At 60.8% G+C, this 113,046-nt stretch carries 105 protein-coding genes, 2 tRNA genes and 3 pseudogenes (2 of these 110 running past the window's edge); 54 read left to right on the top strand and 56 right to left on the bottom strand.

The features are described 5' to 3' along the window. A protein-coding gene (gene argF / locus ATY80_RS04695; RefSeq protein ID WP_088691260.1) for an ornithine carbamoyltransferase crosses the window boundary here: on the bottom strand, window positions 1-750 show its 5' portion. Its footprint begins 168 nt before the window's first position; the window shows 750 of its 918 coding nt (coding positions 1-750); it begins with the start codon at window positions 748-750; the stop codon falls past the left edge of the window. Between the two features lie 42 nt (window positions 751-792). Next, window positions 793-1,989 carry an aspartate aminotransferase family protein gene (locus ATY80_RS04690; protein WP_088691259.1) on the bottom strand — a complete coding sequence of 399 codons (1,197 nt, stop codon included), beginning with the start codon at window positions 1,987-1,989 and terminating at the stop codon, window positions 793-795. Between the two features lie 428 nt (window positions 1,990-2,417). Here ATY80_RS04690 and ATY80_RS04685 point away from each other — a divergent pair, with 428 nt between their 5' ends. Next, on the top strand, window positions 2,418-2,951 hold the full coding sequence (locus ATY80_RS04685) for a GcrA family cell cycle regulator (RefSeq protein WP_088691258.1): 534 nt from the start codon (window positions 2,418-2,420) through the stop codon (window positions 2,949-2,951). 98 nt (window positions 2,952-3,049) lie between these two features. Here the strand turns inward: ATY80_RS04685 and phoB are convergent, their stop codons facing one another. From phoB to phoR, 7 genes are all read right to left on the bottom strand, one after another. Beyond that, on the bottom strand, window positions 3,050-3,733 hold the full coding sequence (gene phoB, locus ATY80_RS04680) for a phosphate regulon transcriptional regulator PhoB (protein ID WP_016552616.1): 684 nt from the start codon (window positions 3,731-3,733) through the stop codon (window positions 3,050-3,052). A gap of 36 nt (window positions 3,734-3,769) precedes the next feature. Continuing rightward, window positions 3,770-4,483, bottom strand: coding sequence for a phosphate signaling complex protein PhoU (gene phoU / locus ATY80_RS04675; RefSeq protein ID WP_007796220.1), 714 nt, complete (start codon window positions 4,481-4,483; stop codon window positions 3,770-3,772). 43 nt (window positions 4,484-4,526) lie between these two features. After that, window positions 4,527-5,342: a phosphate ABC transporter ATP-binding protein PstB gene (gene pstB, locus ATY80_RS04670; protein WP_088691257.1), complete on the bottom strand. Its 816-nt coding sequence runs from the start codon at window positions 5,340-5,342 to the stop codon at window positions 4,527-4,529. 14 nt (window positions 5,343-5,356) lie between these two features. Then, a complete protein-coding gene (pstA, locus tag ATY80_RS04665) occupies window positions 5,357-6,679 on the bottom strand; it encodes a phosphate ABC transporter permease PstA (RefSeq protein WP_088691256.1) in 1,323 nt (440 codons plus the stop codon). Next, a complete protein-coding gene (pstC, locus tag ATY80_RS04660; RefSeq protein WP_088691255.1) occupies window positions 6,676-8,157 on the bottom strand; it encodes a phosphate ABC transporter permease subunit PstC in 1,482 nt (493 codons plus the stop codon). The genes pstA and pstC overlap by 4 nt, the downstream gene beginning before the upstream one ends. A 149-nt stretch (window positions 8,158-8,306) precedes the next feature. Next, window positions 8,307-9,341 (bottom strand): substrate-binding domain-containing protein, encoded by a 1,035-nt coding sequence (locus tag ATY80_RS04655; protein WP_088691254.1) that lies wholly within the window; start codon window positions 9,339-9,341, stop codon window positions 8,307-8,309. 195 nt (window positions 9,342-9,536) lie between these two features. Next, entirely contained in the window at window positions 9,537-10,856 is a 1,320-nt protein-coding gene (gene phoR, locus ATY80_RS04650; protein WP_088691253.1) for a phosphate regulon sensor histidine kinase PhoR, read from the bottom strand. A 142-nt stretch (window positions 10,857-10,998) separates the two neighbouring features. On the opposite strand from phoR, the gene ppk2 reads away from it, so the two are divergent. Next, the gene (ppk2, locus tag ATY80_RS04645) at window positions 10,999-11,880 is read left to right on the top strand and encodes a polyphosphate kinase 2 (RefSeq protein ID WP_088691252.1); all 882 of its coding nucleotides are present in this window, start codon (window positions 10,999-11,001) and stop codon (window positions 11,878-11,880) included. 1 nt (window position 11,881) lies between these two features. Here the strand turns inward: ppk2 and ATY80_RS04640 are convergent, their stop codons facing one another. Continuing rightward, entirely contained in the window at window positions 11,882-13,072 is a 1,191-nt protein-coding gene (locus tag ATY80_RS04640) for a hypothetical protein (RefSeq protein WP_088691251.1), read from the bottom strand. A gap of 254 nt (window positions 13,073-13,326) precedes the next feature. On the opposite strand from ATY80_RS04640, the gene ATY80_RS04635 reads away from it, so the two are divergent. Together ATY80_RS04635 and ATY80_RS04630 are read left to right on the top strand one after the other, a co-directional pair. Further along, window positions 13,327-14,286 (top strand): nitronate monooxygenase family protein, encoded by a 960-nt coding sequence (locus tag ATY80_RS04635; RefSeq protein WP_088691250.1) that lies wholly within the window; start codon window positions 13,327-13,329, stop codon window positions 14,284-14,286. A gap of 128 nt (window positions 14,287-14,414) precedes the next feature. Further along, window positions 14,415-14,490, top strand: a tRNA-Thr gene (locus ATY80_RS04630). A gap of 6 nt (window positions 14,491-14,496) precedes the next feature. On the opposite strand, the gene ATY80_RS04625 is transcribed toward ATY80_RS04630, so the two are convergent. From ATY80_RS04625 to ATY80_RS04610, 4 genes and pseudogenes are all read right to left on the bottom strand, one after another. Beyond that, the gene (locus tag ATY80_RS04625; RefSeq protein WP_189637082.1) at window positions 14,497-15,324 is read right to left on the bottom strand and encodes a DUF6118 family protein; all 828 of its coding nucleotides are present in this window, start codon (window positions 15,322-15,324) and stop codon (window positions 14,497-14,499) included. 10 nt (window positions 15,325-15,334) lie between these two features. Next, entirely contained in the window at window positions 15,335-18,889 is a 3,555-nt protein-coding gene (gene traA / locus ATY80_RS04620; protein WP_280950664.1) for a Ti-type conjugative transfer relaxase TraA, read from the bottom strand. Then, a pseudogene (locus tag ATY80_RS28525) lies at window positions 18,886-19,145 on the bottom strand (LysR family transcriptional regulator); the annotation flags it as partial. The pseudogene ATY80_RS28525 and the gene traA, both read right to left, overlap by 4 nt. A 383-nt stretch (window positions 19,146-19,528) precedes the next feature. Beyond that, window positions 19,529-20,440 carry a GntR family transcriptional regulator gene (locus ATY80_RS04610; RefSeq protein ID WP_088691249.1) on the bottom strand — a complete coding sequence of 304 codons (912 nt, stop codon included), beginning with the start codon at window positions 20,438-20,440 and terminating at the stop codon, window positions 19,529-19,531. Between the two features lie 239 nt (window positions 20,441-20,679). On the opposite strand from ATY80_RS04610, the gene ATY80_RS04605 reads away from it, so the two are divergent. The 7 genes from ATY80_RS04605 to ATY80_RS04575 all read left to right on the top strand — a co-directional run bounded on the left by ATY80_RS04605 (window position 20,680) and on the right by ATY80_RS04575 (window position 28,640). Next, the gene (locus tag ATY80_RS04605; RefSeq protein ID WP_088691496.1) at window positions 20,680-22,182 is read left to right on the top strand and encodes an altronate dehydratase family protein; all 1,503 of its coding nucleotides are present in this window, start codon (window positions 20,680-20,682) and stop codon (window positions 22,180-22,182) included. Between the two features lie 34 nt (window positions 22,183-22,216). Beyond that, window positions 22,217-23,236 (top strand): aldo/keto reductase, encoded by a 1,020-nt coding sequence (locus ATY80_RS04600; RefSeq protein ID WP_088691248.1) that lies wholly within the window; start codon window positions 22,217-22,219, stop codon window positions 23,234-23,236. A gap of 9 nt (window positions 23,237-23,245) precedes the next feature. Continuing rightward, on the top strand, window positions 23,246-23,692 hold the full coding sequence (locus ATY80_RS04595; RefSeq protein ID WP_088691247.1) for an RbsD/FucU domain-containing protein: 447 nt from the start codon (window positions 23,246-23,248) through the stop codon (window positions 23,690-23,692). A 205-nt stretch (window positions 23,693-23,897) separates the two neighbouring features. Next, a complete protein-coding gene (locus ATY80_RS04590; RefSeq protein WP_088691246.1) occupies window positions 23,898-24,884 on the top strand; it encodes an ABC transporter substrate-binding protein in 987 nt (328 codons plus the stop codon). Between the two features lie 120 nt (window positions 24,885-25,004). Continuing rightward, entirely contained in the window at window positions 25,005-26,555 is a 1,551-nt protein-coding gene (locus ATY80_RS04585; protein ID WP_088691245.1) for a sugar ABC transporter ATP-binding protein, read from the top strand. A gap of 24 nt (window positions 26,556-26,579) precedes the next feature. Then, window positions 26,580-27,554 carry an ABC transporter permease gene (locus tag ATY80_RS04580; RefSeq protein ID WP_088691244.1) on the top strand — a complete coding sequence of 325 codons (975 nt, stop codon included), beginning with the start codon at window positions 26,580-26,582 and terminating at the stop codon, window positions 27,552-27,554. Window positions 27,555-27,620: 66 nt separating this feature from the next. Next, window positions 27,621-28,640, top strand: coding sequence for a zinc-binding alcohol dehydrogenase family protein (locus ATY80_RS04575; RefSeq protein ID WP_088691243.1), 1,020 nt, complete (start codon window positions 27,621-27,623; stop codon window positions 28,638-28,640). On the opposite strand, the gene ATY80_RS04570 is transcribed toward ATY80_RS04575, so the two are convergent. Both ATY80_RS04570 and ATY80_RS04565 read right to left on the bottom strand, forming a co-directional pair. Further along, the gene (locus ATY80_RS04570; RefSeq protein ID WP_088691242.1) at window positions 28,637-29,359 is read right to left on the bottom strand and encodes a copper homeostasis protein CutC; all 723 of its coding nucleotides are present in this window, start codon (window positions 29,357-29,359) and stop codon (window positions 28,637-28,639) included. The two genes, ATY80_RS04575 and ATY80_RS04570, sit on opposite strands and share 4 nt — an antisense overlap. Window positions 29,360-29,389: 30 nt before the next feature. Next, window positions 29,390-30,583 carry a LysR family transcriptional regulator gene (locus ATY80_RS04565; RefSeq protein WP_088691241.1) on the bottom strand — a complete coding sequence of 398 codons (1,194 nt, stop codon included), beginning with the start codon at window positions 30,581-30,583 and terminating at the stop codon, window positions 29,390-29,392. Between the two features lie 422 nt (window positions 30,584-31,005). On the opposite strand from ATY80_RS04565, the gene ATY80_RS04555 reads away from it, so the two are divergent. From ATY80_RS04555 to ATY80_RS04530, 6 genes are all read left to right on the top strand, one after another. Beyond that, window positions 31,006-31,914, top strand: coding sequence for an ABC transporter substrate-binding protein (locus tag ATY80_RS04555; protein WP_088691239.1), 909 nt, complete (start codon window positions 31,006-31,008; stop codon window positions 31,912-31,914). A gap of 65 nt (window positions 31,915-31,979) precedes the next feature. After that, window positions 31,980-33,146, top strand: a complete 1,167-nt coding sequence (locus ATY80_RS04550; protein WP_088691238.1) for an ABC transporter permease — start codon at window positions 31,980-31,982, stop codon at window positions 33,144-33,146. Continuing rightward, window positions 33,143-34,087 (top strand): ABC transporter ATP-binding protein, encoded by a 945-nt coding sequence (locus ATY80_RS04545; protein WP_088691237.1) that lies wholly within the window; start codon window positions 33,143-33,145, stop codon window positions 34,085-34,087. The genes ATY80_RS04550 and ATY80_RS04545 overlap by 4 nt, the downstream gene beginning before the upstream one ends. Beyond that, on the top strand, window positions 34,084-34,833 hold the full coding sequence (locus tag ATY80_RS04540) for an ABC transporter permease (RefSeq protein ID WP_088691236.1): 750 nt from the start codon (window positions 34,084-34,086) through the stop codon (window positions 34,831-34,833). Before ATY80_RS04545 ends, ATY80_RS04540 begins: the two co-directional genes overlap by 4 nt. Window positions 34,834-34,880: 47 nt before the next feature. Continuing rightward, window positions 34,881-35,276, top strand: coding sequence for a VOC family protein (locus ATY80_RS04535; protein WP_088691235.1), 396 nt, complete (start codon window positions 34,881-34,883; stop codon window positions 35,274-35,276). A gap of 9 nt (window positions 35,277-35,285) precedes the next feature. Further along, a complete protein-coding gene (locus tag ATY80_RS04530; protein WP_088691234.1) occupies window positions 35,286-37,736 on the top strand; it encodes a glycoside hydrolase family 2 protein in 2,451 nt (816 codons plus the stop codon). A 121-nt stretch (window positions 37,737-37,857) separates the two neighbouring features. On the opposite strand, the gene ATY80_RS04525 is transcribed toward ATY80_RS04530, so the two are convergent. Further along, window positions 37,858-38,250: a PRC-barrel domain-containing protein gene (locus tag ATY80_RS04525; protein WP_088691233.1), complete on the bottom strand. Its 393-nt coding sequence runs from the start codon at window positions 38,248-38,250 to the stop codon at window positions 37,858-37,860. 247 nt (window positions 38,251-38,497) lie between these two features. Between ATY80_RS04525 and ATY80_RS04520 the strand changes: the two genes are divergently transcribed. The 4 genes from ATY80_RS04520 (at window position 38,498) to ATY80_RS04505 (ending at window position 43,798) form a co-directional block, all read left to right on the top strand. Beyond that, entirely contained in the window at window positions 38,498-40,198 is a 1,701-nt protein-coding gene (locus ATY80_RS04520; RefSeq protein ID WP_088691495.1) for a long-chain fatty acid--CoA ligase, read from the top strand. 139 nt (window positions 40,199-40,337) lie between these two features. Beyond that, window positions 40,338-41,963: a glucose-6-phosphate isomerase gene (pgi, locus tag ATY80_RS04515; RefSeq protein WP_088691232.1), complete on the top strand. Its 1,626-nt coding sequence runs from the start codon at window positions 40,338-40,340 to the stop codon at window positions 41,961-41,963. A 15-nt stretch (window positions 41,964-41,978) separates the two neighbouring features. After that, complete coding sequence (locus tag ATY80_RS04510; protein ID WP_088691231.1) at window positions 41,979-42,785, top strand: SAM-dependent methyltransferase; 807 nt, start codon at window positions 41,979-41,981, stop codon at window positions 42,783-42,785. 212 nt (window positions 42,786-42,997) lie between these two features. Beyond that, window positions 42,998-43,798: an alpha/beta hydrolase gene (locus ATY80_RS04505; RefSeq protein ID WP_088691230.1), complete on the top strand. Its 801-nt coding sequence runs from the start codon at window positions 42,998-43,000 to the stop codon at window positions 43,796-43,798. Window positions 43,799-43,806: 8 nt separating this feature from the next. Here ATY80_RS04505 and ATY80_RS04500 read toward each other — a convergent pair whose 3' ends face one another. Beyond that, a complete protein-coding gene (locus tag ATY80_RS04500) occupies window positions 43,807-44,733 on the bottom strand; it encodes a carbohydrate kinase (protein ID WP_088691229.1) in 927 nt (308 codons plus the stop codon). 90 nt (window positions 44,734-44,823) lie between these two features. Next, on the bottom strand, window positions 44,824-45,513 hold the full coding sequence (locus ATY80_RS04495; RefSeq protein WP_088691228.1) for an orotate phosphoribosyltransferase: 690 nt from the start codon (window positions 45,511-45,513) through the stop codon (window positions 44,824-44,826). Window positions 45,514-45,721: 208 nt separating this feature from the next. On the opposite strand from ATY80_RS04495, the gene ATY80_RS04490 reads away from it, so the two are divergent. Continuing rightward, entirely contained in the window at window positions 45,722-46,993 is a 1,272-nt protein-coding gene (locus tag ATY80_RS04490) for an MgtC/SapB family protein (protein ID WP_088691494.1), read from the top strand. 49 nt (window positions 46,994-47,042) lie between these two features. Here ATY80_RS04490 and ATY80_RS04485 read toward each other — a convergent pair whose 3' ends face one another. After that, window positions 47,043-47,693 (bottom strand): TetR/AcrR family transcriptional regulator, encoded by a 651-nt coding sequence (locus ATY80_RS04485; RefSeq protein ID WP_088691227.1) that lies wholly within the window; start codon window positions 47,691-47,693, stop codon window positions 47,043-47,045. A gap of 97 nt (window positions 47,694-47,790) precedes the next feature. Here ATY80_RS04485 and ATY80_RS04480 point away from each other — a divergent pair. Next, window positions 47,791-48,613 (top strand): annotated as a pseudogene (locus tag ATY80_RS04480) (NmrA family transcriptional regulator). Between the two features lie 2 nt (window positions 48,614-48,615). Next, on the top strand, window positions 48,616-49,098 hold the full coding sequence (locus ATY80_RS04475; RefSeq protein WP_088691226.1) for an anthrone oxygenase family protein: 483 nt from the start codon (window positions 48,616-48,618) through the stop codon (window positions 49,096-49,098). A 64-nt stretch (window positions 49,099-49,162) separates the two neighbouring features. On the opposite strand, the gene ATY80_RS04470 is transcribed toward ATY80_RS04475, so the two are convergent. The 7 genes from ATY80_RS04470 to ATY80_RS04440 all read right to left on the bottom strand — a co-directional run bounded on the left by ATY80_RS04470 (window position 49,163) and on the right by ATY80_RS04440 (window position 55,767). Further along, on the bottom strand, window positions 49,163-50,341 hold the full coding sequence (locus ATY80_RS04470; RefSeq protein ID WP_088691225.1) for a GGDEF domain-containing protein: 1,179 nt from the start codon (window positions 50,339-50,341) through the stop codon (window positions 49,163-49,165). 185 nt (window positions 50,342-50,526) lie between these two features. Further along, on the bottom strand, window positions 50,527-51,567 hold the full coding sequence (gene pyrC, locus ATY80_RS04465) for a dihydroorotase (protein ID WP_088691224.1): 1,041 nt from the start codon (window positions 51,565-51,567) through the stop codon (window positions 50,527-50,529). Between the two features lie 90 nt (window positions 51,568-51,657). Continuing rightward, the gene (locus ATY80_RS04460; protein ID WP_088691223.1) at window positions 51,658-52,005 is read right to left on the bottom strand and encodes a DUF805 domain-containing protein; all 348 of its coding nucleotides are present in this window, start codon (window positions 52,003-52,005) and stop codon (window positions 51,658-51,660) included. Between the two features lie 109 nt (window positions 52,006-52,114). After that, a complete protein-coding gene (locus ATY80_RS04455) occupies window positions 52,115-52,741 on the bottom strand; it encodes a nucleoside triphosphate hydrolase (RefSeq protein WP_088691222.1) in 627 nt (208 codons plus the stop codon). Continuing rightward, a complete protein-coding gene (locus ATY80_RS04450) occupies window positions 52,738-53,520 on the bottom strand; it encodes an ATP-binding cassette domain-containing protein (RefSeq protein ID WP_088691221.1) in 783 nt (260 codons plus the stop codon). Before ATY80_RS04450 ends, ATY80_RS04455 begins: the two co-directional genes overlap by 4 nt. Window position 53,521: 1 nt before the next feature. Further along, window positions 53,522-54,586, bottom strand: coding sequence for an ABC transporter permease (locus ATY80_RS04445; protein WP_088691220.1), 1,065 nt, complete (start codon window positions 54,584-54,586; stop codon window positions 53,522-53,524). Window positions 54,587-54,741: 155 nt separating this feature from the next. Beyond that, window positions 54,742-55,767, bottom strand: a complete 1,026-nt coding sequence (locus tag ATY80_RS04440; RefSeq protein ID WP_088691219.1) for a sugar ABC transporter substrate-binding protein — start codon at window positions 55,765-55,767, stop codon at window positions 54,742-54,744. 234 nt (window positions 55,768-56,001) lie between these two features. Here ATY80_RS04440 and ATY80_RS04435 point away from each other — a divergent pair, with 234 nt between their 5' ends. Both ATY80_RS04435 and ATY80_RS04430 read left to right on the top strand, forming a co-directional pair. Continuing rightward, window positions 56,002-57,249: an ROK family transcriptional regulator gene (locus ATY80_RS04435; RefSeq protein ID WP_088691218.1), complete on the top strand. Its 1,248-nt coding sequence runs from the start codon at window positions 56,002-56,004 to the stop codon at window positions 57,247-57,249. Next, window positions 57,233-57,715 (top strand): RbsD/FucU domain-containing protein, encoded by a 483-nt coding sequence (locus ATY80_RS04430; RefSeq protein WP_088691217.1) that lies wholly within the window; start codon window positions 57,233-57,235, stop codon window positions 57,713-57,715. The genes ATY80_RS04435 and ATY80_RS04430 overlap by 17 nt, the downstream gene beginning before the upstream one ends. 3 nt (window positions 57,716-57,718) lie before the next feature. On the opposite strand, the gene ATY80_RS04425 is transcribed toward ATY80_RS04430, so the two are convergent. The 4 genes from ATY80_RS04425 to ATY80_RS04405 all read right to left on the bottom strand — a co-directional run bounded on the left by ATY80_RS04425 (window position 57,719) and on the right by ATY80_RS04405 (window position 60,805). Next, complete coding sequence (locus tag ATY80_RS04425; protein WP_088691216.1) at window positions 57,719-58,756, bottom strand: 4-hydroxyproline epimerase; 1,038 nt, start codon at window positions 58,754-58,756, stop codon at window positions 57,719-57,721. Between the two features lie 691 nt (window positions 58,757-59,447). Continuing rightward, entirely contained in the window at window positions 59,448-59,810 is a 363-nt protein-coding gene (locus ATY80_RS04415; protein WP_088691215.1) for a surface protein, read from the bottom strand. Between the two features lie 201 nt (window positions 59,811-60,011). Further along, entirely contained in the window at window positions 60,012-60,332 is a 321-nt protein-coding gene (locus ATY80_RS04410) for a hypothetical protein (RefSeq protein WP_088691214.1), read from the bottom strand. 104 nt (window positions 60,333-60,436) lie between these two features. After that, window positions 60,437-60,805, bottom strand: coding sequence for an antibiotic biosynthesis monooxygenase family protein (locus tag ATY80_RS04405; RefSeq protein ID WP_088691213.1), 369 nt, complete (start codon window positions 60,803-60,805; stop codon window positions 60,437-60,439). Window positions 60,806-60,901: 96 nt separating this feature from the next. Here ATY80_RS04405 and ATY80_RS04400 point away from each other — a divergent pair, with 96 nt between their 5' ends. After that, window positions 60,902-61,378 carry a MarR family winged helix-turn-helix transcriptional regulator gene (locus ATY80_RS04400; protein ID WP_088691212.1) on the top strand — a complete coding sequence of 159 codons (477 nt, stop codon included), beginning with the start codon at window positions 60,902-60,904 and terminating at the stop codon, window positions 61,376-61,378. Between the two features lie 89 nt (window positions 61,379-61,467). Here the strand turns inward: ATY80_RS04400 and ATY80_RS04395 are convergent, their stop codons facing one another. Continuing rightward, window positions 61,468-62,454, bottom strand: coding sequence for a GlxA family transcriptional regulator (locus ATY80_RS04395; protein ID WP_088691211.1), 987 nt, complete (start codon window positions 62,452-62,454; stop codon window positions 61,468-61,470). Between the two features lie 118 nt (window positions 62,455-62,572). On the opposite strand from ATY80_RS04395, the gene ATY80_RS04390 reads away from it, so the two are divergent. The 4 genes from ATY80_RS04390 (at window position 62,573) to ATY80_RS04375 (ending at window position 66,475) form a co-directional block, all read left to right on the top strand. Further along, complete coding sequence (locus ATY80_RS04390) at window positions 62,573-63,145, top strand: cysteine hydrolase family protein (protein ID WP_088691493.1); 573 nt, start codon at window positions 62,573-62,575, stop codon at window positions 63,143-63,145. Between the two features lie 160 nt (window positions 63,146-63,305). Then, the gene (locus tag ATY80_RS04385; protein ID WP_088691492.1) at window positions 63,306-63,776 is read left to right on the top strand and encodes an aminoacyl-tRNA deacylase; all 471 of its coding nucleotides are present in this window, start codon (window positions 63,306-63,308) and stop codon (window positions 63,774-63,776) included. Between the two features lie 320 nt (window positions 63,777-64,096). Further along, entirely contained in the window at window positions 64,097-65,290 is a 1,194-nt protein-coding gene (locus tag ATY80_RS04380; RefSeq protein WP_088691210.1) for a succinylglutamate desuccinylase/aspartoacylase family protein, read from the top strand. 177 nt (window positions 65,291-65,467) lie between these two features. Beyond that, window positions 65,468-66,475, top strand: coding sequence for a D-cysteine desulfhydrase family protein (locus ATY80_RS04375; RefSeq protein WP_088691209.1), 1,008 nt, complete (start codon window positions 65,468-65,470; stop codon window positions 66,473-66,475). A 148-nt stretch (window positions 66,476-66,623) separates the two neighbouring features. Here ATY80_RS04375 and ATY80_RS04370 read toward each other — a convergent pair. The 3 genes from ATY80_RS04370 to ATY80_RS04360 all read right to left on the bottom strand — a co-directional run bounded on the left by ATY80_RS04370 (window position 66,624) and on the right by ATY80_RS04360 (window position 70,501). Then, window positions 66,624-66,700, bottom strand: a tRNA-Arg gene (locus ATY80_RS04370). Window positions 66,701-66,823: 123 nt separating this feature from the next. Next, window positions 66,824-68,347, bottom strand: coding sequence for a HAMP domain-containing sensor histidine kinase (locus ATY80_RS04365; RefSeq protein WP_088691208.1), 1,524 nt, complete (start codon window positions 68,345-68,347; stop codon window positions 66,824-66,826). A gap of 153 nt (window positions 68,348-68,500) precedes the next feature. Further along, the gene (locus tag ATY80_RS04360; protein ID WP_189637081.1) at window positions 68,501-70,501 is read right to left on the bottom strand and encodes a methyl-accepting chemotaxis protein; all 2,001 of its coding nucleotides are present in this window, start codon (window positions 70,499-70,501) and stop codon (window positions 68,501-68,503) included. A 444-nt stretch (window positions 70,502-70,945) separates the two neighbouring features. Here ATY80_RS04360 and rpmH point away from each other — a divergent pair, with 444 nt between their 5' ends. From rpmH to yihA, 4 genes are all read left to right on the top strand, one after another. Further along, window positions 70,946-71,080, top strand: a complete 135-nt coding sequence (gene rpmH / locus ATY80_RS04355; RefSeq protein WP_016552555.1) for a 50S ribosomal protein L34 — start codon at window positions 70,946-70,948, stop codon at window positions 71,078-71,080. 22 nt (window positions 71,081-71,102) lie between these two features. Then, entirely contained in the window at window positions 71,103-71,504 is a 402-nt protein-coding gene (gene rnpA / locus ATY80_RS04350) for a ribonuclease P protein component (RefSeq protein ID WP_088691206.1), read from the top strand. Then, the gene (yidC, locus tag ATY80_RS04345) at window positions 71,504-73,300 is read left to right on the top strand and encodes a membrane protein insertase YidC (protein ID WP_088691205.1); all 1,797 of its coding nucleotides are present in this window, start codon (window positions 71,504-71,506) and stop codon (window positions 73,298-73,300) included. Before rnpA ends, yidC begins: the two co-directional genes overlap by 1 nt. Window positions 73,301-73,439: 139 nt before the next feature. Beyond that, window positions 73,440-74,099, top strand: coding sequence for a ribosome biogenesis GTP-binding protein YihA/YsxC (yihA, locus tag ATY80_RS04340; RefSeq protein ID WP_088691204.1), 660 nt, complete (start codon window positions 73,440-73,442; stop codon window positions 74,097-74,099). Between the two features lie 46 nt (window positions 74,100-74,145). On the opposite strand, the gene ATY80_RS04335 is transcribed toward yihA, so the two are convergent. The 3 genes from ATY80_RS04335 to ATY80_RS04325 form a co-directional block, all read right to left on the bottom strand. Further along, complete coding sequence (locus ATY80_RS04335; RefSeq protein WP_088691203.1) at window positions 74,146-74,703, bottom strand: fasciclin domain-containing protein; 558 nt, start codon at window positions 74,701-74,703, stop codon at window positions 74,146-74,148. A 125-nt stretch (window positions 74,704-74,828) separates the two neighbouring features. Beyond that, window positions 74,829-75,548 (bottom strand): anti-sigma factor, encoded by a 720-nt coding sequence (locus ATY80_RS04330; RefSeq protein WP_088691202.1) that lies wholly within the window; start codon window positions 75,546-75,548, stop codon window positions 74,829-74,831. Then, window positions 75,545-76,084 carry a sigma-70 family RNA polymerase sigma factor gene (locus tag ATY80_RS04325; RefSeq protein ID WP_088691201.1) on the bottom strand — a complete coding sequence of 180 codons (540 nt, stop codon included), beginning with the start codon at window positions 76,082-76,084 and terminating at the stop codon, window positions 75,545-75,547. The genes ATY80_RS04330 and ATY80_RS04325 overlap by 4 nt, the downstream gene beginning before the upstream one ends. 134 nt (window positions 76,085-76,218) lie before the next feature. Here ATY80_RS04325 and argB point away from each other — a divergent pair, with 134 nt between their 5' ends. Then, a complete protein-coding gene (gene argB / locus ATY80_RS04320) occupies window positions 76,219-77,106 on the top strand; it encodes an acetylglutamate kinase (protein ID WP_007529633.1) in 888 nt (295 codons plus the stop codon). Between the two features lie 45 nt (window positions 77,107-77,151). Here argB and ATY80_RS04315 read toward each other — a convergent pair whose 3' ends face one another. Both ATY80_RS04315 and ATY80_RS04310 read right to left on the bottom strand, forming a co-directional pair. Further along, the gene (locus ATY80_RS04315; protein WP_088691200.1) at window positions 77,152-77,925 is read right to left on the bottom strand and encodes an isocitrate lyase/phosphoenolpyruvate mutase family protein; all 774 of its coding nucleotides are present in this window, start codon (window positions 77,923-77,925) and stop codon (window positions 77,152-77,154) included. Then, window positions 77,922-79,001, bottom strand: coding sequence for a trifunctional transcriptional activator/DNA repair protein Ada/methylated-DNA--[protein]-cysteine S-methyltransferase (locus tag ATY80_RS04310; RefSeq protein ID WP_088691491.1), 1,080 nt, complete (start codon window positions 78,999-79,001; stop codon window positions 77,922-77,924). The genes ATY80_RS04315 and ATY80_RS04310 overlap by 4 nt, the downstream gene beginning before the upstream one ends. Before the next feature lie 101 nt (window positions 79,002-79,102). Here ATY80_RS04310 and ATY80_RS04305 point away from each other — a divergent pair, with 101 nt between their 5' ends. Together ATY80_RS04305 and ATY80_RS04300 are read left to right on the top strand one after the other, a co-directional pair. Further along, window positions 79,103-79,810 carry a pyrimidine 5'-nucleotidase gene (locus tag ATY80_RS04305; protein ID WP_088691199.1) on the top strand — a complete coding sequence of 236 codons (708 nt, stop codon included), beginning with the start codon at window positions 79,103-79,105 and terminating at the stop codon, window positions 79,808-79,810. Window positions 79,811-79,919: 109 nt separating this feature from the next. Continuing rightward, window positions 79,920-80,558: an EF-hand domain-containing protein gene (locus tag ATY80_RS04300; RefSeq protein WP_088691198.1), complete on the top strand. Its 639-nt coding sequence runs from the start codon at window positions 79,920-79,922 to the stop codon at window positions 80,556-80,558. A 45-nt stretch (window positions 80,559-80,603) separates the two neighbouring features. On the opposite strand, the gene ATY80_RS04295 is transcribed toward ATY80_RS04300, so the two are convergent. Next, window positions 80,604-81,470 carry an LOG family protein gene (locus ATY80_RS04295; protein WP_088691490.1) on the bottom strand — a complete coding sequence of 289 codons (867 nt, stop codon included), beginning with the start codon at window positions 81,468-81,470 and terminating at the stop codon, window positions 80,604-80,606. A 179-nt stretch (window positions 81,471-81,649) separates the two neighbouring features. On the opposite strand from ATY80_RS04295, the gene dapD reads away from it, so the two are divergent. From dapD to ATY80_RS04280, 3 genes are all read left to right on the top strand, one after another. Continuing rightward, a complete protein-coding gene (gene dapD / locus ATY80_RS04290) occupies window positions 81,650-82,510 on the top strand; it encodes a 2,3,4,5-tetrahydropyridine-2,6-dicarboxylate N-succinyltransferase (RefSeq protein WP_016552542.1) in 861 nt (286 codons plus the stop codon). A gap of 159 nt (window positions 82,511-82,669) precedes the next feature. Continuing rightward, window positions 82,670-83,863, top strand: coding sequence for a succinyl-diaminopimelate desuccinylase (gene dapE, locus ATY80_RS04285; RefSeq protein WP_088691197.1), 1,194 nt, complete (start codon window positions 82,670-82,672; stop codon window positions 83,861-83,863). Beyond that, the gene (locus ATY80_RS04280) at window positions 83,850-84,446 is read left to right on the top strand and encodes a hypothetical protein (RefSeq protein WP_088691196.1); all 597 of its coding nucleotides are present in this window, start codon (window positions 83,850-83,852) and stop codon (window positions 84,444-84,446) included. The genes dapE and ATY80_RS04280 overlap by 14 nt, the downstream gene beginning before the upstream one ends. 16 nt (window positions 84,447-84,462) lie before the next feature. Here ATY80_RS04280 and ATY80_RS04275 read toward each other — a convergent pair whose 3' ends face one another. After that, window positions 84,463-85,362 (bottom strand): LysR family transcriptional regulator, encoded by a 900-nt coding sequence (locus tag ATY80_RS04275; protein ID WP_189637080.1) that lies wholly within the window; start codon window positions 85,360-85,362, stop codon window positions 84,463-84,465. Between the two features lie 199 nt (window positions 85,363-85,561). Between ATY80_RS04275 and ATY80_RS04270 the strand changes: the two genes are divergently transcribed. Further along, complete coding sequence (locus tag ATY80_RS04270; RefSeq protein WP_088691194.1) at window positions 85,562-86,725, top strand: serine hydrolase domain-containing protein; 1,164 nt, start codon at window positions 85,562-85,564, stop codon at window positions 86,723-86,725. A gap of 2 nt (window positions 86,726-86,727) precedes the next feature. Here the strand turns inward: ATY80_RS04270 and ATY80_RS29400 are convergent. From ATY80_RS29400 to ATY80_RS04250, 5 genes and pseudogenes are all read right to left on the bottom strand, one after another. Next, window positions 86,728-86,846 (bottom strand): annotated as a pseudogene (locus ATY80_RS29400) (arsenate reductase (glutaredoxin)); the annotation flags it as partial. Beyond that, complete coding sequence (gene truA / locus ATY80_RS04265) at window positions 86,830-87,630, bottom strand: tRNA pseudouridine(38-40) synthase TruA (RefSeq protein ID WP_088691193.1); 801 nt, start codon at window positions 87,628-87,630, stop codon at window positions 86,830-86,832. The gene truA and the pseudogene ATY80_RS29400, both read right to left, overlap by 17 nt. After that, window positions 87,630-88,565 carry a methionyl-tRNA formyltransferase gene (gene fmt / locus ATY80_RS04260; RefSeq protein WP_088691489.1) on the bottom strand — a complete coding sequence of 312 codons (936 nt, stop codon included), beginning with the start codon at window positions 88,563-88,565 and terminating at the stop codon, window positions 87,630-87,632. Before fmt ends, truA begins: the two co-directional genes overlap by 1 nt. Window positions 88,566-88,731: 166 nt before the next feature. After that, window positions 88,732-89,250 carry a peptide deformylase gene (def, locus tag ATY80_RS04255; RefSeq protein WP_028749410.1) on the bottom strand — a complete coding sequence of 173 codons (519 nt, stop codon included), beginning with the start codon at window positions 89,248-89,250 and terminating at the stop codon, window positions 88,732-88,734. A 97-nt stretch (window positions 89,251-89,347) separates the two neighbouring features. Further along, on the bottom strand, window positions 89,348-90,844 hold the full coding sequence (locus tag ATY80_RS04250) for a globin-coupled sensor protein (RefSeq protein ID WP_088691192.1): 1,497 nt from the start codon (window positions 90,842-90,844) through the stop codon (window positions 89,348-89,350). 194 nt (window positions 90,845-91,038) lie between these two features. On the opposite strand from ATY80_RS04250, the gene ATY80_RS04245 reads away from it, so the two are divergent. The 3 genes from ATY80_RS04245 (at window position 91,039) to ATY80_RS04235 (ending at window position 95,768) form a co-directional block, all read left to right on the top strand. Next, a complete protein-coding gene (locus tag ATY80_RS04245; RefSeq protein WP_088691191.1) occupies window positions 91,039-92,262 on the top strand; it encodes a DNA recombination protein RmuC in 1,224 nt (407 codons plus the stop codon). Between the two features lie 48 nt (window positions 92,263-92,310). Further along, complete coding sequence (locus ATY80_RS04240; RefSeq protein ID WP_088691190.1) at window positions 92,311-93,210, top strand: ribokinase; 900 nt, start codon at window positions 92,311-92,313, stop codon at window positions 93,208-93,210. A gap of 218 nt (window positions 93,211-93,428) precedes the next feature. Then, the gene (locus ATY80_RS04235; protein ID WP_088691488.1) at window positions 93,429-95,768 is read left to right on the top strand and encodes a methyl-accepting chemotaxis protein; all 2,340 of its coding nucleotides are present in this window, start codon (window positions 93,429-93,431) and stop codon (window positions 95,766-95,768) included. 73 nt (window positions 95,769-95,841) lie between these two features. Here ATY80_RS04235 and ptsN read toward each other — a convergent pair whose 3' ends face one another. The 6 genes from ptsN to lptC all read right to left on the bottom strand — a co-directional run bounded on the left by ptsN (window position 95,842) and on the right by lptC (window position 101,027). After that, window positions 95,842-96,306 (bottom strand): PTS IIA-like nitrogen regulatory protein PtsN, encoded by a 465-nt coding sequence (ptsN, locus tag ATY80_RS04230; RefSeq protein WP_007529605.1) that lies wholly within the window; start codon window positions 96,304-96,306, stop codon window positions 95,842-95,844. A gap of 63 nt (window positions 96,307-96,369) precedes the next feature. Next, complete coding sequence (raiA, locus tag ATY80_RS04225) at window positions 96,370-96,945, bottom strand: ribosome-associated translation inhibitor RaiA (protein ID WP_007787745.1); 576 nt, start codon at window positions 96,943-96,945, stop codon at window positions 96,370-96,372. A gap of 253 nt (window positions 96,946-97,198) precedes the next feature. Continuing rightward, entirely contained in the window at window positions 97,199-98,758 is a 1,560-nt protein-coding gene (gene rpoN, locus ATY80_RS04220) for an RNA polymerase factor sigma-54 (RefSeq protein ID WP_088691189.1), read from the bottom strand. 156 nt (window positions 98,759-98,914) lie between these two features. After that, complete coding sequence (gene lptB, locus ATY80_RS04215; protein ID WP_088691188.1) at window positions 98,915-99,700, bottom strand: LPS export ABC transporter ATP-binding protein; 786 nt, start codon at window positions 99,698-99,700, stop codon at window positions 98,915-98,917. 39 nt (window positions 99,701-99,739) lie between these two features. Next, the gene (locus ATY80_RS04210; protein WP_189637079.1) at window positions 99,740-100,348 is read right to left on the bottom strand and encodes an LptA/OstA family protein; all 609 of its coding nucleotides are present in this window, start codon (window positions 100,346-100,348) and stop codon (window positions 99,740-99,742) included. 13 nt (window positions 100,349-100,361) lie between these two features. Beyond that, window positions 100,362-101,027, bottom strand: coding sequence for an LPS export ABC transporter periplasmic protein LptC (lptC, locus tag ATY80_RS04205; protein ID WP_088691186.1), 666 nt, complete (start codon window positions 101,025-101,027; stop codon window positions 100,362-100,364). Window positions 101,028-101,238: 211 nt separating this feature from the next. Here lptC and sppA point away from each other — a divergent pair, with 211 nt between their 5' ends. From sppA to ATY80_RS04185, 4 genes are all read left to right on the top strand, one after another. After that, window positions 101,239-102,189 (top strand): signal peptide peptidase SppA, encoded by a 951-nt coding sequence (sppA, locus tag ATY80_RS04200; RefSeq protein ID WP_088691185.1) that lies wholly within the window; start codon window positions 101,239-101,241, stop codon window positions 102,187-102,189. 29 nt (window positions 102,190-102,218) lie between these two features. Beyond that, entirely contained in the window at window positions 102,219-102,518 is a 300-nt protein-coding gene (locus ATY80_RS04195) for an integration host factor subunit beta (RefSeq protein WP_003544934.1), read from the top strand. Window positions 102,519-102,640: 122 nt separating this feature from the next. Further along, window positions 102,641-102,973 carry a LapA family protein gene (locus ATY80_RS04190; RefSeq protein ID WP_088691184.1) on the top strand — a complete coding sequence of 111 codons (333 nt, stop codon included), beginning with the start codon at window positions 102,641-102,643 and terminating at the stop codon, window positions 102,971-102,973. 165 nt (window positions 102,974-103,138) lie between these two features. Then, entirely contained in the window at window positions 103,139-104,044 is a 906-nt protein-coding gene (locus ATY80_RS04185; protein WP_088691183.1) for a S1C family serine protease, read from the top strand. Between the two features lie 15 nt (window positions 104,045-104,059). Here ATY80_RS04185 and ATY80_RS04180 read toward each other — a convergent pair whose 3' ends face one another. Further along, a complete protein-coding gene (locus ATY80_RS04180) occupies window positions 104,060-104,536 on the bottom strand; it encodes a GNAT family N-acetyltransferase (RefSeq protein ID WP_088691182.1) in 477 nt (158 codons plus the stop codon). Between the two features lie 9 nt (window positions 104,537-104,545). Then, window positions 104,546-104,998 carry a carbon monoxide dehydrogenase subunit G gene (locus tag ATY80_RS04175; RefSeq protein WP_088691181.1) on the bottom strand — a complete coding sequence of 151 codons (453 nt, stop codon included), beginning with the start codon at window positions 104,996-104,998 and terminating at the stop codon, window positions 104,546-104,548. A gap of 118 nt (window positions 104,999-105,116) precedes the next feature. Here ATY80_RS04175 and ATY80_RS04170 point away from each other — a divergent pair, with 118 nt between their 5' ends. From ATY80_RS04170 to ATY80_RS04150, 5 genes are all read left to right on the top strand, one after another. Next, window positions 105,117-106,217 (top strand): class I SAM-dependent methyltransferase, encoded by a 1,101-nt coding sequence (locus tag ATY80_RS04170; RefSeq protein WP_088691180.1) that lies wholly within the window; start codon window positions 105,117-105,119, stop codon window positions 106,215-106,217. Then, window positions 106,214-107,074, top strand: coding sequence for an RNA methyltransferase (locus ATY80_RS04165; RefSeq protein ID WP_088691179.1), 861 nt, complete (start codon window positions 106,214-106,216; stop codon window positions 107,072-107,074). The genes ATY80_RS04170 and ATY80_RS04165 overlap by 4 nt, the downstream gene beginning before the upstream one ends. Next, window positions 107,071-107,574 (top strand): signal peptidase II, encoded by a 504-nt coding sequence (gene lspA / locus ATY80_RS04160; protein ID WP_088691178.1) that lies wholly within the window; start codon window positions 107,071-107,073, stop codon window positions 107,572-107,574. Before ATY80_RS04165 ends, lspA begins: the two co-directional genes overlap by 4 nt. A 55-nt stretch (window positions 107,575-107,629) precedes the next feature. Continuing rightward, on the top strand, window positions 107,630-109,897 hold the full coding sequence (locus ATY80_RS04155) for an ATP-binding protein (protein WP_088691177.1): 2,268 nt from the start codon (window positions 107,630-107,632) through the stop codon (window positions 109,895-109,897). A 110-nt stretch (window positions 109,898-110,007) separates the two neighbouring features. Further along, a complete protein-coding gene (locus ATY80_RS04150; RefSeq protein ID WP_088691176.1) occupies window positions 110,008-110,883 on the top strand; it encodes a GNAT family N-acetyltransferase in 876 nt (291 codons plus the stop codon). 55 nt (window positions 110,884-110,938) lie between these two features. Here ATY80_RS04150 and ATY80_RS04145 read toward each other — a convergent pair whose 3' ends face one another. After that, window positions 110,939-113,046, bottom strand: partial view of an NADP-dependent malic enzyme gene (locus tag ATY80_RS04145; RefSeq protein WP_088691175.1) — the 3' portion only. The gene runs 175 nt beyond the window's last position; the window shows 2,108 of its 2,283 coding nt (coding positions 176-2,283); its start codon lies beyond the right edge, outside the window; the stop codon is at window positions 110,939-110,941.

The raw sequence follows: 113,046 nt of genomic DNA, 5'->3' as shown, positions 1-113,046 counted from the left end.
CATCAAAGCCGCGTTGACCTGATAAGGCTGGAAGACGTTGTGACCCCGGGCCCGATGTTCCTGATTCATGGAGACCCAGGTATCGGTCACCACGCAATCGACGCCGGCGACCGCACGGTCTGCATCATGGCAAAGCATGATTTCGGCGCCCTCATCGCGGGCCCAGTTCAAATAGTGATCCTTCGGCTCAGAACCAAGGGGGACCGCCATATTCATGCGATAGCCGAAACGCGCAGCTCCTTCGACAAGCGAATGCAGCACGTTGTTGCCGTCGCCGGTCCAGGCGATCGTCTTGCCCTTGATCGGACCGCGATGCTCCTCGAAGGTCATGATGTCAGCCATGATCTGGCAGGGATGGGTATCATCAGTCAGCGCATTGATAACGGGAACCGTTGCATGCTCGGCAAGCTCCAGCATGCGGGCATGATCGGTCGTGCGGATCATGATCGCATCGACATAGCGCGACAGCACCTTTGCCGTATCGCCGATCGTCTCGGCACGGCCGAGCTGCATCTCGGTGCCCGACAGGAACAGCGTCTCGCCGCCGAGCTGGCGCATGCCGACGTCGAAGGAGACGCGGGTACGGGTCGAGGGCTTTTCGAAGATCATCGCCAGCATCTTGCCGGCGAGCGGCTTATCGCCCTGCCCGGCCTTGAAGGCCTGCTTGCGTGACATTGCGTCATTCATGATGAGCCGCAGGTCGGATGCCGTGACGGCGGAGAGATCGAGGAAGTGTTTTGGGGAAGCCATTGTCTTTACCTATCACGCCCGCCTTGCGACAGGCACTGTCCATTAAGCCGTCTTTTTGAGCTTTGAAGCACGCACGCTTTCGGCGGCGCGTTCGAGGCGGGCAAGGCCCTCGCGGGCTTCGTCGGCTGTGACGACCAGGGGCGGCAGAAGACGAATGACGTTGTCACCGGCAGGCACACCGAGCAGGTGAGCGTCACGGATCGCCTGCAGCAACTCGGAGGACGGCACGGCAGCCTTGACGCCAAGCAGCAGCCCCTCGCCTCTGATGTCCTCGATGATATCAGGATAGCGATCCTTGAGCGAGGCCAGCCCCTGGCGGAAGACCAGCGAGACGTCGCGCACCTGCTGCAGGAAGCCTTCCGCGAGGATCACGTCGAGCACGGCGCCGCCCACAGCCATGGCAAGCGGATTGCCGCCATAGGTGGAGCCATGCGTGCCAGCCTTCATGCCGGAAGCGGCCTCTGCCGTCGCAAGGCAGGCGCCGAGCGGGAAGCCACCGCCGATACCCTTGGCCACTGCCATGATGTCGGGAGTGGCGCCGGACCACTCGTGCGCAAAGAGCTTGCCCGTACGGCCCACACCCGTTTGCACTTCGTCGAAGATCAGCAGCAGGCCGTTTTCGTCGCAGATTGCGCGGAGCGCCTTCAGAAACTCGTTGGTCGCCGGGCGAACGCCGCCTTCTCCCTGAATAGGCTCGATGAGGATAGCGGCCGTCTCGCTTGTGATAGCGGCGCGCACGGCATCGAGATCGCCGAACGGAACCTGATCGAAGCCAGGAGCCTTGGGACCGAAGCCTTCGAGATATTTCTCCTGGCCGCCGGCAGCGATCGTCGCCAGCGTGCGGCCATGGAAGGCACCTTCGAAGGTGATGATGTGGAACCGCTCGGGATGCCCCTTTGAAAACTGGTAGCGGCGCGCGGTCTTGATCGCGCATTCCAGAGCTTCCGCGCCGGAGTTCGTGAAGAACACCTTATCGGCGAACGTCGCCTCGGTGAGCCGCTTCGCGAGCGTTTCCTGGCCAGGAATCTCGTAGATATTGGACAGGTGCCAGACCTTGTCGGCCTGCTCCTTCAGCGCGCCCACCACATGCGGATGGCCGTGGCCGACGGAAGTCACGGCAACGCCTGCGCCGAAATCAAGATATCGCTCGCCCGCTTCGGTGATCAGCCACACGCCTTCTCCTCGCTCGAACCGCAGCGGGGCACGAGAGTAGGTGTCGTAAAGCGCGGCTTCAGCCATGGCGCGATCTCCTGTCAATAACCATCAGCGGGCGGACTCCGGCTAAGGAACGCAGTGTCCGGAAATTAAAAATGCCGCCTTTCGGCGGCAAGCAGCACTATTTACTTTTCGCACTGCAATGTCAACAAAACTGAGGTTTTCCAGCACGCGTCAAGCTGCCATCCGAAGGCGGCAGACCTATCAACAACTAATGTTGCAAAAATGACTCTCACACCCAGCAAGTTGGGGAAAACTTGAAATTCGATTCGCCGAGATTCAACCGACTCTTGTCACGGAGTCAGCCTCACACTAGGTTAAAACTCAATTACTAGACTGCATGCGGCGGAACTAGTCACCAAAATCGAGCAGGCGTTTCTTGCCTTGGATACGTCCAGGGCAACGGTGAAGGATTCTGCCTACACCAACGCTAATAAGGCGGAGACAGGGGCATGAACTGGACAGACGAGCGCGTTGAAAAACTGAAGAAGCTGTGGTCCGAAGGGCTTAGCGCCAGCCAGATCGCGGCACAACTTGGCGGTGTAAGCCGTAACGCTGTCATTGGCAAAGTCCACCGTTTGAGTTTGCCTGGCCGCGCCAAGGCCGGGGGCACGACAACGACTGTCAGAACGCCCAAGCGCACGACATCCGCGCCCCGCGCTCCGAACTATGCGTCTCGCGTCGCCACACGCACCGTCACCCGCCAGCAGGGTGCGACCATGCTCAAGGAAGAAATCGAGATCGATGCGATCGAGGAAGTCCGGTATCGTCCGGCCGCAAACGTCGTCGTTCCGATTTCGCGCCGCCTCGGCCTGACTGAACTGACCGAACGCACCTGCAAGTGGCCGGTCGGCGACCCGCTGAAAGATGATTTCCACTTCTGCGGCTGCGAGTCTCCGGACAACTCCCCCTATTGCACGTATCATCAACGCATGGCCTATCAGCCGGTGAACGAGCGCCGCAAGGCTGCCAACCGGGTCGCTTGACCCGGAAGCCGGATAAGGACCAAAGAAAACGGGCCCTCGCGGGCCCGTTTTTCGTTTGTGAAATTTTATGAAAGTCGCGCTGGCTTTCCGGGGAAAGCTTAGGCTTCCATGGAATAGCCGGCGCCGCGAACGGTGCGGATGACGTCCTGCATGTTAGAGAAGTTCAGTGCCTTGCGCAAACGACCGACATGGACGTCTACAGTACGCTCATCGACGTAGATGTCGTGACCCCAGACGCCGTCAAGCAATTGCGAGCGCGAGAAGACGCGGCCAGGGGACGCCATGAGGAATTCGAGGAGCCGGAACTCGGTCGGACCGAGGCGGACTTCGCGGCTCTTGCGATGAACGCGATGCGTCTCGCGGTCGAGCTCGATATCGCCGCACTTTAGTAGCGTGGAGAGCACTTCCGGCTTGGCACGGCGAAGCATCGCCTTGACGCGAGCAACCAGCTCCGGTGTCGAAAACGGCTTGACGACGTAATCGTCGGCACCGGTGGAGAGGCCGCGAACACGTTCGCTTTCCTCGCCGCGGGCCGTCAACATGATGATCGGCAGGCGCTCGGTCTCCGGCCGCATACGCAGGCGACGGCAGAGCTCGATGCCAGATACGCCAGGCAGCATCCAATCGAGGATCAGGATGTCTGGCGTCCGTTCCTGCAACCGAATCTCGGCTTCGTCGCCGCGCAGGATGGTATCGACCTCGAAACCTTCAGCCTCAAGGTTATAGCGAAGAAGCACGCTCAGTGCTTCTTCGTCTTCAACGACAGCTACTTTTGGGATCATTCGTTTCGGTCTCCTGGGGGCGCGGTCGCGGAGCGATTATTCAGTGACTGCGCCGACGGTGTTGGCGGTATCGTCCTTCGGACGTTCGCCTTCCGGCTGGGCACCGGTGGCCATGTAGTAGATGGTTTCGGCAATATTGGTGGCGTGGTCGCCGATGCGCTCGATGTTCTTGGCGCAGAACAGGAGATGCGTGCAGCTGGTGATGTTGCGCGGATCTTCCATCATATAGGTGAGCATCTCGCGAAACAGCGAGGTGTACATCGCGTCGATTTCCTCGTCGCGCTCACGGATCGACTTTGCCTTGTCAGCAGCGCGGCTCGTGTAGACGTCGAGCACTTCCTTGAGCTGGACCAGCGCGAGCTCCGAGAGGTGCTCGAGGCCGCGTGCGAGCTTGCGCGGCACGCCGGCGCTCTGGACAGCAATAACGCGCTTGGCAGTGTTCTTGCCAAGATCGCCGACGCGCTCCAGGTCCGCCGCGATGCGGATGGAGCCCATGATCTCACGAAGGTCGGCTGCCATCGGCTGGCGGCGCGCAATCGTGACGATCGCCTTGTCACCGATCTCGCGTTCGGCGTGGTCAAGGATCACGTCGTCGGAGATGACCTTCTGGGCGAGAGCCGTGTCGCCGTTGACGAGGGCGCGAACGGCATCCGAGACCATCTGCTCGGCCAAACCGCCCATTTCCGAAATGCGGCGGGACAGGAACTTCAAATCATCGTCGTACGCGGAAAAGATATGTGTCGATGCCATAGGGCTCATCCTTGAATATCGTGAGTGCTACCAAAGCGACCGATCAACCGAAGCGGCCCATGATGTAGTCCTGGGTGCGCGGGTCGTCCGGGTTGGTGAACATCTTGTCGGTATCATTCTCCTCGACGAGGTTGCCGAGGTGGAACATGGCGGTGCGTTGCGAAACGCGGGCGGCCTGCTGCATCGAGTGCGTCACGATGACGATCGTGTAGTTCTCGCGGAGTTCGTGGATCAGTTCCTCGACCTTTGCCGTGGCGATCGGATCGAGTGCCGAGCACGGCTCGTCCATCAGGATCACTTCCGGGCTGACGGCAACAGCGCGGGCGATGCAGAGGCGCTGCTGCTGACCACCGGAAAGTCCAGTGCCGGCTTCATGAACGCGATCTTTCACCTCGTTCCACAGACCGGCGCGCTGTAGGCTGAGCTCGACGATTTGGTCCATGTCGGCCTTCGACCTGGCGAGACCGTGGATACGCGGACCGTAGGCCACATTTTCGTAGATCGTCTTCGGGAACGGATTTGGCTTCTGGAACACCATGCCGACCCGGGCACGGAGTTCCACCACGTCAATATCCGGATCGTAGATATCTTCGCCGTCGAGCGTGATCTTGCCGGTCACGCGGCAATTGTCGATCGTGTCATTCATACGGTTCAGGCTGCGCAGGAACGTGGACTTGCCACAGCCCGATGGTCCGATGAGGGCCGTCACAGTGTTTTCGCGGATGTTCAGCTTCACATCGAAAAGCGCGCGCTTCTCGCCGTAATAAACCGAGACGTCCTGGCCGATCATCTTGTAGGGAATGGTATTCATCTTCTGATCAACCGCTTTCTCAACTGCTGCTTCCGTCAACATGTTCATAATGTCTACTCCGTTTACCAGCGGCGCTCAAAGCGACGACGCAAGAGAATGGCTCCGAAGTTCATGACAATCAGGAACAGGAGCAGGACGATGATGGCACCCGACGTGCGCTCGACGAAGGCGCGCTCGGCTTCGTTGGCCCACATATAGACCTGCACAGGCAGGGCCGTCGAAGGCTCCATCGGCGTTGCCGGAGCGTTTGCAACGAAGGCGACCATGCCGATCAGGAGGAGCGGCGCGGTCTCGCCGAGCGCGTGCGCCAGGCCGATAATGGTGCCGGTCAGGATGCCGGGCATCGCCAGCGGCAGCACGTGGTGGAAAACCATCTGCATCTTGGAGGCGCCGAGGCCTAGGGCAGCCGCCCGGATCGACGGCGGCACGGCGCGAAGCGCTGCGCGAGTGGCGATGATGATCGTCGGCAAGGTCATCAGCGTCAGCACGAGACCGCCGACCAGAGACGCCGAGCGCGGCAGGCCTGCGAAGTTGATGAAGACGGCTAGACCCAGCAGGCCGTAGACGATCGAGGGAACGGCTGCAAGATTGTTGATGTTCACCTCGATCAGGTCCGTAAGCTTGTTCTTCGGGGCGAACTCTTCAAGGTAAATCGACGCGGCAACGCCGATCGGCAGCGCGAGAACGAGCACGATCAGCATCAGGTAGAGCGAGCCAATCAGCGCGACGCCGAGGCCCGCGGCCTCAGGACGGCTGGAGTTGCCGTTGACGAAAAGGCCGGTGTTGAACTTCTTGTGCAGGGCGCCGCTCTCGGCCAGCTGGTTCATCCAGCCAACCTGCTTATCGTTCACCTTGCGGTTCTTTTCGTCGACCTTGAGGTCGATCTGACCCTTGTTGGCAGAGTCGATGTTGGCGTCGGCAAGCAGCGTTACATTGACGGTCTTGCCGATCAACGACGGATCAGCAACGACCATGTCACGCAACTGGATCGGCGCACCCTTGGAAACCATCGCGGTCGCGTCACGGACATCCGGACGGCTCGACGCATTGAGGTTCAGTGCCTTGATCATCGCGTCGCGGATGAGAACCGGGTAGTTCGCAGCGACCAGAACGGACGGGTCAGCCGCTCGCTTGTTGTTCGGATCAAGTACCTTCTCGCTGAATTCGATCGGCAACGTGATCGCCGTCTGCTGAAAGGCCGTATAGCCCTTGCTGATGATGCTCGTCAGCAGGATCGCCAGGAAGATCAGGCCAAAGGAAATCGCGGCTATGCCATAGGCACGGAACCGGCGTTCAGCGGCATAGCGGCGCTTCAGGCCGATATCACGACGTTCAGGCGCCTTCGAAACGACAACGCCCTGAACCGGAGAAACAATATCCGTCATTCGTACTGCTCCCGGTATTTGCGCACGATGTAGAGCGCGTAGATGTTGAGGCAAAGCGTGATGCAAAACAGCGTGATGCCAAGGGCGAAGGCGACCAGCGTCTGCGGCGAGGTGAACTCGAGGTCGCCGGTCAGCTGGTTGACGATCTTGACCGTCACTGTCGTCATCGGCTCGAACGGATTGAGCTGGATGCGCGCCGCAACGCCCGCCGCCAATACGACGATCATGGTTTCGCCGATGGCTCGCGATGCGGTCATCAAAAGCGCACCGACGATGCCGGGCAGCGCTGCGGGAAGCACGACCTTCTTGATCGTTTCCGAGCGCGTCGCGCCGAGACCGAGCGAACCATCGCGGAGTGCACGCGGCACGGCGGTGATGATGTCGTCCGACAGCGACGAAACGTATGGGATCAGCATGATGCCCATGACGATACCCGCCGTCAGGACGCTCTGCGCCTGAATGAAGTTCGTATAGTTGCCGGAGAGCAGGCCGCTCACCTGCGAAGACAGGTCGCGCAGGAACGGGCCGACGGTGACAAGAGCGAAGAAGCCGTAAACGATCGTTGGAATGCCAGCGAGGACTTCGAGCAGCGGCTTGGCGATCGACCGGACCCTGGGAGCAGCGTACTCGGCCATGTAGATTGCCGCGAAGAGGCCGACGGGCACCGCGACCAGCATTGCGACAAAGCCGATATAGAGCGTGCCGAGCAACAGCGGGATCAGGCCGAACTGCCCGAAGGACGAGCTGCCAGCGCCGGCAAAGCGCGGATCCCACACCGTTCCGAAGAAGAAGTCTGCGGCAGGAACGGCCGCGAAGAAGTGGGCTGCCTCCGTCAGCATCGACAGAACGATACCGATCGTCGTCAGGATGGCGATCGACGATGCCAACAGGAGACCCCAGAGCATGACGCGCTCGACGCGGTTTCGTGCCCGGAACCGCGGCGCGACTTCCCGGAGCGCGTAGAATGCGCCGGCTACCGCAAGAACGAGAACGATCGCCGTCATCACGAGGCGGCTGGAGCCGGATTCGGCATTCAGCTTCTGTGCTGCCACGATCATGTAGGGCTGCGGTTGACCGGCGAGCGGAACGCCCTTCGAAGCAAGCTTTGCCTGGAGGCCTGCCGGATCGCTGGCAGCGCCGATGATCTCATCGGCAGTGAGCATCGGCAGGCCACGCGCGATCGCGCTGACCATACCGTAGTTCAAATTCTGCTGCGCAGTAGGCTGCGCTTTGATTTCATCCGGGAAAGCGCCGCGTACCGAGGATTCAATGATGGAAGGGCTGATCGCCAGCCAGGCGCAAAGCACGATCAGGGCCGGCAAGATCGCCCAGATGGCGGCATAGGCACCATAGTAGCCCGGTCGTGAATGCAGCGCAGAGGACTTGCCTCCAACAAGTGCCGTAGCGCGGCTGCGGGCTGCCAGAAAGGCAACGGCGCCCAACACCACGAGGCACAGGAGTATGACGGATGTACTCATTCGTAAGGTCCCCAGGCCCTCTGACCTCAAAAGCGGAAACGGCAGGCGGACCGATCCGGCTCCCAATCATGGAGAATTTCAAATGCCCTCCGCGATGGCGCAGACAAGGCAATGCGGCGCGATCATCAAGATCGCGCCGGCAAAGGTCATTACATGGTCTTGCCGTCTTCAACGCTCTTGCGGATCGCGTCGCGCTCTGCATCCGGAGCAGCGACGAGGCCGTATTCAGCGAGCGGGCCGTCGGGGCCGATCATCTGGTCGGAAACGAAGAAGTTGACGTATTCCTTCAGGCCCGGGATGACGCCGAGGTGTGCCTTCTTGACGTAGAAGAACAGCGGACGGGAAACGGGGTACGTGCCGTTCGAGATGGTCTCGGTCGACGGAACGATACCGTTGACGGTCGCAACCTTTAGCTTGTCGGCGTTGTTTTCATAGAAGGACAGGCCGAAGACGCCAACGCCAGTCTTGTTGGCAGCGATGCGTGCCAGCGTTTCCGGATAGTCGCCGTCGATGTCGACAGCAGCGCCGTCCTTGCGAACTGCGACGCAAGCCTTGGTCTGAGCAGCAGCGTCAGAGATCGAAGCCTTGATGACGTCGAGAGCGCCGGAAGCCTTGCAGCCTGCTGCGAGAACGTTCTGTTCGAAGACTTCGCGCGTGCCGTGCTTTTCGCCCGGGATGTAGGCAGCAATGTCAACAGCCGGGAGCTTCGGGTTGACTTCCGACCACTTCTTGTACGGGTTGGCGACGAGCTTGCCGTCGACGACGACCTGAGCGGCCAGAGCCTTGTAGATGTCTGCCGGGACGTAGGCGACGTCCGGGTTGGAAGCGTCGGTAGCGAAGACGATACCGTCGTAGCCGATCTTGACTTCCTGGATGTCGGTTACGCCGGCTGCCTTGCAGGCTTCCAGTTCCTTGGCGTTGATCGGACGCGAAGCGTTAGCAACGTCGATGCTCTCCGGGCCGACGCCCTTGCAGAATTCCTTGAGGCCAGCGCCCGTGCCGCCGGATTCAACGACTGGCGTCTTGAAGTCCTTGAAGGTTTCGCCGAAGGTTTCGGCAACGATCTTGGCGTAAGGCAGGACGGTGGACGAGCCTGCAACCTGAACCTGGTCGCGAGCAACGGCCGCGCCAGCGAAAGCGGCGGAAGCGGCAAGTGCTGCGACCGTGAGTTTAAAAGCGTTCATAACAATCTCCCGGGCATATTGCGGTCTGAGTGCGGCCTGTGGCCGTCGGCGGTGCCGTCTTATCAGCGGCACGCTCTCTTTAGCCTCTGATGACTAGAGCTTTTATGTCAATTCGATGAAACATTTGTGACGGTCTATGTGTTTGAATTTATTCAACAAAACTATAACGCATCGGCAGACGTTTGCAGTTTTATGTCAAAACCGCACGGTGAAGCTCGTTCCCTTACCGACTTCCGACTTGACGATCAGGCGTGCGCGGTGACGCGTTAGGATGTGTTTGACGATAGCAAGGCCCAACCCGGTGCCCTTCTTCGAGCGGCTATCCTCAATACTCACGCGGTAAAATCGCTCCGTCAGGCGAGGCACATGTTCGGCTGGAATGCCCGGTCCCTTGTCGACCACGGTAACTTCCACCGGCTCTCCCTGACCGTTCTTCAGGAACACATCGACGGTCTTGCCCTCCTGTCCATACTTGCACGCATTTTCTATGAGGTTTTCAAAGACCTGAACTAGCTCATCGCGATCACCGAGCACCTCTGCCGTGCCTTGCGGAAGATGCAGCGCGATCTCGACCCCGACGTCATTTGCAAGCGGCACCAGCGAATCCCTAACATGCCCGAGCAAAGGAACGAGATCGACTTTTTCGTCCGGGGCGATATGCGACTTCAGTTCCAGCCTCGAAAGGGACAGCAGGTCATCGACGAGGCGGCTCATGCGGGTGGCCTGATCCAGCATGATGCCGAGAAACCGCTCCTGCGCCTTCGCGTCGCTCTTTGCCGGCCCCTGGATGGTCTCGATGAACCCGCGCAGCGACGCAAGCGGCGTGCGCAACTCGTGGCTGGCATTGGCGACAAAATCGGAGCGCATGCGGTCGATCCGGCGGACTTCGGAAATATCCCGGAAGGACAAGACGAAGAAGCGTTCGCCCGTTGCCTGTTGGTCGCTGAGCTCAACTGGCGCGCTTCGAACGACATAAACGCGTTCGGACGGCAGCCGTTCGGAGTGCTCGATCTGGTTCGGCGTGTTCGTGGCGATCGTTTCGCCGATCATGTCGAGAATGCCTGGAGAACGGAGGCGTGCCGAAATGTGCGCGCCGATGGACACCTCGCCAAACGCCTTTTCCGCCGCTCGGTTCTGATAGAGAACGGAGGCGTCACCGGAAAGGACCATGACCGGGATGTCCAACGCGGCCAACGTCGCGGAAACCTCCGGCAGGCGGCTGCGAAGGACTTCGACGTCTTCAGGAACCGGCTGCGGCGGCTCCTGACGAACAACCGGAACCGCGTGCCACAAGGCGGTGAGGATCACGATCAGCAGAAGACCGAGCACAGCCCACTTGTTCACGCCGGAAGCAAGAGCGATCAAGGCGATCAGTAAAGCCACGAGCAGGACGGGGCGTTCCTGGCGAATGCGCAAAAGCAGGCTTCGTGTCCATGGCGTTTTGTCTTCCAACTGCCCCTCGCGATCTCGGCTCGTATTTTTGTCTTCAAACTCTGCCTGATAGCGATGAATCATGACAGAAGTTTTCGACTGCAACCAGCGGAGGGAGACGGCGCAACAGGAACGCACAGGAATTTTCGCCATCTGCAAGATATTTGATTTTTAACGGGAAATATGGTCGCCTGTGCTCAACGAAACGCGGAGCGGGGAGAACGCCATGGCCGACGATGTCGAAAGCAGGGCCATTGAACTGGACATTGGCGGAAAGAAGCGCGTCTTCGATGTCGATAACCCCGTGCTGCCGGACTGGGTCGACGAAGCGGCTTTGCAATCAGGCGACTTTCCCTACAACAAGAAGCTCAAGGAAGAGGAATACCTTGAGGAACTGGAAAAGCTGCAGATCGAGCTAGTGAAGGTGCAGTTCTGGCTGCAAGCCACCGGCAAGCGCGTCATGGCGCTTTTCGAGGGACGAGATGCGGCGGGCAAGGGTGGTGCGATCGCCGCCTCATCGGCCCACATGAATCCTCGCCTTATCCGCGTGGTCGCCCTGACCAAGCCTACCGAGCGCGAAGCCGGACAATGGTATTTCCAGCGCTACATCGCACAATTTCCAACAGCAGGCGAGTTCGTGCTCTTCGACAGGTCCTGGTACAATCGTGCGGGTGTCGAGCCCGTAATGGGCTTCTGCACGCCCAAGCAATATGAGGATTTCCTGAACCAGGCGCCTCTGCTCGAGAGGGTCATCGCTCACGAGGGCATTTTCTTCTTCAAATTCTATCTCGACATCGGCAGGGAAATGCAGCTGAAGCGCTTCCACGATCGCCGCCACGATCCACTCAAGATCTGGAAGCTGTCGTCGATGGATATCGCGGCGCTGACAAAATGGGACGACTACAGCGAAAAGCGCGATCGGATGCTCGAGGAAACGCATACGAAATACGCGCCGTGGACAGTCATCCATGCCAATGACAAGCGCCGGGCCCGGCTGAACCTCATTCGTCATATGCTTAAGACGATGGATTACGACGGCAAGGACAGGGACGCGGTCGGCAAGCTCGACGAGAAGATCATCGGCTCAGGTCCCGATTTCCTGAAATAGCTTACTGTCCCGGCAGGATCCGCACGGCGTAGAGGTTGATGCCGCGCGCCTTGCCATCGACGTCGCTGTTGATCATCAGACTGCCGGCAGAGTTCGGCGCCAGCGATCGATCGAAGCGCACCTGGAGCAGCACATCAGACTTCTGCCGGGTAACAGTGAAGCGATGGCGAGCGCAGTCGCCGAGCGACTGGAAATCGCATTCCACCGTGATCTGGGTCGCCTCATCGGAGGTCGATTGCAGCGTGATCGCAATTGTCGAAGACTTGCCGGCCAGTTGCTGCAGCACATCGGCTGGAACGCTGATGGTGATGTTGCCATCACTGGCGTTGCTCTGCGAGATCAGGCGCACGGCTGGGCCATCGTTTTCGGCGACTTTCTGGATTTGAGATTTCGCGCCTGTCTTGATCTTATCCGCGTCAGACGGCTTGAAAACCTCGATCCAGTCAGCAGAAAACGAGTTCTGCGGATCGATCGTAACCGGTGCCGCATTGTCGCCTGCGGCAGCGCTCTCGTTGCCGTTGCCTTCGACGCCGTCGAAGTCTTCCGGCTGGGTGCTCGCCGGCGGATTGGCGACACTTGTATCCCGCTCAGCCGCGCTCTTCAGCAGGCCCGAAGAGTACACCCACCAGGCGCCCATGCCGATGAAGGCGAGAAGCACGCAGGCGACAAGCAGCCGGGAGAAGAACTTGCGCGGCTTACGACGAACCGCCGCACGCTCCGGCCGAAAGTCCATCTGGGCCGGCTTTCGCTCCGCTGCCGGCGCCTCAGCAGCCTGCGCGACGCCCAGATGATCACCGCTGCCAGCATGTACGCCGGCGAGGCTGGATCCGTCGTCAAAGCGCGAGTCCGTGACCGAATGCCCGCGGGTTTCACCGCCGATGGAAACGCTCGCCACGTCGTCCTCTGCCAAATGGCCAACAGGCTCCTGTATTTCCACCACCGGTGGAACGGGAACTTCCGGCGGCCCCTGCCGCGGATGAAGGCGCTCGCGCTCCTCCGCTTCGATCCTGTGGATCGTCGTCTCGAGCCGGTGACGGTGATAGGCAACCGCTTCCGTGTCGGTGATGTCCTGTTTGCGAAGACCAGCTTCGAGAGCCTGACGCGCGGACTGGTAAATCTTTGCACGGACTTCGGGATTGTCCCGATCGGCATTGCTGAGCGCCGTTCTGATAGCCGTTTCTAATCCACTCACGTCCGGTCCTTTATTCTGAGACTGGGCCAGTACTTAACAATTCGTAAATGCGGTAACCGCTGCTACGGCAAATCGCAAGCCTCGCTCGGCCTGCAGGTCGCATCGGCAGGGGATAACGCGGGGTTGCCGCAGGCCGTCCTATGTCCTTGCAAGAATAGCCTATATTTGTGGAATCGATAGAGCGAGCTTTTCCTCCGCCAAACTCTCTGCTATCACATTGACGTTTTCGTAAACGTCAATTCTCATGGTGTCCAATGGCCCTGCCCCCGATCCTGACCCGAAATCTCAGATTGCCGGTCGTCGCCTCGCCGCTCTTCATAATTTCGCACCCGGCGCTGACCCTGGCGCAGTGCAAGGCCGGGATCGTCGGCGCCTTTCCGGCGTTGAACGCGCGGCCGGAAAGCCAGCTCGACGAGTGGCTTGCCATGATCACCGAGGAACTAGCCGACTACAACTCCGCAAACCCTGGACGCCCGGCTGCCCCATTTGCCGTCAACCAGATCGTCCATATGTCGAACAAGCGGCTGGAGCATGACCTCAGGCTCTGCGTCAAATACAAGGTGCCTATTGTCATCTCGTCGCTCGGCGCCGTGCCGGAGGTGAACGCCGCCGTGCATTCCTACGGCGGGATCGTGCTTCACGACGTCATCAACAACCGTCATGCCAGCTCGGCCATCCGCAAGGGTGCCGACGGACTGATCGCCGTTGCGGCTGGCGCGGGGGGCCATGCCGGCACGCTTTCGCCCTTTGCCCTCGTCCAGGAAATCCGCGAGTGGTTCGACGGGCCGCTGCTGCTTGCCGGCGCGATTGCCAATGGCAGCGCCATCCTCGCGGCGCAGGCCATGGGAGCCGACATGGCCTATGTAGGCACTCCCTTCATCGCAACCGAGGAAGCCCGGGCCTCTGACGCCTACAAGCAGGCGATTGTCGACGGCATGGCGAACGACATCGTCTATTCCAACTATTTCACCGGCGTACACGGCAACTATCTCAAGCCGTCGGTCCGAGCCGTCGGCCTCGACCCCGACAACCTGCCGGTCGCCGATCCCTCGAAGATGGATTTCGAACAGGCCGTCAGCGGCGCCAAGGCCTGGAAGGACATCTGGGGCAGCGGACAAGGCATTGGCGCCATCAAGGCGATCGAACCGGTCGGGAGGCTCGTCGATCGGCTCGAGGCCGAATATACGGCCGCCCGGACGCGCCTGTCACTTTAGGGACTGGCCACGGATTTCCACAGCGCTTTTCTTTTTTGCCGAAGAGATGACAGGGCGCTTGAAATCTTCAAACAATGCCTGTATCAGCGCCATGCAAATCGCGGGCCGCATCGTTCGGCCGCAGGATTGCCGCTTTAGCTCAGTCGGTAGAGCACATCATTCGTAATGATGGGGTCACGTGTTCGAGTCACGTAAGCGGCACCATTCTTCTTAGGCACTTAAGGTGCCGAACGGCTTGCTTGGCGTACAGTAGTGAGAGGGGAATGCGTTAGACTGAGCCGATCGTAATACACGCCTGTCACTTCCTCTCCCCCCCGAAACACTGATCGTGCAGCGCTGATCGTTCTTCGCCCTGGCGGCAGCTTCGGCACAGGCGGCAAGCGCCTCTTGGTTGGCCCGCACGAGATTGCTGGCATCGACGAGATTCTGCCAATCGCGGGGATCTTTCGACCGCATGAGAGCGATCCCGGCATTCCAGCGATCGGCGTTCATGACGGTCGAGGCGACGCTGATATCGACGGAGCCGGGAAGCAGGCGCGGCGCAAACAGCGTCAACAGCACGCCAAGCATCAGGCCGGCCACAGCCGTGCCCAACATCCCCCAATCCTGCGTGCGGCGATCACGCGCGCTCTTGATATAGCCTTCGAGCACAGCCGAGACATGCTGGAGTTCGCGTCCTCTGGTCTCGATCATCCGCCCGACATTGTCCGAAACCCGGCTCCCGGCTGCCTCGATCGCACGAGCATAGTGATCCGCACCGTTGCGCAAGGCCGGTGATTTCTCGACCGCCTCGAGATGCTCGGCGACGGTCTGAAGCTGCTTTACGATCCGCCCGAGGTCAGGACCATAGTCGCTCGGCTGCTGGAATGTCTCGAATGTCTCGAAGGCCGCTTCGACACCCTTGCGGATGACGGTCATTTCGCCGCCAACCTCGCGGACCAGTTTTTCGACCGTCAGCCGCAGTGCATCGAAGGCCTGCGCCGGATCGCCGGCGTCACGCTCGTCCTCGGTTTCGTATCCGTCGCCCTGACCACTCATTCGGCAGCTCCTATCGTTCCGGCCCGAGATCGCGGCGTTCTGACAAACTCCGGTCAATGTCCCGGGCGAGGCTTTCATTCTGCCGCTCACGGCGGATGCCAAGATCCTGCGTCCGGTTTTGCAGGATGGATTCGACCTGCGGATCGCGCTCCAGGCTCTTCGCCATCCCGCGCATCTCATTCTCGATCTTCTGGCGAGCCTCGTCATGCTGCCGGCCGGAAAGCGCCTGGTGCTCACCCCGCAACTCCTGCCAACGTGCGACGAAACGATCAGCCCTGATATCGGGATCCGCCAGCGCGGCCCCTTCCCGCTTCATACCGGCGATGAGTTCACCGACACGCGTACGGCCCGACCGTTGCGTCATGGCGTTTTGAACCTCAGGATCATGCTGCAAGGCCGATCGCATCAGCTGATGTGATCCCGCCCGCGCCTGGTCGAGCCCAAGCCCGGCCTGCCGCAACTCTTGTCTATGGGCTTCCAGCATCGGCAGGCCCGCCTGCTGGTTTCGGTGGGCCGCCTCGAAGGCCCTGGCATAGCGGTTCACCGCCCGCTCGAACCCGGAAGGCTGCAAGCTCCCCGCTCTCTCACTGCGCTCAGGAACCTCCGGAGAGGCTTCCTGCGCCGGTTTCAGCTGCAGGCCATCGAACATGCCGCGACGCTGCGTCGCGGCATGCTCCGTCCGCTCCTGCAATGAATGAGCAGGATCCTCACGGGGAGGACCGGCCTTTGCGGCGGGAGCAAGGTCGATCTCACTCTCAGCGCCGAACCGCGCCGCAATGCCGCGCCGTTCGGCAAAGTTCCTGGTGTAATCGAGCGTCGTTTCCTTGACGCCGGAGCGGCTCAGCCGGTCTTCCAATTGCCGATAGGCGAGCGCCTCGGCACCATGCACCTTCCAGGCATTGCGCTTGGCCGTGCTGCCATCGGGAAGCCGCACCGTCTCCGAGCCGACATGCTCGAGGCCGACCGTGTCGCCGATCGCGGGCCGCAGCTTGGCCATCGCCCGTTCGAGATCCACGCCCCAGACCGTATGCTTCCTGCCAGCCTCGGTTTCCAGCGTCACGTAATAGCTGTCACGATTGCCAGGATTATTCTGATAAGGAGCCTTGCCGTGCGCGAGCAGGCGACCGGCGTTGCGGTCGACGAACTCTTGCCTGTCTGCATAAAGATGGACCCCGTCACGATGCCGGGTCATGGCCACGTAGGTCAGATGCCGGTCCATCGTCCGGGACGCCAGCACATAGGCACGATCCACGGTCGCGCCCTGGTTCTTGTGGATCGTCGTGGCATAGCCGTGATCGATCGCCCTGTAGTCGGCGGTCGGCACAACGATGTGGTCGCCCCGGCCGTCAAGTCTCGCGACGATCTGGCCGGTCTCGACGCTCTTGACCGTGCCGAGCATGCCGTTCCTGACGCCAAGCTCACGGTTGTTTTCCAGGAACGCGATCCGATCGCCCGGCGCAAAACTCCGCTTGCCGTCGTTGGTCGAATAGCTGATCTCGCGCCCGAGCTCCTGGCTCTCGACCGCGCCTCGTGCCAGCTCGCCGCGCTCCTGCAGGGTTGATCGGATCCTGGCGTTGATCGCCCGCACGTCGGCCCGACGATGCGCCATCGCAACCCGGGTTCCCTCCGGCCACCGGTTGCGATCAGCGAGATAGTCGCCCACCACTTCGGCAAGAGCATCGTCTTTCGTGTCGCTGAACCGGATGTCGCCGTGCTCACAGTAAGCAGCCAATCCTTCCGCCGTGCGGTGTGTTGCGAAGGCGACGGACGCCTCGCGCTGCCAGTCCTCGCGTTGGCGTCGGATTTCCGAAAGTTCGACGTGACCAATCTGCTCGGCAATCGCCCGGAACGGAGCGCCGGCTCCGATCGCCTGCAACTGCTCATGATCACCGACAAGGACGATCTTCGCACCGCGTGCCTCGACCTCCCCGATGAACCGCGCGAGCTGCCGGCTGCCAATCATCCCGGCCTCGTCAATCACCAACACGTCGCCACGGTTAAGCTGATTGCGTTCGGCCTGCCATCCATAGTCCCAGGACGCCAATGTCCGGCTGGCAATGCCGGACGATTCCTCCAGCCCCTCGGCCGCCTTCCCCGACAAAGCCGCGCCATGCACCCGATACCCCTGCGCTTCCCACGCCTCGCGCGCCGCCGCAAGCATGGTGGATTTGCCGGCACCGGCAAAGCCGACGACCACAGCGATCCGCTCCGCTCCGGTGATGTGCTCGATGGCACGACGCTGTTGTTCGGAAAGCCCAGCCTCCATCCGCTTCGCCTCGCCATCTTTGCCGTCTCGCTCCATTCCTGGGGAAACGGACGCCATCAGACTTGAGCGGATCGCCGCGTTCTGCCTGGCTATTGCCCGATCGACATGACGACGATCAACGCCATGGCCGCGGGTTTCTCCCAAAACTCTCGCCCGCCTGGCCATGGCGCTTTCGAGCGCGACCATCTCCCGCGTCGAATAGCGCGCCAGCTCGATCTCACCGGTTCCGTCGTCGATCCGCTCCGGCTGCAGCTCGACCAGCGCCGGCGACGCCATGACCGAGGCAAAGGCATTCTGGAATGCCTGAATATCGTCATTGATGTAGCGATGCAGCGTGCGCGCAACGTCATGCCGGTCGAAGACGCTCTTCTCGTTGGTGATCAGCGTCAGGACCTGTTCCGGCTTCTCCCGGATCAGATCGGCATTGCGCCGCGCCGCCGCCGCATCCAGCCGCGCCCGCGACACCGCCATCCCTTGCCGCTCCAGCTGCGTCGCATGCACGCCCATATGCTCGGTCGGTTCAATCTCGAGCCCATGTTCCTGATGCGAACGATGATCGATGCGGATATCCAGACCCGCCATCGCCAGATGCCGGTTGGCGTGCTGCTCGAAGGCCAGCCTGATATCGCCAAGCTGCATGTGCGATGTCGGCAGGTCGTTCGATAACAGCCACTTGTTCTCGCGCTCGATATAGGTCTTGGCGCCAAGACCCTCCTCGTTCACCTGCCGTGTCGTCATCAACAGATGCGCATGATGATTGCGCACGTCGCTCTGTTCGTGCGGCCTGTGAATGGCAAAATCCACCGCCGCGCCATAGCGGTCTGCGAGATCCTGCGCGAAGGCCCGTGTCAGCGCCAGCCGCTGGTCAACTGTTAGTTCATGCGGGAGCGCGATCTCGAATTCGCGGGCGACACGCGCATCCTTGCGTGGCTCGATCCGCTCGGCCGCGTTCCACAGCGCCGCTCGATCCCGCGCCCACATCGCATCGACACCGTCGGGCAGCACGATCTCGGCATGTGCCACACCCTGCTTGTTGGTAAAATCATGCGTGATCCCATCGGTCCAAAAGCCGGGCCTTGAGCGCCGGCCGGCACCCGCAAGGGCCGCAACGACAGTGGAGGACGGCAAAGCCGTTGCGGGCCGGCGCGGGCCCGGCAGGACCTCAAAGCCGGGCAGGACGCGAGGCGCGGGATCAGGGCGGATATTCGACGCGGTCAGGCAGGTGAGCAATCGGCGGCTCACGGCAGCACCGCGAAAGACCGAGCCGAACCCGCCGCCCGTACCGCCCGTCTCTGTCACCGCCCGAGCGCAAGCGACCTTGCGATGTCGATGATATTGTCCCGCGAGGCGGCCGGATCTTCTCGGTTCCAGGCAACAACCAGCCCGATCCGCAGTCGATGCCCTTCACCCGCTTCAGTGCAAAGGCGCGGTTGGGAAGATCACGCATCCATTCCGGCGCAAAGCCGATGCCAAGCCCAGCCGAGACCAGCGATCAGGTGTCGTCGCAGGAAAAGGCGATGATCTTTTAGTCGCGCAGATCGTCGATGCCGATCTCGTCGCACTGAGGACACAAAGCGCCTATTGCGCTGTTACATGCGAAGCGCGAGACGACGAACCTCACGCAGGCGGATTTTGCCTTGAACGTAGTAGATATCAGTCGTTTGCAGCCCGGTTAGAAAGTGGGCTACGCAGAGTCGACGTCGTGGAATTTTTGGAGCTATCGCAAATTCCTGGTTTCGACGCGATGAAGAACTTCGTTTAATTGTGGGCGGTCAATAGACGATGTGTCTCATGGCCGCGGAGGGCGGGTTTCATCACTGGCGGGAGCCTCTCTCCACCCCCCAAGCAGCCGCGAACTTCCCCCCTCTTCCTCTTTGCGACAGGCGACCACCCTCGCGGATAAGACTGAACCCGGCCTCGATCGGGCTTCTTTCGCGGTCACTCCTGCGCCCGGACCTCATCGGAGGGCGTCAGCGGAATCGATTGCAGCAGCGTCTGCCGAGCCGAGCGCAGATGCAGGCGGCAGGCGACATCGATCGCTGCCTGATCACGTGATTCCAGTGCGGCGATATAGTCCAGATGTTCGTGGATCGCGCGTTCGTTGCGCTCGCGGGCGAAAGCCTTGTTCCACTGGTAATGATAGTGAAAGATGATCGCGATCGCGTCGTAGAAGTCGGCAATGAAGCGGTTCTTCGAAGCTGCGTGGATGAGCAGGTGGAAGCGTTCGTCGAGGGTGGAGAACTCCTTGTAGCGCGTATCGAGGTCGCGCAGCATGGCCTGATGATCCGCCTTGATGTCCGACAGCGCGCGCCACGCGTCGCTCTCAGGCGGAAGCTTGCCGAATTCCGCCGCCGAATGCAGCTCGAACATCTCGCGCACGTCTGCGAGTTCAAGTGCAAAATCGCGTGTGAAGCCCTTGAGAATCCAGTGGCTGTTCGGGCGCTTCTCGATCAGGCCGAACCGCGAAAAGCGGATCAGGAACTCGCGAACACTGGTCGTGCCGGTGCCGATTTCGCGGGCGAGTTCCAGTTCGTTGATCTGCATGCCTGGTGCGGCATCATCCGAAAGAATACGCTGCATAAAGCTGCGCTCGATGATGTCGTGCAGCGAATCCGTCTCTTCCGTGGGGAAAAAATCGGCTTCCGTCGGCTGCCGAAGGACGACCTTTTGGCGCTTGTTCCAGCGAATGATGCCGGCATCGCTGAGCCTTGTCAGGATGGCGCGCGCAGTGCTGCGGCTGATGCCGAGCTGAGCTGCGATCTCCGGCTCCGACGGCAATGCTGCATCCGCCCGTAAAGCGGCGGCATAGCGGTTGTAGGCTTCCTTGAAGACTGTGTTCTGCCTTGCCATACGCACCCCGCCCTCTTGCTCTGGCAACACGGATCGGCTGGCCGCACAGGCGCGGCGCCAAGCGTGGCAGAAGCTTATCTCTCAGCAATCCTTATCTTATTTTGGATCGCATGCGGCTGTTTGCCTCCCTCGTCCACAGGATCAATAATCCCGTTGACTTGAAAATGTTTATTGTAGATAAAAAACAAAATCAATGAGCATTCGCCGACGCAGCGAGTGTTTCCCTAGGGAGAAGAATGTTGACCAAAGACCCTTGGATCATCTTGTCTGCCGGCGACAACGTTGCGGTCGCAACGGCGGCGATCCCCTCCGGCGCGACGGTCGCCGGCATCCAGACACGCGAGAAGATCGACCCCGGCCACAAGATCGCCCTCACCGACATTCCGCTTGGCCAGCCCGTCGTCAAATACGGGCAGGCAATCGGACGCACGACAGCGGACGTAAAGGCCGGCGACCATATTCACAGCCACAACCTGCACTTCGAGAACGATCGTCTTGCGGCAACCGCCAACTCGGCGCCGGAAGAAGCAACTACCGCGGACAGAGCGCGCACGTTCATGGGCTATCGCCGCGCCGACGGCCGCTCGGCGACGCGTAACTACATCGGCATCATTGCCAGCGTGAACTGTTCCACCACGGTCTGTCGGGCGATCGCCGACGAGGCCAACCGGACGATCCTGCCGCATTTCGACGGCATCGACGGTTTCGTGCCAATCGTCCACGACCAGGGCTGTGGCATGAGTTCCACCGGCGACGGCATGGCGGTCCTCCACCGGACGCTTGCGGGCTATACGCGGCATGTGAATTTTGGCGGCGTGCTGATGATCGGGCTCGGCTGCGAAGTCAACCAGCTCACCCTCTACGGCCAGAGCGGCGCCGGCAACTCCAAGCGCCATTTCAACATCCAGGATGCCGGCGGCTCGCGTCGCGCCGTTGAGCGCGCCATGGGTATGCTGCGCGAGATTGCCCAGGATGTCGGCAAGGAAAAGCGGGTGGCGCTGCCGATCGGGGACATCATCATCGGCCTGCAGTGCGGCGGCTCGGACGGCTTTTCCGGCATCACCGCCAATCCGGCTCTTGGCGTTGCCGCCGATCTTCTGGCGGCTGCCGGCGGCACGGCAATCCTCTCCGAAACCTCGGAGATCTACGGTGCTGAGCACCTGCTGCGCAGCCGCGCCGTCAACGACGAGGTTGCCAGGAAGCTCGACGACAAGATCGCCTGGTGGGAGAAGTACGTGGCGATGCACGGCGCATCGCTCGATAACAACCCGTCGCCGGGCAACAAGCGCGGCGGCTTGACGACCATTCTCGAAAAATCATTGGGCGCCGTCGCCAAGGGTGGTCGTTCGCCCTTGACCGCTGTCTACGGCTACGCCGAGCGGGTCACTGAGCCCGGTCTCGTCTTCATGGATACTCCCGGCTATGACCCAGTCTCCGCAACCGGTCAGGTGGCCGGCGGCGCGAACATGATCGCCTTCACCACCGGCCGCGGCAGCTGCTTCGGCTGCCGTCCGGCGCCTTCGATCAAGCTTTCCAGCAATTCTGCTCTCTATGCCTCGATGGAAGAGGACATGGATATCGACTGCGGTACGATCGCCACGGGCGACGCCACGATCAGCGCCAAGGGCCGCGAGATCTTCAACCTGATCATCGACACGGCATCGGGCAAGAAGACGAAGAGCGAAGAATTCGGCTACGGCGACAATGAGTTCGTGCCGTGGCATCTGGGCGCGACGCTCTAAATCACATGCATATCAAGTCTTCCGAGGAGGAATGATGAAGACGAGGAGGATCGGCCAGACGGAGCTTGAGGTCACCGAAGTTAGCTTCGGTGGCGCGGCACTCGGCGGCCTGTATCGGACCTGCCCGCGCGAGCAGGCCATGGAGACGCTGGAGGCTGCATGGGACAGCGGCATTCGCTACTTCGATGTCGCACCATGGTATGGCCTTGGCCTTGCCGAGCGTCGCTTTGGCGATTTCCTGCGTGACAAGCCGGAAAAGGAGTGGGTGCTTTCGACCAAGGTTGGCCGGCTGCTACGCCCAGTGCCAACGGGAACGGTTCCCGACTACAGCTACGTCGATCCGCTCTCTTTCGATGCGGACTACGACTATTCCTACGATGGGATCATGCGCTCGGTGGAGTTCAGCTATGCCCGTCTCGGACTGAACCGGATCGATATTCTCTATGTCCACGATCTCGGCGGCTACACTCATGGCGCGGCGAAAAACGCCGTCCTTCAGAAGCAGTTCCTGGATAACGGCATCAAGGCGCTCGAACAACTGAAGTCCTCCGGCGCGATCAAGGCCTTCGGGCTCGGCGTCAACGAGGTTCCGGTCTGCCTCGATGTGATGCGCAATGCCGACATCGATTGCATCCTGATGGCCGGGCGTTACACCTTGCTCGACCGGTCGGCGGAAGCAGAGCTTCTGCCGCTCTGCCGGAAGAAGGGAACATCACTCGTCGTCGGCGGCGTCTTCAATTCCGGCATCCTGGCAACAGGACCTGTGGCCGGCTCGCACTTCGACTACATGCCGGCAACAGAGGAGGTACTCGCCAAGGTCGCGAGCATGGAGAGGATCGCCGTCAAGCATGGCGTGCCGTTGGCCGCCCCGGCGCTGCAGTTTCCGCTTCGCGATCCGCTTGTCTCGTCCGTACTGATCGGCACGGCAAAGGCTTCCAGCCTCAAGCGCAATATGGAACTCTTCGAGCCCGCCTTGCCGGGCTCGATCTTCCCCGAATTCGACGCTCTGACGCTCGTCGCGCCGCCGCTCGGCGAAGATGCCGTGCGTGTTTAAGGATCGACCATGCTGAGAGGTATTCACCCCATCCTCAATCCCGACCTGCTGCGCGCGATCGCTCGCATGGGACACGGCGACGACATCGTGATTGCCGACGCCAACTTCCCTTCGAGCACGATGGGGCCGGACGTCATCCGCGCCGACGGCGTCAGCGCGACCGATATGGCCGAGGCAATCCTGACGCATTTTCCACTCGATACCTTCGTGCAGGAAACGGCCTGGCGCATGGAGGTGGTCGGCGATCCGACCGCCGTGCCCGACGTCTGCGCCGAATTTCAGGAAATCGTCTCGAGGCGCGCTGGCGACTTCAAGATCGCCTCTCTGGAGCGGTTCACCTTTTATGAGCGTGCCCGCACGGCCGCCTACATCGTGGCGACGACAGAATTCCGGCTATACGGTAACTTGATTTTGAAGAAAGGTGTCGTTCACCCGCATGAAATCTATCGCGGCTGACGGAACTTTAGGTCAGGGTTGAACATCTGTAAAAACAACTACTTGCGATAGACAAAGAAACGACAATGGAGCCTGCGAAGCTACTTGCAATTTGACTTTGGCTCGGCTAGCTTCTGATGAAACTGTTTTTTATCGATAAAAATCGTCCGCACGCGTTCAGCGGTACGGTTTGCTTGGAGGAGAACGCACTTTGGAGGAGAACCGCATGCGCATGAAATCCATTCTCTCCCGCCGAGCCTTCACGGCTCTTGCGGGCGCCGCTGTCATCGCCACCGCAATGCCGGTGACGTCGTTCGCGGCTGATGTGACGATCCCGATCATCGTCAAGGACACGACGTCCTTCTACTGGCAGATCGTTTTGGCCGGTGCCCGCAAGGCTGGCAAGGATCTCGGCGTCAACGTGCCGGAACTCGGTGCACAGGCCGAATCCGACGTTAACGGCCAGATCAGCATTCTTGAGAACGCCGTCGCCGGCAAGCCGGCTGCAATCGTCATCTCGCCGACTGAATTCAAGGCCCTTGGCAAGCCGATTGATGAAGCCGCCAAGTCCGTTCCGATCATCGGCATCGACTCGGCTGCCGATTCCAAGGCATTCAAGTCGTTCCTGACGACCGACAACGTTCAGGGCGGCCGCATTGCAGCCGACGGCCTTGCCGCAGCCATCAAGGAAATGACCGGCAAGGAAGAAGGCGAAGTCGTCATCCTCACCAACCTGCCTGGCGTCGGCTCGCTCGAGCAGCGCCGCGAAGGTTTCCTCGACCAGGTGAAGACGAAGCATCCCGGCCTCAAGGTCATCGCCGACAAGTACGGTGACGGCCAGGCAACGACCGGTCTCAACATGATGACCGACCTGATCACCGCCAATCCGAACCTTGTAGGCGTCTTCGCCTCGAACCTCATCCTCGGACAGGGCGTCGGCCAGGCGATCGCGGAAAACAAGCTCGGCGACAAGATCAAGGTCATCGCCTTCGACAGCGACGACAAGACGGTCGGCTTCCTCAAGGACGGCTCTCTTGCTGGTCTCGTTGTTCAGGATCCCTACCGCATGGGCTATGACGGCGTGAAGACGGCGCTTGCCGTCTCCAAGGGCGAGAAGGTCGAAGAGAAGGTCGATACCGGCGCCAACCTGGTCACCAAGGCCAACATGAGCGATCCGAAGATCGACGCTCTGCTGAACCCCAAGGTCAAGTAATCATCTGACGATGGCCGCGCGGGAGAATCTCCGCGCGGCCTTTCTGTCACCTGTGTTATCGTTCGCAGAGCGCCGACGGCGGGTGGGAGATGGCAGGCAATTCGCGAGGAGGAGACGCCCATGAGCCTGGAAGAGGTCAGTCATCGACACGATGATAGCGCCACGCTGACGGAGGCAAACCGCATTCCGGCGGGCACACCGATCCTCGAACTCAAGGGATTGCAGAAGAATTACGGCTACGTCCAGGCGCTAAAGCCGGCGACGATGACGTTCCTGGCGGGTGAGATCCACGCGATTGTCGGTGAGAACGGCGCCGGCAAGTCGACGCTGATCAAGCTGCTGACGGGCGTTATCACCAGAACGGCCGGCGAGATACTCTGGTGCGGCCACCCAGTCGCGCTAGCAACGCCCAATGAGGCAATCGCCCGCGGCATCAACGCCGTCCATCAGGAAGTTGTCCTTTGTCCACATCTGACGGTGGCGGCCAACCTCTTTCTCGGCGACGAGGTCAATCAATACGGTCTGATGCGCAAGCGCGAGATGGAGAAGATGGCGCAGGCCGTCCTCGACGATCTCGGCTTCGGACTGCCCGCCGGCGTACCGCTCGCCGACCTGACAATCGGTCAGCAGCAGCTTGTTGCGACGGCACGCGCCGCAATGCGCGGCACCCAGTTTCTGATTTTCGATGAACCGACCGCTTACCTGACCCGCCAGGAATCCGCGCAGCTTTTCAAGCTGATCCGCCGTCTGCAGGGCGAAGGCGTGACGATCGTCTACATCAGCCACCGCATGGAAGAGGTGTTCGAGCTCGCGGATCGCGTTTCGGTGCTGCGTGACGGTACGCATGTCGGCACGCGCACGATCGGCGAGACGAACGAGGCCGAGTTGATCGCCCTGATGATCAACCGCTCAATCGAGCAGATTTATCACAAGGAAGAAATCCCGATCGGAGACACCATCCTCGACGTGCGCGGGCTTTCCGGACCGGGCTTCGAGGATATCTCGCTCTCGGTCAAGGCTGGGCAGATCGTCGGCCTCTATGGCTTGATCGGCGCCGGACGCAGCGAATTCGCGCTTGGCCTCTTCGGCCGGGAAAAGACGACGTCCGGTGAAATCCACTGGATGGGCAAGAAGGTTGATATCAAGGACGAACGTGCCGCGATGGAACTCGGCATCGCGCTTGCGCCGGAGAGCCGTCGCGACCAGGGTCTTTGCCTCAATCTGCCGATCGGGCTCAACATCAATCTTCCGGTCTTCAAGCGGCTGAGCAAGGGTCCCGTCATCAGCCACTCCGAGGAAACGCAGAATGCCGACCAGCAGATCCGTGACCTCGCGATCAAGACGCCCAGCCGGCGCGTTCTGGTTTCGGCCATGTCCGGCGGCAATCAACAGAAAGTCGTCATCGGCAAGTGGCTGAGCTATGGCGCGCGGCTCTTCATCTTCGACGAGCCGACCGTGGGCGTCGATGTTGGCACCAAGGCGGAAATCTACCGGCTGTTCGCCAAGCTTCTGAAACAGGGGGCCGGAATCATCCTGATCTCCTCCTATCTGCCTGAAGTTTATGAACTTGCCGACAGGCTGCACGTATTCCGCCGCGGCCAGCTTGTGGCGAGCCACGACTTCCACGCAGCAACGCATGAAGAAGTGCTGAGCGAAGCGATCGGCGTCTAAAAGAACAAGAGGGAGAGAAAACCAATGACCGCAACCCCCACCGAGATCGCCGCACCGCCCCCGCGCCGGAAAGTGAACATCCTCTTCGGCCTGACCCTTATCGGTCTGCTGGCTTTCCTTTGGATCGTTCTCGGATTCGTCACCGCCAGCTTCTGGACGCCGCTGAATATCTCCAACCTCTTGCGCCAAGGCGCGATGACGGCGATTTTGGCTCTTGGCCAGACCTTCGTGATCATCACAGCCGGCATCGACCTTTCGGTGGGAGCAATTGTCGGCTTCACCAGCGTTATCCTTGCCTGGCTGCTGCAGGCAGGCGTGCCGGTCTGGGCATCCATCCTGATAACGCTGCTGATCGGCGTTGGCATCGGCGTGTTCCATGGCTTCGGCATCGTCAAAATGGGGCTGCCGCCCTTCATCATCACGCTCGCGACGCTGACGTCGCTCCGCGGTATCGGGCTCTTGATCACCAACGGCTCGACTATCAACATCGTCAACGAGCCCTTCACGAACTTTGCCCGCGCCGACTTTCTCGGCGTGCCGAGCCTGTTCTGGATGGTCATTCTCGTCGCGGTCCCGTCCTATGTCTTCCTGCACCTGAGCCGCTGGGGGCGCTACCTCTTCGCTGTCGGTTCGAACCGCGAAGCGGCGCGCCTCTCAGGCGTCCGGGTGAACGGCATCATCTATCTCGCCTACATTCTTTCCGCGACCTTTGCTGCCTTTGTCGGCGTTCTGCTTGCCTCACGTATCGCGATTGGCAACGCCACGCAGGCCGACGGATGGGAACTGCAGGCGATCGCCTCCTCGGTAATCGGTGGCACCAGCCTGTTCGGCGCCGTCGGTTCGGTCCAGGGGCCGCTCATCGGCGCCTTCATTCTGGCGACGATCAACAACGGCGCGAACCTGCTTAACGTCAATTCGTTCTGGCAGCGTATCATCACCGGCCTGCTGATCATCGTGATTGTCTACTTCGACCAGCTGCGCCGCCGCCGCAATCCGTAAGCTGCCAGCGACATATGGAGCCGGCCCCAAGGCCGGCTTCTTCCATTTCAGGAATGCGAGACAATTATGAAAGCAGTGCTCTGCCAAGAACCCGGTGTCCTCGAACTCGTGGAACGCCCTTCCCCCGGCACGCCTAACACCGGCTGGGTACGGCTTGCGGTCAGCCATGTCGGAATCTGCGGCACGGACTACCACATCTTCGAGGGCAAGCATCCGTTCCTCGAATATCCGCGTGTGATGGGGCACGAGATCTCGGCAACGGTTCTGGAAGCAGGTGACGGTGTTGCCATGGCGGTCGGCACGCCCGTCATCGTCAATCCGTATCTTTCGTGTGGCAGCTGTGTTGCGTGCCGCCAGGGCAAACCGAATTGCTGCACCGATATCAAGGTGCTGGGCGTCCATACGGATGGAGCGTTCTGCGACGAGATCAGCGTCCCCGTAGGCAATCTCTACGCTGCAAAGGGCGTGAGCCTGGAGGCTGCGGCCACCACCGAGTTCCTCGCAATCGGCGCCCATGCGGTTCGCCGTTCCATGGCGCCGGCCGGATCACGCTCACTCGTTATCGGCGCCGGTCCAATCGGGCTGGGCGCGGCGATCTTTTCGCGGATTGCCGGGCATGAGGTCACATTGCTAGACACCAGTCAGGAACGACTGCAGATGGCCGCCGATCGGTTTGGTTTCTCCTCGGGCATCGTTGCCGGCGAAGGCGCCTCCGAAGCTGTCAAGGCGAAGACCGACCGCGATGGTTTCGATGTCGTCTTCGATGCCACCGGCTATGGCCCGTCGATGGAGAAGGCTTTCAGCTTCGTCGCCCATGGCGGCGCGCTGGTCCTGGTCAGCGTCGTCAAGGACGACATCCGTTTCTCCGATCCGGAGTTTCATAAGCGCGAAATGATGGTGATCGGCAGCCGCAATGCGACGCGCGTGGATTTCGAGCATGTCGCGGATTCGATCGCCAGAGGGCTCGTGCCCGTCGAGCAATTGATCACCCACCGCACGACGCTCGCCGACGCGCCGCGAGACCTGGCACGCTGGGCTCACGAAAAGAGCGGCCTGATCAAGGCGGTCATCGAGGTCAGCGCCTAAAGCGCGTCGATCGCCGCGCGCATTTGACGGACGACGTCGGCATCCGTCCGGTTGGTCGTCGGTGCTTCGAAGCCGAAGGCAACCGCCCGTGGATCGATGCTGTCGATCCGTGAGCTGCAGGAGGCGTGAACCTCTCTTGCGCCTGTAGCCCTCAGTATCTCGCCCACGTTGCCGGGACGCACGCCGCTGCCGGGCATGGTCGAGATGCGGCCGGCCGCCTTGCGGGAGAGACGGCCCAGCGTCTCCAAACCGTCGATCGCTTTCGGCACACAGCCGGACGTCAGAATGCGCTCGCAGCCAAGCTCGATCGCCTGTTCCAGCGCTGCATCGGCATCAGGGACGAGATCGAAGGCGCGGTGAAGGGTCGATCCAAGGCCCTCGGCGCGCGCCTTTAACCGACTGATCAGCGGTACGTCCAGCGCACCATCCAAACGATTGCCACCGATGACAACCCCGGCGAGCCCAAAAGCGCGCGCGGCATCGATATCGGCCATCATCGCCTCTTCGTCAGCCTCATCGAATACGAAGGGGCCCGCGTGCGGCCGGATCATCGCATAGACAGGAATAGGCGCGGCAGCCGCAGCCTTCATCAGGCCAGCAACCGGCGTCAGTCCGCCGAGCTCTAGAGCCGAGCAGAGCTCGATCCGGTTGGCACCGCCGGCGATCGCGGCCGCAAGGCCCTGTGGGCTGTCCACACATACTTCCAGCAAAACACTCACGTTCGAATCTCCCTGTCCGCCGCTGTCTCTTTAAGCGAAGGCGCTCTCTTGCGCGACGGGCCTGGCAATTATTTTGGCAACGGCATCGATGATCATGGCGCTTGCGTCAGCCGAGGCTTTCCGATGGTTGAAGGCAACGTGATAGGACATCGGAATATACTCATCGAGCTCGACGATCCGAACCTTATCGGCAATAGGCATGGCGCTGACGCGGCCAAGAAACGAGATGTAGCCGTGATTGGCCACAAGGTCGACGATGACAGGCAGCGAGTCAGCCGCCGTGATATCCTGGTTCCGGTAGCGGCGATTGTTGGCGCGCTCATGACTCAGCGCCATCGTGGCGTGTCCGAGGCCGGTTCGGGAACTCGGCGTGCAGATCGCGTGACTTTCGACAAGTTCGGTTACGGTCCGCTCGCGGCTCTGCAGTGGTGCGATAAGAACCATGTTCGTCTGCAGCAATTCACGGTGCCTGAAACGCTCGAGCCCGAAGACGGAGTCGAGAATTGCAACATCAATGCGGCCAGCCTTGAGGGCTTCGCGCAAATCATCCGCCGTCATCAACACCAGCGAGATCGCGTTTTTGCTGCGGCTGGCATTCCACTCGGCGACCAGCGTCCCAAGGCATCGCGCCACCCAGCTTTCTGATCCTGTTGGAATGATCGAACCGATGCGTAGCGACCGCGCCGTGCGCTGATAGCGTTCGTCTGCGGATGCCTTCAGGTCATTCCATCCCTGGGTGATGGCCTGGAAGATGGCATAGATTTCACTCCCCCGGTCGGTCAGCGCGGAGCCCTGAGCTTGCCGCTCGAACAGTCGATAACCCACCGCCTTCTCCAACGTCGCGATCTGGAGCGAAAGCTGTGGCTGACCAAGCTTTAGCCGCCGTGCCGCCCGGTTGATGCTGCCCTGGTCCGCGACTTCGAGAAATCGCTCCATCGTGGCGATCTTGAACGGCAGGCGCGATGGTCTGTCGCTTCCCATCCATTCCGCCAATGTCTCGGCCGACCGCACGATCGGCAGGAGCTTTTCACGGACGTCGTCGCTGGCAAGCAGCGTCGCGAGCTCGCCGGAACTACGCTCTGTCAGCTTCAGTGCCAGCTCGGTTTCAAGATTGCGGACTGCCGTCGAAACCGTCGATGCCGCAAGTGAAAGGGCGCGTGCCGTCTCCCTCACCGAGCCTGATGACAGCACCCGACTAGCAACAAACAACGTGCCGAGTTGCAACCGCGTTCTCCGTAACAATATGAAAAATCGAACGATATGACGTGTTCGCTAAAAAAGATATCCCTGCCGCGAAATCGGAAGGCTATCGTTTCTTGTCAAGAACAAAACCGGGCGTGGCAGTAGAACCACGGAAAGAGCACCGGACATCTGCGGAAACGCGCAAGGGAACAAAAACAAATCGCGACGGCGATGGAAAAGGAAATGCATTTTCGCGCAAGCGTTTGTGTTCACCTCCATAATCACGCCGCGACCGCAAAACTGGAGAGGCCTGCATCGATTTTTCGAACGCGAACGCTATTTCCATCACGCACGTATTTCCGGGATGATCGCAGCAACGCTGCTTTCGCCGGTGGTTTCATACGTTGGGGGCCTCCGCCAGGGTCTTCCGCGCAGTCAAACGGTGTAAATCAAGGGGACAATCCATGCTGAAGAAATTCGCTCTTGCCGTTTCGCTTTCCGCTTTTGCGGCAGGCGCGGCCCACGCCGCAGACGTCGTGGTTTCATCGAAGATCGATACGGAAGGCACGCTGCTCGGCAACGTGATCGTGCTGGCGCTCAATGCAAACGGCATCAAGACGCAGGACCGCGTTGCGCTCGGCACGACGCCGGTTCTTCGCAAGGCGATCACCGCCGGCGAAATCGACATCTATCCGGAATACACTGGCAATGCCGGATTCTTCTTCAACAAGGCCGATGACGCCGCCTGGAAGAACCTCCAGCAGGGCTACGATCTCGCCAAGAAGCTCGACTACGATGCCAACAAGATCGTCTGGCTGACGCCATCGCCGGCCAACAACACCTGGGCGCTTGCCGTGCGCAATGATGTCGCCGGCCCGAACAAGCTGAAGACCATGTCGGATTTCGGCAAGTGGGTCGCCGGTGGCGGCGCTGCGAAGCTCGTGGCTTCGGCCGAATTCATCAACTCGGCCGGCGCGCTTCCGGCATTCCAGACGACCTATGGCTTCACGCTGAAGCCGGACCAGGAAATCGTCCTTTCCGGCGGTGATACAGCCGCGACCATCAAGGCCGCCGCCGATCAGACAAACGGCGCCAACACGGCCATGGTCTATGGCACTGACGGTGCGATCCAAGCCGCGGAACTGACCGTTCTCGAGGACGACAAGAACGTCCAGCAGGTCTATGCGCCGACCGCGATCATCCGCGAGGAAGTGCTGAAGGCGAACCCGAAGATCGAGGTCGTGCTCGCACCGATCTTCAAGAGCCTGACCGCCGATGAGCTGCGCAAGCTGAACGGCAAGATCCAGGTCGATGGCGAACCGGCGAAGTCCGTTGCCGAGGGCTACCTGAAGGAAAAGGGCTTCCTGAAGTAGCCTCGTTGCCAGATGCTCCGGCTGCGCGGGCGGAGCATCCTTTGTGACCGGACAGGGATGGATCGATGGAAGAAACCTTAGCGGTCCGTAAGCTGGACCGGCTCGGCGTGGTGCTGGTGACGGCCGGCATTGTCGCAATTGCGCTCCTGCCTTTCATCTACGTGAAGGCAAACCGTATCGCAGCCGGAAAACCGATGCTGCTAACGCAGCTGCTCAATCAACCCTCCGCCATCATCCTGACAATTCTCCTTATCGTCACGGCTGTGGCCGTTCTGTTTCTGCAGAACGCGTTGTTGCGGCTGGTGATTTCGACCCTCTGTTTTGCAGCCCTGCTGGCGACCATTGGTTTTGCGGCCTCGGCCTTCACGCCACCCAACAGCAATGCCGCGCGCATGACGCCGGGCGGTGGGTTCTGGGTCTTGTTTGCCGTGATCGGGCTCATCGTCTCGGATGCGCTTGTGAAAATCGAGCTTACGCCGTGGATGCGCATTGCGGCACTTGTCGTCTACACCGGACTGCTCGGCATCTTCCTTGCATCCGGACTGCTCGACGATCTCTCGATCATGAAGGAATTCGCGACCCGATCCGCTCAGTTCTGGACGGAAGCGCTCGCCCATTTGCTGCTAGCGTTCGGCTCGCTGGCGATCGCCATCGTCATTGGCCTGCCACTCGGCATCCTGTGCTTCTGGGTGCCAAAGTTGCGGGCGGTCGTCCTGCAGGGCCTCAGCCTCATCCAGACGATCCCGAGCCTGGCGCTTTTCGGCATCCTGATGCTGCCGCTCGGCTATCTCGCGACCCATGTTCCAGCCGCTGCCTCGATCGGTATTCGCGGCATCGGGGCGGCACCCGCATTGATCGCCCTCATCCTCTATTCGCTGCTGCCGATCGTCGCCAACACGGTTGTCGGGCTCCAGGGGGTTGATCCCTCAGTACGCGACGCCGCGGCGGGGATGGGCTTGACGCGTCGCCAGATCCTCACGCGCATCGACCTGCCGCTGGCCTTTCCCGTCATTCTCACCGGCATTCGGATCGTCCTCGTGCAGGCGATCGGCCTGGTGACGGTGGCAGCACTGATCGGCGGTGGCGGATTCGGCATCTTCATCTTCCAGGGGCTTGGTCAGACAGCCATGGACCTCGTTCTGCTCGGCGCCGTGCCGACCGTCTTCTTCGCCTTCTCTTCGGCCGTCATCCTCGATGCGGTCATCGACAGCATACGGGGATCCGCCGCATGAGCATGATCGAAATCAGGAACGTCACCAAACGCTACGGCACAGCGACCGTCGTCGACAATGTCTCGATGGATGTCGAGAAGGGCTCGATCACCGTCGTTGTCGGCACCTCGGGCTCGGGCAAATCGACGCTGATGCGGATGATCAACCGTCTCGTGCCGATCACGTCGGGTGAGATCTTTGTCGGTGGCCAGAACATCATGGACGTGCCGGTTACGGAACTGCGCCGCAAGATCGGCTATGCGATTCAGGGGCATGGCCTTTTCCCCCACCGGACCGTTGCGCAGAACATCGCGACGGTGCCACAGCTTCTCGGTTGGGACACGGCGAAAATCAATGGCCGCGTCGAGGAACTGCTCGGCCTGTTCAACCTGGACCCGGCGACCTTTGCCGAGAAATATCCGCATCAACTTTCTGGCGGTCAGCAGCAGCGCGTCGGCGTGGCGCGGGCACTAGCGGCGGAACCGGAACTGCTGCTGATGGATGAGCCGTTCGGGGCGCTCGATCCGGTCATCCGCGGCAAGGCGCAGGACGATCTGCTGGCGATCCAGAAGCAGTTCGGCACGACCGTCGTCCTCGTCACGCACGACATGGACGAAGCATTCCACCTCGGCAACCAGATCGCGGTGATGAGCGCCGGCAAGCTGCTGCAATGCTCGACGCCGGAGAAGATCCTGACCGAGCCGGCCAACCCCTTCGTGCAGCAACTGACCGGCACCTCCGACCGGGCGCTGAAGCTGATGTCGTTGCTGCCGCTGAAGGAGAGCATGGAGCCAGCAAAGTCAGGCCTGACTTACGCATTGCCGCTGACGCTCAGCCTGCGCGACGCGCTGGCTGAAATGATCTGGCAAGGGGTGGGAGAAGCCGCCGTTCAGGACGCCAGCAAGGTACCGGTCGGCTCGATCTCGATGACGCGGCTGCTTCAACTGGGCCGCAAGGCATGAAGCTCGTCTCCGCGAACCTTTTCCGCGTTGCCGCGTTGGTGCTGCTTTTGATCCTCTTGTTCAGAACGGAGTGGCTGTCCTTCCTGCTCGTACCGTTGACGAGCAACAATGCGCCAGCCGTCTACACCCAGAACAGCCTTCCGCAGCTTGCCGCCTCGCATCTCTTCCTTGTGGCGATCTCCATCGTCGGCAGCGCCGTTCTTGCGATCCTCGGCGGCATTTTCGTTACCCGCAAGAGCGGCGAAGACTTCCTGCCTTTGTCCCGGGCGATCGCCAATGCCGGCCAGACGTTCCCGCCGGTGGCGGTGCTCGCGCTTGCCGTGCCGGCAACCGGCTTCGGCGCCGGACCGACATTGATCGCCCTCTTCCTCTATGGCCTGCTGCCGATTTTCGAGAACACCGTTTCCGGACTCAAGCAGGTCTCTCCCTCCGTGCTCGATGCCGCCGACGGCATGGGCATGAATGGTACGCAGCGGCTGTTTCAGGTGGAACTGCCGCTTGCCCTGCCGCTGATCCTCGAGGGATTGAAGGTTGCGACCGTCATCAACATTGGCACGGCAACGATCGGCTCGACAGTGGCGGCCAAGGGTCTCGGCGAAGTCATCATTGCCGGGCTGATTTCGGACAACACCGCCTTCATCCTGCAGGGCGGCCTGATTGTCGGCCTGATGGCGGTGTTGATCTATGATGCGATGGGGCTGATCGAAAACGCCATCACTGAAAGAATTGGCTTGCGCCCGGCATGAGGCGACGGCTACCAAGGCTGCCGTGATATCGGCAATGGGAGGCAGCCTTGGCCAAGATGATTCACTCCATGATCCGCGTTCTCGACGAGGCGCGATCGGTCGAGTTCTACGGCAAGGTCTTCGGCCTCAATGTTGCCGATCGCATCGACTTCGACACCTTCACCCTGATCTATATGAGCAATGACGAGACCGGCTTCGAACTGGAGCTGACCGTCAACAAGGGTCGTACCGAGCCCTACGATCTTGGCAATGGCTATGGGCATCTGGCCCTCTCCGTCCAGGAAGTGGAGGTCGAGCACAAGCGCCTGACGGAGGCCGGCCTGAACCCCGGCAAGATCGTCGAGCTCAATCGCGACGGCAAGCTGCTGGCTCTGTTCTTCTTCATCACCGATCCCGACGGCTACAAGATCGAAGTCCTGCAGCGTCACGGCCGTTATCTCTAAGAGTCTCTCATGATCGAAAAGACCGAACTGAACCGGGGCTGGATGCTCTCCTGCAACGTTACAGGTCGACGCGACCTGCCGGCCGAAATTCCAGCACATGTCCCAGGCTGCGTGCATCTCGACTTGCTCGCCAACCGGCTGATCCCGGATCCCTATCTCGACGTCAACGAGATCACCAACGACTGGATCGGCAAGGAAGACTGGACATATCGCTGCAGCTTCGATGCATCGCCGGACGCCGGCAAAGTCCACGAGCTGGTGTTCGAGGGCCTCGATACGGTCGCGACGATCGTACTGAACGGCGAGGAACTCGGCCGCACCTTCAACATGCACCGCATCTATCGCTTCGACGTGTCGAAGCGGCTGAAGCAAGATGCGAACGAGCTCGTCGTGACCTTCCGCTCCGCTTATGCCTACGGTGCCGAGATGGAGGCGCATTACGGCTATCGGCCGAACAACTATCCCGGCCCAGGCAACCTGATGCGCAAGATGGCCTGCAACTTCGGCTGGGACTGGGGTCCGACGCTGGTGACGTCGGGGATCTGGAAGCCGGTACGGCTGGAAAGCTGGCAGCGGGCGCGGCTTGCGGAAACGCGGGTTTCGCCGACACTTGCAGGCGGCGACGGGCGTGTGACGGTTCGCGCTAGCGTCGAGCGCCACGACGGCGTTCCGGCAAAGCTCGTCGCAACTATTGCCGGTGTCAGCCATGTGGCCGAGTTTCCGGAAGGAACTGACGAGGTCGAGTTCCAACTGACTGTTCCGACGCCGCAGATCTGGTGGCCGCATCATCTTGGCGCACAACCGCTCTATCCGATACAGATCGAATTGCGGGATGGCGTAAGCGATGACTTACTCGATAGCTACTCGAAGCAGATCGGCTTCCGCTCCGTCAGGCTCTATACCTCACCCGACGAACACGGCTCCGCCTTCACCTTCGTCATCAACGACGTGCCGCTCTTCCTCTGCGGCGCGAACTGGATTCCGGACGACTGCTTTCCGTCGCGGGTGTCGGCAGAGCGCTATATCTCGCGGATCGAGGAAGCGAAGGCGGCGAACATCAATCTGCTGCGCGTCTGGGGTGGCGGCATCTTCGAGCGCGACGAGTTCTACGAGGCCTGCGACCGCGCCGGGATGCTCGTCTGGCAGGACTTCCTGTTCGCCTGCGCCTCCTATCCGGAAGAAGAGCCGTTGCGAAGTGAGGTCGAGGCCGAGGTGCGCGACAATGTCGTGCGACTGATGCCGCATCCGTCGCTGATCGTCTGGAGTGGCAACAACGAGAATATCTGGGGCTTCAACGAATGGGGCTGGCGGCCGATCATCAAGGAGGGCGTCAGCTGGGGGCTCGGCTACTATCTCGATGTTCTGCCGAAGCTCTGCTCCGAACTCGACCCGGATCGGCCGTACTATCCCGGCAGCCCCTATTCCGGGACGATGGAGATCGAGCCGAACGCCGATGAACACGGCTGCAAACACATCTGGGACGTCTGGAACGATGTCGGCTACGAGGTCTATCGCAACTACATCCCGCGCTTCTGCTCGGAATTCGGCTGGCAGGCGCCTCCGAATTGGGCGACGATCGAGGAAAGCGTGCATGACACGCCGCTGACGCCCGTTTCGAACGGGGTGTTCCATCATCAGAAGGCGACGCAGGGCAATGACAAGCTGATCCGCGGCCTTGCCGGGCATCTGCCGGTGCCGCAGACGATGGACGATTGGCATTTCGCCACGCAGCTGAACCAGGCGCGCGCTATCCGCTTCGCGATCGAGCACATGCGCTCGCACCGAGATGTCTGCAAGGGCGCCGTCGTCTGGCAGTTCAACGACTGCTGGCCGGTGACGTCCTGGGCGGCACTCGACTCGGCGGGACGGCGCAAACCACTCTGGTATGCGATGCAACAGGCATTCGATCCGAGGCTGCTGACAATCCAGCCGCGCAATGGCGGGCTGGCAGCCGTCGCTGTCAACGAGCGCACGCTGTTCTGGCGGGCGAAGATATCGGGCAAGCGCCTGCGGCTTGACGGAACGGTGCTTGCAGAATTCGAGTTCTGGCGGCTGCTCTGCGACCGCTTCGAGGCGAAGGAGTTTCCGCTACCGGCGGATATCGCAGCGCCGGACGATGCCGGCGACGAGCTCATCGTCGTGCAGATGCTCGACCGGCGCGCGTTCCACTATTTTGTCGAGGACATCGATCTGAAGCTTCCGGCACCCCAGGCATCGATCGAGCTTAGCGCCACGACGGATGGATATGCGGTGAAGGTGACGGCAGAGACCCTGCTGAAGGACCTTTGCCTGATGGCCGACCGGCTCGATCCTGATGCCGTCGTTGATTCCATGCTGGTAACGCTGCTTCCAGGGGAAAGTCACGTCTTCGCGCTACGGACCGCAAAAGCGTTGTCGGTAGGCGACATCAGCATGGGCAGCGTGCTGCGCTCGGCCAACGATCTCGTCGCCAGAAACTGAAAAGGCCCCGTCCGCGACGGGGCCTATCCAGGTCGTTTTACCACGCCGAAGCACAAGGAAGAAACGCTTGCGGCGCAGCGCATATGCGCGCGATCAAAGAACCGCGCGCATGCGGACGACGTTACATCCAGTAGGGAGGCACGCCGTAGTAATCATACACTCGGCGGCCATTATCGTTGTACCAGCTGTCGTCATCATCCGCGTAGCTCGGAGCGCCTTCGATCTGTTCCTTCGTCAGGTCGATGCGGTACCCGTCAAGCTGGGTATCGTAAGTCAGCTTTTCCCACGGCAGCGGATAGTGATCGTGTCCAATGCCCATGAAGCCACCGAAGCTGAGCACGGCGTAGGCAACGCGGCCATCCTGCTTGCCAAGAATCAATCGTTCGATCGAGCCGATGTGCTTGCCATCGGCTCCATAGACGCGGGTTCCTTCCACGCGGTCGCTGGCAATCAGTGTCGGTGTATCCTTCACATTGGGGTCACGGCGGGTTTCGTCAGCGTCCTGATGCAGCATGGTGCACCTCCTTTTGTTTCCTCGTGGTTGGTCCACATGTCGAGAACGCTGCCTCGAACTCGATGTTCCCAATTTAGTCACGACAACTGGCTTCGCACGATTATTGACGTTTACGTTAAGGTTAGTGTAACGCTATTCTCGGCTTGAACCATTCAGGCGATGACATAAGCTGCTGCGTTGGAAGATGGAGGATCGTCCAATCGGCTCGCCGGTTGGACCGGCCGGCAGCGACAGGGAGAGAGACAAGATGAACAGCATTTCCGTCCACCCAGGCGGTGCGAAGCCCGAAAAGCCCTGGCTTGCGACCTATCCCAACAGCGTGCCGCCAGAGCTTCCGCCACTGGAATACGAATCGCTTGCGGAACTGCTCGAGAAATCCTGTGCGCGCTATGCCAATCGCATTGCCTTCTCCAGCCTGGGCAAGACGCTGACCTACGGCGAGCTTGAGGGCCAGACCCGCAAGATTGCGGCCTGGCTGCAGAGCATCGGCCTTGAGAAGGGTGACCGCGTTGCCGTCATGATGCCGAACGTGCTGCAAAATCCGGTCGCCGTTTATGGCATCCTGCGCGCCGGCTTCGTGGTCGTGAATGTCAATCCGCTCTACACGCCCCGCGAGTTAGAATATCAACTGCGCGACTCCGGTGCCAAGGCCATTTTCGTTCTGGAAAATTTCGCGCGGACCGTCGAACAGGTGCTTGTCAAGACCGACGTGCGCCATGTCGTCGTCACGTCGCTCGGCGAGATGCTGGGCGCCAAGGGGCTGATCGTCAATCTGCTCGTGCGCAAGGTGAAGAAGCTCGTTCCCTCGTGGTCGATCCCGAAGCACAAGACTTTCAAGCAGGTTCTGGGCGAAGGCGCAGGCAAGGCACTGAAACCCGCAAACCTCAAGGGCGACGACATCGCCTTCCTACAATACACTGGTGGCACGACGGGCATCGCCAAGGGTGCCATCCTGACGCACAAGAACCTTTTGTCCAACAAGCTGCAGCTGGAACTCTGGCTGCAATCTGCCTTCGACAGGAAGCCGCGCCCGGAGGTTCTGAACTTCCTTTGTGCCCTGCCGCTCTATCATATCTTCGCGCTCACGGTGAATTCGCTGATGGGCATGTCGCTCGGCGCGCACAACATCCTCATTGCCAACCCGCGCGATATTCCGGCCCTCGTCAAGGAATTCGGCAAGGTCAAGGTCCACATCTTCCCGGGCCTCAATACGCTCTTTAACGCGTTGCTGAACAATGCCGATTTCGCCAAGATCGACTTCTCCTCCATGGTGATGTCGCTTGGCGGCGGCATGGCGGTGCAGCGACCTGTCGCCGAGCGCTGGATGAAGATCACCGGCTCCCACATCACCGAAGGCTATGGTCTCTCGGAGACCTCGCCAGTGGCGACGGCAAATCGCTTCGACTCTGCGGAGTTCACCGGCTCGATTGGCTTGCCGATCCCATCCACTGAACTTGACATTCGCGACGAGGACGGCAATTCGCTTGCGCTTGGCGAGATCGGCGAGATCTGCATCCGTGGTCCGCAGGTGATGGCCGGCTACTGGAACAAGCCGGAGGAGACCGCCCGCGTGATGACGCCGGATGGCTATTTCCGCAGTGGCGACATGGGCTTCATGGATGCGCGCGGCTACACCAAGATCGTCGACCGGAAGAAGGACATGATCCTCGTGTCCGGCTTCAACGTCTATCCGAACGAGATCGAGGAAGTGGCGGCGATGCATCCGGGCATTCTCGAGGCCGCAGCTGTCGGCATTGCCGACGGACACTCCGGCGAGGCCGTCAAGCTTTTCGTGGTACGCAAGGACTCAGCGCTGACAGAGGCCGACGTGAAGGCGCATTGCGCCGCAAACCTCACCAATTACAAACGTCCGCGTTTCGTGGAATTCCGCACCGAATTGCCGAAGACGCCAGTCGGGAAAATCCTGCGCAAGGATCTCCGCGGCTGAGTTTGACGGTTGCGTGAAATTATGAGCCATCCGTTTTGCGCGGGTGGCTTTTTTGCATCTCGAGAGGTCGCCGAACTTGATTTGCGCCCTACAAAGCGAATAGTTTCCGCGACCCTCTCGCCCTGCAAAGGAGCCTCCCATGAATGCCATCGTCGAACAATTGAAGAGCACTGCGGCCGCCACCAAGGCAACCGACCTGCGCGCCGCCTTTGCCGCCGATCCGCAGCGTTTCTCGCGCTTCAGCGTGTCGCTTGACGACCTCCTGATGGACTATTCCAAGACGGCGGTTAACGACGAGATCCTGGCTCTCCTGGTCAAGCTCGCGGAAACGGGCGGCGTCGAAGCCAAGCGTGACGAGATGTTCGCCGGCAAGGCGATCAACTTCACCGAAAACCGTGCCGTTCTGCACACGGCGCTGCGCAACCGCTCGAATATACCGGTGCTGGTTGACGGCAAAGATGTCATGCCCGATGTCAACGCCGTGCTTGCCGCCATGGGCAAATTCGCCGACGGCATCCGTTCCGGCAGCCTCAAGGGGGCGACCGGCAAGGCGATCACCGACGTCATCAACATCGGCATCGGCGGCTCCGACCTCGGCCCCGTCATGGCAACGCTGGCGTTGGCGCCCTTCCACGACGGCCCGCGCGCACACTTCGTCTCCAACATCGACGGCGCCCATATCGCCGATACGCTGAAGCTCGTTCAGCCTGAGACGACGCTCTTCATCGTCGCCTCCAAGACCTTCACGACGGTGGAGACGATGACGAATGCGCAGACGGCGCGCAAGTTCATTGCCGACGCGCTCGGCGAGGCCGCCGTCCAGCATCATTTCGCCGCCGTTTCGACCGCGCTCGACAAGGTCGCGGCCTTCGGCATCGGGAGCGAACGCGTCTTCGGCTTCTGGGATTGGGTCGGTGGCCGCTATTCGCTCTGGTCGGCGATCGGCCTGCCGATCATGATCGCGATCGGACCGGAGAATTTCATCAAATTTCTCGAGGGCGCCCATGCCGTCGACAATCACTTCCGCACGGCCCCGATCACCAAGAACCTCCCAATGCTCCTCGGCCTGATCGGCTTCTATCATCGCAATGTACTCGGCTATCCGACCCGTGCGATCCTGCCCTACGACCAGCGACTGTCGCGTTTCCCGGCCTATCTGCAGCAGCTCGACATGGAATCGAACGGCAAGGGCGTGACGATCGACGGCACGCCTGTCGAGGGCAATTCCGGTCCTGTCGTCTGGGGCGAACCGGGCACCAACGGCCAGCACGCCTTCTACCAGTTGATCCACCAGGGCACGAGCATCATTCCGGCCGAATTCATGATCGCTGCCAATGCCTTCGAGGCGCAACTGCGCCATCAGCACGAGCTTCTGATATCGAATGTGCTCGCGCAGTCCGAAGCGCTGATGAAGGGCCGTACTTTCGAAGAGGCAAAGAAGCAGCTGACCGACAAGGGCATGGACGACGGACAAGCCGATTTCATCGCACCGCACCGCGTTTTCACCGGCAATCGCCCCTCGATCACCTTCGTCTACGACAAGCTGACGCCCTATGCGCTCGGTCGCCTGATCGCGCTCTATGAGCACCGCGTTTTCGTTGAAGGCGTGCTGTTCCGCATCAACTCTTTCGACCAGTGGGGCGTCGAGCTCGGCAAGGAATTGGCGACCGGCCTGCTGCCCGTCGTCGAAGGCAAGGAAAGCGCTGCGGGCCACGATTCTTCGACGCAGGGTCTGGTGGCGGCGCTGGCGAAGCTCGCGAAATAACATCGGGACGGCGCTATGGAAGGCAGGGAACCGAGCCGGACCGCTCGCATGGTGGCGGGTTCCCGTGCCGCCCATCAGATCGTCGATAATGCCTCCGTCTTCAAGGATCCCTATGCCCGGGTGATCCTTGACGCGAAGGCCGTAGCAGCAGCGGACGAGCGAGCCCGCGATCCCAGCACGAGGCCTTTCCGGCTGTTCCTGGCGGCGCGCAGCCGCTTTGCGGACGATTGCATCGCAAGAGAAGCCGAGCGTGGCCTGCGCAACCCCTATCGCGACATCGGCCTGAAAGTCTTCGAGGTCGACCATCCGGCAACCCAGGCGTGGAAGCGGGAGCGGCTTGTCGCCACGGGGATTGCGCGGTCTTCCGAACTGGCTTTCGTGCCTGTTGATTTCGAAGGTGACGACCTGGCGGAACGTCTCTCGGCAAATGGCTTCCGTAAGGACGAGGCGGCGCTTTATATCTGGCTCGGCGTGGTACCTTATCTCGAGCAACAAACGGTCTTTTCGCTGCTCCGCTTCGTTGCCGGCTCCGCCGAGGCTGGCATCGTTCTCGACTATTCGGAGCCGCTGGAAAATTATGAACCGGAAAGGCGCGCACGTGCCGCTGTCATGGCAGCCCGGGTGGCTGAGGCCGGGGAGCCGTGGATAACGCTCCTCGACCCCGCAGAGCTTACAGCCGAACTGACGGCGATGGGCTTCGGCCACATAGAGGATCTTGGCCCCAATGCGACCGCGCGGCGTTATTTCGACGCTCCGGCGAATGCCCCAGATAGTGGCGCCGGTCCGCATATTCTCTTCGCCAGCACGCGACCGGGCGGCTGATGGCTCAAGGGCTGATGCCCCGGGGTGGGAAGCGCCGTGCTACTGCAGCTAGAACGGTCGCTGAGGACCTCAAGCAGCATTGACGTCGCAGCGACAGAGGTTACTCGGTCGAGGAAGCAGCGGTGTCGGCGCTTGCGGTCAATTTTTTTCATGACCAGTGTCGAAATTCGACCTCACAACGCGTTCTTATATGCGGTTTCGGGAGAGATTGAATGCACGTAACGGATGACGAGCTTGTAAATTTCGAGGCATATGGTGCGGCGGCGCTGCCGACACCCAAGGATGAGGGTTTCGTCGAGAATGATGGGGCCCGCATCTGGTATGCGACCTACGGCTCCGGGCCGACCGTGATCCTGCTGCATGGCGGGCTCGGCAACGCCGGAAACTGGGGCAATCAGGTGCCGGCATTGATTGCCGCGGGCCGGCAGGTCGTCGTCATCGACAGTCGAGGGCATGGCCGCAGCACGCGCGACACACGTCCCTTTCACTATGCCCAGATGGCGGAAGACGTGCTCACCGTGATGGATCGGCTGGAGCTAGAAGAAGCTGCCCTCGTCGGCTGGAGCGACGGTGCCTGCACATCGTTGATCCTCGCCGACAAGCGGCCGGAGCGCGTCTCCGGTGTGTTCTTCTTCGCCTGCAACATGGATCCGAGCGGCACGCTTGAATTCAGGCCGACACCGGTGATTGATCGTTGCTTCCGCCGCCATCGCAAGGATTATCAAGCGCTGTCCGCCACGCCTGACGCCTTCGATAGCTTCGTGGCCGACGTGTCAAAGATGATGGCAAGCGAACCGAACTACGCGGCCGCGGATCTCGCCGGCATCAAGGTGCCGGTCGCGATCGTGCTCGGAGAAAGTGACGAGTTCATCAAGCGCGAGCATGCTGATTATCTGGCGCGCAGCATTCCCGATGCCGAACTGATCCTCCTTCCGGAGGTCAGCCATTTCGCGCCGCTGCAGCGGCCCGAGCACTTCAACCGCGAAGTGCTCGCCTTTCTCGATCGGTTATAGGCCTCGTCTCAGAGGCCGATTTCCTTCGCCCAGGGCGGATTGGCGCCGGCGCGCGAGACCGTGACGGCAGCCGCCGTCGCGCCAAGCGAAAGCGCGTTCTGCAGCGCCTTTTCGCTGAGCGACGCTACTTTTTCCTTGGTGAGGAGGTCGTCGATCTTCAGCGAGGCAAGCACGCCGGCATCGAAGGTGTCGCCTGCGCCGACGGTGTCGACGACGGTGACGCGCTCGCTCGGGACGGTCACCTTGCGCTCGTTGGTGTAACCCGACGCGCCTTCGGCACCCTTGGTGATGACGACGAGCTTGGCGCCCTGCTTCAGCCAGTAGGCCGCCAGGTCGTCATGACTGCCCTCGAGGCCGAACCACTCCAGGTCCTCGTCGGAGAACTTCAGGATGTCGGACTTCGACGCCATGCGCTTGATGCGCGCCATGTGGGCTTCCTTGTTCTTGATGAAGCCGGGGCGGATGTTGGGATCCAGCGAAATCACCCGCTTGTCGCACTCGCGGTCGAGCAGCGCCTCATAAGTCTCGCCGCAAGGGCTCGGGATGAGGCTGATCGCGCCGAAATGCAGCGCCTCGCAATCGTCGCCGAGAACGGGCAGATCGTCGGTGGTGATCATGCGACCCGCCGTGCCTTCATCATAGAAGGCATAGGTCGCCTGACCGTTGACCAGCTTTACGAAGGCGAGTGTGCACGGACGAGGCGCGATCGCGCAGAGGCTGAAATCGACATTGCTCGCCTTCAATGTATCGCGCAGGATTTCGCCCATCATGTCATCGGCAAGGCCGGTGAAGAAGGCCGTCGGAATGCCGAGGCGTCCGAGCGCGATCGCCGTGTTGAAGATCGCCCCTCCGGCGTATGGGGCAAAGCCCTTCTCGCCGAGAGTCGTCTCCCGCGGCAGCATGTCAATCAGCGCTTCACCACAGCACAAAATCATTCCGGCCTCCCAAGCATTACGATCCATCGATGTTCAAATCGATTAGATAATTTCATGGCAAAAGCAAAGCGCCGCGATGCAATTCTTCATTCAAAGTGATGAAATGCCGCCGTTGCGTCCGGACCAGGCGAGCGGCGCATCGAGGAAGGCCTCGACTTCGCTCAAGGTCTTTTCGTCGAACAGCTTCTGCACTTTGGCAACGGCGAGCACATCGCGCCAGGTTGCGATGTAGTGCAGCTTCACCTTGCCATCGGCAAAGCGCAGCGCGCCTCCGTCGAAAATGCCGTAATAAAACAGTGCGATACCATGATCGACCACGCCGCCGGCAGTCCGGACGGCATCGATGAACTTGAACATGCTGCCGCCAGCCGTCGTCAGGTCCTCGATGACGAGGACGCGCGAGCCCTCCGGCATGTTGCCTTCGATCTGCGCGTTGCGTCCATGACCCTTCGGTTGCTTGCGGACATAGATCATCGGCAGGCTGAGGCGATCGGCGAGCAGTGCTGCAAACGGGATGCCCGCGGTCTCGCCACCGGCAATGCAATCGAACTGCTCGAAACCGGCTTCGCGGAGCACGACGCTGGCGGCAAAATCCATCACGGTCGAGCGGACACGCGGGAAGGAGAGCAGCTTGCGGCAGTCGATGTAGACCGGGCTCGCCATGCCGGAAGCGAACTTATAAGGCTGGGCGGCATTGAAGTGCACCGCCTTGATCTCCCAGAGCATCTTCGCCACGAGTTCCGCCATCACGGCGCGGTCGGTGAATGTCGTCTGGATCATCGCTCTCTCCTTTGGTCAAGTTTATGGGGCAATAGCAGCAAGCGCTGCAAGTTTCCAGAACGGCGAGCGCTCGCGGGGGCAGAAAGCGTCCGTGCCGGCCGGATCCGGTGATAACAAGGGAAGCGCTGCGGCTCGCGCGCCGCTGATGCGCCAATACTTTCAGCTATTTGCGCTTGCTTGGCGGCGCAGTGGCGATATCGTGCACTGCATGGAACATATCGAAGTCTTCCGCCGTCTCGGCGTTGCGCTTGCAATTGGTCTGCTCGTCGGCGTCGAACGGGGGTGGCAGGAACGCGAGATCCGCGCCGGCGGGCGAGTGGCCGGCATCCGCACATTCGGCCTCACAGGCTTTCTCGGTGGCGTCGTCGGCACGCTTCAGTCGATGACCGGGCCCTTTCTACCTGCCACGATCGCGGCCCTCCTTGGTCTCCTTTACATCGCCGGTAAATGGCAGGAGACGATCGAGGACAAGGACTACAGCATCACCACGACGGTTGCGGCGCTTGCGGTGTTCGCGCTCGGCGTACTTGCTGCGGTCGGCGATCTTGTCACTGCGGCTGCCGGCGCTGTTGCCATGACTGTTATTCTCGCAGCGCGCCAAAGCCTGCATAGTTTCCTGCGCGGATTGACCTGGGTGGAACTCCGCTCCGCCCTCGTACTGCTTGCAATGACCGCGATCGCGCTGCCACTGCTGCCTGACGAGGCGCTCGATCCCTGGGGGGCGCTCAATCCCTACTCGCTCTGGCTCCTGACGATAACCATCGCCGCCCTATCCTTCGCCGGCTATGCCGCGATAAGATTGATGGGCACGGGCCGTGGTGTCCTGCTGGCGGGTGCTGCGGGCGGACTTGTCTCGTCGACCGCGTTGACGCTTTCCTTCGCCCGCTATTCGGCGGAAGCACCCGAGGGTGCACGACACCTTGCGGCAGGGGCAGGTATTGCCGGTGCCCTTTCGTTCGCACGCGTTCTCGTCATCGCCAGCGCGCTCTCCTTCAGCATGCTGGTGCCGCTCGCTTCCGCGCTCGTCCCGGCGATGATCGGCTTCCTGGCGGCCGGTCTGTTTTCGGTGTTGCGTTCCAAGACCGCGACTGAGGCGCCGGAAATCGACCTAAAAAACCCCTTCGAGCTCAACACAGTCATATCCTTCGCGGTGCTACTCGGCGTCATCAGCCTCATCTCGAAGATGGCGATCGACTATGTCGGGCCGTCCGCGCTCTTCGTCGTGGCGGCGATCTCCGGCCTTGTTGACGTGGATGCAATCACGCTCTCGACGGCACGCCTCGTCGGCTCGACGATCAACGTGGCGACGGCGGCCGATGTCATCCTGATCGCCGTCGCGGTCAACGTGGTGACGAAGGTGGTGCTTGCCTTCACAGCCGGACGGCGGGAGTACGCTATGGCGCTCGGCGAGGCATCGGCGGTGGCCGTGGTGCTCGGAGCGATCGGCTATCTCGCAGCGCGCAGCTTTCTGTTCGCCTGAGCCAATTGCACCAACCCGATACCAGGAAAAAGATCGGCGGACCCAGCGATTACGGCAGCCGGCCGATATCGGCCGGCAGCATCCGCTGATAGAGAGTGATCGCCGCCCGTCCCTCCGCATCATCCAGTGAGATCGCGTAGCGTACGGCGGCAGCCAGCAGCTGCATGGTAAGTCTGGCAATGGCGACAAGTTCGCCCTTGCTCCGCTCCGGCTCCAGCGTTGCGAGGACGGAAAGCAAGGCCTGGGCATGGAACTCCATGTCTTCGGCATCGACCTCCTGCAGCAGCCGATCGGCCTGTGTAGCGAACCATATGTCCCGCATGACCGGCTCCTGCCGGAAGAAGTTGTAATATTGGTCGGCGATATTGCAGAGCGCCTGTCGCAGCGTGGTAGCGTCCGCCACCGTTGCAAGCTCGGCCGCGACGCAAGCCCTGCCCTGCTCATTGAAGCGTTCGGCAAGCGTCCGGATGATCGAGCTCTTGTCCGGAAAATATTGGTAAAGGGCTCCGAAGGATAACGCGGCCTTTTCAACGATCTCGCTCATCTTCAGGGCGTCGCTGCCGTTTTTCTCGATCAGCTCCAGGGCTGCCGAAAGGATCTTCTCGAAACGCTCGCGGCCGCGTTTCTGCTGCGGTATCCGGCGCGGCTGGCCGGTCGGCTCCAGCTGCCTTCTGCGCCTGGCGGCAACCTCTTCGCCCATCCTTCCCTCCATTTTTCGGTTGACGAAGAAAATAAGAGAGTTTATCTCATTTTGCAAATGAGAGACTTTCTCTTGTTTTATTGGGAGGAGTATTCACATGCAGAATTCCGAAATCATTCTCGTCGGCGGCGCAGGTAAGACAGGTGGCCGCATCGCCGAACAGCTGGCGAAGAGAGATCTCAGCTTCCGCTTTGCCTCACGCTCCAGTGCACGCCCATTCGACTGGGAGAAGCCGGCCGACTGGGCAGCGGCGCTCGCCGGCGCAAGGAGCGCCTATGTGAGCTTCCAGCCTGACCTTGCCGTGTCATGGGCGGCGGACGCGATCGGTGGGCTCGCCCGCGCGGCGGTCGATTGCGGCCTCACCCATATCGTCCTGTTGTCGGGTCGTGGCGAGGAAGGCGCGCAACACGCGGAGGAAGCACTCAAGGCATCCGGCATCGGCTACACTATCTTGCGCGCCTCGTGGTTCTGCCAGAATTTCAGTGAAGGCGCCTTTGCCGAACAGGTCGCAGCCGGCGAGCTGGCGCTCCCGGCAGGCGCGGTAAAAGAACCCTTCATCGATGCAGGAGACATCGCGGATGCGGCAGTGGCCGCGCTGACCGATCACCGCCATAACGGCAAGACCTACGACCTAACCGGCCCCCGTTCACTGACGTTTCGAGGCGGTCGGCGAGATCGCCGCTGCATGTGGCAGAGACATTGCCTATCGACAGGTCTCTATGGCTGAATTCAAAGAGGGACTTGGCGCCGGCGGCCTGCCAAACGGCTTGATCGACCTGCTTGAGGAACTCTTCACGCAGGTACTCGACGGCAGAAATTCTCAAGTTGCAAATGTGGTCGAAGAAGTTCTCGGCCGTCCTGCCAGGGATTTCGGCGACTATGCGCGCGATACCGCAGCCAATGGCACATGGAGGGTATGACAATGACGCTTGTTCTTGGGATCGTTCTGGCGGCGGCTGCGATTGGCAGCGGCCTTGTCGCCGGCATCTTCTTCGCCTTCTCAACCTTCATTATGACGTCGTTCGCCCGCATTCCCACCGAGCAGGGCATCGCGGCGATGAACTCCATCAATGTCACGATCGTGCGCTCGCCCTTCATGTTGCTTTTCGTACCGACCGCAATTCTCTGCCTTGTTATTGGTGCCATCGCGTTCTTCAACTGGCGCGGTGGCGTCAGCGCCTGGATGTTGGCCGGCGCGGCTCTCTACGTCTTTGCGTCGTTCCTCTCGACGATCGTCTTCAACGTGCCGATGAATGATGCGCTGGCGAAAGTCAGCGGCAGCGGCGCCGAGGCGACGGCGCTCTGGACGGCCTACCTCAAGGATTGGACATGGTGGAACCACGTAAGGACGATCGCGTCGTTGCTCGCGTCTATGGCCTTCGTCCGCGCCCTGATGCTGATATGAAAGAAGGCGAGACTCCCGCTGGCAGCGTTACTTCTTTCAAGGCCAGGCGAGCGACACTTTCCAATCAAGAGCCGGTGCGGACGGCGCCTGCCGGCACAGGATGGAGATGGGCGGCAACCTCGATCCGGTTCCGACCGGCGCGTTTTGCCGTATAGAGGGCCTTGTCGGCCACACTCAACATGGTGTCGAAATCCACTGGCGTGGAGCGCCCGGGCGCGACGCCGACGCTGACCGTGCATTTCAGGGTCTCGTCCTCAAGGTAGATCTCGCGGCCGGCGAACGCCTTACGGATGCGTTCGGCCACTATCTCGGCGCGATCCGGAATAACCTCTTGCAACACCAGTGCGAACTCCTCTCCGCCAAGACGTGCGGCGGTATCCCCAGTTCGACAGTTCGCCGCTAGCTCGGCGGCGAAAACCTTCAGCACCCGATCACCACCTGCGTGGCCGAAAGTGTCGTTGATGGACTTGAAATGATCGAGATCGAAGATCAGCACTGCGCTGGCCGGTCGCATCAGACCCTGCCCATAGCGATCAAAAAGCGCGCGGCGGTTCACGAGGCCAGTCAGCGGATCCGTGATGGCTTCCAGACGGTGCCTTGCGGCGAGCCGCCATTGGTGAAGCGCCAGCGACAGGGCACCGATGCCGGTCATGCTCGCAATGCAGATCGCGAGGCTGAGATCCTCGGCCCAATTGCTCGGCGCAACGCCCAAAACCATCTTTCCATTGGCGATCAGGACGGCGGCGCAAAGGACGAAAGAGATCGCCGTCAGGCAATAGAGCGCGGTAATTCCGGTCAGAGGCGCCGGCGCCTCCTCGCGCGCCCGCCAATACTGATAGGCAGTCGCGAAGAGCATGGCAGCGATCGCCGCATTCTCGGCGATAAATGCGAGCCCGTCATAACCGATCAGCAGCGGAGGAATAGAAACGAGCATTGCCAAGAGAGCGCAGGCGACGGTGGCTCGCAGCCGCAATCTGTCCGTGCGGAACTGGCAGCCGGCGGCCCAGATAATTGCAAAGCCGGCATAGAAAAGCGCGAACGCGACAACGGCAAGGACCACCACCGGATCGTCGACATACATTCCGTAAGCAACGATGCCACTGACGATAAGAACAAGGCCTACGGTGCAGGTTAAAAGAAAGGTCTCTGAACGGCGCACAAACCAACTGCCCAGCGACGTAAGGGCAAGACACGTGGTCGAGACAGCAAGCGCCATCAAAAGGGAATTATAATCAAGCGTCATGCTTTAGAAATCGCGACCGCCATCGCGCCCCCCATTCGTACGAAGCCTACGGGTCCGCTATGACGAATGTCTTACTTATTTCGTTAAAAATTCATGCATTTAGACTAGCGATGCCGCAGGCATAGCAAATCGCGGCGGCCCTCAAAGAAGAGCGGCAGTAAACATTCCGTGACGATAAAAGATCTTTAGCGCTCAACGTCCCAATGGAGCGGGAACATTGGATCGAAAACGGTAACCAGGCCTGCGCCGGTTTCGACCTTGCGCGGAAAACTGACGGGGTTGTCGCGCTTGACCAGCGTTATTCTCTCGTCGTTGACCGGCAGGCCATACCAGGCGGGTCCGTTCAGCGATGCGAAGGCCTCGAGCTGGTCGAGCGCATTTTCCTGTTCGAACACATGCGCAAGGCAGCTCATCGTGTTGATCGACGTGTAAATGCCGGCGCAGCCACAGCCGCACTCCTTCAAGGGATCGACATGCGGGGCTGAATCCGTGCCAAGGAAGAAGCGCTTATCGCCGCTTGTCGCGGCAGCGCGGAGCGCAAGGCGATGGTTTTCGCGCTTGGCGACCGGCAGGCAATAGTAGTGCGGGCGAATGCCGCCGACCAGGATGGCATTGCGGTTGATGATCAGGTGATGAGTGGTGATCGAGCCTGCGAGATTGCCCTTTGCGGACTTGATGTAGTCGACGCCGTCCTTAGTGGTCACGTGCTCCATCGTGACCTTGAGTTCGGGCAAACGCTTGCGGAGCGGATCAAGGACGGTTTCGATGAACACCGCTTCGCGATCGAAGATGTCGACATCAGGTGTCGTCACCTCGCCATGGACGCAAAGCGGCAAGCCGATCCTGGCCATGCGCTCCAGAACCGGCATCGCCTTTTCGATATCCCGCACGCCGCCATGCGAGTTGGTCGTAGCACCAGCCGGATAGAGCTTGACCGCAGTGATCAGCCCGCTTGTCTTGCCGGCCTCGACGTCATCGGGATTCGTATGTTCCGTCAGGTAGAGCGTCATCAACGGCTGGAACTTGTCGTCCTTCGGTAGCGCCGCCATGATGCGCCCGCGATAGGCTTCGGCGTCCGCCGTGGTCACCACCGGCGGCACAAGGTTCGGCATGATGATTGCGCGGGCGAAGTCCCGGCTGGTATCGCCGATCACACGTTCCAGCATGGCGCCGTCACGCAAATGCAGGTGCCAATCATCGGGGCGACGGATGGTGATCGATGGCATGCGCTAAAACTCCGGAGGCTGGCCTATAAGGTTCAGCCCTGCGCATTATCACCCGGACGCGGGGCATGGCAAACATTTTGCCCGCGTTTTTTAGACAGGTGCGCCATGTTCATTGAAGCCGGGCATGCCGGGGCTGAGATACCAGACGAGAAGAACGATCCAGCCCACCAGCGGAATGACGCCGACCAGAATCCACCAGCCGGAGCGGCCGATATCATGAAGGCGGCGGACCGCAACGCCCAGGCCGGGAAGCAACACGGCAAGACCATAGAGGGCGCCGAGTATCTCATGGCCGAAGAGGATCTTGTCGAGAAAGGCCAGGATCAGCGAGGCGATGACGTTGAAGAGCGCAAACCACCAAAATTCCGGTCGGCCGGCGCGGCCACTGAAGACGGCATACTTAGAGAAGACTGACGAGACTGCTTCCGTGAGGCCCATGCGCTCTCCCTCCAGATCTGGCCACTTTGCTTAGAGCAGAAGTTGCATGAGGGTGAACCTGCAACGATTCCACCTGACGCTGCAAGTCCTGTCGGGAACGGCGGAGAGATCAGGCTGTTTCGAGGGTCACATCCGCCCTGCGGCGATTGCCGAGGATCAGCCGGCCATTGGGCAGATCATTGCCGTAAACCTTGGCGCTTGCCTCCTCCTCGCTCAGCTTATAGCCGCGCCAGCGCGCCCACAGCCGTTCCTCGAGCAGCTCGATCGGCGGCGCCAGCATGACCGAGTAGTCAAAGATGCCTTCGAGCTCGGCCCACTTGCCCTGGCTGAACAGCAGGTAGTTTCCCTCGACGATGATGAAACGATGCTGCGGTGACACGACACGCGCAGAGGCGATGGCAATCTCGCGGGATCGGTCGAAGACGGGGATCAACACCTCCTGGTCGGCAGGGCGCACGGCCCTGATGATATCGAGGAATCCCCTGACATCGAAGGTTTCCGGGATACCCTTTCGCGCCAGAAGTCCGCGTTCAATGAGGATGGCATTATCCATATGGAAGCCATCCATGGGCAAGACCTCAGCCGTTTCGCCCCTGGCTCTCAGGGCATCGGCAAGATTGTCCGCCATGGTGGACTTGCCAGCGCCGGGGGGACCGGCGATGGCGATCAGGAAACGTTTGACATCGCCGGCGCGGTCGATGACATCGCCGGCGATTTCATCGATCGTTGCGCTCATGCGGCGACCGGCTCCGTCGGCACGGCCTTGGCGCCGGTCATGAAAGCAACGGCATCGGACATCGTATATTCCTTCGGATTGATGACCGTCAGACGACGGCCTAGCCGATGAATATGAATGCGGTCGGCGACCTCGAAAACATGCGGCATGTTGTGCGAGATCAGCACGATCGGCAGGCCACGCGAACGCACGTCGAGGATGAGTTCCAACACCTTGCGGCTTTCCTTGACACCAAGGGCAGCCGTCGGCTCGTCCATGATGACGACCTTCGAGCCGAAGGCCGCGGCGCGGGCCACAGCCACACCCTGGCGCTGACCGCCCGAAAGCGTTTCGACGGCCTGGTTGATGTTCTGGATCGTCATCAGGCCGAGCTCGGAGAGCTTGGCGCGTGCCCGCTTCTCCATCGCCGGGCGATCGAGCATACGGAACCAGCTGCCGAGCAAGCCAGGTTTCCTGATCTCGCGACCCAGGAACATGTTGTCGGCAATCGACAGTGCCGGGGAAAGCGCGAGATTCTGATAGACGGTTTCGATGCCCGCCTCTCGCGCCTCCATGGGGGATTTGAAATGGACCGGCTTGCCCTCCAGCGTAATTTCGCCCTCATCGGGAGTGATCGCGCCCGATATGGCCTTGATGAGCGACGATTTGCCGGCACCGTTGTCGCCGATCACAGCGAGAATCTCGCCGGGATAAAGGTCGAAATCGGCATGATCGAGTGCGGTGACGCGTCCGTAGCGTTTGACGAGCCCGCGAGCCGAAAGAATGGGTTCGTTTGCCATGTTACACCGACACCTTTCTGATCCACTGGTCGATTGCGACTGCGGCGATGATGAGCACGCCGGTGAGCAACACCTTCCACTGCGGATCGGCGCCGAGCATGTTGAGGCCCATCGAGACGACACCGACGATCATCGCACCGAACAGGGTACCTAGGATCGAGCCGCGACCGCCGAAGAGCGAGATGCCGCCGATCACGGTCGCCGTGATGGCCTGCAAGTTATAATCCGTCACCGCGGACGAGGGAGAGATGGAGCCGTTACGGCCGATCGAGACCCAGGCTGCGAAGGCGGCAATGATGCCGGAGACGGTATAGACCGTCAGCAGCACGCTCTTGGCCTGGATGCCGGAGAGCTTGGCCGCTTCCGGGTCATCGCCGACCGCATAAACGTGGCGGCCCCAGGCCGTGTGATTGAGAATATACCAGAGCACGAGAACGAGCAGCACCATGGCAATGACGCCGAGGGTGAGCACGGCGGTACCTAGCCTGAAGCTGAGCGCAAAGAAATGCAGCAGCGGCGCCTGCGCATCGACATCGGTGTCGCGGATCGTTTCGTTGGCGGAATAGATGAAGTTCGTCGCCATGACGATGTTCCAGGTACCGAGCGTGACGATGAACGGCGGCAGCTTCACATAGGCGACGAGGAAACCGTTCAGCAAGCCGCAGAGACCACCGACGAGCATCCCGGCCAGCACCGCGATCGGTGTGGGAATGCCGTAGGTAATGGCGCAGTTGCCCATGATGACGGCCGAAATGACCATGATGACGCCGATCGAAAGATCGATGCCGGCGGTCAGGATGACCAGCGTCTGCGCGGCACCGAGAATGCCGACGATGGCGATCTGCTGCAAGATGAGCGTCAAGGTGTAGGACGAGAAGAACCGTCCGCCGAGCGCGAAGCCAAAGATGATGATCGCCAGCACCAGCACGATCAGCGGCACGGCGGCCGGCGTCGAGTGCAGGAAGTGCTGCGCACGTTTCACAAATGGTACGTTTTGATGCTCGAACGACGCGACGTTCTTGTCGCTGCCGTCAAGCACCCGTTCGAATTCCTGTGCTCCGGTCATTGTTCCTCCTCCGCTTTCGCGCCAAACCGCGCGCGGAAAGCCCCTGCCCATATCACACCGGTCTTTGTTCGCCGGTTCCTGAGACAGCAGCTATGGTCAGTCGAAACCGGCCGGGGATCAAGCCCCCGGCCGGCGCTAGATTCATATCGTGAGACTTAGCCCCAGCACTTGTCGGTGCCGACCTTGGTGTCGATCGACTTGAGGCCTGAGACCGGCTTGTCAGTGACGAGCGAAACGCCGGTGTCGAAGAACGACTTGCCTTCGGTCGGCTTCGGCTTTTCGCCGCTGTCGGCGAACTTCTTAATGGCCTCGATGCCGAGCGAAGCCATCAGCAGCGGATACTGCTGCGAGGTGGCGCCGATCACGCCTTCCTTGACCGACTTCACGCCCGGGCAACCGCCGTCAACCGAAACGATCAAAACGTTCTTTTCCATACCGACAGCCTTAAGGGCCTGGTAGGCGCCGACAGCAGCCGGCTCGTTGATCGTGTGAATGACGTTGATGCTCGGATCCTTCTGCAGAAGGTTTTCCATGGCCTTGCGGCCGCCTTCTTCGTTGCCATTCGTCACGTCATGACCGACGATGCGCGGATCGTTTTCGTCGCCGATCTTGTTCGGGTCCTTGGTGTCGATGCCGAAGCCCATCATGAAGCCCTGGTCACGCAGAACATCGACGGTCGGCTGCGACGGCGTCAGGTCAAGGAAGCCAACCTTGGCATCCTTTGCCTTGTCGCCGAGCGTTTCCTTGGCCCACTGGCCAATCAGCTTGCCGGCGAGCAGGTTGTCGGTTGCGAAGGTTGCGTCGGCAGCGTCAGCCGGATCGAGCGGGGTGTCGAGGGCGATCACCAGGAGGCCGGCATCGCGGGCCTTCTTGACCGACGGGACGATGCCCTTCGTGTCGGACGCGGTGATCAGGATACCCTTCGCGCCGTCGGCGATGCAGCTTTCGATCGCGGCAACCTGGCTTTCGCTGTCACCATCGATCTTGCCGGCGTAGGACTTCAGCGTCACGCCGAGTTCCTTTGCCTTGGCCGTCGCACCTTCCTTCATCTTGACGAAGAATGGGTTGGTGTCGGTCTTGGTGATGAGGCAGGCGGAAACGTCCGCTGCCATTGCCGGCGCCGAGAAGGCGACACCGAGGGCGAGCGCGCCAAGCGCGGCGGAAAGCACTGATTTCTTCATTGAGTCCTCCCTGAGATTTGCCGACCCACCCCCTGGCGGTGCCGGAATTGACGGGCACGAGAACCGCTGCAGTCTCGCCGGCGGCCTCCTCCAAGCCGTTCCGTGCCGTTTGACGATGGCAATTAAGAGCGAAAGAAATTGCCTTGTCAATAAATAAATCCAATTGAATTATTAATTCCATATGGCATGCTTGGTAAAAATAGGGCATAGGCCAACAGATGGGAGGAGTGGCCAATGTCGTCTTTGGACGGTCCGGCACATACGCCGGCTCAACCGCCGATTTTGAGTCCGGCAGGCGGTGCGAACCAGATCAGGGTGCGCGCCTACAACGAGCGGCTTGTGCTGTCGCTGGTGCGCCTTTACGGCTCCCAGTCGAAGGCCGATATCGCGCGACGAACCGGGCTTTCGGCGCAAACAGTCTCCGTCATCATGCGGGCATTGGAGAAGGAAGGCTTGCTTTCCCGCGGCGAGCCAGTGCGTGGCCGCGTCGGCCAACCGTCGATCCCGATGCGGCTCAATGCCGACGCCGTTTACTCGTTTGGCGTGAAAATGGGTCGACGCAGCGCCGACCTTGTGCTGATGGATTTCGTGGGCAAGATCCGCCTGCAGCTTCACCAGACCTATGCCTATCCGCTGCCCGACGTCTTTCTGGATTTCATCACCTCGGGGATCCGCGAGCTCGAAAGCCGGCTCGACGAGAAGCAGCGCGGCCGCATTGCCGGCATCGGTATCGCAGCACCGTTCGAGCTCTGGAACTGGGAAGAGGAAGTCGGTTCGCCCAAGGGTGCAATGGATGTCTGGCGCGACTTCGATCTCCACACCGAGATTGCCGCCCGCGTGCCCTACCCGGTCTACCTGCAGAACGATGCGACGAGCGCCTGTGGCGCCGAACTCGTGTTCGGCATAGGGCCGTCCTATCCCGATTTCGTCTATTTCTTCATCGGCTCCTTCATCGGCGGCGGCATTGTCCTCAATTCCGCGATCTTTTCGGGACGCACGGGTACGGCTGGCGCCATCGGCCCGCTCCCGGTGCGCGGCAAGCATGGCGAAACGTTGCAGTTGCTTGAAGTTGCCTCAATTTTTGTTCTCGAGAACATGCTGCGCGAACGCGGCATCGACCCGCAGCCCCTCTGGTATTCCGCCGACGACTGGATCGATTTCGGCGAGCCTCTGGAGATGTGGATCCAGGACACCGCCCGAGCGCTCGCACAGGGTATCGTCGCGGCCGCCTCGATCATCGATTTCAGCGCTGCCGTAATCGACGGCGGCTTTCCCGGATGGGTGCGCGAACGGATCGTGCAGGCGACGATCCACGAGGCCGCGATGCTCGATCTGCAGGGCGTCGTCATGCCCGACATCATCGAAGGCGCAATCGGCCCTCATGCGCGCGCCATCGGCGGCGCCAGCCTGCCGATCTTCGCGCGCTATCTCACGGACCAGAACGTTTTATTCAAGGAGGTCGAAAATGCTGAAGGGACTTAACCCACTTTTGAGCCCGGAACTGCTTTCGACGCTGCGTGCCATGGGACACGGCGACGAAATCGCCATCGTCGACGGCAATTACCCCGGCGTCGAACATGCACGGCGGCTGATCCGCCTCGATGGCCACGGCATCGTGGCCGTTCTCGATGCCGTTCTCAGCGTCCTGCCAATCGACGATTTCGTTCCGGACGCAATCTTCCGGTCGACTGTCAAGGCCGAGCGGGACAGGCTCGATCCGGTTCATGAGGAAATGATCGACTGCTGCGCCCGCCACGAGCCGCACCGACAGGTGGTGCCGCTCGTCGGCGCGGAGTTCTACAATCGGGTGCGGGCCGCACACGCCGTGATCCAAACCAGCGAACCACGGCTCTACGCCAACATCATCCTCCGCAAGGGTGTCATCTACCCCGAGCAGGCGGGCGACCACGCCGTTGAAAAGGCAGAAGTCGACCCCTTTACCTACTGAGCGTCAGATTTCGCCGGCCAACGGCCCCCAGACATCCGTCAAGGCAAAACCGCCCGGATGCGGATCGAAGGGATCAAGCGCGACCTGAGAAAGACCGAAGGTGAAACCGCGCCCGGCGATCGTTGGTATGATCGCGGGACGACCGGCGACTTCGGTTTCCGCCAACAATCCGACTTCGAACTCGGAACCGATGATCGACCGCGACTTGAAGACGTCGCCGACCTTCGCCTCGCCGCGCGCATGTCGTGCCGCGAGGTTGGCAGAATTGCCCGTGCCACAAGGCGAGCGATCGGCACGGCCCGGCCACATGGTCGTGCAGGTGCGAACGGTGCCGTCTGCTTCGAGGTCGCGGAACATGACATAGGCAACGCCCGAGATCGCCGGGATTTCCGGATGAACAACCTCGATGCTGCGGTTAATCAGCTCCTTCAACACCATGCCAGCCTGCACGAGCGCCGCGGCATTGCCCTTCTCGATCGTCAGGTTGATCTGCCCGACATCGACCAGCGCGTAGAAGATGCCGCCGTAGCAGAGATCCACCTTGATCTTGCCCCAGTGCGGCGTATCGATCTCCACGTCGAGCTCATGCACGAAGGACGGAACCATGGTGAGCTTGACCTTCTCGCAGCGCCCATCGCGGCAGGTCGCCGTCGCCTTGACGAGGCCGGCGGCCGTTTCCAGCGTGACGACGGTTTCCGGCTCCTTCATCTCGACTATGCCGGATTCCAGCAACGCCGTCGTGACGCAGATCGAATTCGAGCCTGAGCTTGCATGCGCCTGATCGGGCTGCAGGATGATGAAGGCCGCATCGGCATCCGGATGTTTCGGCGGCAGCAACAGATTGACGGAGCCGATCGGCGCGCCCCGTGGCTCGAGGCAGAGGAAACGGCGAAGCTCCTGACCCTTCGGATCGCTGTTCAGCCAATTCAGCTGTTCGGCGACCGTATTGCCGGGGATCTTAGGCACTCCCCCGATCGCCACCTTGCCGATTTCACCTTCGGCGTGGACATCCAGAAGCTGGATCGTGCGCTTCCATCTCATCAGTCAACTCCTCTCAAGCGTGCCGGGTTACGCCGCCTTAGGCAGCATCATTTCGCTATGGTGCGGCAATATTTCAGCCTGATATATCAGATCGTCGGCAGTTGCCTATGGGAATTTTCGTCTGCGAGGACTTGCGATGGCCAATTGCCGGCAACGCGCGGGCACTGAAGCGCGACCGCGTCGCGCTAGCGAGGATGTTACGATTTATCGACACGGAGACCAAAATAGAAAAAAGCCCGGTGCGGGAGGAGGTGCACCGGGCTCTTGATCCTGACTGACAACTGGGAGGAGGAGTGTTGTCAGTCCGATGAAGGAGCGCTGGGAGGAGGAGTGCGCTGCCTTCGAGACAATAGATAGCCTACCGTTTCGATCAGGAATAGGGATATTACCGCAATGCAGCAATGCGATATACGCATAGCTTCGCAAACGGGCCAGCCTCTTTTTGTGGCATTTTTGATCAATTGGTCAATTTCTTGAGCACGGAGAGCAGCCCCGTGGGAGGAAGGTTCCCCTTCAACTGTCGACAGACTTGGTTCGGGCGACGACAAGCAGCGCTTCGCAGGCCACGCAGGCTGGCCGCTGGATTACCGCCGATCTGGCCGGCAACCGGCAAAAACTATCACCCGCGATTGAAGTAAGCCATGAACGCAAAGGCGGGAATTGATCCCGCCTTTGCTCTGGCTTGATGGTATCAGTAGCCGTTGTCGCACGGCATGCTACCGTCGCCATTGGTGCCGCTGAAGGTGTTCTGGCAGTAGCCCTGCCGTTGCATTGGCCGCACTGGCTGGGTGCCGATCGAGCCTGTCGTGCCGCCTTCGACGTTGAAGGCTGCCAACGGATACCAATAGCCATCCGGACCGCGGCGAGTGCCGAGGCGCTCGGTGCGCGTGCCGCGATAGCCGTTCAAGTGGCCCGCTCGCTGATTGTATTGCACCATTTCGACGTTCGAGGCCCTTGGGAGGGGAACCTGTTGCACCGGCGCCGCCTGAACAGGAGCGATTGATACCAGCGCGAGGAGCCCGCCTGCTGACAGGACGGAAGCGAAGCTCAACATTTTCACGATAAATCCTCCTTCTGGATTTATCGTGAAAAATGCGTTCTTTCGTAGCAAAGTTCCGCGATCACACGCGGCCTCCAGCAGTCGTGATCGGCAGCGACTGGGCGTGATCCAGAGGGTCTTATGCAATGGCCTGCCCGAATCCCCGATGGCGTATCAAGCGATCGGCACTAAGAGCGGTAAAGTTACCGCGCCGAGTTATCTTGCGATCCGGTATCCCTGGCTCGACAGACACGTGACATACTGCCGGTGTGCCGCGGCGGTCGCAGTCGCCTCTTCCACCGCCGGATCAATCGGATAGCCGCCCATGCCGGCGCGCAGTTCGTATTGCTTCTTCGCCTCGCGATACATGAAATTGCCGTCGCCGACACAGATGTGATGCGCGACGCCCGGCAGATTGAGCGGCGGGTCAAAGGGCGCCGCGACCGGCACGAGGGTCGGCGTATTGGCATCGACGCAGCCGGCAAGCGCCGCAACGACCGCGCACAACGCAAACGCTCGCACCATACTCCTCAGCATATTCCCTCCGGCCACGCGCAATGAATCGCTGCACGCAGGCAGCGCCGACCGCACCATGACTTCGCAATATTGCGCCAAGCTAGCGCGCCGGCTCGGGTGCCGGGTCAGGCCGTGCAGATACCGGCGACGCCGACCTTCTGAAACAGGTGCGGTCTTGCAATTGCGGACGACGGATAGCTCGTCAGCTTTGCCCGGAACTCGGGGTGTGTGAAAGCTGCGCGAAACGCTTCATTCGATTCCCACACCGCATAATTCAGGTAGGTCGGGCTCTCACCGATGGCGCGATGGAGTTGGGTCGAGATAAAGCCCGGCTGGCGCTTCATGAACTCGGCGTCATCCTTCCAGACTTCGAGAAAGCGCGCTTCATCTGCTGGATCGAGTGTGAAGAGGTTGATGAGTACGACTGGTGCGGCTTCGATGGCCAGTTGGCGTTCGATAGGTAGTTTCTCGTCCATGGGCTTCATGTGGGACATTTCGGTCTCCTTCCGAGTTGTATGCATGATGTCAATTCGATACGATGAATACATAATAATTTGACATGATGATGTCAATATAGATGGATGAAGACAATGAGTGAACTGACTCGAAGCCAGAAGGGCGATGCCTTGACCGACCTGATCCTCACCCTGTTCAGGGCTAACAACCTGACCCTGATGTGGGGTGATAGACTGGTTGGGCCTTACGGACTGACCAGTGCCAGGTGGCAGATTCTCGGAGCGATCGTGCACGCCCACCGGCCGCAGCCGGTGGCGTGGCTCGCCCGCGATCTCGGAGCGAACCGGCAGAATGTGCAGCGCATCGTGAACGATCTGCACCAGGAAGGGATCGTGATGTTCGAGCCCAACCCGCACCACCGGAGGGCGCATCTCGTGGTGCTTACCGAGAAGGGACGCCGCGCCTACGACTCCGCGATCAACGCATACAACCCGAGGGTCGATGCGCTGGCTGAGGACCTTTCAGTTGAGGATATCAGGATAGCACACCGCGTGATGGCGACGTTGCGAGCAAGACTCGAAGGAGAAATGGATGCTGAAAAGCACAACTAGCCGCTACGGCGCGATCCCCTAGTCGGAATCCGTCAACCATTAGGCTTCGCTCGGACCTCTCACACACCTGCGCGGCATAATGCCGGACCTCATACCCGCCCGACCAATCCGAAACGGTTGCGGTAGTCTCCCGGCGACAGCCCGGTGATCTTCTGGAACACCTTTCGGAACGCGCCCGGATCCTCGTAGCCGGCCGCCGCGGCGATCTGCTCAACCGTGCGGTTCGAGAATTCGAGCATTTCGCGCGCCTTGCCGACCCGCAGATGCTGGCAGTATTCGGTTGGCCGAAGGCCTGTCGCCTTATGGAACCGGCGCAGGAAGGTACGCTCTTCCAGGCCGGCACGCCGCGCCATCACCGCAAGTGTCACCTCGCGCGCGCCGCTCGCGTGCAGCCAATGCTGAACCTTTAGTATCTGCTCGTCGCCATGGTTCAGGCGTGGCGAGAAACTGCTGTAGCTGCGCTGCTCCCTCCCCGGCGGATCGACGAGGAGGTGGCGCGCGGTGTCGAGCATGATGGTCGATCCCAGCAATCTGTCGACGAGTTTGAGACCGAGATCGGTCCAGGCCATCAGGCCACCCGCGGTAATGACGTCGCCGTCGTCGATGATGAGTTTATCGGTGTCCACCCGCACGTCCGGAAAGCGTTGTGCCAGCAAGTCCGCATAGACCCAATGGGTAGTCGCCGTACGGTGCGCCAGAAGGCCAGTTTCCGCGAGAAGGAAGGCGCCGACGCAGACGGAGCTCAGCGTCGTTCCCTCGGCATGCCGCTCACAAAGCCATCGCGCCAGCGGAGCGGCTTCCTTCGGTGTCATCGGTTCGTCGAAGCTGGGAGGCAGGATCAGCACGGTCGGCGATCTCATAGTGCCTGGCGCCGTATCGAAGACGCGCTCGACGGCCGCCGAGGTTTCCATCCTTCGCCAATGACTTACACGCAGGGCCGGGCCTCCCGACGATTGCCGGGCCGTTGCGAACCGATTGGCCAGGTAGAAGAGATCCGTCAGGCCGTAAACGGCTGCGAGCTGGACGTTCGGATAGAGCAGGACACCGATCTCGGCCGGCGCGTCGGTCTGGCTCATTTGTCAGTTTTGGCCTCTATAATGTCAATTTCGCCAATCCACACGATGCCGCGTCAGACGTAATTTGTCCATCAGCGGGCAGGAGTCGCCCCCCGAAGGAATGGAAGGATACAAGGACATGAACAAGCGCGCCCTCATCGTCGTCGATATTCAGAACGATTATTTTGCGAACGGCAAATGGCCATTGGCTGGCGCCGAGGCAGCGGCCGACAACGCCGCACGGATCATCGCGGCTTCCCGCGATGCAGGCGATCTTGTCGTCCACATCAGGCATGAGTCGGCCGGCGAGAATGCCGCCTTCTTCGTGGCCGGTTCGGAAGGTGCACAGCTTCATCCGAAAGTGCTGAACCGACCCGGCGAGACCGTCATCGTCAAGAACCATGTCAACGCGTTCCGCGAAACGGACCTGAAGGCGACGCTCGATCGCAATGGCATCGAGGACGTCACCGTGGTCGGCAGCATGAGCCACATGTGCGTCGATGCCGTGACGCGGGCTGCCAGCGATTTCGGATATCGGGTGACTGTCATCCATGATGCCTGCGCAACGCGCGATCTCGAATTCAACGGCACACTGGTCCCCGCCGCACAGGCGCATGCAGCCTTCATGGCGGCATTCGCTTTTGCCTACGCCTCGGTACTCTCTACGGACGAGGCCCTTGCCGTACGCGGCGAACTGAGAGCCTCGGCTTGAGCCAGCGATCGACACCGAGAAAAACCCGGCGACCGCCATCGCCCATGGCGGTCATCAGCCAGCAGGCCGCGGCAGGCATTTACGCCCGCTCGCCGTTGACTTCGCAGGCAATGAGAGGACAATGCCCCTATGCCTCACCACGCCATATAAGGGGCTCAAGATGACAATCGCAAGGAAACTTCAGGACTATATCGACGGTGAAGGCATCGCCTACGAAACCCTCGATCATCATCGCACCGCGACAACCAGCCAATCGGCCCAAGCCGCGCATGTTCCGGGCAGCCGGCTGGCCAAATCCGTCGTCGTACATCACGAAATGGGATACGTTCTGGCCGTCGTTCCCAGCACGCACCGGATCGAGCTCAGCACGTTGCAGGACGTCATGAACAAACGCCTGGGCCTCGCCTCGGAAGATGAGGTCAGTTCGCTTTTCGCCGACTGCGACATTGGCGCCGTCCCACCGATCGGATCGGCCTACAATGTGCCGGTGATCCTGGACGAAAGCCTCGGCACGGCCAGCGACGTCTATTTCGAGGGCGGCGACCACAGGACACTGGTGCATATGAGCGGTCTCAGCTTCCGCAACCTGATGAAGGATGCGCAGATCGCCCGCTTCAGTCACCGGCCGTAACGTCGTGACTCCTGCGTTCGTGCCGACGCGGACTTGACGCCGCCCAAAAAGGTCGACCAAGCCCGCCGGTTGGGCACGTCAGGAGACGCACATCTTTTGGCAGGTCTCGGAAAGACGTGATGCAGCATGCCTGCTTCGCGTTCTCTCCGGATCTTGCCGAACAAAGCAGCAAGGATCGCGAGCCCGGCAAACCTTGCGAGTTGAGCAGCATACCCTAGTTTTCAGCAACATACCCTAGTTTGAAGTCGTCCAGAATTTCTGCGACCGATGCGCATGCTGTTGTTCTAACGTGGCTTTTCCAATCACAGAGGGCCTCCTTCATGTCGGACAAATCGAAGAATGGCATCGATCGCCGTGATCTCATAATTGCTTCCATCGCCACGGTCGGCGCGTCGGCTGCCTTTGCCGTCAGTGCTGGTGCTGCAAATGCCCAGGGCGCAGCTGCACCCGCTTCCCATCCGGCATCAGGAACGGTCTATACCGGTGATGTTATCCAGGGAAAAAGGGTCGTCAGCGCACTCGACGTCAACGACTTGGAGCCAGGGCAGAAGCACTTCCTCTATTTTCAAGGTGCGCAGATGCCCACAGGGCAGCACTGGTATGTGTCCGTCACGGTCGCAAAGGGGGCGAAGCCGGGCAAGCGCGGCGTCCTGACCAGTGGTGTGCATGGCGACGAAATGAGCAACATTCACACGGTCCAGACCGTGATGAACCAGCTCGATCCGGCGCAGATGTCAGGAACGGTCATGGCGGTGACCGACGTAGCGCGCCCGGCCGTTGAAAGCATGCAGCGCAGATGGCCCAATCAGGGCAGAGGCCCAGATCTGATCGACATGAATCGGGAGTGGCCCGGGAACGAGAACGGCGCCACCGCGCCCAGCCGACACGCCGGGCTGTTGTTCAACCGGCTGCTGCGGCCGAACGCCGACTTCGCGATCGACTTCCACACCGGAACAACCGGATTCGAAGTGACTGCATTCAATATTGGCGGCATGGATGTGCCCGAGGTCAAGGCAATGGTGGAGCTCTATCCCGTCGGCCAGATCTTCGACAACCATGTCTATCCCGGTGTCCTGCACAACGCGTTTATGGACGCAGGCATCCCGTCCTTTACGCCGGAGATCGGCGCTGCTCGCGTTCTGGACATCGAGATGATCTCGCTGTTCGTCGAAGGCACGATGAACGTTCTCAAGCATCACGGCATCGTTGCTGGGCCGATGGGCCGGACAGGCAGGGACGTGAGTGTTTTCGTCGGCAACAGTGCCTTCCCGATCCTGGCAACTGAGGGCGGGATCGTCGAGCATTTGGTCAAGCTCAACGACAAAGTCGAACCCGGACAGAAGGTGGCTATTCAACGCAACAGCTTCGGCGAAGTGGTCGCGGAGTATACGAGCGGCGTGGCCGGAGAGATAACGGGCCAGCGCAGCGACGCAATGTCCGAGCCTGGCAACCCCCTGGTATTCATCCTCTTCCACAAGGCGGCGTTGGAGGGCGTGGAATCCTATCCCGAGTAGGCCGCCAGGGACATGTACAACGATCAGTCCCAACAGCCCGGCCGAGTCGGCGGGGCTTTTCCTATCCTGGCCGCGCACCGAGCTCTGCGCCCAGCCACGATCTATGTACGCGCCCTGCATAACTCTATACGTTCCTGATGATTTCACTGCCTTATACCCCCGCGAGGTTCCAGCCCGATGCAGCTCGATGCACACCCACGGCAGATACTGTCCCAATGGCCGACGCCGATTGAGACGCTCGACCGCCTCTCCGCCGCTTACGGTGGCCCGCGGATCTCCATCAAGCGGGATGATTTCGGCAGCATCGCCATGGGCGGCAATAAGCTGCGGAAGCTCGAATATCTGATGGGGGACGCGTTGGCGAAGGGATGCGACACCGTCGTCACGTCCGGAGCCTTGCAATCGAACCACGCTCGCTTGACTGCGGCGGTCGCGACCAAGCTTGGCCTGAGGTGCCATTTGGTCCTAAAAAACGAAGTTCCCGACCGTTCCGAGAGCTACCACAACTCGGCAAACCTGCTTCTGGATAGGCTGGTCGGCGCGGAGATCGTGCAGGTCGGACGCAACGACCCGCTCGCCGACGCGGTGGACGCTCATGCGGCGTCGTTGCGGGCGCAAGGGCTTTCGCCGTACGTCGTGCCGCTGGGCGGGTCGAACGCGATCGGCTGCCTGGGCTACGTGACCTGCGCCGTGGAAATCGCGGAACAGGAACGGAAACTCGGAAAGGCGTTCAGCCATATCTTCGTCGTGTCAGGATCAGGCGGGACGCATGCGGGGCTGCTTGCCGGACTTAAACTCACCGGCTCGACGGCAAAGCTCGTCGGCGCGACAATCTCGCGGTCGAAAGCGATGCAACGTCCTCTTATCGAGCAGTTGGTCTCTGATGTCGCTCCCCTGGTCGGGATCCATGAATCAGGAACCATGGATGCTATCGAACTCGATGACAGCATGTACCTTCCCGGCTACGGGCTGCCGAACGACCCATCGAGGAAGGCCGTCGTCCAATGCGCGAGGTCCGAGGGCATCCTTTTGGACCCGGTCTACACGTCGAAGGCGATGGCGGCTCTTTTCAGTCGGATCGAGGCGGGAATCTTTAAGCCCTCGGACGAGGTTCTGTTCATCCACACCGGCGGTGCTCCAGCATTGTTCGCCTACGATGAGATCTACGCCAAGAACCCCTTGTAGTCGCTTCCCTGGCAGAGCCCTCGCACAAGCTCTGCCAGCTTTCACTGCCAGCCGTCTAAAGGTCCGCTCCTAGTTTAGGCAGGAAGAGGATATCGAATGGCTGAGTTCGGCCATCGCATATCGGTGGTCAGTTCTATCGCGGAAAAAATGGCGCACCCGAAGAGATTCGAACTCCTGACCCCCAGATTCGTAGTCTGGTGCTCTATCCAGCTGAGCTACGGGTGCGTGCCGGAAGCGGCCGAACCGCTTGCGTGGGCGGTTCTCTAAAGGGTCCTTTGAGGGATTGCAATAGGCTTTCTGAAAAAATCGCGACTTTGGTAGCGCATATCTGAAATGCGCGGAAACACATCACTTTTCGTAAAGCGCGCGGCCGCGGTAATCGTCCAGGGATACCGGGCGATCCGGAATCTCGATGCGGAACTGTGTCCCGACGGATGGCTTTTCCACTAGCGCGATCGTGCCGCCGTGGGCCAGCACCAGCTCGCGGGCAATCACCAGCCCCAGGCCCGTGCCACCGGAACGCGCCGAGCCGCGGAAGGCTGCGAAGAGATTCTGCCGCGCCTTTTGCGGCATGCCGGGGCCGGTGTCATCGACGATGATGCTGACGACACTGCCGACGCGCTGGGCGGAAACCGTGATTCGCTTGCTACCATCCAATCCTCGCCCGCCGGCTGGAGTGCTCAACGCCTGCACGGCGTTGCGGCAGAGATTGTGGATCACCCGGAACAGCTGTTCGCTATCGGCATCGACCTCGAGCTCCAGCGCCATCTGGTCGATGAATTCGATGCCGCTCTGAGCATCGATCGCCAGCATGTCCTTAACGTCCTGCGTCAGGTCGAAAAGCCGGACGCGGCGGCGGCGCGGCGCTGCTTCGGTTGCCTGCCCGTAGGACAACACCTCGGTCGTATAGCCGACTGCGCGGTCGATGGTGCGCAGCAGCTTCGGCGCAAAGGCCTTCACCATCGGATCGTCGACATCGACGAGGCGGTCCGACATCAGCTGCGCCGAGGCGAGGATGTTGCGCATGTCGTGATTGATCTTCGAGACGGCGAGGCCGAGCGCGGCCAGGTTCTTCTGCTGCTTCAGCGTCTTTTGCAATTCCATCTGCATTGAGGTCAGGTGCCGGCCGGCAACCGCGAGCTCATCGCGGCCACCATCGCCAACGAAGACGTTGTGCGGATTTTCTGGATCCGAGGAGAATTGCTGCATGCTGCCGGTCAGCTTGCGAATCGGCCGGATCAAAATGCGGTCGATCGCGAAGAACACCAGCGTCGCTGTGAACAACGAGATCAGGATCGACAGCAGGAAGACGTTGCGTGAATACCCAAGCATCGCATTGCGCAGATGCTTGTCCTTCATGACCACTTCGACGCCGGTATTGGTGTCCTCCACCGGGCCATAGACGCGAATCATGCGGTCACCGCCGAAAATCAGCGTATCGAGCGCATCACTGATCGCCGTCAGAGCCGGCACGTCGGTCAAATCGTATTGTTTGTCGACGGAGGTCGGCATGTCGGTCGTGGCAAGGAGACGAGACGTGCCCTCCTTGCGCAGCACGATCGCCTTGGTGCCCGTCGCCTCCAGCGTCTCCTTCTGCAGTGCGCGCGGCAGCTCCACCGGCTGCAGGCCATCGATAACGATCGCGGCCGCGGCGGCGGCGTTCAGCCTCTCATCCAGCCACCGCAGACGCATGCTGGCGACCGAGGGAAAGAATATCAGCACCTCGGCGAGCATGATGCAGACAACCGTCAGCCATAGCAGCTTGCCGGAAAGCCCGCCGAATTTGCCGGGTGCGCAGTGTTCGGCCTTATCGGTCTCGGTCCCGGCAGCACCGCCTGGAGGAAGATCGTCGCCTTGTTCGTTGCCTTGCATCGTCTTTCGTCCGCTTGGCGCCGGGCGCCCTTTGCGCCTTCTATATTAGACGATGACGGTCCGCTTTCAAATCTTTGAGAGCAATCCCGTTTGCTGCAAAAGGTAACGCCGCCCGGTGGCGGCGTTTTCAATCGATCGAGAAGGACGAGGTGATCAGAACTCTTCCCAATTCTGTTCGGCGACGGCGGTATTGCCGCTGAATGCCCGCGCGACGGTGCCCATGGCGCGACGAGCTGGCGAGGCCACCGGACGATGCTCCTGATGGCGGGCAACCGCGACCGGGGCCGCAGGGGGCGCATTCGAGACCTTGAAGCGCGAGATGAGACGGACGAGACCGTCGGCTTCGCCGGAGAGCTTGTGCGTCGCAGCCGAGGTTTCCTCGACCATGGCGGCGTTCTGCTGCGTTACCTGGTCCATCTGGTTGACGGCCGTATTGACTTCCTTGAGGCCCGTCGACTGTTCCTTCGCGGCGGTCGCGATCGAGTGGATGTGGTCGTTGATCGCGTTGACGCGGCGTTCGATCTGGGCCAGCGCCTCACCGGTCGCCTGCACCAGCTTCACACCGACCTGCACTTCATCGCCCGACTTGGTGATCAGGCCCTTGATATCCTTCGCGGCCGTTGCCGAGCGCTGCGCCAGTTCGCGGACTTCCTGAGCGACGACGGCGAAGCCCTTGCCTGCCTCCCCGGCACGGGCAGCCTCGACGCCGGCGTTGAGGGCAAGCAGGTTCGTCTGGAAGGCGATCTCGTCGATGACGTTGATGATCTGGCTTATTTCGCGCGAAGCCTGCTCGATGCGGCCCATGGCGTCGACGGCGTTACGCACAACCACACCCGACTTACCGGCATCGTCCTTGGCCTCGGAGACCATGACACTGGCTTCCTGGGCACGCTCGGTCGAGTTGTTGACCACCGCGGTGATCTCGTCGAGCGCCGCTGAAGTCTGTTCGAGGGCTGCGGCCTGCTGCTCTGTACGCTTGGAGAGGTCGTCGCTGGCGGCGCGCAATTCGTTCGTGTTGCCGTGGAAGCCTTCAGCGGTTTCACGGACCTCGCGCATCGTCGTCTGCAGCGTCGCGAAGGTGCTGTTGACGTTCTGCTGCAGCTCGGCGAAGGCGCCCTGGAAGGTACCGCGCATCGTTTGCGTCAGGTCGCCTTCCGCCAGGCTTGCAATCACGCGGCGCGTTTCGCCGACGCCGGTATCGATGCTTGACAGCAGATGGTTGATGTTGCTGGCAAACTGATTGAGGCTTTCGTCGCCGTAGTCCTTTTCGATGCGGCGGCTAAAATCGCCCGCAGCTGCAGACGCAACGACGACGGACATGCTTGACTGCAGATCGTCGCTCTTCGCACGCATGGCAGCTTCCTGCGCATTCATGCGGCGAACGGCGAGACCATTTTCCTTGAAGACGGCGACAGCGGCCGCCATCTCGCCGATTTCATCCTGACGGCCAGCAAACGGCACATCAGCATCAAAGTTGCCATCGGCGACCGCCTTGATCGCGTCCGTCACTTTCTTGATCGGGCGGCTGAGCTGAATGGTGCCGATGTAGACGCCCATACCGACACCAGCAACGATGCCGATGCCGGTGATCGCGACCACCAGCCACAGAACAAAGGTGCGCGAGCTTTCGACCTGCGCATTGACGGCGTCCAGCGTCGCCTTGTCGGTGGCGACGATCGCATCGATCTCCGCTTGGAAAGCCTTTCGGTTGGCGCGGTTAGCGTCGTTGTTGCCCTGCTCGTTCGCAGCCTGTGGGTTCACTTCAGTGCCGAGGCGCGCTGTTTCGGCACGGAACGTCCGAAACTCCTTGGCGCGCTCAACCAACTTTGCAAACGCGTCCTTCTGGCTTTCGGGCACGAGCGGGGTCCAGGACGCAATGACCTTGTCGATCTGGTCGAGGTCGGCCAGCAGCCCCTTTGCGAAGGTGGCAGCTTCCTTCGTCGACGGCGCACCGTAGATTCCGCGTGCCTCCATTACCGTGGCCGTCACAAAACGGTTAAGGCGTTCGCCGGCATAGGCGCGATCGGACGCATCTGCGTACGCCGACAGGTTCTCATCATATTGACGCACGGCCCAAATTGCCGTTGCCCCGATCAGCAGTGCAACGCCGCACATGGCGGAGACAAGCAGATTGATCTTACCTCGAATTTTCAAAGAAAGCCTCCCAAGACTAATCACAAGCCGGGAAAGCATTCCGGCCGATAGCTAAATTTGGCTGAAATAAATTAACGTTCGCTTTCGGATGCTCGCCCGCGCCACTACGAAAAATTACCTGTACTTAGTCGCCACCGTTTCTTTTTTTGCGCCGAAAGCGTTAGATTATCGCAAGAATGCGCGCGACAGTTGCGATTGAAGAAAAATATTACGCAGACGCAGCGGTTAACACATCGTCACAAACCTTAATGCGCTTCGCTAAATCCTGTACCGCAGCCTGAGACGCGGAAATTCCGGGCGATAATTGACTTTGGCAGCCTTCATCCGTATAAGCCGCCGCACGTCCGGTCATATAAGGCTCTCGTTAGCCTCGCCCGTTCGAAAAACAACGCTCCTTGCAATATGCAAATTCAAGAAGGGCCGCACTCCGCGGTGTTTAAATAAATGAAGCGTACGTACCAACCATCCAAGCTTGTTCGCAAGCGCCGCCACGGTTTCCGTGCACGTATGGCCACTAAGGGCGGTCGTAAGGTTATCGTTGCTCGCCGCGCACGCGGTCGCAAGCGTCTTTCGGCCTAAGGCCGGAATTGCCCGATAAGAGATGGCGGGCGAATTGACGACCAATAAAAAGAAAATGACTGCCGGGCGGCTGAAAAGCCGCCCGCAGTTTCTTGCTGTCCGCCAAGGCGAAAAACGCAAGGGCGGTTTCTTCCTGCTCGAAGTGCTCGACCGGAAGGAACCCGAAACCGAAGCCCGCGTCGGCTTCACCGTCACCAAAAAACACGGCAACGCAGTTGAGCGAAACCGCATGCGGCGGCGCCTGAAAGAGGCGGTGCGACTTCATGCAGGATTTGCAATGCAGCCCGGACACGACTATGTGGTTGTCGCGCGAAGGGACGTGCTGAAAGCATCCTTCAAAGAATTAGCCGCAGAGCTCAAAACTCGCGTCGAAACCAAGCCGAAACACAAGCGGTCCGGAGACGGCCGCCCCAGGAACGTATGATGCAAAACAACCGCAATTACTTCATTGCGATCGCTCTCTCGGTGCTGATCGTTCTCGGCTGGCAATTTCTCTATATGAACCCGCGCATCGAAGCGCAGCGGAAGGCCGAACTGGCTCAGAAGGCCCAGCAAAAGACCGAACAGGTGCAGACGCCGGCGGCCGGCGGCGCGGGTATGGCGCAGCCGAACGGTGCGGCTCCCACCGGCCAGGTTCCGGCGGTGGCATCGATTGCAGATGCGCTCGCGAAGAACCCGCGCGTCACGATCGATACGCAGGCACTTTCCGGCTCGATCAACCTTGTCGGCGCCCGCCTGGACGACCTCCGGCTCAAGCGCTACCACGAGACAGTCGACCAAAACAGCCCAATCATCACCCTGCTCAGCCCCTCCGAAACGAAGGACGGGTATTTTGCCGAACTGGGCTATATTGGCGGCGATGCCACCGGCAGCGTGCCAGGCCCCTCGACACTGTGGACGGCGCCCGCTGATGCCAAGCTGACCGAAAAGACCCCGGTCACGCTGACCTATACCAATGACAAGGGCGTCACTTTCGCGCGCACCATTTCTGTTGACGAAAACTACATGTTCACCGTCACGGACAAGATCACCAATGCCGGTCAGGCTCCAGTCGCGCTTTCGGGCTACGGCCGCATCACGCGCTACAACAAGCCGGCTGTCGCCTCTACCTATGTGCTGCATGAAGGCTTCATTGGCGTTGTTGGCGACAATGGGCTTGTCGAAAGCAAGTACACCGCCGTGGAGAAGGAAGCCGTCAATCTGGCGAACGCAACTGGCGGCTGGCTCGGTATCACCGATAAGTATTGGGCAGCGACGCTCATCCCCCCGCAGCAGACCGCCTTCGACGCCCGCTTCAGCCACTTCACGGACGGACAGCCGCGCTTCCAGGCAGACTACAAGCAGAATGCCGTCACTGTCGCGCCCGGCCAATCGACTGAGCTCAAGAACCTGATCTTTGCCGGCGCCAAGGTCGTTCCTGTCATCGACAGCTACAAAGACACCTATCAGATCCCGCGCTTCGATCGCCTGATCGACTGGGGCTGGTTCTACTTCCTGACGAAGCCGATGTTCCGACTGATGGACTTCTTCTTCCATTATTTCGGCAACTTCGGCGTGGCGATCCTGCTGACCACCATCATCGTCAAGGCGCTGTTCTTCCCGCTCGCCAGCAAGCAGTACGCTTCAATGGCTAACATGAAGCGCGTGCAGCCGCAGATGGAGGAGTTGAAGGCGAAGTTCGGCGACGACCGTATGGCGCTGCAGCAGGCGACCATGCAGCTCTACAAGGAAGAGAAGATCAATCCGATCGCCGGTTGCTGGCCGATCGCGTTGCAGATCCCGATCTTCTTCTCGCTCTACAAGGTGATCTACATCACCATCGAGATGCGTCACGCGCCGTTCTTCGGCTGGATCCAGGACCTTTCGGCGCCCGATCCGACCTCGTTCATCAACCTCTTCGGACTCCTGCCGTTTGCGGCTCCGACCTTCCTGCATCTCGGTGTCTGGCCGCTGATCATGGGTGTGACGATGTTCCTGCAGATGCGCATGAACCCGACGCCGCCGGATCCGACGCAGGCAATGATCTTCAACTGGATGCCGCTGGTCTTCACCTTCATGCTGGCGAGCTTCCCGGCCGGTCTGGTCATCTACTGGGCCTGGAACAACACGCTCTCGGTCATCCAGCAGTCGGTGATCATGAAGCGCCACGGCGTGAAGATCGAGCTCTTCGACAATCTGAAGGGGTTCTTCAAACGAAGGCCGGCTCCAACAGAAAAGTGATGATAGCCCCGCTTCGGCGGGGCTTTTCATTTGTGCCGGCATCGCCCCCCTATCTGGGCGACTGTCGGCCTGGCGGTTGACAAAATCGCCCGAAACCTGAATGCCATAGGCACACTGGACTTGGACTGGAAAAGGCCGAATGACCGACAACAAGAACGACAAGCCGCTCTTCGGGCGCCCCTGGACTTTTATCCGCGGCGTTCCATCCCTGAAATTCCTGCCGCCGGAAGGACCGCTGGAAGTGGCCTTTGCCGGTCGCTCGAATGTCGGCAAGTCTTCGCTGATCAACGCGCTCGTCAGTCACAAGGGGCTGGCACGCACCTCCAATACGCCGGGACGCACCCAGGAGCTCAATTACTTCGTGCCGGAGGGCTATTCAGGTGAAGCTGGCGACCTGCCACCAATGGCGCTGGTCGATATGCCAGGCTACGGTTACGCACAGGCGCCGAAGGATCAGGTCGATGCCTGGACGAAACTCGTCTTCGATTACCTGCGTGGGCGCGCGACGCTGAAGCGCGTCTACGTGCTGATCGACAGCCGTCACGGGGTGAAGAAGAACGATGACGAGGTCCTGGATCTGCTCGACAAGGCGGCCGTCTCCTACCAGATCGTTCTGACAAAGACGGACAAAATCAAGCCGCCGGCCGTGACCAAGCTGCTCGCGGAGACGACGGAAAAGATCAAGAAGCGACCGGCCGCTTACCCCGGGATCATTGCCACGTCATCGGAAAAGAGCGAAGGCCTCGATGACTTGCGCGAGGCCATCGCGCAGACGGTCGGCGTCGCCAACTGGAAATAAATGAGGCGCCCCGGGAATAGGGCGCCCACGGACTGCCTGAACTTCTTTACATCTTCGGCAGCAGAACCCTGTCAACGACGTGGATGACGCCGTTGGACTGTTTCACGTCAGCGATGGTCACATGGGCGACGTCGCCGTTTTCATCGGTGAGGGTGATCTTGCCCATGCTTTCCTTGGCCTTCAGCACGCAGCCGCCGACCGTCTTGATGTCGTGTTCGCCGCCATCGGCCTTGATCATCTTGGCGACGGTCTTGGCCATCGCGTCAGCGGCAACGACGTGGCAGGTCAGGACCTTTGTCAGCTGGGCCTTGTTCTCCGGCTTCAGCAGCGTATCGACCGTGCCGGCGGGCAATTCCGCGAAGGCCTCATTGGTCGGGGCAAAGACCGTGAAGGGCCCCCTGCCTTCCAGCGTCGATACCAGGCCAGCAGCCTTGACGGCAGCAACCAGTGTCGTGTGATCCTTGGAGTTCATCGCATTCTGCACGATATCCTTGGTCGGATACATGGCAGCTCCGCCAACCATCGGGTTCTTGGCCTGCGCGGTAAACGCAAATGCGGAAACGGCAGCGGCAAGCGCAGTCAGGCGCAGTGCATACTTCATCATGATGGTTCTCCTCTAGCGTCCGCGCAAAAGACCGGCTGAATGCCAACATTCCCTTGCGGACATGAGGATCTACGGGAGGCTTGTGGGGAGAGTTTCAGCGAGAGCGCAAGCTTGCTGAAAAAAGGTCAGCGACGGTGCGCCGTGCCGCTTGCCACGATCGGCCCGGTGACCTGCCCGGTCGGCGAACCGCCGAAGGGTTCGAGGCTGACGGCAAGGGCCGCGCCCTCGTCTATATTGCCGCGCATATCGACAGGTATGACCAATTCGCCCGCCTGACCCGTGGGGAACACACCAAGCGATCTTGGCGCACCGCTTGCCGGAACAAGCCAGAGTTCCAGTGACTTTTCTTCAGGTTTGCCAGTGGCGATGGGCACGATCCTCAGTTTTCCGCTCTGCCGCTCATAGGAGGCCAGCAGGTTGACCTGGCTGTTGGAAGCGGTCAGCTCGGCCACGAGCGGCGCGGAGGTCTGAGGTGGAGTGACAGCAACGGTAGCAATCGTCAGTGCACCTGCTGTAATCAGCAATGAGACGAGCGCAAGACAGCGCCAGAAGACGATGGAAGCCCACAGACCACGTGCCGGCGTTGGGGCAGCTTCCGACGTACCGAACAGCCGCGCTTCGATCTGCTTGAACGTTTCCTGACCGGGGCTGACGACATCGTAGTCGTCGTTGAAAGCGGAGAGATTAGTCTCCCAGCGGCTGACAATAGCTGCGAACTGCCGGTCGCGGCGCATACGCTCTTCCACCACCCGCCTATCCTTGAAGGAAAGAACACCAAGAACATACTCACCGGCGAGTACCTCGTCGCGGGAGCGGCCTCCCTTGCTCTGATCCGGCGATGTCATCGTTCCATGCACTCTCTCAGTTTCAAGAGGCTGCGACGCAGCCATGTGCGCATCGTGTTCAAAGGGACGCCAAACTGATCGGCCAGTTCCTGATAGCTCTGCCCTTCGACGTAAGCTCTCTTCACCGCCACTGCCCGATCAGCTTCCAACTCTTCCATGCAGGTGTCAATGCGCCTTCCTTCATCCTTGATCACAGTCTGTATCTCGGGGGAAGGATCGTCATCCGCGAGGTCGTATGCGCTATCCAGTTCGTCGGCGATCGGCTTGCGCGCGCGCATGATGTCGATCGCCTGGTTGCGCGCAATTGCGGCGAGCCAGGACGAAGGCGCGCCTGCCCCGGCGGCAAAGACGGCGGCGCGCTGCCAGATCTTGACATAGACCTCCTGAAGCGCTTCCTCGGCGTCCGTTCTGTCCTTCAAGATACGCAAGCAGATGGAAAAGAGTTTCGGGCCGGTCTCGCGATAGAGCATCGCAAAGGCCTTGCGATCGCCGATCGCAACCTGGCTGATCAGATGCGCGATTTCGTCGCCCGTCATTTCATGCCTCTTGGCGACAGCTGTGTCGTCCTGCCCTCACTTGCCAGCAGATACGCTAAACTAATGGTCTCTGGATTATTCCATCTGTCAAAAACTTGCGATAAAAGGCCGCGATCAATTCCGCGGGGTATCCCATGAACCAGTCTGAAAGCGAAACCCAGGCACGCCTGCTTGCGCAGGCCCTGCCCTTCATGCAGCGTTACGAAAACAAGACGATCGTCGTGAAGTACGGCGGCCATGCCATGGGCAATCCCGAGCTCGGCAAGGCGTTCGCCAGCGACATCGCACTCTTGAAACAGTCGGGCGTCAACCCGATCGTCGTCCACGGCGGCGGCCCGCAGATCGGCGCAATGCTGACCAAGATGGGCATCGAATCGAAGTTCGAGGGCGGCCTGCGCGTCACCGACGCCAAGACGGTCGAGATCGTCGAAATGGTTCTGGCTGGCTCGATCAACAAGGAGATCGTCGCGCTCATCAATCAGACGGGCGAATGGGCGATCGGCCTTTGCGGTAAGGACGGCAATATGGTCTTCGCCGAAAAGGCGCAGAAGAAGGTCAAGGATCCGGATTCGAACATCGAACGCGTGCTCGACCTCGGCTTCGTCGGCGAGGTGGTCGAAGTCGACCGGACGCTACTCGACCTGCTTGCCCGCTCCGAAATGATCCCTGTCATCGCTCCGGTCGCTCCCGGCCGCGACGGTGCAACCTACAACATCAACGCCGATACCTTTGCCGGCGCGATCGCCGGTGCGCTGAACGCCACCCGCCTGCTCTTCCTGACCGATGTCCCCGGAGTCCTCGACAAGCAGGGCAACCTGATCAAGGAACTCTCCGTCGCGCAGGCGCACGCGCTGATCGCCGACGGCACGATCTCCGGCGGCATGATCCCGAAGGTCGAGACCTGCATCGACGCGATCAAGGCGGGCGTCCAGGGCGTCGTCATCCTGAACGGCAAGACCGCCCATTCCGTGCTGCTCGAGATCTTCACCGAGCACGGCGCGGGAACGCTGATCGTTCCCTGAGCCTTTACTTTACGCAGTTCCGGACGAAAAAACCGTGGAATTGCTTTAGCCCGCGGCGGCATAGACCGCCGCGGCTGCCTCTTTCAGCTTCTCCATCATCATCCGGTAGGGTCCCGGCCCGTAGCTGATGCGGCGGACGCCAAGTTTCGCCAACGTCTTCACATCCGGCGCACCCGGCCGCATCATGATGTTCACCGGCAGTGGCGACGCGTCGCAGATTTTCTGGATCAGCGCCGGCTCAATCAGCCAGGGCACGAAGAAGCCGTTGGCGCCAGCGGCAGCGTAAGCCTTGCCACGCTCGATTGCCGCATCGACCAGACTCGCATGTTTCGAGAGGTCGCCTTCGCGCAGGAACAGATCGGTGCGCGCATTGATGAAGAAGGCAATGCCACGGCGGTCCGCCAACTCGCGAATGACGCGGATGCGGGCGACCTGTTTCTCTACCGGGTGCAACCCATCGCCGCCGACCACCTGATCTTCGAAGTTGATACCGATAGCACCGGCGTCGATCAGCTTCTCGACGTTGGCGGCAGCGCCGGCAGGCTCGGTTGAGTATGCCCCTTCGAAATCGACGGAGAGCGGCAGGTCATTGACCGCCGTGATCTGGCGGGTCGTGGCGACCAACGCGTCCATCGGAATCTTCTCGCCATCGCCATAACCCTGTGCTGCGGCAACCGACCAACTTCCAGTCGCCAGAGCCTTGGCGCCCGCCTCAGTCACCGCCTTCGCCGTTCCCGCGTCCCATATGTTGTAAAGAACGACGGGATTACCCTTCTGATGCAGCGCGCCGAATGCCTTTGCCTTCTCAGCCTGATTCATTGGATCTCCTCCACAAACAATCCCTTGGTTTTCATCTCATCTTCGTGTCGCAAAAGCCATTGCTTGCGCCAGAGCCCGCCGCCATAGCCCGTCAGTGACCCATCGGCACCGATCAGCCGGTGGCATGGGATGACGATCGCCATCTGGTTCGCCCCATTGGCGCGGCCGACGGCGCGCACCATCTGCCGGTTTTCCATATCACGCGCAATGTTGCCGTAGGCGCGTGTCTCGCCAACGGGTATCTCCATCAGCTTCGACCAGACTCGGCGCTCGAACGCCGTGCCGAAGCCCAGCGCGAGCGGCGTCCGGAAGGCGGCCGACCTGCCATCGAAATAGACTTTCAGCTCGGCTTCGATTTGATCGATCGCCGGCGTGCGGCCGGTTGCGACCGTAGAGCGCGTCTTGCGCTGCAGCTTTTCCAGCTCCGCAGGCAGTGCCTTGCGATCGTGGAACTCGAGGAGATGCAGATGTGTCTGGTCGGCCACAGCGACCATCGGGCCGAGCGGCGTTTCGAAGCAATCGGCGAACAGGCGATCGCGATTCTGCGACATTGCAGGCGCTTTGCCGATCAGCCGCTGAAACGCGGCGCGGAAACCGCTGCCCGATTCGTACCCTGCCTCGATCTGAGCATCGATGACGCGCGCGCCATTCGCCAGTTGCTTTGCCGCCTCGCCAAGACGGCGATAGCGGGCAATATCGAGAAACGTCATGCCTGTTGATCGCTTGAAAGCCCGCCGCACGGTCGAGGGATCGCAGCCGCGCGCGATCAGATCGTCCTCCGTCCATCGCGCTGCTGGACTATGGTCGAGCGCGGCGAGGAGCTGGTCGACGATCGGCTCCCGGCCTGCTTCTTGCAGTGGCCGACACCGTTGGCAGGGCCGAAAACCGGATTGCATGCAGGTGGCGATGGATTCGTAGAAGAGCGTATTTTCCCGCTTCGGCTTGCGAGCCGGGCAGGTCAACCGGCAGAAAATGCCGGTTGTCTTGACGCAGACATAGGCGAGGCCTTCGTAGGCCGGGCTGCGGGCAATCAGCGCATCGTAGAGCGCATCGTCACTGGGGAGGTCGAAGAGCATGAGGCGTTCTACCATTCCTTGCGGGCCGCGTCCGCCGCAAATCGGGCGTCTATTTTTTCTTGCCGATTTCCTTGCTCGGCCAGCCGTGCCATAACGCCCCCATGACCAAGATAGATCGCACGCCGACCAAGGCGGACTTCTCGCATGTGACCGAGTGGGTTTTCGACCTCGACAACACACTCTACCCGCATCATGTCAACCTGTTCGCGCAGATCGACAAGAACATGACGGCCTACGTCTCAACGTTGCTGCAGATGGAGCGGGAGGAGGCGCGCAAGCTGCAGAAGCAATATTATCTTGATCACGGCACGACGCTGCAGGGGTTGATGATCCACCATGGCGTCGATCCGAACGACTTCCTCGAGAAGGCGCATGCGATCGACTATTCAAGCCTGACGGCGCAACCCGAACTGGGTGCAGCCATCAAGGCGCTGCCGGGTCGCAAGTTCATCTTCACCAATGGCAGCGTCAAGCATGCCGAGATGGCGGCCGGCGCGCTCGGCATCCTCGAGCATTTCGACGATATCTTCGACATCGTGGCTGCGGACTTCGTGCCGAAGCCAGCGCAGGTAACCTACGACAAGTTCGCCGCACTGAAGCGGATCGAGACGGGCAAGGCAGCGATGTTCGAGGACCTTCCCCGCAATCTCAAGGTTCCAAAGACGCTTGGCATGCAGACTGTCCTGCTGGTGCCGAACAACCTTGAGGAGACGGTTGTCGAATGGTGGGAAAAGACCAGTGGCGAGGATGATCACATCGACTTCGTGACCGACGATCTCACTGATTTTCTTGCGAAGATTGCCGGCTAGATTACTAAAGTTTCATCCAGCTTACCGATCTTTAATTGGGCGATTTGCTACATCGGCCCTACCCTTTTGTCTGTAATCCCATTGCGATTGCACTTTGAAAGGAGCTGAAATGTCTCGGAACAAGCTGATACTGGCCGCACTCTCCTCCGTCATGATCGTCGGTGCCGCAGCCGGCACCAGTTTTGCTGCGTCTCACGACAAGAAGCATCATCCGCCCCGTCCGCAACACGACATGGGCATGATGATGGGACCGCGCATGGGCGCGATCCGCGAAGTCATCTTCGTTCGCATGCTCAAGCAATTCGACACGAACAAGGATGGACAGATTTCCAAGCAGGAAGCCAAGGACGGGATGGAGGCGATCTTCGTCGCGATCGATACCGACAAGGACGGCTCGCTGACGCCGGGCGAAATCCGCAAATACCGCGAAGCCCAGATGGCCAAGGTAAAGGCGTCCGCTGATGATACCACAGATGGCGACACTATGCCGATGGCACCGCCTCCGGATGCCGACAACGCCCAGCCGGCACCACCGCAGCCTGGGCCCGACGCCCGACCGGATCGCCGCGGCATGCATGGCGGTATGATGCGAGGCATGATGATGATGCAGCGCTTCGATACCGACGAGAATGGTCAGATTTCCAAGCAGGAAGCCGAAGCCGCATTCGACAAGTTCTTCACCTGGATGGATCGCAACAAGGACGGCGTTATCTCGCTCGACGACATGCCTGATCGCCCATTCCTGTAAGCGGCAACTTACCGAAACCGAAGCCCGCCACCTCGGCGGGCTTTTCTATTCGTGGTGCTCGTAGAAATCCTGGATGATTTTCCAGGCAGCATCGGCGGTATCGACAAAGCTGATCAGATCGACATCGTCAGGCGCAATGGTGCCAAACTCCGCAAGCGCCTCGAAATTGACGATGCTCCTCCAGAACTTCTCGCCAAACAGGATGAGCGGCATTTTCTCCATGCGACCGGTCTGGATCAGCGTCAGGCACTCGAAAAATTCATCGAGGGTGCCGAAGCCACCCGGGAAGACAGCAATGGCCTTGGCGCGCACCATGAAGTGCATCTTGCGGATCGCGAAATAATGGAAATTGAAGCTCAGTTCCGGCGTCACGTAAACGTTTGGTGCCTGCTCATGCGGAAGTACGATGTTGAGGCCGATCGAAGGGGCGCCTTCGTCGGCTGCGCCACGATTGCCGGCCTCCATTACGCCCGGGCCGCCGCCGGTCACGATGACGTATTCACGGAAATCGAAGCCGGCCGAATATTTCGAGCATAGTCGCGCGAACTTGCGCGCCTCGTCGTAGTAGACCGATGCCGCCTCGAGGTTGGCACGCTGCGTTTCGTTTCTAGCGGCCCATGCGCTTTGGCCCGGCGCGGGAATGCGGGCGCCGCCGAACATCACGACCGTCGACCGGATGCCGCGTTCCGCCAGCATCATCTCGACCTTCAGCAGTTCGAGTTGCAGTCGGATCGGCCGCAGTTCCTCGCGGCACAGAAACTCTTCGTCAACATAGGCAAGGCGATAGGACGGCGACAGCGTCTGCGGCGTCTTCGGCACGGCCTCGGCACGGTGCTTGTCGATTGCGCTCGTCTTCAGCGGATCCCAGACGCCATCCTTGCGCCGCAGCCTGCCGTTCCGTGCCTTTGCCATGTCAAAATGCCTTTCAATACCGCCGGCTTTATAGCCGGTATGTCGTCTCGAAGCGTTGAATCGCCGCGGAAAAATCATTCCATTTTAGCCGTTCATGCGATAGAGCAGATCGCATCCCGCCAATCACAATTCCGGAGGCTTCGGTCTCCACGATAGAGATCGAAGTTTAAGGAATTCCCATGAGCGCCAGTGACCTTTCTTCCCTTGAAAAGACAATCGAAGCCGCCTTCGATAACCGTGACAACGTCAATACGTCCACCAAGGGCGAAGTTCGCGATGCCGTCGAGGCAGCGCTCGAACTTCTCGACGGCGGCAAGGCACGCGTTGCCGAGCGTGGCAGCGACGGCGCCTGGAAGGTCAATCAGTGGCTGAAGAAGGCCGTGCTCCTCTCGTTCCGCCTGAACGACATGGAAGTCGTGAAGGGTGGCTCGGGCAATTCGACCTGGTGGGACAAGGTGCCGTCGAAGTTCGAAGGCTGGGGGGAAAACCAATATCGCGCCGCCGGCTTCCGCGCCGTGCCGAACTGCGTCGTCCGTCGCTCCGCCTATATCGCCAAGAACGTCGTGCTGATGCCATCCTTCGTCAACCTCGGTGCCTTCGTCGATGAAGGCACGATGGTCGATACCTGGGCGACGGTCGGCTCCTGCGCGCAGATCGGCAAGCACGTGCATCTCTCGGGCGGCGTCGGCATCGGCGGCGTGCTTGAGCCAATGCAGGCCGGCCCGACGATCATCGAGGACAACTGCTTCATCGGCGCGCGTTCGGAAGTCGTCGAAGGCTGCATCATCCGCGAGGGCTCGGTCCTCGGCATGGGCGTCTATATCGGCAAGTCAACCAAGATCGTCGATCGCGCCACCGGCGAAGTGATGTACGGCGAAGTGCCGCCCTACTCCGTCGTGGTCGCAGGCTCGATGCCGTCGGGCAATGCCACCATGGCCAACGGCCAGCCGGCACCGCACCTTTACTGCGCCGTTATTGTCAAGCGCGTCGATGAAAAGACCCGCTCGAAGACTGGCATCAACGAACTGCTTCGCGACTGATAAATCCTGAGGTTCCGGCGGTCAGCGCGCCTGAAACGACGCGCGCCGCCCGAACGCTGATAGTCGGACTTGATCCGGCAAAATGAACGGCACATTTCAACAAGGCGGCATCGTCGCCTTGCCTTTTCTTTGCCACTACCGCTGGATAGTTCCACTCCCATGACCGCTACCGATCCCGTCGCCAATCTTCAGACCCTGATTCGCTGCCCGTCCGTCACGCCCGCCGAGGGCGGTGCGCTTTCGGCGCTAGAGGCGATGCTGTTGCCGCTCGGTTTCAAGGTGGACAAGGTGAAGGCGACGGCGCCGGGAACGCCCGATATCGAGAACCTCTACGCACGGTTCGGCACCGAGGGTCCGCACCTGATGTTTGCCGGGCATACGGACGTGGTGCCTGTCGGCGACGAAGCCACCTGGACGCATCCGCCCTTTGCCGCCGAAATCGCGAACGGCGAACTCTTCGGACGCGGCGCTGTCGACATGAAGGGCGGCGTCGCCTGCTTTGTTGCGGCCATTGCCCGCCATATCGAAAAGCATGGCGCGCCGAAGGGCTCGGTTTCCTTCCTGATCACCGGCGATGAGGAAGGCCCGGCGATCAACGGCACGATCAAGCTGCTGCAATGGGCCGCCGAGCGCGGCGAGCGCTGGGATGCCTGCCTCGTCGGCGAGCCGACCAATCCGGACAAGCTCGGCGACATGATCAAGATCGGCCGTCGCGGCTCGCTCTCCGGCAAGATCACCGTGCACGGTGTCCAGGGCCACGCCGCCTATCCGCATCTTGCCGACAATGCCGTGCGCGGCATCCTGCAGCTGACGCACGCGCTGATGCACCCGCCATTCGATGGCGGCACCGACAACTTTCAGCCATCCAACCTCGAAGTGACGACCGTCGACGTTGGCAATCCGGCGACGAACGTCGTGCCGGCCAAGGCGACGGCCAGCTTCAACATCCGTTTCAACGATACCTGGACAGCGGAGAGCCTGCAGCAGGAGATCCTGCGCCGCCTTGATGCCGCCGCGGCTGAGGGTGTCCTCCGTCCCGGTCGCGAGCCACTCAAGTATGATATCGTCTGGGCGGAGCGACCGAGCCACGTCTTTCTGACGCGTAACAATGCACTGATCGCCTCGCTCTCGTCCGCCGTCGAGAGCGTGACTGGCCAGTCCCCGAAGCTCTCCACCACGGGCGGCACGTCGGACGCCCGTTTCATCAAGGATTATTGCCCCGTCGTGGAATTCGGTCTCGTCGGCCAGACCATGCACATGGTCGATGAGCGCGTTGCTGTTTCCGACCTCGAGCGACTCACGGTAATCTATGAAACCTTCATCGAGCGCTGGTTCGCGAATGCCGGGCTTTAGAGAAGTTCAGTATTATCTAGCGGGGATCTGGCTGCTGATCCGCATGGATCCGCGCGGCTTCCGCTTCCTCGACATGTCGGAGCGGGGCGTCAACCGCTCGTTCTGGGCGATCTTCTGGTGCCTGCCGCCGATGGGGATCTCGTGGCTCTGGTGGCGCCAGGCCTTCCTGCAAACGATGCCGCCGCATACCAATGTCGGGGCGCTCTTCTATTTCCGGCTCGGACTTGTCGAAGCCGCCAATTGGTTCGTGCCATTGGTCTTTGCGGGCTTACTGCTACTCGCCTTCAAGAAGGGCGAGCGCTTTGCGCCCGTCATTGTCAGCGTTAATTGGCTCGGCGTTCCGCTTTCCTACATCAACGGCTTGCTGCTCGCGCTGGTTTTCTTCCTGCCGCAGCTGGTCGGGCTGGTCTCGCTGCTGCTCTTGGCCTTCATGCTTGCGCAGGTTTTTGCGATCGCCCGCATCCTGAGGATGATCTTCTACGGCCAAGGCCTGATGGTCGGCGCGCTCACGCTGGTGCTGCTCGTGCCGTCGCTCATGCTGTCCGAATATCTGCAACGCTTTCTCGGCATCTATCCGATATAGATCCGTCGGAATCGACCTATTCCGATAGTGCGGCCATCCGCGCCTTCAGAAGATCGATCATCCCTTTCACCTTCGCCGTCAGCGCGCCCGGCGGTCGGAGCGCGTGGATGCCGCTGCCATCCGGTCTCGGTGGCAGCGTTGGGAAGAGCCGCACCAGCCTGCCGTCCCTGAGTGGTTCGGCTACCAGCCATGTTTGCAGATGGATGATCCCCAGGCCGGCGATGGCGCTTGCAAGAAGCCCATCCATGTCGGCGCAGACAAAACGACCGGAAACCTCGAGCCGGTCTTCGGATCCAGCGTCGTCGAACTGCCACATCCCGGCCTTCATCGGCTTCGGCGTGCTCAGGCAGGCGTGATGCACGAGGTCTGCCGGGACGGCCGGAACACCGTGCCGCTGAAGATAGGACGGCGCGGCGCAGACGACGCTCGCCGTTGTCGCAAGCTTCGTCGCGAGAAGCGCGGAATCCTGTAGCTTGCCGATGCGGACAGCGAGATCGATGTTCTCCCCGATCGGATTCACGGCCCGATCCTCCAAAGACAGTTCGAGATGCACCTTCGGGAACCGTTCCAGATAGATTGGCACGAGCGGTACAACATGACGCTGCCCGAAGCAGACCGGCGCCGAAATCGTAAGCCATCCCTGCGGTTCGCTCGCCATTGCCGCGACGACGCTCCTGGTCTCCTCGAGCTGGCCAAGCGCCTGCCGGGCGCGGTGGCGAAGTGTCTCCCCTGCTGACGTCAATGCGAGCCGGCGCGTCGACCGATAGAATAGCTCGACTCCGAGCTCGGTTTCCAGCAGGTCGATCTGCCGCGATATCGATGACGCCTGCATGCCAAGATCCCGACCGGTAGCGGAAAAGCTTCCCGTGGCAACGACCTTGAGGAAGATGTCCAGTCGATCCGCGAAACCCGTCATCTTTGCGCTCCATGCCAAGCTCTTGCAGATATAGAGCCGATTATCGCAATGGTGCGCAAGTATTAAGGTCCTCCCCGTCGTCAATGACGCTAGGAAGTCCCCCTCCTCGGCGAGACCCCACATTTTCCGACTTTACACACTGCCGGCCCCCCCGACCGGCAGACCGATACTGCACACCATTTTCTTTGAGAGGAAAAACATGTCTTCCGACGCAATCGCCATCAGACCGGACCCGCAAATGGCTCGGCTGCTCGACAGCGCAATTGACTCCGCGTTGGAGGAGAAGCGGCTCGTCGGAACTGTTGTCCTCGTCGCCCGAGAGGGCAGCATCATCTACGGTCGCGCCGCCGGCATGGCGGACCGCGAGAACAGCCTGCCGATGCGCACGGATACCATCTTCCGGCTTTCCTCGGTGACCAAGCCAATCGTCGCCATCGCCGCGATGCGGCTCGTCGAAGAAGGGCGGATCAATCTGGCTGATCCTGTTACCCGCTGGCTGCCCTATTTTCGTCCCCGGTTTCCGGACGGGCCCACGCCTGCCATCACGATCCATCATCTGCTGATGCATACGGCTGGCCTCGACGACAGTTTGCCAGGAGATGCCGGCGAAGGGAGGCTAGGCGGTACCAATCTCGCGGGTGGACACCCTGCCTGCATCGCGCTCGAAGAAAAGCTTCGCCGGCTTGCAAACGCACCGTTGCTTTACGCACCCGGCACGGGCTGGCGCTATTCGATCTCGATGGATGTGCTCGGCGGCGTCATCGAGAAGGAGACCGGCGGCCCGCTGGGCGAAGCGGTCGCCGCGCTCGTCACTCGACCGCTCGGACTTTCCGATACTGCGTTTCATGTAACGGATCGCGCCCGCCTTGCCGTCCCTTACAAGAATGCGACGCCGGAACCCCAGCCGATGGGATGCGAGGATTCGGTTGTCACCTCTTCCGGCGTGGTCCGCTATTCGACGGAGCGCATCCTTGATCCTGATACCTATCATTCCGCCAGCGGCGGCATGGCAGGCACAGCCGAGAACATCCTCGCCATCCTCGAAACCGTTAGACGCGGCGGAGCGCCGCTGCTCGACACAAGCACAGTCTCAGCAATGGTCCGCGACCAGACGAACGGCCTCGCCGGACTCGAGCGACCCGGGCTCGGCTTCGGCTACGGTTGGGCTGTGGTCACTGATCCGGATCGTGCCGATCTGCCGCTGGCACGGGGAGCGTTCCAGTGGGGCGGCGTCTACGGCCACTCTTGGTTCGTCGATCAGGAGAGGAAACTGACAGTGGTAGCCCTCACGAACACCGCGCTCGAAGGATTGTTCGGCACATTCCCTTTGGATATCGGCAAGGCCGTCTATCGGGCCTTGTAGCCCTGCCGAACCGGAGGCGTCTTCAAATATTCGATGATCTTGAAAGGCTCCTCGCCGGACTGGCGGATCATGGCGAGTTTTTGCGGGAGGTACAGCAGGACGGATCATGACAGATCGTCATCGTCGTCTGCCATTGTCTGCCGGCGATCGGAGATCACCGCCGGATAATCCACCAGCATGAAATAGAGTCCATCCGGCGGCGCAACAGGGCCACAGGCCTTGCGGTCGCGTGCGTCCAATGCGGCGCGGACATCGTCCGGCGTCCATTTGCCCTCGCCTGCAAGCTTGAGTGTTCCCGCGAAGGAACGGATCTGGTTGTGCAGGAAGCTTTGGGCGGTGGCACGGATCTCGATCAGCTCGCCATTTCTTGTCACATCCAGCCGATCAAGCGTGCGGACAGGGCTGTTTGCCTGACAATGGGCGGAACGGAATGTCGAGAAATCATGCTTGCCGACCAAGGTCTGCGCCGCCGCATGCATAGCCTCATGGTCAAGCGGCTTCGGCACCCACCAGGCCTTGCCGGCTTCGAGCGCCAGCGGCGCCCGGCGGCTGATGATGCGATAGAGATAGTGGCGCCTGAGCGCCGAGAACCGTGCATCGAAGAATTCGCTGGCGACTTCCACGCTGATGATTGCGACCCGCTCACCGGCCATCTTGAGATGAGCGTTCAGAGCATTCTGGAGCTTGAAGGCCGACCACTCTCTGGTAAGGTCGGCATGAACCACCTGACCCATGGCATGAACGCCGGAATCGGTGCGGCCCGCCCCACGGATCGAGACAGTCTCACCGCTTGCCGACAGGATCGCCTTCTCGATCGCGCCCTGGACGGAAGGCCCGTTTTCCTGCCGCTGCCAGCCGACATAAGGACCACCGTCATATTCGACGATCATGCGGTAGCGATGCATCAGGAAAGCCTCGAGCCAGATGCAAGCGGTGTCCCGCGCAGAAAATCGGCGGCAGGCAACGGCTTGCCACCGGCCTTCTGCAGCCTGGTCAGGCGAACGGCGCCGGTTCCACAAGCAACGACCAGATCATCTGTCACCAGTTCGCCGGCACTGCCACTACCTTGCGCGAGTTCGGAGGCCAGCACCTTGACGCGCTCAGGCTTGCCGCCGATCGCCACTTCGAACCATGCGCCCGGAAATGGTGCCAAACCGCGAATGTGGTTATGGACTTCCACGGCGTCCCGCGAGAAGTCGATCCGAGTCTCGCCCTTGTCGATCTTGGCGGCGTAGACCACGCCGTCCGACGGCTGCTGCATAAGGGGAAGATCGCCCATCTCGAGCTTGACCATCGCGTCAGCCATCGCCTTGGCACCGACATGCATCAGCTTGTCGTGCAACTCGCCAGCCGTGGTATTGGCGCCGATCTTAACCTCGCTGGTGAGCGCGACGGGGCCGGTGTCCAGGCCCTTGTCCATCTTCATCACCATCATGCCGGTCTTCTCGTCGCCGGCCATGATCGCCCGTTGGATCGGGGCGGCACCCCGCCACCGTGGCAGAAGCGAGGCGTGTCCATTGTAGCAGCCGTAACGCGTGCCGCTCAGGATCGCCTCCGGCAGCAGCAGGCCATAGGCGACGACAACGGCAACGTCGGCATCGTGAGCCTTGAAGCGCTCACGCTCTTCCGGATCCTTGAAATTCACCGGCGTAAAGACCGGGATATCGAGCAGTTCGGCGGCCTGATGCACGGGCGACTTCTGCAGGTCCAACCCGCGCCGTCCGCCGGGCCTTGGCGGCTGCGTGTAGACGGCAAGAATCGTATGCCCGGCGTCGACCAATGCACGCAGGGTCGGCACGGAGAATTCGGGCGTGCCCATGAAGATGATGCGAAGCGACATTTTATCCGCCATGTTTCCGGTCAGCCTCTTCAAACGGGTTTTGCGAGCGCCATATCAAGCCCCCTGCGAACCCGTGCTCGACGACATCGCTACCCGGACGGGGCCGGTGCCGGCGCGGTCGGACCACAACGCCGCATCGCAAGCCGGCTACCGCCGCAGCCTGGAGCTAAAGCGCCTTCGCCGACTTGGCCGCCTTGGTGAACTTCTTGATCACCATGTCTCGCTTGAGGCGAGAGATGTGGTCGATGAAGAGAACGCCGTTCAGGTGATCGATTTCGTGCTGCAGGCAGGTCGCGAGCAGGCCGTCGGCCTCCACCGTCTGCTCCTTGCCGTCCCGGTCGAGATATTTGACGGTGACGGTCGCCGGGCGTTCGACCTCGGCATAGTAGTCAGGGATAGAAAGGCATCCCTCCTCGTACACCGAGCGCTCGTCGGACGATACGACGATCTCCGGATTGACGAATACGAGGGGCTGCTTCTCTTCGCCTTCGCGGGAAACGTCAATGACCAGCATGCGGCGCGGCACGCCGATCTGGATGGCAGCAAGGCCGATGCCCGGCGCATCGTACATGGTTTCAAGCATGTCGTCGGCAAGGCGCTGAAAATCGGCATCGACGCGCTCGATCGGCTTGGAAACCTGACGAAGCAGCGGATCGGGGAGAATGATGAGTGGCTTGATGGTCATGGCGTTCCCATAACGCATCTTTTTCCAGGATGGAATTATCCGAGAGGCGGGCGGAGCGCTTTTTTGCGCTCCAGCCCGGAAATTTGCCGTATTCGTGTCAGGCGGCGCGACGCGGAGCGATCATCGAACGACCTTCAATGCCGGTCCGGAAGCGCTGCAGCAATGCCACCAGATTGTCGACTTCGCCACGAAGGTGCCGCGTCTCGGCAGAGGTATTCTCGACCATTCCCGAGTTCTGCTGGGTGATCGTGTCCATGTTGCGGATGGCGACGCTGACCTCATTGACGCCTGTTGCCTGATCACGGGCGGCGGCGGCGATGTCGGCGACGAAGCGGTTGATGACATCGATACGGTTGATCATGTCGCTCAGCGCCTCGCCGGTGCTGCTGACGATGTCGACGCCTTCGTTCACCTGGACCGAGCTTTCCGAAATCAGGTTCTTGATCTCCTTGGCGGCGTCGGCGGTGCGTTGCGCGAGCTGGCGGACTTCCTGCGCCACAACGGCAAAGCCCTTGCCCGCATCGCCGGCGCGCGCGGCTTCGACACCGGCGTTCAGCGCCAGCAGGTTCGTCTGGAAGGCAATCTCATCGATCACGCCGATGATCTTTGCGATCTCGGTCGACGACTTTTCGATGCCGGCCATCGCCGAAACGGCGCTGGTGACGAGTTCGCCCGAACTCTTGGCCTTCTGCTGCGTCTCCCGAACTGCACCCGATGCCTTTTCGGCGTTTGCGGCAGTCTGACCGACGCTGACGGAAAGCTGCTGGAGCGCTGCCGAGCTTTCCTCGACGCCCGCGGCCTGCTGGGCGGTCCGCAAGGCAAGGTCATCGGAAGCCTTGGCGATAATATCGGTGCCCCTCAGGATTTCACCCGAGGTTGCCCGCACTGAGGCAAAAGATGTACGAAGAGCCGCGACCGCACGGTTGTAATCGTCGGCCATGTCCTTGAAGTTGCCCGGAAGGTCGGACGGCAGTGTCGCCTCAAGATCGCCGTTCGAGAGCGCTTCCAGGCTGCGGCGAAGATGATCGAGCGCGATTGTCTGATCGTGCTCGGCTTTCGCCCGCTCTTCCTCCAGCTTCCGGCGCTTCTCTTCAAGCGCTTCGAGGTAGACCGAGATCGAGTAGTCCATATCGAGCATCGCGGCTTTGATGACGGTGGCGAGCTTTTCAGCCAGCACCTTGCCCTGCTGCCTTGCGAACATAGAGGGCCATTGCTTGGCCATCAGGCCCTTGACGAGTTCGCTCATCAGCAAGGCATAGCCACCGATGTACCAGCGTGGCTCGAGGCCGATGCGGGCATGCGTCTTGCCGACCGCGACAACACCTTTCACATAGGCCTGGTCGAAGTTGCCGCCAGCCAGATTGGCCCAATGGTCTTCCTGGCGCTTCTTGGCCTGCCCCATATGCGCCTTGTCGGCAAAGAAACTCGCGACTTCGGATGTCTTCGCCAGCTTCGCGTAGAATTTGTCGAGGGCATCGCCGAGTAGCTCCGAGATCGCCGGACGCATTTCGCGGAGCGCCGTGCGAGCTCCATCGTCCAGCTCGATAAAATCGAGGCGTTGCTTGAGCGCGCTGTCGGATTGCTGGCTGGTCATGATGTCTCTGCTTGTGATTGATACGAAAGGGAATTTGAGCAGAGCTTTTGCGCAATATGGTTGAGCAATAGTTAAGTAGGTCCCTCATTTGTCGGCCGTCGTTTGTTCTTCCGGTCATCTCGCTTGCCAAAACGCTTGTGAGTTGTTCACGTTTTGATCTAGATATCTCATTTGAGTTTGCTATTGTTGCCGGCATGAACACCAGCCCTGAGTCGTTTCTCCTCGCCCTGTCGCAGACAAGCCCCGCCATGCTGGCCCTCGCCGGAGGCGCAATCGCCGCGCTCATCCTGCTTCTGGTCGTCCTCCTCGTCCGCGGCGGGCAGGTGCGACGCGAGCAGGCCGAGGTAGCGAGTCTTCGTGCGGCCGAAACGGATGCCCGCATGGCGGAACTTCTGAAGATCCAGGCAGAGATGCACGGACGCATGTCGACGATGGCCGAAGTGTTCGGCTCGAGACAGTCCGAGCTCAACCAGGCGATCAACCAGCGCTTGGACGGAATGTCGCAGCGCGTCAGCACGACGATCAGCGAACAGACCAAATCGACGCACGAGAACCTGCAACGGCTGCAGGAGCGTCTCGCCGTCATCGATGCCGCCCAGAGCAACATCCAGACGCTGGCGAAGGACGTCGTCGGCCTGCAGGCGATCCTCTCCAACAAGCAGACGCGCGGCGCTTTCGGCCAATCGCGAATGGAGACGATCGTTGCCGACGGCCTGCCGATGGGCGCCTATGCATTCCAGCAAACGCTGTCCAACGGCTCGCGCCCCGACTGCACGATCCGTATGCCCAACGGCGCACCGCCCCTGGTGATCGACGCGAAATTTCCGCTTGAGGCCTGGAACGCGATCCGAGATGCCGGTGGTCCGGATGGAGCCAAGGTCGCCTCACAGCAGTTTCGCCGCGATATGGAAACGCATATTCGCGACATCTCCGAGAAATACCTGATCCAGGGGGAGACGCAGGACACGGCCTTCATGTTCGTGCCGTCGGAATCGATCTTCGCGGAGATCCACGAGAATTTCGAAGCGATCGTGCAGAAGGCGCATCGATCGCGCATCGTCATCGTGTCTCCTTCGCTGCTGATGCTGTCCATCCAGGTCATCCAGGCTGTGCTGAAGGATCAGCGGATGCGGGCGCAGGCACACGTCATCCAGGGCGAAGTCGCGAATCTGATGGACGATCTCGGTCGTCTCGACGAGCGCGTCCGCAAGCTGCAGAACCATTTTTCCATGGCCCAGAGAGATGTCGACCAGATCCTCACCTCCGCCGATAAGCTCACCAAGCGCGGCGCGAAGATCGAGGCTCTGGAATTCGAGGGCGGCGACGGCGGGAAGGCCGGGCGCGACAATGATCCCGCACCCAAATCCGTCGACAGTCGCAGTGGGCTTCTCAAGCTCAGGGTGGTTGACGACGAGTAAGGCCTTCGGGCAGTGTCGCGCCCAAGAAAAACACCGGACGGGACACCCATGATCACAGTTTTCGGCTCCATCAACATGGACCTCATCGCCACCACCGCACGCTTGCCGAAACCCGGCGAGACGGTCGCTGGCAATGGCTTCTCGACCGCCGCAGGCGGCAAGGGCGCCAATCAGGCGCTGGCGGCACGACGCGCTGGACGCAGCGTACACATGGCAGGCGCCGTCGGCCGCGATGGCTTCGCGGAGCCCGCGCTCGCGCTCCTGAAAGACGCTGGTACGGAGCTTGGGACAGTCAAGCAGGTCGACGAGCCGACAGGAACCGCACTGATCCTCGTCGGCGGTGACGGCGAAAACATGATTGCCGTTGTGCCCGGCGCAAACGGTACGGTGACGCCAGCCGATGCCGACGCGGCGGTGGGGGCCATGAGCAAGGACGACATCCTGATGCTTCAGTTTGAAGTTCCCGTTCCGGCCGTCGAGCAGGCGCTGGCCGGCGCCCGCGCCAAAGGCGTGACGACCGTCCTCAACCTCGCCCCGCTGATCGACGATGCCGCTCGCCTCGGTCGCCTTGCCGACATCGTGATCGCAAACGAAACAGAGTTCGAGCGTCTCGCCGGCCAGGAGAACATGGCGGCGGATGATCGCGAGGCTGCATTGAAGCGGCTCAATGCAGAAACCGGGCAGACCCTGATCGTGACGCTCGGCGCGGACGGCGTGATCGCGATCCGCGATGGTGTCATTTCCCGCGCCAAGGGACTGAAGATCGAGCCCGTCGATACGGTCGGGGCCGGTGACACCTTCTGCGGCTACTTCGCGGCGAGCCTGGACGAGGGGCTGGATTTCGAGGCCTCCCTACGCCGCGCGGCGGTCGCCGGATCGATCGCGTGCCTCAAGCAGGGCGCTCAGCCATCGATCCCGTCGAGCGCCGAAGTCGCAAAAGCGCTATAGGGCAAGTCCTCCCGCGACATGCCGCGACTGCTTGGCGCAGATGCGGTCGATTTTCATTAGATTTCATTCAAATTTAATAGGTTTCCGGCGATGGTCCTGCCATCACCGGACCTCTCCAGGGGCCGGGCTCTGTAACGGCTGCTCCATGAGGGGGCGACGCCTCGTTCCCTGTGCCGATGAATGCCCCGTTCGGCGCATCCTTGCTTCCCGAGGAACCCATGTTCATCTTTCGCATGAAATCGCTTGCAGCCAAGCTTATCCTCATTACCGGCATTGCCATCGCGCTCGTCCTCCTCGTTTCCAACTACTTCCTGATCGGTGAGACGCGCAATCGCGTCCAGACCCTCACCATGGATCAGGCCAATCTCGAAGCGAAGGCGATCGCCAACGAGGTCGCCTCCTCAGTTGGAGAACTGGCCGGCGCGGCACGTTCCATGGCCGGTTCGATCGGCCGTGGTCAGGAAGGTAAATACCTCGATCGCAAGGCCGTTCTCGACATGCTGAAGGCGAACGTCGAGCGCAATCAATTCGCCTTCGGCAGCTGGTTTGCCGAAGAGCCTAACGCCTTCGACGGCCAGTCACCGTCCATGGCAGGTAAGGCCGACTTCGGTGCCGCCAAGGATGGTACTTTCAACCCGTACTGGACGAAGAGCAAGGATGGCGGCTTCACCTTCTCCACCTTCAATTCCGACTACAAGGCCGCCTGGTATGCGCTTGCCGCGGAAAGCAAGAAGGGCGCGCTGACGCCGCCTTACGCGGAAACGACGACCGGCGAAAACACCGCGATGACCTCGATTGCCTATCCGGTCATGTCCGGCGGCAAGATGATTGGTGTCAGCGGCGTCGATATCTCACTGAAATCGCTCCGCGACAAGCTCTCGACGCTTCATCCATTCGGCTCCGGCCGCGTCACGCTGCTCTCGCAGACCGGCAAATGGATCGTCGCGCCGATCCCCGATCTATCGATGAAGGACTATGACGGCGAAGGCGCTGATGCGGTCAAGAGCGCGCTCTCGACGTTGCAGCCCGCGGTCGTCAAGAACCTGACTTTCGACGGCTACGAACCCTTCGACCGCGTCATCTATCCCTTCGCCCTGCCGGATGTGAACTCGACCTGGGCGATCCTCGTGGATGTGCCACACACAGCCATCAACGCGCCTGTGCAGGATCAAACCTTCCTGATGATCGTCGCTGGCATCCTCGTGCTTGCCGCCGTCATGATCGCTCTCTACTTCGCGGTCCGCGCCTTCGTTCAGCGGCCGATCGGCGGCCTGGTCGCCACCGTCAAGGCGCTCAGCGACGGCAAGTACGAACAGCCGGTAGCCGGCCAGGATCGCGCCGACGAGATCGGCTCTGTGGCGAAGGCCCTTGAAGGCTTCCGCTTTGCGCTAGCTGACGCACAGCGCCTTGAGACCGAGTCGAACAGCCAGCGTGACGCCGCCGAAGCCGAGCGCGGCCGCTCGGAAACGGAGCGTCAGCAGTCGATCACGTTGCAGCGCCACATCGTCTCGATCGTCGGCTCCGGTCTGTCCGAGCTGTCGCAGGGCAATCTCGGCCACCGCATCACCGAGGACTTCCCGGGCGAATACGCAAAGCTGAAGCAGGATTTCAACGCGGCGCTCGAAAGCCTCGAGGAAACCATCAACACGATGAATCTCAGCGTCGTGAACATCGGCTCCGGTACCAGCGAAATCAGCGGCAGCGCCTCCGATCTCGCCAAGCGCACCGAGCAGCAGGCGGCAAGCCTGGAAGAGACGGCGGCCGCACTCAACGAGCTCACCGCACAGGTCAACTCCAGCGCCGACCACGCCCGCACAGCAGCTGATAACGTCAACCTCGCCTGCCAGGATGCGGAGAAATCAGGCGAAGTGGTACGTAAGGCGATCGCCTCGATGCAGGGCATCGAGCAATCCTCCACCGAGGTTTCGCGCATCATCGGCGTCATCGACGAGATTGCGTTCCAGACCAACCTGCTGGCGCTGAATGCCGGCGTCGAAGCGGCACGTGCCGGTGAAGCCGGCAAGGGCTTTGCCGTCGTCGCGCAGGAAGTTCGCGAACTTGCACAGCGTTCCGCCAATGCTGCCAAGGAGATCAAGACGCTCATCAACACCTCGGCCGTGCAGGTCAAGGAAGGCGTTGATCTGGTTGGCCGCGCCGGCGATACGCTGCACAAGATCTCCGAGCAGGTCATGGGCATCAATGGCCTCATCCGCCAGATCTCGGCATCGGCCAGCGAACAGGCGATCGGCCTGAAGGAGATCAACCAGGCCATGAACCAGATGGACCAGGTTACTCAGCAGAACGCCGCCATGGTCGAGGAGACGACGGCAGCCAGCGTCACGCTCAACGACGAGGCCCAGACGCTGAAGCAACTCGTGACACGTTTCCGCGTATCCGGCATGGGTCACGCTTCCGCACTGCGCTCGACGGCTCAGCAGATGCGCGCGCCAGCCGCGGCACCGATCTATCGTCAGGCCGCGGCACCGGCCCCCCGCCGCGCGGCTCCTCAAACACACGGCTCGGCAGCACTTGCCCAGGACAACTGGGAAGAGTTCTAAGCCGAGTTCGACCGGTTGAAACAAAAAAAGGCGCCTGTGCAATCAGGCGCCTTTTTACTGAAATGTTGAATGCTCAGGCTGCGTTCGAGGTCTGCTCCTCATTGAGGAACGCATAGATCGCCGAAGCGGAGTCGGTCGCACGCAGCTTGGCGACAAGATCATGATCGCGCAGCACGCGGGCGATTCGCGACAGGGCCTTGAGGTGATCGGCGCCAGCACCTTCAGGCGCCAGCAGCAGAAACACCAGATCCACGGGCTGATCGTCCAGAGCCTCAAAATCGACCGGCTGATCGAGACGCGCGAAGATGCCGACGATGGAGTGGACGCTTGCGAGCTTGCCGTGCGGTATGGCGATACCGTTGCCGACGCCGGTCGAACCAAGGCGCTCGCGCTGCAGGACAACATCGAAAATTTCCCGCTCCGAAAGCCCTGTGACTTTCGACGCCTTTGCAGCCAATTCCTGGAGGAGCTGTTTCTTGGAATTTACCCTGAGGGCGGGAATTATCGCATTTTGCTGCAGCAAATCTGCCAATGCCATTTTATTTTCCTTCTGCGCCGAGAAAGGAGAGCGGCAGCCTAACTGCCGCCCTTCGCCTTGATCTCAGCTTTTGATGCTGGCTGCATCGATCCAGCCAATGTTACCGTCATGCCGACGATAAACGATGTTTAGTTGTTCCTTGCCTGGGCTGCGAAAAAGCAGCAGCGGCTCGTCCGTCATGTCGAGCGCCATCACGGCGGTCGCGACCGACATTGTTTTCAGTTGCTTGGTGCTTTCGGCGACAATCGCCGGCGCGAAATCATCCGGAATTTCGTCGTCGTGATCCGACATCCCACCCATCACGGTATACGCGACTTCGGCAGAACCATTCTGGTGATTTCCGGAGTGGTGATCCTTCAGTTTGCGCTTGTAGCGGCGAAGACGCTTCTCAATCCGTTCGGACGCTGCATCAAAGGCCAACTGCGGATCCATCGCCTCCCCGGCGGCGTGCAATACAACTCCGCTATCGAGATGAAGCTTGCAGTCGGCGGAAAACCGGGCGTTGGCCTTCTGCACGATCACTTGACCGGAATACCCTCCGTCGAAGTATTTCGTGACGGCGACACCGATTTGGTCCTCGATCCGCTGACGGAACGAGTCACCAATTTCCATATGTTTACCGGATACACGCACACTCATGGAGTTTCCCTTCTTATGATGGTTTGCGAGTACCAGTCTACGCCAAGGCTCACCCTCATCCAAGCACTTCGCGCGATCCCAAGCAAGATCGGCCGAAGTTCCCGGCTTCAGGCACCCTGAGGATGATGGGGATAACTTCCAACGCTGTCCACAGCGCCAATTGCGGCGCGCTTCTAGCCAGAAGTTACCAAAATGTCAACAGACACATGCATTAGAATTACGGAATACACGCAGTAGTCGCTTCAGGCAACTATCAAAAGCCAGCGACCTTCGCCAAAGCCCGCTTCTCCCGCCTGCGCTGGACCGACGAAGCGATGTTCATCGCCTCGCGATACTTGGCCACCGTTCGACGGGCAAGGTCGACGCCGCCCTGCTTCAGGATATCGACGATGTCGTCATCGGAAAGCACGGCTTCCGGGCTTTCCTGCGAGATCAGCGTCCGGATCTTGTGGCGCACGGCCTCGGCCGAATGGCTGTCGCCGCCTTCAACGGCGCTGATTGAAACGCTGAAGAAATACTTGAGCTCGAAGAGCCCCCGCGGTGTCAGCATATACTTGTTCGACGTCACGCGGCTGACGGTGGATTCGTGCATCTTGATGGCATCGGCTACCGTCTTCAGGTTGAGCGGGCGCAGATGATCGACACCGTGCATCAGGAAGGCATCCTGCTGGCGCACGATTTCGCTTGCCACCTTCATGATCGTCTTGGCGCGCTGATCCAGGCTCCGGGTCAGCCAGTTGGCGGTCTGCAGACACTCCGAAAGAAAGGCATGATCGTCACCATTCTTCGTGACTTTTGAAAAATACGCCTGATTGACCAGAACGCGCGGCAGCGTGTCGGGATTGAGCTCGATCAGCCAGCCGCCGTCTGAGCCTGCCCGCACGACGACGTCGGGCATGATCGCTTCCGACATTCCCGCCTCGAAGCCGGCGCCCGGTTTCGGATTGAGCTGGCGGATCTCGCCCAGCATGTCGAGAAGGTCCTCCTCATCCACGCCACATAGCCGCTTCAGCGTCGCGAAGTCGCGCCGGGCCAGAAGCTCGAGATTGCAGACCAGCGCCTGCATGGCGGGATCGAAGCGGTCCTTCTGGCGAAGCTGGATCGCCAGGCATTCGGCCAGATTGCGCGCGAAAACACCGGGCGGATCAAGCGTCTGCAAAGCGGTGATCACGCGCTCGACATCGTCGACGCTTGCGCCCAGTCGATCGGCCGCTTCCGTCGCATCGCCCTGGAGATAGCCTGCCTCGTCCAGCAGATCGACAACGTGCTGGGCGATCAGGCGATCGGACATATCAGGCAGGATAAAGGGCAATTGCTGGGCAAGGTGATCGCGAAGCGATATCTGACCGGCAACGAAGTCATCGAGATCGTAGCTGTCGGCCCCTTCGCTATTACCCGGCATCGACTTCCACTGGCTGATCAGTTCGGGAGCATCGGCGCGCTGCGGAACGCCGTCATCGGGAAAGACGTTGGCATAGTTGGCATCGAGCTCGTCGTTGAGGCGGCTGGCACCACTGTTGTTGCCGCTCTCGTACCAATCGCCCGACAAGACCTCGGTTCGGCTGTCGTAGCCACCGTCGCCGGGCTCTTCCCCCTGTGGCGCGTAGGTTTCTTCTTCCGTGCCGCCGCGCTCGCTGCCTGATTCCGCATCATTTGACGGAATCTCGAGCAGCGGGTTCTTTTCGACTTCCTGGGCAATAAACTGCGTCAGCTCGAAATGCGTCATTTGCAGCAACTGGATGGACTGCATCAGTTGCGGTGTCATGACCAGCGACTGGTTCTGGCGCAGGAAAAGATTGGCCGACAGTGCCATAGCGGACGCGAAACTCCCGTTCGTCTCCTCCGGGAAACCGCGTCCTGCCACGGGCTCAGGCCACGGAAATCCAAGTTGGCCCAAAAATTGCTTTTTTATTCTATTTGGTCAAGCGGAACTGTCACAGAAGGTGAATTTCCGCGGCGGCGGAGCGCGTCAAAGGCTGAAATTGTCGCCCAGATACAAGCGGCGCACTTCGGGGTTGTTGACGATGTCGTTGGCACGACCGTGGGTCAGGACTTCACCCGCATGGATGATATAGGCGCGATCGATCAGGCCGAGCGTCTCGCGCACATTATGATCGGTGATCAGCACGCCGATGCCGCGTGCCGTCAGGTGATGCACAAGGTGCTGGATGTCGGCCACGGAAATCGGATCGACGCCCGCGAACGGCTCGTCGAGGAGCATGAAAGTCGGATCGGTTGCCAGCGCGCGGGCGATTTCGAGGCGACGGCGCTCGCCACCGGAAAGCGACACGGCCGCGTTCTTGCGCAGCTTGCGAATGTGAAACTCATCGAGCAGTTCGTCGAGCTTCTTTTCGCGTGCGGCCTTGTCGTTGATATGCACTTCCAGAACGGCGCGAATATTCTCTTCGACGGTCAATCCCCGGAAGATTGACGCTTCCTGCGGCAGATAGCCAACGCCCAGCCGCGAGCGTCGATACATTGGCATCGTCGTCACGTCGTTGCCGTCGATCTCGATCGTACCCTCGTCAACGGGCACAAGCCCGGTGATCATATAGAAGCAGGTCGTCTTGCCGGCGCCGTTCGGACCCAGCAGGCCAACAGCCTCGCCGCGTCGAACGACCAGCGACACGCCGTTCACGACACGCCGCGTGCTATAGGTCTTGGTCAGACCGCGCGCAATCAGCGTGCCCTGGTAACGGCTCTTGTCACCGGCGGGGGTCTCAGCAGCCACTTGGGCCCCGGTCCTGCCGAACATGGTCGATAGCGAGAATAACTTCACGTGGTAAGGCCGGGGTCAGTTCTGTTTCTGTGACTTCGGATCAAGCTGAATCTGGACGCGCCCCCCGCAGCTCTCCAACTGTGCCTGTCCCGTCTCCATGTGCACCGTCAGTTGGCAGCCCGTGAAGACGTTCGGTCCATCAGTAAGGATCACCTTGTCGCCCTTGAGGATGAAAAGTTGCTTGGCCATATCGAAAGAGCCGTTGTCGGCCGTGGCCGTCTGCGTACCGGAGTTCAGAAACACCTTGTCCGTGACGATAATGTGATCGATATCGGCGTTGCCCGACGAAATCGACGCCGAAGCGGTCTTGGCGCCAGCCGCCGGAGCCGCATTCGCATCGTCGGCCTTCGGCTTGTAATAGACCGTCATATGTCCGGCCTGCAGCGTCGTCTTGCCCTGCACCACCTTCACATTGCCCGTGAAATCGGCCGTATGCTCCTGATCATGGATCTCCAGCTTGTCGCTCTCGATCTGGATCGGCTCGTCATTGTTCAGCTTCAGGCCGTCCATCTGACTGGTTGTTGCCTGCGCCAGGGCGCCTCCGGCCAACAGCAGCAGCGCAACCGCACCACTAAGAAATACTGCTCCCGCCTTGCGGGTAGAAATGCGACAATCGTTTGTCATGGTGACCCGGCTGTTAAGTGCCCTGTTTGTGAATAGCGGACGGATCGACATTCATACGTACATTCCCCTCGAATGTGATCGTCTGCCCCTTATCCGTCATCTTGATCGAGCGCGCAACAATAGACGCGCTATCTTTCTGAATACTTACAGGATCCTCGCTCGTGAGTTTCCCGCCCTTGATGTCAACCTTGGCGCTCTGGAACTTGGCCGTCAGCCCGTTGCTCAAAAGGACGGCAAAAGGTGATTTGACATCGAGATTATCGGTCGCACGGTCGTAATCTGCAGCCGTGGCTTCGACGCGGGCGATCAGATCGTCCTTCATCGGCACCGCGGCCTTGATGTTCTGCAGCGTCATCAGATTCGGATTCTTGATATCCTGAAGCGCCCGTTCGGCCAACATCGAATAGTTGATGCCATCGGAATTGCGACCGGAGATCGCGGGCTTCTCCATAACGACCTTGCCATTCTCGATCTTCGCGCCCTCGATCTTGATGTTCTCGGGTAGATAGGTGCGGATTACGGAAACACCAATAAAGACCAGCGACACCACGACGGCGGCGATTGGAAGGATGATCTTCAGGCGGCGCACGCGCGCCGAATGGAAGCGCGCGGCGCCATAGGCGCTTCGCTCCGGCCTCACGTAGTCAGCCTCTCCGGTGCTGTTCAAAGTGTTGAGCATAAACAAGGTCCGTGTGGGTGATCAGGCAGCGTATATAGGCATTGTCGCGCCCGATCACAGTTCGTTTCGCATTATTACACCGACTTGCCAATATGGATTTTTTTCTGCAACAAACAAGAAAGGCGCCGACGCGTGGCAAATCAACGTGCCCGAACGGCGCTGGAACCCTAGATTTACGGGATCCCGCGTGCTCGCCATCCTGGAGGAATGAATGGACAGTTCGATGATCGCCGACCGCCGCAGGCTTCGCCGCAAGGTCGGTTTCTGGCGCGTCGTCGCGGTACTGCTGCTGGTGGTATTGGGATTCGCAGCCTACCGGTTATTCGTCGGCGACATCGCAACCAGCCGGCCGCACGTCGCCCATGTGACCATTTCCGGGTTGATTACCGATGATGACGAGCTGCTGGAACGGCTGAAGAAGATCGAGAAGAACGATGCGGTGAAGGCCGTGGTCGTCTCTATCTCCTCCCCGGGAGGTACGACCTATGGCGGCGAGCGGATCTTCAAGGCGATCCGCGCCATCGCCGCCAAGAAGCCTGTCGTATCCGACGTGCGCACGCTGGCCGCTTCCGCCGGCTACATGATCGCGACCGCCGGCGACATGATTATTGCCGGAGACAGCTCCATCACCGGCTCGATCGGAGTAATCTTCCAATACCCGCAGGTCAAGCCACTGCTCGACAAGATCGGCGTTTCACTGGAAGAAATCAAATCGTCACCGTTGAAGGCCGAACCCTCGCCGTTCCATCCGGCGAGCGAAGAGGCCAAGGCCATGATTAACAATATGATTGTCGACAGCTATGGCTGGTTCGTCGATCTCGTCGCCGAGCGGCGCAAGCTGCCGCGTGACGAGGTCCAAAAGCTTGCGGACGGCACGATTTTCACCGGCCGTCAGGCGCTTAAAGTCAAGCTGATCGACCAGATCGGCGGCGATGACGAGATCAGGGCCTACCTTGAGACACGCAAGGTCAGCAAGAGCCTGCCTGAGGTCGATTGGGACAGGAAGAGCAGCACGCCATTCCTGCTCGCAGACAGCGCGTCTCAGATCCTAACGCTGCTTGGTTACGACGATCTTGCCAAGGCTCGCGATCTCGGCGGAATCCTGCCTCAAAAGTTGCTCCTTGACGGGCTCCTTTCAGTTTGGCAGGTTGGCCACGACTGATAAGAAATCAATAATTTAAGGGGGCGAACGTGATCAAGTCCGAACTGGTGCAGATAGTTGCAGCCCGCAACCCGCATCTTTACCATCGCGACGTCGAAAATATCGTCAACGCGGTGCTCGACGAGATCACCGACGCACTCGCGGCGGGTAACCGCGTCGAGCTGCGCGGATTCGGTGCGTTCTCGGTAAAAAATCGCCCGTCCCGCTCCGGCCGCAACCCGCGCACCGGCGATACCGTTTTCGTCGAGGAGAAGTGGGTTCCCTTCTTCAAGACCGGCAAGGAGCTTCGCGAGCGCCTCAATCCGGGACAGGCTGACGAAGAGGATTGATCCCGCCCTCACGGCTGCGTGCGGCAAGACCGCACTTGAACTTGGCTCCCGGCCCACTATCCTGCTGACCAGATCAAAGCGACGCGCCAAAGATGGCGCGCGTTGAAATACGGAGACCGAGCATGGCGAAGAAGATCACCAACCTATTGATTTTTCTGCCACTCGGAATCATCCTCATCATCTTCTGCGTCGCCAACAGGCAGGTTGTGACGCTTGCCTTCAATCCATTCCTGCCGGAAGACCGGGTGCTCTCGCTGTCGGCACCGTTCTTTGTGTTCATCTTCATCGCGCTGATCATCGGCATGGTCGTTGGCTCGGCCGCCACCTGGCTAAACCAGGGCAAACACCGCAAGCGCGCTCGCAGCGAGGCCAAGGAAGCCGTTCGCTGGCAGGCAGAGGCGGGCCGCCATAAGACCCGCGCCGAGGAAATTGTCGGGCAGTTGCCGTCGCGGTGACGCGCTCGCCAGCGTACAAAGGCCAGAGCGCAGGCTGAATTTCCGAGGCGCAAGCACTTGCAGCCACAAGCCCACCTCCATAGCTATATGAGATAGGCCCCACTGCACGTCTGCCAGGCACAGTCGTTTCGCGACACACGCGCCGCGCCTTGCGAGGATGAGACCATGAATATCGACGAAATCCTGCGGTCAGTCGTGGCCGTTAGCTCCTCAATTCCGGAAGACGCCTTTACGGCCGGCACACTCGGCACACGCCGGGAAGGCAGCGGCGTCGTTATCAGGGAGTCTGGACTGGTCCTCACCATTGGCTATTTGATCACCGAGGCCGAGGAAGTGTGGCTGACCTCGCTTGACGGGCGTGTCATCGCAGCCCATCCGCTCGCCTATGACCAGGAGACCGGGTTCGGCCTGCTTCAGGCGCTGGGCGACCTCGGCCTGCCTGCATTGGAATTTGGCGACGGCACGGGAGCCAGCCTCGGCGACCCAGTCGTGCTGGCGGACGGCATCGGCCAGTTCGTGGAAGCCAGGATCGTGGCAAAGCAGGAGTTCGCCGGCTATTGGGAATATCTGCTTGAGGAGGCGATCTTCACGACACCCGCGCATCCCTCCTGGGGAGGCGCTGCACTCATTGACGCCGAGGGCAAGTTGCTTGGGATCGGCTCCCTGCGCCTGCAGATGAGCCAAAACGGCGAGGTTGCCGACATCAACATGATCGTGCCGATCAACCTGCTTCCGCCAATTCTCGACGATCTAATGACCCGCGGCCGCGTGAACAAGCCGCCGCGCCCGTGGCTCGGCGCCTTCTCCGCGGAAAGCAATGGCGACGTGGTCGTGATGAGCGTGGCCGAGGGAAGCCCGGCGGCTGACGCCGGTTTGCGGCGAGGCGACATCATTTCCGAAATCCGCGATGGCGAAGTCGATGGACTTGCCGATTTCTATCGCAAGGTCTGGAGCAGCGGCCCCGCAGGCGCGGAAATCCCGATGCGTGTACTGCGCGATGGCCGCGAGGCGTGGCTGCGCGTCAGGTCCGCCGATCGCAACGCCTTCCTCAAGAAACCGCAATTGCAGTAGGTCGGCGAGGGTCGATTATCCACCCGGATAAAAGCTCATCTCTTCGTAATCGCCTTCCGCTGACGTGCCTGATCCCGTAGCGACGAACCCCTTGGAACGATAGAAGGCATTCGCGCGGCCGTTCTTCACCAGGCATTTCAAACGATACTTGTTGTGCGGCCAGTCCGGCAGCGCCGCGAGCAACGCGGCACCGGCACCCTGCCCTTGCCAGGATTTGCAGACATAGAGCATGTGAATGAAATCGTCCGGCGGCCACAGCGTCATGAAGCCCGCGGTCTCGCCATTCGGGGCCTCCGCGAGCCACAGGTGTTCGCCTTGCGTGTGTGCTTGGAAATCTTCGTGACGGAAGCTTAAGGGATCGACCCACACGAAGGTCTCGCGACGCACGGCCAGATAAATGTCGGCCAGAATTTCCAGGTCTGACGGACGTGGCGGTCTGATCGTCCACTTTACAGATTGCGGCTGCGTTTGGATGACGGAGAAATCTATCAATTCGGACCCTTACTCCGCGGCCTTGGCACTGACGGCGGCGTTGAAATTGGAGAAGAACTGCTGCGCCAGCTTCGCCGATGTCGAGTCGATCAATCGCGCTCCAAGTTGCGCGATCTTGCCCCCGACCTGGGCTTTTGCTTCGTACTGCAGGACCGTTTCGCCGCCGTCGTCCTTGAGCACGACATCAGCCCCGCCTTTGGCAAAGCCAGCGATACCGCCCTTGCCTTCGCCTGAGATCGTGTAGCTCTCCGGCACGTTGATATTGGAAAGCGTGACTTCGCCGTTGAAGGTCGCCGAAACGGGGCCGATCTTCACCTTAACCACCGCCGCCAACTCGGTCGGCGACTTCATCTCCAGGCTCTGACAGCCCGGAATGCACTGCCTCAATATCTCAGGATCATTCAGCGCGGCCCATACGACATCCCGCGGCGCCATAATCCGTTCTTCGCCGGTCAAGTCCATCCGAAATCCTCCCATTTCGACCTGGCTCAATTTATCACAGCCGGAAAGCGCTTTGCCAAGGTGAAACGGAATGCTATTTGCACGAGCTCTATCGAATTGAAGCACGCGGAAAATCACGTTGAGACAGAAAGAACGCCGGCCAGGCCAGAAATCCGCCGCCGGCCCCTCCGGCGGACGCCGCGCCGACGATCGCAGCCCGCGCCCGACAAAGCCCGCTGCAAAGCCTGCGCCGGCTCGCGAGAAGGCCCGCGAACCGGCGTCTGTGCCGACGGCGGTTGAGCGGCAGTTGATGGTGCGCACCGGAGAACGTCCGGCTGAGCGCATTCCCGTCATTCTCGAATCCCTTGGCGCGGGTGACTTCCATCTGATCGACAGCGGCAATGGCGAGAAGCTTGAACAATACGGCCCTTACCGGATCGTGCGCCCCGAAGGCCAGGCGCTGTGGCAGCCATCTCTGCCAAAGCAGGTCTGGGAAAAGGTCGACGCCGTCTTCACCGGCGATACCGACGAGGAAGGCACAGGGCGCTGGCGCTTTCCCAAGGAGGCACTCGGCGAGACCTGGCCGCTCAACCTGCTCGGCGTGGATTTCCTTGGCCGTTTTACCTCCTTCCGGCATGTCGGCGTCTTTCCCGAGCAGATCGTCCACTGGACCTGGATGAAGCAGCAGGTCGAGACCGCCGGGCGACCACTGAAGGTGCTGAACCTCTTCGGCTACACCGGCGTCGCCTCTCTCGTCGCGGCAGCGGCAGGCGCAGAGGTTACGCATGTCGATGCGTCGAAAAAGGCGATCGGCTGGGCGCGCGAAAACCAGGCCCTGAGCCGGCTGGAGAAGGCGCCGATTCGCTGGATCTGCGAAGATGCGATGAAGTTCATCCAGCGCGAGGAACGCCGCGGCAACAAATACGACATCATCCTCACAGATCCGCCGAAATTCGGCCGTGGGCCGAATGGCGAGGTCTGGCATCTCTTCGAGCATCTGCCTGTCATGCTCGACATCTGTCGCGAGATCCTCTCGCCGAAGGCAGTCGGGCTGGTGCTAACAGCCTATTCGATCCGCGCCAGCTTCTATTCGATCCATGAGCTGATGCGCGAGACGATGCGCGGCGCCGGCGGTGTCGTCGAGTCAGGCGAGCTGGTCATTCGCGAGGCCGGGATGGACGGCAAGGCGCCTGGCCGCGCGCTCTCCACATCGCTCTTCTCCCGCTGGGTGCCGAAATGAGCCATGAACACAAGGGCCACGGCCCGCATAAGGTCGGGCACGTGAAAGAGGTCACCTCGCTCGCCAATCCCATCATCAAGGACATCAAGGCGCTCAGCGACAAGAAGACGCGTGAGCAGAGCGGCACCTTCATGGCCGAAGGGCTGAAGCTGGTGATCGATGCCATCGAGCTCGGCTGGACGATCCGCACGCTGGTTTACGCCAAGGCAGCCAAGGGCAAGCCGCTCGTCGAACAGATGGCGGCAAGGACCGTCGCCTCGGGTGGACTGGTGCTCGAGGTTAGCGAGAAAGTGCTTTCCTCGATCACCCGCCGCGACAATCCGCAGATGGTGGTCGGTATCTTCGAGAGCCGCTGGAGACCATTGCGCGAGATCCATCCGAAACAGGGTGAAACCTGGATTGCGCTCGACCGCGTCCGCGACCCTGGCAATCTCGGCACGATCATTCGCACGGCCGACGCTGCCGGCGCTTCCGGCGTCATCCTCGTCGGTGAGACGACCGATCCGTTCTCGCTCGAAACCGTGCGCGCCACCATGGGCTCGGTGTTTGCCGTTCCCGTTGCGCGCGCCACGGCGGACGAATTTATTGCCTGGAAGAACCGCGCCGGCGTTTCCGTCGTCGCCACGCATCTGGCCGGGTCAGTCGACTACCGGACGATTGACTACAAGAAGAAGCCAGTGGTCATCCTGATGGGCAACGAGCAATCCGGTCTGCCGGAGCATCTTGCCAAGGAAGCCGACGCGCTTGCCCGCATTCCGCAGCAGGGCCGCGCCGACTCGCTCAATCTGGCCGTCGCCAGCGCCGTCATGCTGTTTGAGGCACGCCGCCATCTCCTCTCACTCGACGAGGCCAAATGACCGAACAGACGCTAGAACGACCGACCCTGTTTGCCCGGCCGCTGCCGATCCTGATCTTCATCGTCATTGCCGTCGTGCTCGACCAGATCGTCAAGATCGTCGTCGACCACATGCTGCCGCTGCAGGAACCGGTGCACCTGATGCCGATGCTGGCGCTTTACCGGACCTACAATCTTGGCGTCGCCTTTTCGATGCTCGAGGGCATGGACGGCTGGTTCATCGTCGGCATGCGCCTGATCATCGTTGCTTTCGTCATCTGGCTCTGGCATCGCACCGGCAAGCAACGGACCTTTGCTCATCTCGGCTATGCGCTGATCATCGCCGGCGCGCTCGGCAACCTGATCGATCGCTTCCTCTACGGGCATGTGATCGACTACATCCTGTTTCATACCGAGACATGGTCGTTTGCCGTCTTCAACCTGGCTGACAGTTTCATCACGATCGGCGCGGGATGCGTGATTCTGGACGAGCTGATACAACCTAAAAACGCAAACCGCTAAAATCTTAGCGGTTTGCTGAAGGCATTTGGAACCGCCGCTATGCTATCACGGGACCATGCACGGTCTCGGTCAATTGCACGAAAGACTTGCCGCCGCGTTCCGGTGGCATACCGCTCATCGCAACGGCGAGCGGGTTTCGAATGCTGTTGCGCCCCAAACCGCGGTCGTTTCGCCATTCCAGCGTGATCGCGTCGGCCGCACGTTGCTGTCATGGTGGTTGGGCGGCCTTGGCGTTGTTGCCGGCTCTGTCCTTGTTGCCATGGCCGAGGCGGGCAACCCGCTGTTACTGTCGATCGGCCTGGGCTTTGCCGCATTGTCTTTTGTCGTCCTTCTCGCAGTCCTTTCAACCGCGAGGCAGAGCCCCGCGCGGAAGCATCAGAGCGGCGTCTCATCCGCATGGAGCCAGGGGGCAGCTCTCTTCGCCGATATCCATGATGCGCTTGGCGACATTACTGTCACCCGCAACATGGACCGGCGTATCGTCGGCGCCAACGAGGTATTTCGTCGGCTGACCGGCAGGCTCAATCCGGAGGGACTGACTTGTGAGGAGATCGGGATTGCCTTTCGTCCCGGCCCTGCACCGCATCGCTTCGAAGTGGAGATCTCGACGCCCGAAGGTCAGCGTATCTACTTCTGGCGTGACGTCGTTACCCGCGATCCTGGCGATGGACGATTGTTGCTGCAGAGCATCGCCCGCGACGTCACCGAAGAGCGGCTGACGGCACAGGCTCGCGAGGAGGCTCGGCAAAAGGCCGAGTATAACAGCGCGGCCAAGTCACGCCTGCTTGCCACAGTCAGCCATGAAATCCGCACGCCGCTTTCCGGCATCCTCGGCATGACGCATCTCTTGACCGAAACCCGACAGACGCAGGAACAGCAGAATTATCTCACCGGCATCCGCCAATCCGGCTATGCATTGACACAGCTGGTCGAGGACCTGCTCGACTTTTCGACCATCGAGGTCGGTCGCTTTCAGCTGCGGCCGCGGGCCGAATCGCTGCGAAAGCTTCTTGAGAGCGTCGTCGAAATGCTCTCCCACCGTGCCCATGACAAGGGTATCGAGATCGGTGCCACTGTTTCCTCCAACCTGCCTGAACTGATGAGCTTCGATCCTGCGCGCCTGCGTCAGGTGCTGTTCAACGTGATCGGCAACGCCGTGAAATTCACCCAGGCAGGCGGTGTTTTCGTGCGAGCCTCGCTGGAGGCCAGCGACGTCCTGATCAGCGTCAACGATACCGGTCCGGGTATGACTCGGGAAGAACAGAACCGCGTCTTCGGTGAGTTCGAGCAAGGCGGAACGCCGATCGAAAGGAGTGCTGGGACGGGCCTAGGTCTGTCCATCTCCGCGCGTATCATGCGTGAGTTCGGCGGTTCCCTTGCGGTCGCCAGCGAAAAAGGAACAGGTAGCGAATTCATCATTCGGTTTCCGATCGACATACCGGAGGAAAGCCGCGGCAGCCGCAATGGCGTGCTTGCCGGCAGCCTCGTGCTGCTGCTGGCTCCTGCCGGCGCGGCGCGCATGGCGATATCGGAGACGATCGCAACACTCGGCGGCGATTGCCATCTGGTCACAGATGGCGCAAGCGCACACGAGATGCTGCTCGCCATGGCCGCAAGCGGCCGCCGCCCAACCGACATTATCGTCGATCACCGCATGTCGGCGGAGTTTGCCGACCACCTCGCCGACCGGGCCGAGATCGCGGCATTGGGCCTGCGCAAGACCTTTCTGGTCAACCCCGAGGAGCGCAACGCCCACCCGCTCGACCTGTTCGACGCCTGGCTGATACGGCCGCTGCGCGAGCAGTCGCTGATCGACGTTCTGCGTGGACGGATGCGCGGCATGGAGAAGCGCGATGCGCTGAACGACAACCAGCCCGGGTTTAGCGTTGCCATCCCTGACGCCGGAATCCAGAGCGGGCTGCGGATCCTGCTGGCGGAAGACGATCCGATCAACGCGATGCTCATTCGCGCGATGCTCGAAAAAGCCGGCCACACCGTCGAGCATGTCGAACATTTCGAAACGCTCCTCGACCGTGCGCTGTCTGAGGGAAGCGTGCGCCCCGATATCGTCATCAGCGACCTTTCCATGCCCGGGGGCGACGGCATCGATATGCTTGGCCGGCTACGCGGCCATGAACGGCGGCTCGATGTTCCACCCGTCCCGATCATCGTACTGACGGCCGACAAGCGCGACGAATCCCGTAGACAAGTCTTGCTGAATGGTGCAAACCGCGTCATGGTAAAGCCGGTTGACCCGATAAGGTTGCTGACGGAAGTCCAAGCTGTTGCTGCGCTTTCGGCCCGCCGCGCGGAGGCGCGGTAGCCATCAAACAACCGGCACGCTTCTTGCGTGTAACCGGGTATATGATGTCACTTTCCTGTCGCATATAAGTGTTTTATGGCGTGTCAAAAGCCGGCAACGGGAGAATCGCCATGTCAGTAGACGCCCTCAACTGTGACGTCGTCGCCGAGGTTCATCGGCCGTCGAGCACGCTTGCGCCAAAGGACGGCGATATCCTCGGCCGCATCGGCAATCTCGAGACCCGGCTTGCCCGCACAGCCAGCGAGATCGATGCCGCCCAGGCTGTTCGCTTCCGGGTTTTCGTCGAAGAAATGGGTGCGCAGCTTTCACCGGAAGCCATGCGCCGCAAACGTGATTTCGATTCCTACGACGCATTCTGCGACCACCTCCTGGTGCTCGATCGCTCGATCGAGGGCGACAGCGAGGATCAGATCGTCGGCACCTATCGCCTGCTGCGACAGGAAGTCGCGATGGCGAATGGTGGCTTTTACTCGGCTTCGGAATTCGCGATCGACGAACTCATTGCCCGCCATCCGGATAAGCGGTTCATGGAGCTCGGTCGCTCGTGCGTGCTGCCCGACTACCGCACCAAGCGCACCGTCGAACTTTTGTGGCAGGGCAATTGGGCGTATGCGCTGAAGCATGGCATGAGCGCCATGTTCGGCTGCGCCTCCTTCCCCGGCATCCACCCGGAAAGCCACGCGCTAGCGCTGTCATTCCTGCATCATAACGTTGCCGCCAAGGATGAGTGGGCCGTTGCCGCCCTTCCGCACCTGGCACGCGACATGGATTTGATGCCGGTTGAAGCGATCAATCCGAAGCGAGCTTTGATGGCGTTGCCGCCGCTGATCAAGGGCTATCTCCGCCTTGGCGCCATGGTCGGCTCGACGGCCGTCGTCGACAAGGCCTTCAACACGACGGATGTTCTGATCGTTTTGCCGATCGCCAGCATTTCCGATCGCTACCTGAACTATTACGGCGCTGACGCTGGACGGTTCGCGAGCTGATTTTTTCCACCGATGGAAGGATGGAGCGGGAGGACACCTCCCGCTCATTTCCATTTCATGATCCGGCGTAGGCGGCGATTGCGGCCATGTTGACGATGTCGGAATCCTTCGCGCCCATCGAAGTGATCTGAACCGCCTTGTCGAGGCCGACGAGGATCGGGCCGATAACCGTCGAACCGCCGAGCTCCTGCAGCATCTTCGTTGAGATCGAGGCCGAGTGGAAGGCCGGCATGACCAGGACGTTCGCCGGTCCCGACAGGCGGCAGAACGGATACTGCTCCATCACCTTGCGGTTCAGTGCCACGTCGGCCGCCATCTCGCCGTCATACTCGAAATCGACGCGGCGCTTGTCGAGGATCTTTACGGCTTCGCGCACGCGTTCGGAGCGCTCGCCCGAGGGATGGCCGAAGGTTGAATAGGCAAGCATGGCAACACGCGGTTGATAACCCATGCGGCGCGCGAAACCCGCAGCTTCGACGGCGATATCGGCGAGCTCGGCGGCCGATGGCATATCGTGGACGGCGGTATCGGCGACAAAGACGGTGCGGCCGCGGCAGAGCGCAACCGAAACGCCGATTACCTGATGCCCCGGCTTCATGTCGATGCAGCGGCGCACATCTTCGAGCGCCGTTGAATAGTTGCGAGTGATGCCCGTCACCATCCCGTCGGCGTCGCCAAGCGCCACCATGCAGGCAGCGAAGTGGTTGCGGTCCTGATGGATCAGGCGCTGGGCATCGCGGTGCAGGTAACCTTTGCGCTGCAGGCGCGCATAGAGGTAGTCGATATAGGTCTCGACGCGGGTGGAAATGCGTGCGTTGACGATTTCCAGTCCCGGCCGATTGAGATCGATGCCGGCGCGCTCGGCGGTCGCACGAATCAGGTCTTCGCGGCCGAGAAGGATCGCCGTGCCGAGCTGCTGGTTGGCGTAGGACATTGCCGCACGCATGACCTGCTCTTCTTCGGCTTCGGCAAAGACCACCCGCTTCGGGCGGCGGCGAACGCGTTCGTAGAGGCTCGCCAGCGTCGAGGCGATGGGATCTCGGCGGCCGGAAAGTTCGCGGGCATAGGCAGCCATGTCGGCGATCGGTTTGCGGGCGACGCCGCTGTCAATCGCAGCCTGCGCTACGGCAACCGGGATTGCAGAGATCAGGCGCGGATCGAACGGTACCGGAATGATATATTGCGCGCCGAAGCGCGGACGGTTGCCCTGGTAGGCGGCAACGACGTCATCAGGCACGTCCTCGCGGGCCAGGTTTGCCAGCGCCTGGACTGCAGCGATCTTCATGGCGTCATTGATGGTGGTGGCTCGAACATCCAGCGCGCCGCGGAAGATATAGGGAAAACCGAGAACGTTGTTGACCTGGTTCGGATAGTCGGATCGGCCCGTTGCCATAATGGCGTCGTCGCGGATGCGGGCGACTTCTTCCGGCGTGATCTCAGGATCGGGATTGGCCATCGCAAAGATGATCGGTCGGTCGGCCATCGAGCGGATCATTTTTTCCGAGAAGGCGCCCTTCTGCGAGAGGCCAAGGACCACGTCCGCGCCCTTCATGGCTTCCTCGAGCGTGCGCGCCTTGGTCTTGACCGCATGCGCCGACTTCCACTGGTTCATGCCTTCGATGCGGCCCTGGTAGATAACACCCTTGGTATCGCAAAGGACGATATTCTCGGGCGCGAAGCCCATTGCCTTGATGAGTTCGACGCAGGCGATCGCTGCTGCGCCTGCACCATTGCAGACGAGTTTCGTCGTCTTCAGGTGGCGGCCGGTCAGTTCCAGCGCATTGATGAGACCGGCGGCAGCAATGATCGCCGTGCCGTGCTGGTCGTCATGGAAAACCGGAATGTCCATCAGCTCGCGCAAGCGCTGCTCGATGATGAAGCAGTCCGGCGCCTTGATATCCTCAAGATTGATGCCGCCAAAGGAAGGACCGAGGAAGCGGACGCAGTTGATGAATTCATCGACGTTTTCGGTATCGACTTCGAGATCGATGGAATCGACGTCGGCGAAGCGCTTGAAGAGCACCGACTTGCCCTCCATGACAGGCTTGGAGGCCAATGCGCCGAGATTGCCGAGACCAAGGATCGCCGTGCCATTGGAGATGACCGCGACCATGTTGCCGCGTGTCGTATAATCATAGGCGGTAGCGGGATCGGCGGCGATTG

It is taken from the genome of Rhizobium sp. R711 (assembly GCF_002211365.1).
Taxonomy (GTDB): domain Bacteria; phylum Pseudomonadota; class Alphaproteobacteria; order Rhizobiales; family Rhizobiaceae; genus Rhizobium.
This window is presented reverse-complemented; position numbering and strand designations above follow the sequence as displayed.

What these genes read in the sequence shown, in the direction of transcription:
- ATY80_RS04690 (WP_088691259.1), bottom strand. Translation starts at nt 1,989, where the DNA reads ATGGCTGAAGCCGCGCTTTACGACACCTACTCTCGTGCCCCGCTGCGG.
- ATY80_RS04685 (WP_088691258.1), top strand. Translation starts at nt 2,418, where the DNA reads ATGAACTGGACAGACGAGCGCGTTGAAAAACTGAAGAAGCTGTGGTCC.
- phoB (WP_016552616.1), bottom strand. Translation starts at nt 3,733, where the DNA reads ATGATCCCAAAAGTAGCTGTCGTTGAAGACGAAGAAGCACTGAGCGTG.
- phoU (WP_007796220.1), bottom strand. Translation starts at nt 4,483, where the DNA reads ATGGCATCGACACATATCTTTTCCGCGTACGACGATGATTTGAAGTTC.
- pstB (WP_088691257.1), bottom strand. Translation starts at nt 5,342, where the DNA reads ATGAACATGTTGACGGAAGCAGCAGTTGAGAAAGCGGTTGATCAGAAG.
- pstA (WP_088691256.1), bottom strand. Translation starts at nt 6,679, where the DNA reads ATGACGGATATTGTTTCTCCGGTTCAGGGCGTTGTCGTTTCGAAGGCG.
- pstC (WP_088691255.1), bottom strand. Translation starts at nt 8,157, where the DNA reads ATGAGTACATCCGTCATACTCCTGTGCCTCGTGGTGTTGGGCGCCGTT.
- ATY80_RS04655 (WP_088691254.1), bottom strand. Translation starts at nt 9,341, where the DNA reads ATGAACGCTTTTAAACTCACGGTCGCAGCACTTGCCGCTTCCGCCGCT.
- phoR (WP_088691253.1), bottom strand. Translation starts at nt 10,856, where the DNA reads ATGATTCATCGCTATCAGGCAGAGTTTGAAGACAAAAATACGAGCCGA.
- ppk2 (WP_088691252.1), top strand. Translation starts at nt 10,999, where the DNA reads ATGGCCGACGATGTCGAAAGCAGGGCCATTGAACTGGACATTGGCGGA.
- ATY80_RS04635 (WP_088691250.1), top strand. Translation starts at nt 13,327, where the DNA reads ATGGCCCTGCCCCCGATCCTGACCCGAAATCTCAGATTGCCGGTCGTC.
- ATY80_RS04625 (WP_189637082.1), bottom strand. Translation starts at nt 15,324, where the DNA reads ATGAGTGGTCAGGGCGACGGATACGAAACCGAGGACGAGCGTGACGCC.
- ATY80_RS04610 (WP_088691249.1), bottom strand. Translation starts at nt 20,440, where the DNA reads ATGGCAAGGCAGAACACAGTCTTCAAGGAAGCCTACAACCGCTATGCC.
- ATY80_RS04600 (WP_088691248.1), top strand. Translation starts at nt 22,217, where the DNA reads ATGAAGACGAGGAGGATCGGCCAGACGGAGCTTGAGGTCACCGAAGTT.
- ATY80_RS04595 (WP_088691247.1), top strand. Translation starts at nt 23,246, where the DNA reads ATGCTGAGAGGTATTCACCCCATCCTCAATCCCGACCTGCTGCGCGCG.
- ATY80_RS04590 (WP_088691246.1), top strand. Translation starts at nt 23,898, where the DNA reads ATGCGCATGAAATCCATTCTCTCCCGCCGAGCCTTCACGGCTCTTGCG.
- ATY80_RS04585 (WP_088691245.1), top strand. Translation starts at nt 25,005, where the DNA reads ATGAGCCTGGAAGAGGTCAGTCATCGACACGATGATAGCGCCACGCTG.
- ATY80_RS04580 (WP_088691244.1), top strand. Translation starts at nt 26,580, where the DNA reads ATGACCGCAACCCCCACCGAGATCGCCGCACCGCCCCCGCGCCGGAAA.
- ATY80_RS04575 (WP_088691243.1), top strand. Translation starts at nt 27,621, where the DNA reads ATGAAAGCAGTGCTCTGCCAAGAACCCGGTGTCCTCGAACTCGTGGAA.
- ATY80_RS04555 (WP_088691239.1), top strand. Translation starts at nt 31,006, where the DNA reads ATGCTGAAGAAATTCGCTCTTGCCGTTTCGCTTTCCGCTTTTGCGGCA.
- ATY80_RS04550 (WP_088691238.1), top strand. Translation starts at nt 31,980, where the DNA reads ATGGAAGAAACCTTAGCGGTCCGTAAGCTGGACCGGCTCGGCGTGGTG.
- ATY80_RS04545 (WP_088691237.1), top strand. Translation starts at nt 33,143, where the DNA reads ATGAGCATGATCGAAATCAGGAACGTCACCAAACGCTACGGCACAGCG.
- ATY80_RS04540 (WP_088691236.1), top strand. Translation starts at nt 34,084, where the DNA reads ATGAAGCTCGTCTCCGCGAACCTTTTCCGCGTTGCCGCGTTGGTGCTG.
- ATY80_RS04530 (WP_088691234.1), top strand. Translation starts at nt 35,286, where the DNA reads ATGATCGAAAAGACCGAACTGAACCGGGGCTGGATGCTCTCCTGCAAC.
- ATY80_RS04525 (WP_088691233.1), bottom strand. Translation starts at nt 38,250, where the DNA reads ATGCTGCATCAGGACGCTGACGAAACCCGCCGTGACCCCAATGTGAAG.
- ATY80_RS04520 (WP_088691495.1), top strand. Translation starts at nt 38,498, where the DNA reads ATGAACAGCATTTCCGTCCACCCAGGCGGTGCGAAGCCCGAAAAGCCC.
- pgi (WP_088691232.1), top strand. Translation starts at nt 40,338, where the DNA reads ATGAATGCCATCGTCGAACAATTGAAGAGCACTGCGGCCGCCACCAAG.
- ATY80_RS04510 (WP_088691231.1), top strand. Translation starts at nt 41,979, where the DNA reads ATGGAAGGCAGGGAACCGAGCCGGACCGCTCGCATGGTGGCGGGTTCC.
- ATY80_RS04505 (WP_088691230.1), top strand. Translation starts at nt 42,998, where the DNA reads ATGCACGTAACGGATGACGAGCTTGTAAATTTCGAGGCATATGGTGCG.
- ATY80_RS04500 (WP_088691229.1), bottom strand. Translation starts at nt 44,733, where the DNA reads ATGATTTTGTGCTGTGGTGAAGCGCTGATTGACATGCTGCCGCGGGAG.
- ATY80_RS04495 (WP_088691228.1), bottom strand. Translation starts at nt 45,513, where the DNA reads ATGATCCAGACGACATTCACCGACCGCGCCGTGATGGCGGAACTCGTG.
- ATY80_RS04490 (WP_088691494.1), top strand. Translation starts at nt 45,722, where the DNA reads ATGGAACATATCGAAGTCTTCCGCCGTCTCGGCGTTGCGCTTGCAATT.
- ATY80_RS04485 (WP_088691227.1), bottom strand. Translation starts at nt 47,693, where the DNA reads ATGGGCGAAGAGGTTGCCGCCAGGCGCAGAAGGCAGCTGGAGCCGACC.
- ATY80_RS04475 (WP_088691226.1), top strand. Translation starts at nt 48,616, where the DNA reads ATGACGCTTGTTCTTGGGATCGTTCTGGCGGCGGCTGCGATTGGCAGC.
- ATY80_RS04470 (WP_088691225.1), bottom strand. Translation starts at nt 50,341, where the DNA reads ATGACGCTTGATTATAATTCCCTTTTGATGGCGCTTGCTGTCTCGACC.
- pyrC (WP_088691224.1), bottom strand. Translation starts at nt 51,567, where the DNA reads ATGCCATCGATCACCATCCGTCGCCCCGATGATTGGCACCTGCATTTG.
- ATY80_RS04460 (WP_088691223.1), bottom strand. Translation starts at nt 52,005, where the DNA reads ATGGGCCTCACGGAAGCAGTCTCGTCAGTCTTCTCTAAGTATGCCGTC.
- ATY80_RS04455 (WP_088691222.1), bottom strand. Translation starts at nt 52,741, where the DNA reads ATGAGCGCAACGATCGATGAAATCGCCGGCGATGTCATCGACCGCGCC.
- ATY80_RS04450 (WP_088691221.1), bottom strand. Translation starts at nt 53,520, where the DNA reads ATGGCAAACGAACCCATTCTTTCGGCTCGCGGGCTCGTCAAACGCTAC.
- ATY80_RS04445 (WP_088691220.1), bottom strand. Translation starts at nt 54,586, where the DNA reads ATGACCGGAGCACAGGAATTCGAACGGGTGCTTGACGGCAGCGACAAG.
- ATY80_RS04440 (WP_088691219.1), bottom strand. Translation starts at nt 55,767, where the DNA reads ATGAAGAAATCAGTGCTTTCCGCCGCGCTTGGCGCGCTCGCCCTCGGT.
- ATY80_RS04435 (WP_088691218.1), top strand. Translation starts at nt 56,002, where the DNA reads ATGTCGTCTTTGGACGGTCCGGCACATACGCCGGCTCAACCGCCGATT.
- ATY80_RS04430 (WP_088691217.1), top strand. Translation starts at nt 57,233, where the DNA reads ATGCTGAAGGGACTTAACCCACTTTTGAGCCCGGAACTGCTTTCGACG.
- ATY80_RS04425 (WP_088691216.1), bottom strand. Translation starts at nt 58,756, where the DNA reads ATGAGATGGAAGCGCACGATCCAGCTTCTGGATGTCCACGCCGAAGGT.
- ATY80_RS04415 (WP_088691215.1), bottom strand. Translation starts at nt 59,810, where the DNA reads ATGTTGAGCTTCGCTTCCGTCCTGTCAGCAGGCGGGCTCCTCGCGCTG.
- ATY80_RS04410 (WP_088691214.1), bottom strand. Translation starts at nt 60,332, where the DNA reads ATGCTGAGGAGTATGGTGCGAGCGTTTGCGTTGTGCGCGGTCGTTGCG.
- ATY80_RS04405 (WP_088691213.1), bottom strand. Translation starts at nt 60,805, where the DNA reads ATGTCCCACATGAAGCCCATGGACGAGAAACTACCTATCGAACGCCAA.
- ATY80_RS04400 (WP_088691212.1), top strand. Translation starts at nt 60,902, where the DNA reads ATGAGTGAACTGACTCGAAGCCAGAAGGGCGATGCCTTGACCGACCTG.
- ATY80_RS04395 (WP_088691211.1), bottom strand. Translation starts at nt 62,454, where the DNA reads ATGAGCCAGACCGACGCGCCGGCCGAGATCGGTGTCCTGCTCTATCCG.
- ATY80_RS04390 (WP_088691493.1), top strand. Translation starts at nt 62,573, where the DNA reads ATGAACAAGCGCGCCCTCATCGTCGTCGATATTCAGAACGATTATTTT.
- ATY80_RS04385 (WP_088691492.1), top strand. Translation starts at nt 63,306, where the DNA reads ATGACAATCGCAAGGAAACTTCAGGACTATATCGACGGTGAAGGCATC.
- ATY80_RS04380 (WP_088691210.1), top strand. Translation starts at nt 64,097, where the DNA reads ATGTCGGACAAATCGAAGAATGGCATCGATCGCCGTGATCTCATAATT.
- ATY80_RS04375 (WP_088691209.1), top strand. Translation starts at nt 65,468, where the DNA reads ATGCAGCTCGATGCACACCCACGGCAGATACTGTCCCAATGGCCGACG.
- ATY80_RS04365 (WP_088691208.1), bottom strand. Translation starts at nt 68,347, where the DNA reads ATGCAAGGCAACGAACAAGGCGACGATCTTCCTCCAGGCGGTGCTGCC.
- rpmH (WP_016552555.1), top strand. Translation starts at nt 70,946, where the DNA reads ATGAAGCGTACGTACCAACCATCCAAGCTTGTTCGCAAGCGCCGCCAC.
- rnpA (WP_088691206.1), top strand. Translation starts at nt 71,103, where the DNA reads ATGGCGGGCGAATTGACGACCAATAAAAAGAAAATGACTGCCGGGCGG.
- yidC (WP_088691205.1), top strand. Translation starts at nt 71,504, where the DNA reads ATGCAAAACAACCGCAATTACTTCATTGCGATCGCTCTCTCGGTGCTG.
- yihA (WP_088691204.1), top strand. Translation starts at nt 73,440, where the DNA reads ATGACCGACAACAAGAACGACAAGCCGCTCTTCGGGCGCCCCTGGACT.
- ATY80_RS04335 (WP_088691203.1), bottom strand. Translation starts at nt 74,703, where the DNA reads ATGATGAAGTATGCACTGCGCCTGACTGCGCTTGCCGCTGCCGTTTCC.
- ATY80_RS04330 (WP_088691202.1), bottom strand. Translation starts at nt 75,548, where the DNA reads ATGACATCGCCGGATCAGAGCAAGGGAGGCCGCTCCCGCGACGAGGTA.
- ATY80_RS04325 (WP_088691201.1), bottom strand. Translation starts at nt 76,084, where the DNA reads ATGACGGGCGACGAAATCGCGCATCTGATCAGCCAGGTTGCGATCGGC.
- argB (WP_007529633.1), top strand. Translation starts at nt 76,219, where the DNA reads ATGAACCAGTCTGAAAGCGAAACCCAGGCACGCCTGCTTGCGCAGGCC.
- ATY80_RS04315 (WP_088691200.1), bottom strand. Translation starts at nt 77,925, where the DNA reads ATGAATCAGGCTGAGAAGGCAAAGGCATTCGGCGCGCTGCATCAGAAG.
- ATY80_RS04310 (WP_088691491.1), bottom strand. Translation starts at nt 79,001, where the DNA reads ATGCTCTTCGACCTCCCCAGTGACGATGCGCTCTACGATGCGCTGATT.
- ATY80_RS04305 (WP_088691199.1), top strand. Translation starts at nt 79,103, where the DNA reads ATGACCAAGATAGATCGCACGCCGACCAAGGCGGACTTCTCGCATGTG.
- ATY80_RS04300 (WP_088691198.1), top strand. Translation starts at nt 79,920, where the DNA reads ATGTCTCGGAACAAGCTGATACTGGCCGCACTCTCCTCCGTCATGATC.
- ATY80_RS04295 (WP_088691490.1), bottom strand. Translation starts at nt 81,470, where the DNA reads ATGGCAAAGGCACGGAACGGCAGGCTGCGGCGCAAGGATGGCGTCTGG.
- dapD (WP_016552542.1), top strand. Translation starts at nt 81,650, where the DNA reads ATGAGCGCCAGTGACCTTTCTTCCCTTGAAAAGACAATCGAAGCCGCC.
- dapE (WP_088691197.1), top strand. Translation starts at nt 82,670, where the DNA reads ATGACCGCTACCGATCCCGTCGCCAATCTTCAGACCCTGATTCGCTGC.
- ATY80_RS04280 (WP_088691196.1), top strand. Translation starts at nt 83,850, where the DNA reads ATGCCGGGCTTTAGAGAAGTTCAGTATTATCTAGCGGGGATCTGGCTG.
- ATY80_RS04275 (WP_189637080.1), bottom strand. Translation starts at nt 85,362, where the DNA reads ATGACGGGTTTCGCGGATCGACTGGACATCTTCCTCAAGGTCGTTGCC.
- ATY80_RS04270 (WP_088691194.1), top strand. Translation starts at nt 85,562, where the DNA reads ATGTCTTCCGACGCAATCGCCATCAGACCGGACCCGCAAATGGCTCGG.
- truA (WP_088691193.1), bottom strand. Translation starts at nt 87,630, where the DNA reads ATGCATCGCTACCGCATGATCGTCGAATATGACGGTGGTCCTTATGTC.
- fmt (WP_088691489.1), bottom strand. Translation starts at nt 88,565, where the DNA reads ATGTCGCTTCGCATCATCTTCATGGGCACGCCCGAATTCTCCGTGCCG.
- def (WP_028749410.1), bottom strand. Translation starts at nt 89,250, where the DNA reads ATGACCATCAAGCCACTCATCATTCTCCCCGATCCGCTGCTTCGTCAG.
- ATY80_RS04250 (WP_088691192.1), bottom strand. Translation starts at nt 90,844, where the DNA reads ATGACCAGCCAGCAATCCGACAGCGCGCTCAAGCAACGCCTCGATTTT.
- ATY80_RS04245 (WP_088691191.1), top strand. Translation starts at nt 91,039, where the DNA reads ATGAACACCAGCCCTGAGTCGTTTCTCCTCGCCCTGTCGCAGACAAGC.
- ATY80_RS04240 (WP_088691190.1), top strand. Translation starts at nt 92,311, where the DNA reads ATGATCACAGTTTTCGGCTCCATCAACATGGACCTCATCGCCACCACC.
- ATY80_RS04235 (WP_088691488.1), top strand. Translation starts at nt 93,429, where the DNA reads ATGTTCATCTTTCGCATGAAATCGCTTGCAGCCAAGCTTATCCTCATT.
- ptsN (WP_007529605.1), bottom strand. Translation starts at nt 96,306, where the DNA reads ATGGCATTGGCAGATTTGCTGCAGCAAAATGCGATAATTCCCGCCCTC.
- raiA (WP_007787745.1), bottom strand. Translation starts at nt 96,945, where the DNA reads ATGAGTGTGCGTGTATCCGGTAAACATATGGAAATTGGTGACTCGTTC.
- rpoN (WP_088691189.1), bottom strand. Translation starts at nt 98,758, where the DNA reads ATGGCACTGTCGGCCAATCTTTTCCTGCGCCAGAACCAGTCGCTGGTC.
- lptB (WP_088691188.1), bottom strand. Translation starts at nt 99,700, where the DNA reads ATGTTCGGCAGGACCGGGGCCCAAGTGGCTGCTGAGACCCCCGCCGGT.
- ATY80_RS04210 (WP_189637079.1), bottom strand. Translation starts at nt 100,348, where the DNA reads ATGACAAACGATTGTCGCATTTCTACCCGCAAGGCGGGAGCAGTATTT.
- lptC (WP_088691186.1), bottom strand. Translation starts at nt 101,027, where the DNA reads ATGCTCAACACTTTGAACAGCACCGGAGAGGCTGACTACGTGAGGCCG.
- sppA (WP_088691185.1), top strand. Translation starts at nt 101,239, where the DNA reads ATGGACAGTTCGATGATCGCCGACCGCCGCAGGCTTCGCCGCAAGGTC.
- ATY80_RS04190 (WP_088691184.1), top strand. Translation starts at nt 102,641, where the DNA reads ATGGCGAAGAAGATCACCAACCTATTGATTTTTCTGCCACTCGGAATC.
- ATY80_RS04185 (WP_088691183.1), top strand. Translation starts at nt 103,139, where the DNA reads ATGAATATCGACGAAATCCTGCGGTCAGTCGTGGCCGTTAGCTCCTCA.
- ATY80_RS04175 (WP_088691181.1), bottom strand. Translation starts at nt 104,998, where the DNA reads ATGGACTTGACCGGCGAAGAACGGATTATGGCGCCGCGGGATGTCGTA.
- ATY80_RS04165 (WP_088691179.1), top strand. Translation starts at nt 106,214, where the DNA reads ATGAGCCATGAACACAAGGGCCACGGCCCGCATAAGGTCGGGCACGTG.
- lspA (WP_088691178.1), top strand. Translation starts at nt 107,071, where the DNA reads ATGACCGAACAGACGCTAGAACGACCGACCCTGTTTGCCCGGCCGCTG.
- ATY80_RS04155 (WP_088691177.1), top strand. Translation starts at nt 107,630, where the DNA reads ATGCACGGTCTCGGTCAATTGCACGAAAGACTTGCCGCCGCGTTCCGG.
- ATY80_RS04150 (WP_088691176.1), top strand. Translation starts at nt 110,008, where the DNA reads ATGTCAGTAGACGCCCTCAACTGTGACGTCGTCGCCGAGGTTCATCGG.